100 protein-coding genes, 2 tRNA genes and 1 pseudogene (2 of these 103 cut by a window edge) are annotated in these 114,572 nt (G+C 67.3%); 35 read left to right on the forward strand and 68 right to left on the reverse strand.

Going from position 1 to position 114,572, the window contains the following annotated elements:
• Positions 1-325: the 5' end (the start) of a bifunctional UDP-N-acetylglucosamine diphosphorylase/glucosamine-1-phosphate N-acetyltransferase GlmU gene (gene glmU, locus AC1DEM_RS06525; protein ID WP_476883703.1), read on the reverse strand. Its footprint begins 1,187 nt before the window's first position; the window shows 325 of its 1,512 coding nt (coding positions 1-325); its start codon is at positions 323-325; the stop codon falls past the left edge of the window.
• 42 nt (positions 326-367) lie between these two features.
• Positions 368-439, reverse strand: a tRNA-Gln gene (locus AC1DEM_RS06530).
• Positions 440-703: 264 nt separating this feature from the next.
• On the opposite strand from AC1DEM_RS06530, the pseudogene AC1DEM_RS06535 reads away from it, so the two are divergent.
• Positions 704-1,263, forward strand: a pseudogene (locus tag AC1DEM_RS06535) (TetR/AcrR family transcriptional regulator).
• 693 nt (positions 1,264-1,956) lie between these two features.
• On the opposite strand, the gene AC1DEM_RS06540 reads toward AC1DEM_RS06535, so the two are convergent.
• The 5 genes from AC1DEM_RS06540 to AC1DEM_RS06560 all read right to left on the reverse strand — a co-directional run bounded on the left by AC1DEM_RS06540 (position 1,957) and on the right by AC1DEM_RS06560 (position 8,327).
• On the reverse strand, positions 1,957-3,786 hold the full coding sequence (locus tag AC1DEM_RS06540; protein WP_476883704.1) for an ABC-F family ATP-binding cassette domain-containing protein: 1,830 nt from the start codon (positions 3,784-3,786) through the stop codon (positions 1,957-1,959).
• 84 nt (positions 3,787-3,870) lie between these two features.
• The gene (locus AC1DEM_RS06545) at positions 3,871-4,827 is read right to left on the reverse strand and encodes a 4-(cytidine 5'-diphospho)-2-C-methyl-D-erythritol kinase (RefSeq protein WP_476883705.1); all 957 of its coding nucleotides are present in this window, start codon (positions 4,825-4,827) and stop codon (positions 3,871-3,873) included.
• 81 nt (positions 4,828-4,908) lie between these two features.
• Complete coding sequence (rsmA, locus tag AC1DEM_RS06550) at positions 4,909-5,748, reverse strand: 16S rRNA (adenine(1518)-N(6)/adenine(1519)-N(6))-dimethyltransferase RsmA (protein WP_476883846.1); 840 nt, start codon at positions 5,746-5,748, stop codon at positions 4,909-4,911.
• A gap of 241 nt (positions 5,749-5,989) precedes the next feature.
• On the reverse strand, positions 5,990-7,135 hold the full coding sequence (locus AC1DEM_RS06555) for a ubiquitin-like domain-containing protein (protein WP_476883706.1): 1,146 nt from the start codon (positions 7,133-7,135) through the stop codon (positions 5,990-5,992).
• A 304-nt stretch (positions 7,136-7,439) separates the two neighbouring features.
• A complete protein-coding gene (locus tag AC1DEM_RS06560) occupies positions 7,440-8,327 on the reverse strand; it encodes a TatD family hydrolase (RefSeq protein WP_476883707.1) in 888 nt (295 codons plus the stop codon).
• Between the two features lie 177 nt (positions 8,328-8,504).
• Here AC1DEM_RS06560 and AC1DEM_RS06565 point away from each other — a divergent pair, with 177 nt between their 5' ends.
• Genes AC1DEM_RS06565 through AC1DEM_RS06575 form a run of 3 tightly spaced genes read left to right on the forward strand, consistent with a single transcriptional unit; the run spans position 8,505 to position 13,674 of the window.
• Positions 8,505-9,653 (forward strand): AAA family ATPase, encoded by a 1,149-nt coding sequence (locus AC1DEM_RS06565; protein WP_476883708.1) that lies wholly within the window; start codon positions 8,505-8,507, stop codon positions 9,651-9,653.
• Between the two features lie 14 nt (positions 9,654-9,667).
• Positions 9,668-11,137, forward strand: a complete 1,470-nt coding sequence (locus AC1DEM_RS06570) for a DUF58 domain-containing protein (RefSeq protein ID WP_476883709.1) — start codon at positions 9,668-9,670, stop codon at positions 11,135-11,137.
• The gene (locus AC1DEM_RS06575) at positions 11,134-13,674 is read left to right on the forward strand and encodes a transglutaminase TgpA family protein (RefSeq protein ID WP_476883710.1); all 2,541 of its coding nucleotides are present in this window, start codon (positions 11,134-11,136) and stop codon (positions 13,672-13,674) included. Before AC1DEM_RS06570 ends, AC1DEM_RS06575 begins: the two co-directional genes overlap by 4 nt.
• A 22-nt stretch (positions 13,675-13,696) precedes the next feature.
• Here the strand turns inward: AC1DEM_RS06575 and AC1DEM_RS06580 are convergent, their stop codons facing one another.
• Positions 13,697-15,196, reverse strand: coding sequence for an NAD-dependent succinate-semialdehyde dehydrogenase (locus AC1DEM_RS06580; protein ID WP_476883711.1), 1,500 nt, complete (start codon positions 15,194-15,196; stop codon positions 13,697-13,699).
• Between the two features lie 270 nt (positions 15,197-15,466).
• A complete protein-coding gene (gene rsmI / locus AC1DEM_RS06585; RefSeq protein WP_476883712.1) occupies positions 15,467-16,402 on the reverse strand; it encodes a 16S rRNA (cytidine(1402)-2'-O)-methyltransferase in 936 nt (311 codons plus the stop codon).
• A gap of 57 nt (positions 16,403-16,459) precedes the next feature.
• On the opposite strand from rsmI, the gene AC1DEM_RS06590 reads away from it, so the two are divergent.
• Both AC1DEM_RS06590 and AC1DEM_RS06595 read left to right on the forward strand, forming a co-directional pair.
• Entirely contained in the window at positions 16,460-18,214 is a 1,755-nt protein-coding gene (locus AC1DEM_RS06590; RefSeq protein ID WP_476883713.1) for a dolichyl-phosphate-mannose--protein mannosyltransferase, read from the forward strand.
• A 59-nt stretch (positions 18,215-18,273) separates the two neighbouring features.
• Complete coding sequence (locus tag AC1DEM_RS06595; protein WP_476883714.1) at positions 18,274-20,103, forward strand: AMP-dependent synthetase/ligase; 1,830 nt, start codon at positions 18,274-18,276, stop codon at positions 20,101-20,103.
• 13 nt (positions 20,104-20,116) lie between these two features.
• On the opposite strand, the gene AC1DEM_RS06600 is transcribed toward AC1DEM_RS06595, so the two are convergent.
• The 5 genes from AC1DEM_RS06600 to AC1DEM_RS06620 all read right to left on the reverse strand — a co-directional run bounded on the left by AC1DEM_RS06600 (position 20,117) and on the right by AC1DEM_RS06620 (position 25,274).
• Complete coding sequence (locus AC1DEM_RS06600; RefSeq protein WP_476883715.1) at positions 20,117-21,412, reverse strand: TIGR01906 family membrane protein; 1,296 nt, start codon at positions 21,410-21,412, stop codon at positions 20,117-20,119.
• Positions 21,413-21,524: 112 nt separating this feature from the next.
• A complete protein-coding gene (locus tag AC1DEM_RS06605) occupies positions 21,525-22,751 on the reverse strand; it encodes a L,D-transpeptidase (protein ID WP_476883716.1) in 1,227 nt (408 codons plus the stop codon).
• Between the two features lie 157 nt (positions 22,752-22,908).
• Positions 22,909-24,396 carry an adenosylhomocysteinase gene (gene ahcY / locus AC1DEM_RS06610; RefSeq protein WP_476883717.1) on the reverse strand — a complete coding sequence of 496 codons (1,488 nt, stop codon included), beginning with the start codon at positions 24,394-24,396 and terminating at the stop codon, positions 22,909-22,911.
• A gap of 124 nt (positions 24,397-24,520) precedes the next feature.
• Positions 24,521-24,799 (reverse strand): Trm112 family protein, encoded by a 279-nt coding sequence (locus AC1DEM_RS06615; RefSeq protein WP_476883718.1) that lies wholly within the window; start codon positions 24,797-24,799, stop codon positions 24,521-24,523.
• Between the two features lie 85 nt (positions 24,800-24,884).
• Positions 24,885-25,274, reverse strand: coding sequence for a DUF3499 domain-containing protein (locus AC1DEM_RS06620; protein ID WP_476883719.1), 390 nt, complete (start codon positions 25,272-25,274; stop codon positions 24,885-24,887).
• Positions 25,275-25,405: 131 nt separating this feature from the next.
• Between AC1DEM_RS06620 and AC1DEM_RS06625 the strand changes: the two genes are divergently transcribed.
• Positions 25,406-25,957, forward strand: coding sequence for a metallopeptidase family protein (locus AC1DEM_RS06625; protein WP_476883720.1), 552 nt, complete (start codon positions 25,406-25,408; stop codon positions 25,955-25,957).
• A gap of 72 nt (positions 25,958-26,029) precedes the next feature.
• Here the strand turns inward: AC1DEM_RS06625 and AC1DEM_RS06630 are convergent, their stop codons facing one another.
• Genes AC1DEM_RS06630 through AC1DEM_RS06640 form a run of 3 tightly spaced genes read right to left on the reverse strand, consistent with a single transcriptional unit; the run spans position 26,030 to position 31,735 of the window.
• The gene (locus AC1DEM_RS06630) at positions 26,030-27,796 is read right to left on the reverse strand and encodes a DUF5719 family protein (RefSeq protein WP_476883721.1); all 1,767 of its coding nucleotides are present in this window, start codon (positions 27,794-27,796) and stop codon (positions 26,030-26,032) included.
• Positions 27,789-31,163: a glycosyltransferase family 2 protein gene (locus AC1DEM_RS06635; protein ID WP_476883722.1), complete on the reverse strand. Its 3,375-nt coding sequence runs from the start codon at positions 31,161-31,163 to the stop codon at positions 27,789-27,791. Before AC1DEM_RS06635 ends, AC1DEM_RS06630 begins: the two co-directional genes overlap by 8 nt.
• Positions 31,164-31,192: 29 nt before the next feature.
• Positions 31,193-31,735 (reverse strand): WhiB family transcriptional regulator, encoded by a 543-nt coding sequence (locus tag AC1DEM_RS06640; protein ID WP_476883723.1) that lies wholly within the window; start codon positions 31,733-31,735, stop codon positions 31,193-31,195.
• A 369-nt stretch (positions 31,736-32,104) separates the two neighbouring features.
• On the opposite strand from AC1DEM_RS06640, the gene AC1DEM_RS06645 reads away from it, so the two are divergent.
• A complete protein-coding gene (locus AC1DEM_RS06645; protein ID WP_476883724.1) occupies positions 32,105-32,809 on the forward strand; it encodes a TIGR03089 family protein in 705 nt (234 codons plus the stop codon).
• 77 nt (positions 32,810-32,886) lie between these two features.
• Here the strand turns inward: AC1DEM_RS06645 and AC1DEM_RS06650 are convergent, their stop codons facing one another.
• The gene (locus tag AC1DEM_RS06650; RefSeq protein WP_476883725.1) at positions 32,887-33,474 is read right to left on the reverse strand and encodes a GtrA family protein; all 588 of its coding nucleotides are present in this window, start codon (positions 33,472-33,474) and stop codon (positions 32,887-32,889) included.
• Positions 33,475-33,694: 220 nt separating this feature from the next.
• Here AC1DEM_RS06650 and AC1DEM_RS06655 point away from each other — a divergent pair, with 220 nt between their 5' ends.
• From AC1DEM_RS06655 to AC1DEM_RS06675, 5 genes are all read left to right on the forward strand, one after another.
• Positions 33,695-34,891: a 5-(carboxyamino)imidazole ribonucleotide synthase gene (locus AC1DEM_RS06655; protein ID WP_476883726.1), complete on the forward strand. Its 1,197-nt coding sequence runs from the start codon at positions 33,695-33,697 to the stop codon at positions 34,889-34,891.
• Entirely contained in the window at positions 34,888-35,478 is a 591-nt protein-coding gene (purE, locus tag AC1DEM_RS06660) for a 5-(carboxyamino)imidazole ribonucleotide mutase (RefSeq protein WP_476883727.1), read from the forward strand. The genes AC1DEM_RS06655 and purE overlap by 4 nt, the downstream gene beginning before the upstream one ends.
• Before the next feature lie 22 nt (positions 35,479-35,500).
• Complete coding sequence (locus AC1DEM_RS06665; RefSeq protein ID WP_476883728.1) at positions 35,501-37,132, forward strand: LCP family protein; 1,632 nt, start codon at positions 35,501-35,503, stop codon at positions 37,130-37,132.
• A 143-nt stretch (positions 37,133-37,275) separates the two neighbouring features.
• Positions 37,276-38,565, forward strand: coding sequence for a mannose-6-phosphate isomerase, class I (manA, locus tag AC1DEM_RS06670; RefSeq protein WP_476883729.1), 1,290 nt, complete (start codon positions 37,276-37,278; stop codon positions 38,563-38,565).
• A gap of 4 nt (positions 38,566-38,569) precedes the next feature.
• Positions 38,570-39,541 (forward strand): lipid II:glycine glycyltransferase FemX, encoded by a 972-nt coding sequence (locus tag AC1DEM_RS06675; protein ID WP_476883730.1) that lies wholly within the window; start codon positions 38,570-38,572, stop codon positions 39,539-39,541.
• Positions 39,542-39,640: 99 nt separating this feature from the next.
• Here the strand turns inward: AC1DEM_RS06675 and glpX are convergent, their stop codons facing one another.
• On the reverse strand, positions 39,641-40,663 hold the full coding sequence (gene glpX / locus AC1DEM_RS06680; protein ID WP_476883847.1) for a class II fructose-bisphosphatase: 1,023 nt from the start codon (positions 40,661-40,663) through the stop codon (positions 39,641-39,643).
• Between the two features lie 194 nt (positions 40,664-40,857).
• On the opposite strand from glpX, the gene AC1DEM_RS06685 reads away from it, so the two are divergent.
• From AC1DEM_RS06685 to AC1DEM_RS06695, 3 genes are all read left to right on the forward strand, one after another.
• Positions 40,858-41,604 carry a DUF4245 domain-containing protein gene (locus tag AC1DEM_RS06685; protein ID WP_476883731.1) on the forward strand — a complete coding sequence of 249 codons (747 nt, stop codon included), beginning with the start codon at positions 40,858-40,860 and terminating at the stop codon, positions 41,602-41,604.
• Positions 41,605-41,613: 9 nt separating this feature from the next.
• A complete protein-coding gene (locus tag AC1DEM_RS06690) occupies positions 41,614-42,228 on the forward strand; it encodes a carbonic anhydrase (RefSeq protein WP_476883732.1) in 615 nt (204 codons plus the stop codon).
• 72 nt (positions 42,229-42,300) lie between these two features.
• Positions 42,301-43,737, forward strand: coding sequence for a class II fumarate hydratase (locus AC1DEM_RS06695; RefSeq protein WP_476883733.1), 1,437 nt, complete (start codon positions 42,301-42,303; stop codon positions 43,735-43,737).
• Between the two features lie 120 nt (positions 43,738-43,857).
• Here the strand turns inward: AC1DEM_RS06695 and AC1DEM_RS06700 are convergent, their stop codons facing one another.
• Positions 43,858-44,526, reverse strand: a complete 669-nt coding sequence (locus tag AC1DEM_RS06700) for a VWA domain-containing protein (RefSeq protein WP_476883734.1) — start codon at positions 44,524-44,526, stop codon at positions 43,858-43,860.
• A gap of 222 nt (positions 44,527-44,748) precedes the next feature.
• On the opposite strand from AC1DEM_RS06700, the gene AC1DEM_RS06705 reads away from it, so the two are divergent.
• Together AC1DEM_RS06705 and AC1DEM_RS06710 are read left to right on the forward strand one after the other, a co-directional pair.
• Positions 44,749-45,465, forward strand: a complete 717-nt coding sequence (locus AC1DEM_RS06705; RefSeq protein WP_476883735.1) for a TetR/AcrR family transcriptional regulator — start codon at positions 44,749-44,751, stop codon at positions 45,463-45,465.
• On the forward strand, positions 45,462-47,189 hold the full coding sequence (locus tag AC1DEM_RS06710) for a DHA2 family efflux MFS transporter permease subunit (protein WP_476883736.1): 1,728 nt from the start codon (positions 45,462-45,464) through the stop codon (positions 47,187-47,189). The genes AC1DEM_RS06705 and AC1DEM_RS06710 overlap by 4 nt, the downstream gene beginning before the upstream one ends.
• A 151-nt stretch (positions 47,190-47,340) precedes the next feature.
• Here AC1DEM_RS06710 and AC1DEM_RS06715 read toward each other — a convergent pair whose 3' ends face one another.
• Complete coding sequence (locus AC1DEM_RS06715) at positions 47,341-47,898, reverse strand: prepilin peptidase (RefSeq protein WP_476883737.1); 558 nt, start codon at positions 47,896-47,898, stop codon at positions 47,341-47,343.
• 58 nt (positions 47,899-47,956) lie between these two features.
• Between AC1DEM_RS06715 and AC1DEM_RS06720 the strand changes: the two genes are divergently transcribed.
• Positions 47,957-48,781, forward strand: a complete 825-nt coding sequence (locus AC1DEM_RS06720) for a hypothetical protein (protein WP_476883738.1) — start codon at positions 47,957-47,959, stop codon at positions 48,779-48,781.
• Positions 48,782-48,828: 47 nt separating this feature from the next.
• Positions 48,829-49,491: a GNAT family N-acetyltransferase gene (locus AC1DEM_RS06725; RefSeq protein WP_476883739.1), complete on the forward strand. Its 663-nt coding sequence runs from the start codon at positions 48,829-48,831 to the stop codon at positions 49,489-49,491.
• 411 nt (positions 49,492-49,902) lie between these two features.
• On the opposite strand, the gene AC1DEM_RS06730 is transcribed toward AC1DEM_RS06725, so the two are convergent.
• Together AC1DEM_RS06730 and AC1DEM_RS06735 are read right to left on the reverse strand one after the other, a co-directional pair.
• A complete protein-coding gene (locus tag AC1DEM_RS06730) occupies positions 49,903-51,342 on the reverse strand; it encodes a PhoH family protein (protein ID WP_476883740.1) in 1,440 nt (479 codons plus the stop codon).
• A 232-nt stretch (positions 51,343-51,574) separates the two neighbouring features.
• A complete protein-coding gene (locus tag AC1DEM_RS06735; RefSeq protein WP_476883848.1) occupies positions 51,575-52,336 on the reverse strand; it encodes an isoprenyl transferase in 762 nt (253 codons plus the stop codon).
• Positions 52,337-52,490: 154 nt separating this feature from the next.
• Between AC1DEM_RS06735 and trhA the strand changes: the two genes are divergently transcribed.
• Positions 52,491-53,207, forward strand: a complete 717-nt coding sequence (trhA, locus tag AC1DEM_RS06740; protein WP_476883741.1) for a PAQR family membrane homeostasis protein TrhA — start codon at positions 52,491-52,493, stop codon at positions 53,205-53,207.
• 171 nt (positions 53,208-53,378) lie between these two features.
• On the opposite strand, the gene AC1DEM_RS06745 is transcribed toward trhA, so the two are convergent.
• The 4 genes from AC1DEM_RS06745 to mca form a co-directional block, all read right to left on the reverse strand.
• Positions 53,379-54,044: an HAD family hydrolase gene (locus AC1DEM_RS06745; RefSeq protein ID WP_476883742.1), complete on the reverse strand. Its 666-nt coding sequence runs from the start codon at positions 54,042-54,044 to the stop codon at positions 53,379-53,381.
• Positions 54,041-56,269, reverse strand: coding sequence for a thioredoxin domain-containing protein (locus AC1DEM_RS06750; protein WP_476883743.1), 2,229 nt, complete (start codon positions 56,267-56,269; stop codon positions 54,041-54,043). The genes AC1DEM_RS06745 and AC1DEM_RS06750 overlap by 4 nt, the downstream gene beginning before the upstream one ends.
• The gene (locus tag AC1DEM_RS06755; protein WP_476883744.1) at positions 56,247-56,612 is read right to left on the reverse strand and encodes a hypothetical protein; all 366 of its coding nucleotides are present in this window, start codon (positions 56,610-56,612) and stop codon (positions 56,247-56,249) included. The genes AC1DEM_RS06750 and AC1DEM_RS06755 overlap by 23 nt, the downstream gene beginning before the upstream one ends.
• Positions 56,613-56,745: 133 nt before the next feature.
• Positions 56,746-57,651 (reverse strand): mycothiol conjugate amidase Mca, encoded by a 906-nt coding sequence (mca, locus tag AC1DEM_RS06760; protein ID WP_476883745.1) that lies wholly within the window; start codon positions 57,649-57,651, stop codon positions 56,746-56,748.
• Positions 57,652-57,760: 109 nt separating this feature from the next.
• On the opposite strand from mca, the gene AC1DEM_RS06765 reads away from it, so the two are divergent.
• The 3 genes from AC1DEM_RS06765 to greA all read left to right on the forward strand — a co-directional run bounded on the left by AC1DEM_RS06765 (position 57,761) and on the right by greA (position 60,158).
• Positions 57,761-58,213, forward strand: coding sequence for a DUF4307 domain-containing protein (locus tag AC1DEM_RS06765; RefSeq protein WP_476883746.1), 453 nt, complete (start codon positions 57,761-57,763; stop codon positions 58,211-58,213).
• Positions 58,214-58,301: 88 nt separating this feature from the next.
• Positions 58,302-59,405 carry an alkaline phosphatase family protein gene (locus tag AC1DEM_RS06770; protein ID WP_476883747.1) on the forward strand — a complete coding sequence of 368 codons (1,104 nt, stop codon included), beginning with the start codon at positions 58,302-58,304 and terminating at the stop codon, positions 59,403-59,405.
• A gap of 258 nt (positions 59,406-59,663) precedes the next feature.
• Complete coding sequence (greA, locus tag AC1DEM_RS06775; protein ID WP_229992877.1) at positions 59,664-60,158, forward strand: transcription elongation factor GreA; 495 nt, start codon at positions 59,664-59,666, stop codon at positions 60,156-60,158.
• Positions 60,159-60,322: 164 nt separating this feature from the next.
• On the opposite strand, the gene AC1DEM_RS06780 is transcribed toward greA, so the two are convergent.
• The 4 genes from AC1DEM_RS06780 to AC1DEM_RS06795 all read right to left on the reverse strand — a co-directional run bounded on the left by AC1DEM_RS06780 (position 60,323) and on the right by AC1DEM_RS06795 (position 64,618).
• Complete coding sequence (locus AC1DEM_RS06780) at positions 60,323-60,949, reverse strand: rhomboid family intramembrane serine protease (RefSeq protein ID WP_476883748.1); 627 nt, start codon at positions 60,947-60,949, stop codon at positions 60,323-60,325.
• A gap of 5 nt (positions 60,950-60,954) precedes the next feature.
• Positions 60,955-62,193 carry a threonine ammonia-lyase gene (gene ilvA / locus AC1DEM_RS06785; protein ID WP_476883749.1) on the reverse strand — a complete coding sequence of 413 codons (1,239 nt, stop codon included), beginning with the start codon at positions 62,191-62,193 and terminating at the stop codon, positions 60,955-60,957.
• 21 nt (positions 62,194-62,214) lie between these two features.
• Positions 62,215-63,528 carry an AI-2E family transporter gene (locus AC1DEM_RS06790; protein WP_476883750.1) on the reverse strand — a complete coding sequence of 438 codons (1,314 nt, stop codon included), beginning with the start codon at positions 63,526-63,528 and terminating at the stop codon, positions 62,215-62,217.
• A 124-nt stretch (positions 63,529-63,652) separates the two neighbouring features.
• Positions 63,653-64,618, reverse strand: coding sequence for an aldose 1-epimerase family protein (locus AC1DEM_RS06795; protein WP_476883751.1), 966 nt, complete (start codon positions 64,616-64,618; stop codon positions 63,653-63,655).
• Between the two features lie 76 nt (positions 64,619-64,694).
• Here AC1DEM_RS06795 and galK point away from each other — a divergent pair, with 76 nt between their 5' ends.
• Together galK and AC1DEM_RS06805 are read left to right on the forward strand one after the other, a co-directional pair.
• Entirely contained in the window at positions 64,695-65,855 is a 1,161-nt protein-coding gene (gene galK, locus AC1DEM_RS06800; RefSeq protein WP_476883849.1) for a galactokinase, read from the forward strand.
• A gap of 20 nt (positions 65,856-65,875) precedes the next feature.
• Positions 65,876-67,114, forward strand: a complete 1,239-nt coding sequence (locus AC1DEM_RS06805) for an acetyl-CoA C-acetyltransferase (RefSeq protein WP_476883752.1) — start codon at positions 65,876-65,878, stop codon at positions 67,112-67,114.
• A gap of 100 nt (positions 67,115-67,214) precedes the next feature.
• Here AC1DEM_RS06805 and AC1DEM_RS06810 read toward each other — a convergent pair whose 3' ends face one another.
• Both AC1DEM_RS06810 and AC1DEM_RS06815 read right to left on the reverse strand, forming a co-directional pair.
• The gene (locus AC1DEM_RS06810) at positions 67,215-68,132 is read right to left on the reverse strand and encodes a Bax inhibitor-1/YccA family protein (RefSeq protein WP_476883753.1); all 918 of its coding nucleotides are present in this window, start codon (positions 68,130-68,132) and stop codon (positions 67,215-67,217) included.
• A gap of 164 nt (positions 68,133-68,296) precedes the next feature.
• Positions 68,297-69,211, reverse strand: a complete 915-nt coding sequence (locus tag AC1DEM_RS06815; RefSeq protein WP_476883754.1) for a hypothetical protein — start codon at positions 69,209-69,211, stop codon at positions 68,297-68,299.
• A 541-nt stretch (positions 69,212-69,752) separates the two neighbouring features.
• On the opposite strand from AC1DEM_RS06815, the gene AC1DEM_RS06820 reads away from it, so the two are divergent.
• Genes AC1DEM_RS06820 through AC1DEM_RS06835 form a run of 4 tightly spaced genes read left to right on the forward strand, consistent with a single transcriptional unit; the run spans position 69,753 to position 73,905 of the window.
• Positions 69,753-71,036 carry a branched-chain amino acid ABC transporter permease gene (locus AC1DEM_RS06820; protein ID WP_476883755.1) on the forward strand — a complete coding sequence of 428 codons (1,284 nt, stop codon included), beginning with the start codon at positions 69,753-69,755 and terminating at the stop codon, positions 71,034-71,036.
• 9 nt (positions 71,037-71,045) lie between these two features.
• Positions 71,046-72,014, forward strand: a complete 969-nt coding sequence (locus AC1DEM_RS06825) for a branched-chain amino acid ABC transporter permease (protein ID WP_476883756.1) — start codon at positions 71,046-71,048, stop codon at positions 72,012-72,014.
• Positions 72,011-73,135: an ABC transporter ATP-binding protein gene (locus AC1DEM_RS06830; RefSeq protein WP_476883757.1), complete on the forward strand. Its 1,125-nt coding sequence runs from the start codon at positions 72,011-72,013 to the stop codon at positions 73,133-73,135. Before AC1DEM_RS06825 ends, AC1DEM_RS06830 begins: the two co-directional genes overlap by 4 nt.
• Entirely contained in the window at positions 73,132-73,905 is a 774-nt protein-coding gene (locus AC1DEM_RS06835) for an ABC transporter ATP-binding protein (protein ID WP_026537799.1), read from the forward strand. The genes AC1DEM_RS06830 and AC1DEM_RS06835 overlap by 4 nt, the downstream gene beginning before the upstream one ends.
• A 354-nt stretch (positions 73,906-74,259) precedes the next feature.
• On the opposite strand, the gene AC1DEM_RS06840 is transcribed toward AC1DEM_RS06835, so the two are convergent.
• The 24 genes from AC1DEM_RS06840 to AC1DEM_RS06955 all read right to left on the reverse strand — a co-directional run bounded on the left by AC1DEM_RS06840 (position 74,260) and on the right by AC1DEM_RS06955 (position 100,427).
• Positions 74,260-75,609 (reverse strand): ABC transporter substrate-binding protein, encoded by a 1,350-nt coding sequence (locus AC1DEM_RS06840; RefSeq protein ID WP_476883758.1) that lies wholly within the window; start codon positions 75,607-75,609, stop codon positions 74,260-74,262.
• Positions 75,610-76,092: 483 nt separating this feature from the next.
• Positions 76,093-76,166 (reverse strand) — tRNA-Leu (locus AC1DEM_RS06845).
• 32 nt (positions 76,167-76,198) lie between these two features.
• Entirely contained in the window at positions 76,199-77,143 is a 945-nt protein-coding gene (locus tag AC1DEM_RS06850) for an N-acetyltransferase (protein ID WP_476883759.1), read from the reverse strand.
• Between the two features lie 151 nt (positions 77,144-77,294).
• Positions 77,295-78,767, reverse strand: coding sequence for an NAD(P)/FAD-dependent oxidoreductase (locus AC1DEM_RS06855; protein ID WP_476883760.1), 1,473 nt, complete (start codon positions 78,765-78,767; stop codon positions 77,295-77,297).
• Positions 78,768-78,805: 38 nt separating this feature from the next.
• A complete protein-coding gene (locus AC1DEM_RS06860; protein ID WP_476883761.1) occupies positions 78,806-80,224 on the reverse strand; it encodes a S8 family serine peptidase in 1,419 nt (472 codons plus the stop codon).
• A gap of 61 nt (positions 80,225-80,285) precedes the next feature.
• A complete protein-coding gene (locus tag AC1DEM_RS06865) occupies positions 80,286-81,260 on the reverse strand; it encodes a Ppx/GppA phosphatase family protein (protein ID WP_476883762.1) in 975 nt (324 codons plus the stop codon).
• Complete coding sequence (locus AC1DEM_RS06870) at positions 81,257-81,958, reverse strand: DUF501 domain-containing protein (RefSeq protein WP_476883850.1); 702 nt, start codon at positions 81,956-81,958, stop codon at positions 81,257-81,259. The genes AC1DEM_RS06865 and AC1DEM_RS06870 overlap by 4 nt, the downstream gene beginning before the upstream one ends.
• A 165-nt stretch (positions 81,959-82,123) precedes the next feature.
• A complete protein-coding gene (locus AC1DEM_RS06875; RefSeq protein WP_476883763.1) occupies positions 82,124-82,855 on the reverse strand; it encodes an FtsB family cell division protein in 732 nt (243 codons plus the stop codon).
• 85 nt (positions 82,856-82,940) lie between these two features.
• Positions 82,941-84,221 (reverse strand): phosphopyruvate hydratase, encoded by a 1,281-nt coding sequence (eno, locus tag AC1DEM_RS06880; RefSeq protein WP_476883764.1) that lies wholly within the window; start codon positions 84,219-84,221, stop codon positions 82,941-82,943.
• Positions 84,222-84,405: 184 nt separating this feature from the next.
• Entirely contained in the window at positions 84,406-84,990 is a 585-nt protein-coding gene (locus AC1DEM_RS06885; RefSeq protein ID WP_476883851.1) for a MazG nucleotide pyrophosphohydrolase domain-containing protein, read from the reverse strand.
• Positions 84,991-85,057: 67 nt separating this feature from the next.
• Positions 85,058-86,209, reverse strand: a complete 1,152-nt coding sequence (locus AC1DEM_RS06890) for an adenosine deaminase (RefSeq protein WP_476883765.1) — start codon at positions 86,207-86,209, stop codon at positions 85,058-85,060.
• 32 nt (positions 86,210-86,241) lie between these two features.
• The gene (locus AC1DEM_RS06895; RefSeq protein ID WP_476883766.1) at positions 86,242-86,976 is read right to left on the reverse strand and encodes a DedA family protein; all 735 of its coding nucleotides are present in this window, start codon (positions 86,974-86,976) and stop codon (positions 86,242-86,244) included.
• Between the two features lie 143 nt (positions 86,977-87,119).
• Positions 87,120-87,755 carry a DedA family protein gene (locus AC1DEM_RS06900; RefSeq protein WP_476883767.1) on the reverse strand — a complete coding sequence of 212 codons (636 nt, stop codon included), beginning with the start codon at positions 87,753-87,755 and terminating at the stop codon, positions 87,120-87,122.
• 193 nt (positions 87,756-87,948) lie between these two features.
• Positions 87,949-89,280 (reverse strand): thymidine phosphorylase, encoded by a 1,332-nt coding sequence (locus tag AC1DEM_RS06905; RefSeq protein ID WP_476883768.1) that lies wholly within the window; start codon positions 89,278-89,280, stop codon positions 87,949-87,951.
• A complete protein-coding gene (locus AC1DEM_RS06910) occupies positions 89,277-89,681 on the reverse strand; it encodes a cytidine deaminase (RefSeq protein ID WP_476883769.1) in 405 nt (134 codons plus the stop codon). Before AC1DEM_RS06910 ends, AC1DEM_RS06905 begins: the two co-directional genes overlap by 4 nt.
• Positions 89,682-89,683: 2 nt before the next feature.
• Positions 89,684-91,000 (reverse strand): ABC transporter permease, encoded by a 1,317-nt coding sequence (locus tag AC1DEM_RS06915; protein WP_476883770.1) that lies wholly within the window; start codon positions 90,998-91,000, stop codon positions 89,684-89,686.
• Complete coding sequence (locus AC1DEM_RS06920; protein WP_476883771.1) at positions 90,997-92,397, reverse strand: ABC transporter permease; 1,401 nt, start codon at positions 92,395-92,397, stop codon at positions 90,997-90,999. The genes AC1DEM_RS06915 and AC1DEM_RS06920 overlap by 4 nt, the downstream gene beginning before the upstream one ends.
• Entirely contained in the window at positions 92,390-94,105 is a 1,716-nt protein-coding gene (locus AC1DEM_RS06925) for an ABC transporter ATP-binding protein (protein ID WP_476883772.1), read from the reverse strand. Before AC1DEM_RS06925 ends, AC1DEM_RS06920 begins: the two co-directional genes overlap by 8 nt.
• 163 nt (positions 94,106-94,268) lie before the next feature.
• Positions 94,269-95,375: a BMP family lipoprotein gene (locus AC1DEM_RS06930; protein ID WP_476883773.1), complete on the reverse strand. Its 1,107-nt coding sequence runs from the start codon at positions 95,373-95,375 to the stop codon at positions 94,269-94,271.
• A 339-nt stretch (positions 95,376-95,714) separates the two neighbouring features.
• Positions 95,715-96,746 carry an NADP-dependent oxidoreductase gene (locus AC1DEM_RS06935; RefSeq protein ID WP_476883774.1) on the reverse strand — a complete coding sequence of 344 codons (1,032 nt, stop codon included), beginning with the start codon at positions 96,744-96,746 and terminating at the stop codon, positions 95,715-95,717.
• Positions 96,743-97,174 carry an organic hydroperoxide resistance protein gene (locus tag AC1DEM_RS06940; protein WP_476883775.1) on the reverse strand — a complete coding sequence of 144 codons (432 nt, stop codon included), beginning with the start codon at positions 97,172-97,174 and terminating at the stop codon, positions 96,743-96,745. Before AC1DEM_RS06940 ends, AC1DEM_RS06935 begins: the two co-directional genes overlap by 4 nt.
• 75 nt (positions 97,175-97,249) lie before the next feature.
• Positions 97,250-97,714 (reverse strand): MarR family winged helix-turn-helix transcriptional regulator, encoded by a 465-nt coding sequence (locus tag AC1DEM_RS06945; protein ID WP_476883776.1) that lies wholly within the window; start codon positions 97,712-97,714, stop codon positions 97,250-97,252.
• Positions 97,715-97,997: 283 nt separating this feature from the next.
• The gene (locus tag AC1DEM_RS06950; RefSeq protein WP_476883777.1) at positions 97,998-99,197 is read right to left on the reverse strand and encodes an amidohydrolase; all 1,200 of its coding nucleotides are present in this window, start codon (positions 99,195-99,197) and stop codon (positions 97,998-98,000) included.
• A gap of 96 nt (positions 99,198-99,293) precedes the next feature.
• Complete coding sequence (locus tag AC1DEM_RS06955; RefSeq protein ID WP_476883778.1) at positions 99,294-100,427, reverse strand: mannose-1-phosphate guanylyltransferase; 1,134 nt, start codon at positions 100,425-100,427, stop codon at positions 99,294-99,296.
• 267 nt (positions 100,428-100,694) lie between these two features.
• On the opposite strand from AC1DEM_RS06955, the gene sdhC reads away from it, so the two are divergent.
• The 5 genes from sdhC to AC1DEM_RS06980 all read left to right on the forward strand — a co-directional run bounded on the left by sdhC (position 100,695) and on the right by AC1DEM_RS06980 (position 105,239).
• Positions 100,695-101,075 carry a succinate dehydrogenase, cytochrome b556 subunit gene (gene sdhC / locus AC1DEM_RS06960; RefSeq protein ID WP_476883779.1) on the forward strand — a complete coding sequence of 127 codons (381 nt, stop codon included), beginning with the start codon at positions 100,695-100,697 and terminating at the stop codon, positions 101,073-101,075.
• Between the two features lie 3 nt (positions 101,076-101,078).
• Positions 101,079-101,573: a succinate dehydrogenase hydrophobic membrane anchor subunit gene (locus tag AC1DEM_RS06965; protein WP_476883780.1), complete on the forward strand. Its 495-nt coding sequence runs from the start codon at positions 101,079-101,081 to the stop codon at positions 101,571-101,573.
• Positions 101,574-101,767: 194 nt separating this feature from the next.
• A complete protein-coding gene (gene sdhA / locus AC1DEM_RS06970) occupies positions 101,768-103,567 on the forward strand; it encodes a succinate dehydrogenase flavoprotein subunit (protein ID WP_476883781.1) in 1,800 nt (599 codons plus the stop codon).
• Position 103,568: 1 nt separating this feature from the next.
• Entirely contained in the window at positions 103,569-104,351 is a 783-nt protein-coding gene (locus AC1DEM_RS06975) for a succinate dehydrogenase iron-sulfur subunit (RefSeq protein ID WP_476883782.1), read from the forward strand.
• 123 nt (positions 104,352-104,474) lie between these two features.
• A complete protein-coding gene (locus AC1DEM_RS06980) occupies positions 104,475-105,239 on the forward strand; it encodes an alpha/beta hydrolase family protein (RefSeq protein ID WP_476883783.1) in 765 nt (254 codons plus the stop codon).
• Here AC1DEM_RS06980 and AC1DEM_RS06985 read toward each other — a convergent pair.
• From AC1DEM_RS06985 to glyA, 11 genes are all read right to left on the reverse strand, one after another.
• Positions 105,202-106,368: a YihY/virulence factor BrkB family protein gene (locus tag AC1DEM_RS06985; RefSeq protein ID WP_476883852.1), complete on the reverse strand. Its 1,167-nt coding sequence runs from the start codon at positions 106,366-106,368 to the stop codon at positions 105,202-105,204. The two genes, AC1DEM_RS06980 and AC1DEM_RS06985, sit on opposite strands and share 38 nt — an antisense overlap.
• On the reverse strand, positions 106,313-106,924 hold the full coding sequence (locus tag AC1DEM_RS06990) for a 2'-5' RNA ligase family protein (RefSeq protein WP_476883784.1): 612 nt from the start codon (positions 106,922-106,924) through the stop codon (positions 106,313-106,315). Before AC1DEM_RS06990 ends, AC1DEM_RS06985 begins: the two co-directional genes overlap by 56 nt.
• Positions 106,925-106,928: 4 nt before the next feature.
• Positions 106,929-108,017, reverse strand: coding sequence for a tryptophan--tRNA ligase (trpS, locus tag AC1DEM_RS06995; protein WP_476883785.1), 1,089 nt, complete (start codon positions 108,015-108,017; stop codon positions 106,929-106,931).
• A gap of 11 nt (positions 108,018-108,028) precedes the next feature.
• Positions 108,029-108,868, reverse strand: coding sequence for an exodeoxyribonuclease III (locus tag AC1DEM_RS07000; protein ID WP_476883786.1), 840 nt, complete (start codon positions 108,866-108,868; stop codon positions 108,029-108,031).
• Positions 108,869-108,878: 10 nt separating this feature from the next.
• A complete protein-coding gene (locus tag AC1DEM_RS07005; protein ID WP_476883787.1) occupies positions 108,879-109,448 on the reverse strand; it encodes a hypothetical protein in 570 nt (189 codons plus the stop codon).
• Positions 109,449-109,522: 74 nt separating this feature from the next.
• Positions 109,523-109,732: a VOC family protein gene (locus AC1DEM_RS07010; RefSeq protein WP_476883788.1), complete on the reverse strand. Its 210-nt coding sequence runs from the start codon at positions 109,730-109,732 to the stop codon at positions 109,523-109,525.
• Positions 109,677-110,525: an ABC transporter permease gene (locus AC1DEM_RS07015; protein WP_476883789.1), complete on the reverse strand. Its 849-nt coding sequence runs from the start codon at positions 110,523-110,525 to the stop codon at positions 109,677-109,679. The genes AC1DEM_RS07010 and AC1DEM_RS07015 overlap by 56 nt, the downstream gene beginning before the upstream one ends.
• The gene (locus tag AC1DEM_RS07020) at positions 110,522-111,394 is read right to left on the reverse strand and encodes an ABC transporter permease (protein ID WP_476883790.1); all 873 of its coding nucleotides are present in this window, start codon (positions 111,392-111,394) and stop codon (positions 110,522-110,524) included. Before AC1DEM_RS07020 ends, AC1DEM_RS07015 begins: the two co-directional genes overlap by 4 nt.
• Before the next feature lie 10 nt (positions 111,395-111,404).
• Entirely contained in the window at positions 111,405-112,352 is a 948-nt protein-coding gene (locus tag AC1DEM_RS07025) for an ABC transporter ATP-binding protein (RefSeq protein WP_476883791.1), read from the reverse strand.
• Between the two features lie 196 nt (positions 112,353-112,548).
• On the reverse strand, positions 112,549-113,472 hold the full coding sequence (locus AC1DEM_RS07030; RefSeq protein ID WP_476883792.1) for a bifunctional methylenetetrahydrofolate dehydrogenase/methenyltetrahydrofolate cyclohydrolase: 924 nt from the start codon (positions 113,470-113,472) through the stop codon (positions 112,549-112,551).
• A gap of 3 nt (positions 113,473-113,475) precedes the next feature.
• Positions 113,476-114,572, reverse strand: partial view of a serine hydroxymethyltransferase gene (gene glyA, locus AC1DEM_RS07035; protein ID WP_476883793.1) — the 3' portion only. The gene runs 202 nt beyond the window's last position; only the last 1,097 of its 1,299 coding nucleotides appear in the window; its start codon lies off the right edge, out of view; it ends in the stop codon at positions 113,476-113,478.

A 114,572-nucleotide genomic window follows, 5' to 3' on the forward strand; every position in this document is an offset into this window, starting at 1 on the left:
CGCTCAGCGGACCCCCGGCGCCTGGCGCATCGAGGGCTTCCAGTGCGGCTTCGACCGCGCGGCCAGTGCCCGGCACTTCGTCCTGGTCCACGATCAGGGCCTTCGGGTCAAGGGCCGTGACATGGGCGGCGACGAGGTCGCGTTCGTGCCGGACCACGAGGGCCAGTTCACGGGGGTGGATACTGCGGGCCGCCTGAAGCGCGTGGCCGACCAGGGAGCGGCCGCCGATCTCATGGAGAATTTTTGGGGTACGGGATTTCATCCGGGTACCGGCCCCTGCAGCTAGGACAATCACGGCGGCTGGGCCAGTGTTCTCGGGGCTCACGTATTGGCTCTCCTTGCTTGGTTGCGCAGTGTGTCTCGCCAGTTCCGCTCATAGGACTCGAACCTATACTCCACGGCTCCAAAGGCCGGGGTGCTGCCATTACACCAGAGCGGATCGTGCCGGCATGACCTGTGGCACGAGAACCAATTCTGCCACGAAGGTTGATGCTCGTGCGACTCAGGGCCGCGAAAAGGGCGGCGGGCCGCTGCGGCCGGACGGTAGCGGGCCGTGCGGCCGGACGGTAGGGCATGATGGTGCCGTGAGCAAGAGTGCAGGCGCATCCGGCGGGGCGGACGGCGGTAGCGCAGGCCCGCGCGTGCCCCTGGCCACGCTGTCCGGCCCCCGCATGACGGGCCTGCAGCCGCCGCACGCAGTTGATTGGGATGGCTTTTCGCACGCCGCGGCCTGGACGGCACCACCATCGAGGAAATCGCCGCCTCCGCGGGCGTCTCAAAACCGGTGGTCTAAGGGCCCTTCGGCTCGAAGGAAGGCTTGTATGCGCAGGTGGTGGAATGTGAGTTCCACATCCTGCTGGCCGCCATCAACGATGCCCTGGCCGAGGACGCCAAGCCACGCGTCCTGGTAGAACGGGCCGCAGTGGCGCTGCTGACCTACATCGAGGACCGGACTTACGGCTTCCGCGTCCTCATGCGCGACGCGCCGACGTCCCACCCGGAGGGGCTTTTTCCACCCTGCTCTCGCAGGTGGCGGCCCGGGTGGAGCACATCCTCGAGGACGAGCTCGCCCGCCGCGGCTTCAGCCCCGCCGACGGCGCCATGTACGCCCGGATGCTCGTGGGAATGGTTGCGACCACCGGCCGGTGGTGGCAGGACAGCCGTACGCCGGACAAACGCGAAGTCGCCGCGCACCTGGTGAACCTGGCATGGAACGGCCTGACCGGGCTGCAGCAGGATCCCGGGCCCCGCAGCCAGGACTGAGTCCCGGTGTGGGCGCGCTTTCTGCCGTGGGACATGTCCAGTATTGGTTCCGAGGAATGGCCATAAGGCTAATATGCCCATCCCTGGCCCGCGCCAAGGGACATGTCCTGGGGGTTTTCAGCCCTGCAAGGGACATGTCCAGTGTCGGCCCGCGCAGTGGGACATGTCCTGCGGGTTTTCAGCCCTGCAAGGGACATGCCCAGTCTCGGCCCGCGCAGTGGGACATGCCCTGCGGGTTTTCAGCCCTGCAAGGGACATGCCCAGTCTCGGCCCGCGCAGTGGGACATGCCCTGCGGGTTTTCAGCCCTGCAAGGGACATGCCCAGTGTTGGCCTGCGTTGAGGGACATGTCCGGCGGCCTATCCAGCCCTCCGAGGGACTTCCGGAATGGGGTGCCGAGCCCCTTGAGCGCTCGGCGGGACATGCCCAGTACCGGTTCCGAGGAATGGACATAAGGCGAATATGCCCATCCCTGGCCCGCGCCGTGGGACATGTCCGGCGGGTTTTCAGCCCTGCAAGGGACATGTCCAGTGTTGGCCTGCGTTGAGGGACATGTCCTGCGCGTTTTCAGCGCTGCAAGGGACATGCCCAGTGTTGGCCTTCGCAGCGGGACTTGTCCTGTAGGTTTCAGCCTGCAAGGGACATGTCCAGCCGCGCCTGAACACACTGGGCATGTCCCGCGCCCGCCCGGAGGCTACTCCCCCAGCACTTCGAGGGCCTCGAGCCATTCGAGTTCGAGGGCTTCGCGTTCGCCGGCGAGCTCCCCGAGTTTGGCGTTGAGCTCGGCGAGCTGGTCGAACTTGCTGGCATCCCCGGCCCCGGCGGTCATCTGGGCGTGGATCTTGTCTTCCTGCTGCTTGAGCTTGCCCAGCTGGCGGTCGATCCGGTTCTTGGCCTTGCGGGCGTCGCGCTTTTCGGCCTCGGACGGGCCTGCGACGGCCGGGGCGGAGCCGGCAGCAGAGGAAGTGACGGGGTTCCCGCCACCGGTGATCGTGGAGCCCGCGAGTGCGCCTTCGCGCAGTTCGAGGTACTGGTCGACGCCGCGCGGCAGGGCGCGGATCTTCCCGTCGCCGAGGAGCGCCATCTGGTGGTCTGTGACGCGCTCCAGCAGGTACCGGTCGTGGCTGACCACAACGAGGGTGCCGGGCCAGCCGTCAAGCACGTCCTCGACGGCGGCGAGCGTATCGGTGTCGAGGTCGTTGGTGGGCTCGTCAAGCATCAGCACGTTCGGCTCCCCCACGAGCAGGCGCAGGAGCTGCAGCCGGCGGCGTTCGCCACCGGAGAGGTCCCTGACCGGGGTCCACTGCTTCTCGTTGGTGAAGCCAAGCTGCTCCACGAGCTGGCCGGCGGTGAATTCCTTGCCGCCGACGTTGAAGGAGCGCTTTTCCCGCTCGATCACTTCGATCACGCGCAGGTCCGAGACGTCGTCGAGTTCCTTGACCTCCTGGGTGAGGACCGCGGTGACCACCGTCTTGCCGCGCTTGACCTTCCCGGAGCTCGGCTGGATCTCGCCGTTGAGGAGCTTCAGCAGGGTGGTCTTGCCGGCGCCGTTGACGCCCACGAGGCCCAGCCGCTCCCCCGGCGCAAGCCGCAGCGTGATGTTGTCGAAGAGCTTCTGCCCGGCGTCGCCGCCGAGGAAGTCCAGTGAGACGTTCTCGAGGTCCAGGACGTCCTTGCCGAGCCGGGCCGTGGCCATCTTGCTCAGCGCCGTCGAGTCGCGCGGCTCGGGGACGTCGGCGATCAGGGCGTTGGCCGCCTCGATCCTGAACTTGGGCTTGGCGGTACGGGCCGGGGCACCGCGGCGGAGCCAGGCGAGCTCCTTCTTCACGAGCTGCTGGCGTTTGCTTTCCACCACGGAAGCGGAGCGGTCACGTTCGGCGCGGGCCAGCACATAGGCGGCGTAACCGCCGTCGAACGGGTCCATGATGCCGTCGTGGATTTCCCACGTCTTGGTGCAGACTTCGTCCAGGAACCAGCGGTCGTGGGTGACCACGAGGAAGGCGCCCTGGTTGGCCCGCCAGCGGGTCTTCAGGTGCCGGGACAGCCACGCGACGCCTTCGACGTCGAGGTGGTTGGTGGGCTCGTCGAGCATGATGACGTCGTGGTCCTCGATCAGCAGCTTGGCCAGCGCCACACGCCGCTTCTGCCCGCCGGAGAGCGCGTGGACGTTGGCGTGCCAGTCGACGTCGGACACGAGGCCGCCCATGACTTCGCGGATCTGGGGATTGCGGGCCCATTCATAGTCGGCCTGCTCCCCCACGATCGCGGCACCGACGGTGAGGTCGCCGTCGAGTACGTCGCTCTGGTCCAGGTAACCGATGTTAACCTCGCTGCGCTTGGTCACCCGGCCGGAGTCCGGGGTGGAGCGCATGGCCAGCAGCCGCATGAGGGTCGACTTGCCGTCGCCGTTGCGGCCCACCATCCCGATCCGGTCGCCCTCTTCAAGGCCGAGGGTGATGCCATCGAGGACGGTACGGGTTGCATACGAGACCGTGAGGTTCTCGCCGCCGAGCAGGTGTGCCACTGGGAACTGCTTTCTTAGGTGTATCGATTGGGTGGATCGGTGAAGCGATGCTGTTAAGTCATGATGCGGTGCGCCAAAAAGCTCCTAAAGGAGCGTATCGGAGATGATGCGGGCACCGTGCACCGGGCCGTGCACCGCCATGGCGTCGAAACTGTGGTGCCGGAGATCTTTGGCCAGCCCCTCGGCCGCCGCAGGGTTGTGTGCAAGGAACGCAACCGTGGGCCCGGAGCCGGAGACAATTCCGGCGATCGCCCCCAGGGATTCACCGAGGCCAAGGGTGTCCCGGAGGCCAGGGGCGAGTTCGATCGAGGCGCGCTGCAGGTCATTGACCAGGACACGGCTCAGGGCGTCGGCGTCGCCGCCGCGGAGGGCCTGGAGGATCATCGGGTCCACGGCGGTGGGCGCCTCGATCACTACGCCTTCGGTCACGCGCAGCCGGTCCAGGGCCCGGTAGACCTCCGGGGTGGGCAGGCCGAAGTCCGCCGTCACGAGTACCCAGTCGGTCTGGGCCTTGACGAGGGCGGGCGAGAGGTCGTCGCCCAAGCCGAGCCCCACGGCCGTGCCGCCGAGCAGCGCGAAGGGGACGTCGGCTCCGAGTTCCGCGGCCAGGTGGGCCAGTTCGTCGCGGGACAGGCCGCTGTTCCACAATGCGTCGCAGGCCAGCAAGGTGGCGGCGGCGTCGGCGGAACCGCCGCCCATGCCGCCGGCCACAGGCACCCGTTTCGTGATTTCCAGATGGACACCGGTGGAGTGTTCGGAGACGTCTGCCATGATGGCCGCCGCCTTGTAGGCCAGGTTGCGGTGATCGAGCGGAATATCCAGGCCGTCAAAGGTGCTCGCGTTACTGATGCTGACGGTGATCTCGCCGGTATCGGTGCTGGTGGCGGCAACTTCTTCGTAGAGTGAGACGGCCAGATAGACGCTGGCAACCGAGTGGTAGCCGTCCGGCCGCAACGGTCCGACGTCCAGTGAGACGTTGACCTTGCCTGGAGCCTTGACTCGAACAGTCCTCGCGGCAAAGCGCTCTCTCACTGCGTTCATGGCTCCACGCTATGGCATTGCGGCCCGGGCTCCAAGCACGGAACTGCGCCCGGGGGAAGCCATAAGGAGCTCACGACGACCTCAGGCGACCGGCTGCTCGTGCGCTTCAGCGATTCTGGCGAACGCCGCAATGTCGATCACTTCACCGCGGGCGGTGGGGTCGATGCCGGCGGCCCGCAGGCATCGTTCGGCCTCGGCGGCGCTGCCGGCCCAGCCGGCCAACGCGGCCCGGAGCGTCTTGCGGCGCTGCGCGAAGGCGGCGTCAATCACTGCGAAGACCTGCTCCCTGGTGGCAGTCGTGACGGGGGGCTCCCGGCGTGTGAACGCGACGAGTCCGGAATGGATTTTGGGCGCGGGCCAGAAGACGTTCATGCCGATCACGCCGGCCTTGCGCATGCTGCTGTACCAGGCGGCCTTGACCGAAGGCACGCCATAGGTCTTGGAACCGGGCCCTGCCGCGAGGCGGTCGGCGACTTCATCCTGGACCATGACCAGGCCGTGCTGCAGGCTCGGGAAGTGCTGCAGCAGGTGGAGCACCACCGGGACGGCGACGTTGTAGGGAAGGTTCGCCACAAGCGCTGTCGGCTCGACGGGAAGGTCGGTGACCCGCATGGCGTCGGCCAGGACGAGGTGGAAATTCCCGACGGCGTGCGGCCGCCACTGCCCCACCGTGGCCGGCAGACGCCCGGCGAGGACCGGATCGATTTCGACGGCGACCACGCTCCGGGCGGCATCCAGCAGGCCTAGGGTCAGCGACCCGAGCCCGGGACCGACTTCCAGGACTGTCTCATCGGCTTGGATGTCAGCGGTGTTCACGATCCGCCGGATGGTGTTGCCGTCGATGACGAAGTTCTGGCCGAGGGTCTTCGTTGGCCGCACGCCGATTTCCTCGGCCAGCCGGCGGATATCGGAGGCACCCATGAGCGGTGCGGGCGCCGCTCCGGGGAGGCTTTCGGGGGCGGAGGGGCTCGGTTCAGTCACCTAGGTATCCTATCCCGGCGCGGGTACGCCGCAGGCCGGGTCCGGAGGAATCCGGACCCGGCCTGTGCGGTCCCCTGGCTGTGGTCAGTAGCCGCGGAGTCGGGCGGTCAGTGGCCGGCTGTCAGCCGCCGGGCTGAGAACTGGCCTGGCCTGCTGGGCTGGCCAACTGGACTTGCGCGTGCTAGCTCGAGGCGGCCCAGCCGCAGCCCCAGGGCTGCAGGCCGCGCTGGGCGTAGATGCGGTTGGCGACGGCGATCTGCTGGGCCTTGCTGGCCGCTGCGGCGTTCGGGGCGTAGGCGCCGCCGCCGGAGCCGAGCCAAGTCCCGACGTCGAACTGCAGGCCGCCGTAGTAGCCGTTGCCGGAGTTGATGGACCAGTTGCCGCCGGACTCGCACTGGGCGATCTTGTCCCACATGCCCTGGTTCATCATGGCGGGGGCGGCTGCACCGGTGTTGGCGGCGGGCTCGGGCTTTTCCTTGGTGCCGACGGTCACCTTTTCAGTGACGGGCTGGGTGCTGACGGTCTCGGACACCAGGGTCCGGGAGGCTTCGCGGCCGTCCACGAGGACCAGCTTGAAGCTCTTGCTGGTGGTGCCGGCAACGCCGGCCTGGGTGACCTTCTTCTCACCCTTGAACATGTCCGCGCTCTCGGTGGTGAGTGTTTCGAAGGCGACGGGCTCGGTGGTTTTGGCCGTCTTGCTGACGTCGACGCGGGAAACCTTGATCACCATGTCATTGACCACGGGAGCGTTCCCGGGCTGGGACACGCGGTCGCTGGTTCCGAGGGACAGCTTGGCGTCCTCAAGGACCTTGGCCACGGTGGCCGCCGTGGTGGTGGTCTTGGTTGCCTTGCCGTCGGCAACGACACTCACGGATTTCGGCGTCGAGATGGAAACGAAGGAACCGGAGACGGCGAGCTGGGCGTCCTTGGGCACGGAGAGCTGCGAGGCGCTGGCCACGCCGAGTTCGGTCACGAGCCCTTCAACGGTGGGCGCGGTGGTGGAAATGGTCCGTTCGGCGCCGTCCAGGCTGACCTTGACGGCCTTGGCGAGGTTGACATTGATGACTGCCCCGTCCTGCACATGGGCGTCCAGCGAGGGCGACACCCGGTCGGATGGCTGCAGTTCAACCTTGGCACCCTTGACGACCTCCCCGACGGTTCCGCCGAAGGACTGGACGGAGCTGACTTTGCCATCCACGTTGAGTGTGATCGTCTTGTTATTGCCGACAAAGGCCACGAGGCCCAGCACCAGTGCCACCAGCACTACGAGTTGCGTGCCAACTTTGACGAAGCTGAACTTTCCATCCGATGTGAAGAACTTGACCACAATTGCCCGAATCTCTTGGACCTTCCGGGCACGGGGATAAGTACACGTGACCACCCTTCGTGAGCGCGCCAACGGCGGCTCCGGACATCGTCCGGAACGTCACGGAACATGCGTGCACTGCCTCACCCAAAACGAGAGCGCACATGTGGTTCGTTTGCCACAATGCACGCCCTGCTGGAGTGAAATTGACCGTAGGCCTTCCCCGACCCCGGCTAATAGTTGACCACTGTAATCGAAGCGTTATAAAGGCGCCAAGAATTGGTGCATACCCGGTATCTATCCCGGACGGCTGAAGAGGATCGATTCAGTGCCAGGATCCGTACGCCCGCACGGTATTTGCGGCGATCTGGGCGCACAGCTCGGAAAGCTCCGAACCAGTCACATCGGCCATGGCCCGGACCGTATAGGGGACCATGTAGCTCGCGTTCGGTCGGCCGCGATGCGGGTGCGGGGTGAGGAAGGGCGCATCAGTCTCGACCAGGATCCGGCTCGGGTCCGCGATGGCCAGCGCTGAGCGCAGGTCCGCCGCGTTCTTGAATGTCACAGTTCCAGCAAAGGACATGTACCAGCCCTCCGCGTTGCAGGTCCGGGCGAGGGCCTCGTCGCCGGAGAAGCAGTGGAAGACGACGCGCTCCGGGGTCCCCTCTTCGCGCAATACCTGGACGACGTCGTCATGGGCGTCGCGGTCGTGGATTTGCAGCGTCAGCCCGAGCCGTTTGGCGATGTCGATATGGCGGCGGAATGAGTAACGCTGGTGGGCCAGGCCCTCCCCCTCGGTCCGGAAGAAGTCGAGGCCGGTCTCACCGATTGCCCGGACCCTCGGATGGGCTGCCAGTGCCTCGATCTCGGCCAGGGCGTCCTCCAAGCCGCCGCGCCGGGCGTAGCCGGGCGCATCGTTGGGGTGAAGGGCAACGGCGCCAAGGAGCCGCGAATCAAGGTCAACGGCTTTGACCGTAAACCGGGAGGATTCGAGGTCGCAGCCCACTTGCACCGCACCCTGGACACCTACTGCTGCGGCGGCGTCGAGGGCATCCTTGACGCCCACCAAGAGCTCCGCGTCGGGAAAGTCCAGATGCGTGTGGTTGTCCATGACCGGGACGGGAAGCGGCTCCGGTGCGGGCGGATACCCGCTGCGTCCTGTACCGTCGTCTCCGGGCGGCCGGAACGGGACGGGTGTGAGGGGATTGAGCATTCATCCACCCTAACCGGCGCCGAGATTTCCCCGGAATTCTCTGTCAGGCCCGGCAGTTGTGTTAGTAGGCTGTTAGTACGCTGTTATTTCCCCGTTAGGAAACAGGCGAACGCCGCTGAGGGGTCCGGTGGCCGCTGGCGGTCAGTTCCGGGACCCACCAGGGCTGAAAGGCTGCCGATGGATTACCACCGCACTTCCCTAGACGACATCCTCCCCGAAGGACAGAGACTCCCGGGCCGCGCTGGCCTGGAACCAAACGGAGCCGGACACCGGTCCCCGGCGCCGGCCATGGACGCGGACGCCTTCCATTCGGCCAGCAACCGGATCCTGACGGCCATTAATACGGTCATCGACGGCAAGGCCGACGCTGCCAAGCTGGCACTCACCGTGCTTCTCGCCCAGGGCCACCTGCTCCTGGAAGACGTCCCCGGGGTGGGCAAGACGCTGCTGGCCAAGACCCTGGCCCGCACCATCGACTGCTCCGTCAGCCGCATCCAGTTCACGCCGGACCTGCTCCCGTCCGACGTCACGGGCGTGTCCATCTACAACCAGGCGACCCGGACCTTCGAGTTCCGGCACGGCGCGGTGTTCGCCAATATCGTCATCGGGGACGAAATCAACCGTGCCTCGGCCAAGACCCAGTCAGCCCTGCTGGAGTGCATGGAGGAACACCAGGTCACGGTGGACGGCACGTCCTATCGGCTGGATGAGCCGTTCATGGTGGTGGCGACGCAGAACCCCATCGAGATGGAGGGCACGTACCCGCTGCCGGAAGCGCAGCGGGACCGTTTCATGGCCCGGATTTCCATGGGCTACCCGGACCGCGAGTCCGAGATGGAGATGCTCGAGACCCACCAGGCATCCTCTCCGCTGGCCCGCGTGACGGCAGTGGTCACCGCGGCGGAAGTGGCCGCCATGATTGCCACGGTGCAGCAGGTCTACGTGTCACGGTCCATCAAGGAGTACACGGTGGCCCTGGGCCGGGCCACGCGTGAAAGCGGGCTTCTCCGGCTCGGCGCCAGCCCGCGGTCCATGCTGCAGCTCTTGCGCGCGGCGAAAGCTACAGCCGCGCTGGAGGGCCGCGACTTCGTGCTGCCGGACGACGTCGTTAGCGTAGCCGAAGCGGTCCTCGCCCACCGGATCATCCTCGACCGCAAGGCGGCCAGCGCGGGCGAGACGCCGCAATCCGTCATCCGGGCCATCATCGCCAAGATCCCCGTCACGCCGGAAGTGACGGCTTCACCCAACGGAAGCGGCCCCGCTGGCCGGAAGAAGGCCTCGGCCATGGCGGCGGCGCCGGCACCCAAACTGCCGAACCCCCGCTAGGGAATGGGTCCGCCGTGGCGTTGAGGGATCGGTTGCCCGGGCACTTATTCAGCACCCGCGGCTGGGGCCTGCTGGGCGCGGGCGCGCTGTCCCTGCTGGCCGCGCAGATCATGGGGCGCCGGGATCTGCTCGCCCTGGCCGTACTGCTGCTGGTCCTGCCCGTGCTGGCCCTGGCCGGAACCCGCGTCCTGAAGCCGAGGTTCCAGGTCTACCGCGAATTCAGCCCGTCGCCGGTCGAAACGTCCGCGCGCACCACGGTGCGGCTGGCCGTCGCGCGGACCGGGCCAGGGACCGGCCACGCGATTATGGAGGAACACTTGCCGGCCCGGTTCGGCGAATCCCCCGTCTTCAGATTCCCGGCACGTGGGGCTGCCGCCGGCACCAGCCGCTATGAATACCACCTTCGCTCGCCCCGGCGGGGCCAGTTCCTCATTGGGCCCGTGACGGCGGAGTTCAGCGACCCCTTCGGGTTGTCCTTCCACCGCCACGCGATTGACGACGGCGACCTCCTCACCGTGACGCCCGCCGCCGTGGAGCTCCCCGAGACGGGCCTCGCAGGCGCCCGCGGACACGACGGCGTCACACCCACGCGGGCGCGGGCCAATCCCAGCGACGACGACGTTATGACCCGCGAATACCGCCATGGGGATCCGCTGCGCCGAGTGCACTGGGCCGCGACCGCCCGCCACGGGTCCCTCATGGTGCGGCAGGAGGAGTCCGTCACCACCCCCGAGGCGACCATCATCCTGGATCAGCGCCTCTCGGCTTATCCCCACGGCGTGTTTGGCCACAGCGCCCTGTCCCCGGGCGGCCACTCGGGCAGCGGGGACGGGGACGGCCATGATTTGCTGACCTGCGACGCCTTCGAGTGGGCTGTCACGGCGGCGATGTCGATCGGCGCGCACCTCGCGGAACGCAACTACTCGCTGCGGTTCCTGGACACCGCCGGTGCGCCCGCCTTCCGGAATTCGCCGTCCGCTCCCGACCCGGACGCCGAGGCATACACCGGAACAGCAGGACTGCAGTCCATCGCGGAAAGCCTGGCCGCCATCGAACTTTCCGGCCCGCACCACCCGCACCACCATGCCCAACAGCACCGGGATCGCGCCCCGCAGCCCCGCCCGCGGGAAGCTGCGGCGGGAGCCCCGCAGGTCTTCGACGACGCCCTGATGGACAAGCTTTCCGCCCACCGGCTGCGGGGACCGGTCCTGGCGATCCTAGGCAGCCTGTCCCAGGCGGAGGCCCGGGCGCTGTCCCCCGCGGCCGGGTTCGGCGCGAACGCCTTCGCGCTGCTGGTCATGGACCAGGCACAGGATTCCGGTGCAATGCCCGAGGTACTGGAGGCGTTGCGGCTGGGCGGATGGCGGGCCGTGGCGGTAACTGCGCGGAGCCCGCTGCCGGACGCATGGGCAGCCTTTGACCAGGCAGACCCTGCGATGTCCGCCGCGGCCGACGTCCGCCGCGGCGTGGGGGGCCGGCCATGACACTCGCACCGCACCGCAGCTCCGGATCTGGAACCGGCACGGCCGGCAAGGAAGAACCGACAGTCCTGACCCCCGGCGCGGCGCCCCGGCCGGATGGACCCGGCGCCCAGCCCTGGGTGATGGGGACCGCCGTCGCGGTGGCAGTGGCAGGCGCGGCCCTCGGCTTCAACGGCGTCCTGCGCGGATGGGCCTGGTACTCCCCGGTCTTCAGCACCGTTCTCTCCGTCGCGTTCTCCATGGCAATGCTCCGGTCGTTGCGGGCCAGGACATGGCTGGTCGCTGCCGGCGGCCTGGTGGCGCTCGTCGTCGCCCTGACCTTCATTTTCTTCCGGCAGCACAGCATTGCCGGGTTCATCCCGTCCCCGGAGACCATGAACTACCTGGGAAAGTTCCTCCGGCGGGCCAGCGAAACCGTCCTTGCCGAGAGCACCCCGGTGGCCCCCAACGCCGGAATCGTGATGCTGATCTGCGCGGTGCTCGGACTGCTGGTGATCCTCATCGATGCCCTGGCATTCCCGCTCGCACTGCCGGCCACAAGCGGGCTGGGGATCCTGGCAATCCTCGTGGTGCCGGCGATGGTCAAGCCGCAAAGCGTGGGAGTGCTGGCGTTCGTGGGCGCCGCCGTCGGGTATCTGCTGATTCTCGGGTGCAGCCATTGGTTCACCCCTGATGCCCGCACCCTGGCCGACACCGCCCGGAACCCCGGGCAGCTCCGGCGCGGAGCCATCACAGCCGCCGCGGCGCTGACCGTCACGCTGCTGTTGCAGCCTGTCATCCCGGGATTCGAGCAGGGCACGTTCCCGCAGGGCTCACGGCTGAACCCCTTCGGCGGCGCCACCGGCCTGAACCCGATGATCAGCCTGGGCAACAGCCTGCGCAGCCCCTCGGGCGAGGGCCGGATCACCTTCGCCACGAACTCGCCGACGACGCCGTACCTGCGTTCGGTGACGGTGGACAACTTCGACGGCGATTCCTGGGCACCTGATGACCGGGAGTCCACCCGGCAACCCGGGACCGGCAGGATCGAGTCCGGGCTTGATAGGGCCCCGACAGAGCTCCGCGTGATCACGGCCGTCAACACCGGCCAGTACACGAGCCCGTACCTGCCCGCGCCGTATGCACCCGAAGCCGTCAACGGCCTCACCGGGCGCTGGAGCTGGGATCCTGCCACGCTCAGCATCAAGGGGGTCGACACCAACTCCCGCGACCAGCAGTACGTGGTCATGTCCGTTACTCCGCAGGTCACGGCAGCGCTGCTGGCGGGGGCCTCCGAGCCGGTGCGCGGGGTCCCGGAGCAGTTCCTGCGGCAGCCGTCGAACGTTCCGGAGGTTGTGAGCAGCACGGCCAAGACCGTGACGGCCGGAGCCGCCTCGCCGTATGCGAAAGCCATGGCGATCCAGCGATACCTGCGCTCCACCGAGTTCAGCTACTCCCTGCAGTCCCCCGTGCAGGGCGGCTACGACGGCAACGGGCTGTCCGTGCTGGCGGACTTCCTGAGCCAGAAGAGCGGCTATTGCATTCATTTCGCCTCTGCCATGGCCGTGATGGCCAGGTTGGAGGGCATTCCCAGCAGGATCGCCGTGGGCTACGCGCCCGGCCGCCCCACCGGGGCCACCGTGGCTGTCTCGGGACAGGGTCCGCTTCCGGAGTTCGAAGTCGATGCCCGCGACGCCCATGCCTGGCCGGAACTCTACTTCCAGGGCGTCGGCTGGGTCGCATTTGAGCCGACGCCGTCCCGCGGCCTCGTTCCGGCCTACGCCACGGATGCCTCCCTGCCCAGCGGCGCCAGCACCAACGAACGCAACGACGCCCTGACCCCCGGGAACCGTTCCCCGCAAGCACCGGTCCCGGCCCCCGGCACGGTTCCGCTGCCCGGAACCGGGACGCCGGCGCCCGTGGACCCGCAGGCGGCACAGACACTGTACGGCATTGGTGCGGTGCTGCTGCTGGCGCTGCTGGTGGCTTCCCCTCGGCTGGTGCGCGGCGGGGTGCGGCGCCGCAGGCTGAGGAGCGCGGCGCGCGGCTATCCCGGCGCCACAGCCGGACCGGCTCTGCCGGCCTGGGCGGAACTGCGGGACCTGGCCACGGACTACGGCGTGGCCCCAGGAGCGAGCGAGACGCCGCGGCATTTCTCGCAGCGGTTGCGCGCCTCGGCGGCGTTGGGCGAACCCGGCGGCACGGATGCCCCGGGGCAGCGGGCAGCGGCCGCCCTGACCGAGGACTTTGAACGTCAGCAGTACGGCCGCCCGGGGGGCGCCGCCGGACCGGCGCAGACCGCAGAGTCCGCAGACTCCGAGGATCTTGCCAACTCTGCCGCCGCCAGGATCGCCCTGGTGCAGGCTTCGCTGCGGGCCAACGCGAGGCCGCTGGTCCGGCTGCGCGCGGACTGGCTGCCACCGTCGGTCATGTCCGGCTGGCGGAGGGCCCTCCCGGCGCCGCGCCGGATCCTCTCCCGGACAGCACAACGCACCCGGCGGGGACTCGCGGAATCCTGGGGGAAGATCCGCAACTCCGTCCGCCGGGTGCGCCGGGGCTAGGTCGTGTGGCTAGGTTCTGCGGTTAGCCGGCGTAGGGGTCGGCGATGCCGATGTACTGGGTGTAGAGGTATTCCTCGATGCCTTCCAGCCCGCCTTCGCGGCCCAGGCCGGACTGCTTGACGCCGCCGAACGGGGCGGCAGCGTTGGAGACCACACCGGCGTTCAGGCCCAGCATGCCGGTCTCCAGCCGTTCACCCATCCGGATCCCCCGGTTCAGGTCCCGCGTGAAGACGTAGGCCACCAGCCCGTATTCGGTGTTGTTCGCGAGCCGGACGGCCTCGTCCTCGGTGCCGAAAGTGATGATCGGGGCAACGGGACCGAAGATTTCCTCGGACAGGATCCGGGTGCCCTCGGTGACGCCGGTGAGGATGGTGGGCTGGTAGAAGTAACCCGGGCCCTCCACGGCGGAACCGCCGGTCACCGCGACCGCGCCGGCCGCGACAGCGTCGGTGACGAGCTCGTGGACCTTGTCCCGGCTCTTGGCATCAATCAGCGGGCCGATCTTGGACTCGGCCTCGGTGCCCCGTGCGGTGGTCATGCCCGCCATCTTCGCGGCGAACTTCTCCGCGAACTCCTGGGCGACGGATTCGTGCACGATGAACCGGTTCGCCGCGGTGCAGGCCTCGCCCATGTTCCGCAGCTTCGCCAGCATCGCCCCGGCGACGGCGGCATCGACGTCGGCGTCCTCGAACACCACGAACGGGGCGTTCCCGCCGAGTTCCATCGAGGTCCGCAGCACGGTCTCGGAGGCATCCGAGAGCAGCCGGCGGCCGACCTCGGTGGAACCGGTGAAGGACAGCTTCCGCAGCCGGGAGTCCTTGATCAGCGGCCCCGTCGTGGCACCGGCGGTGGAGGTCGGGATGACGTTCAGGACACCGGCGGGCAGCCCGGCCTCGACCATCACGGCCGCGAACAGCTGCGAGGTCAGCGGGGTCAGGTTCGCGGACTTGAGCACCATGGTGCAGCCGGCGGCCACGGCCGGGGCGATCTTGCGGGTCGCCATCGCGAGGGGGAAGTTCCACGGGGTGATCAACAGGCACGGGCCCACCGGCTTCTTGGTCACCAGCAGCCGGGACTTCCCGTCCGGGGATACCGAGTACCGGCCGAACGCGCGGACGGCTTCCTCGGAGAACCAGCGCAGGAACTCCGCACCGTACGTGACCTCGCCGCGGGCCTCGGCCAGCGGCTTGCCCATCTCCAGTGTCATCAGCAACGCGAAGTCCTCCGCGCGGGCCGTGACCATCTCGAAGGCGCGGCGGAGGATCTCGCCGCGTTCCCGGGGCGGGACCTTCGCCCAGGACTCCTGCGCGGCGGCGGCCGCGTCCAGGGCCGCCTTGCCGTCCTCGGGACCGGCGTCGGCAATGCTGAGCAGGACCTTGCCGGTGGCGGGGTCCTCGACGTCGAAGGTCTTCCCGGACGCGGCCGGACGCCACTCGCCGTTGATCAGCAGGCCCGTCGGAACGGACGCCAGCAGGGCGCTCTCCCGCTCGGCGGAAACAATAGGCTGGGCAGTTACAGTCACAATGACTCCCTCGTCAGCAATTCGGTTGGCCCTAGTTTCTTGGCACTAGTTTGTTTGAATTAGTTTTTGATGTCGGCGCACGTTCCCGCAGGCAGTCCCGGGCGTCTGGATTACTGCCACGGTACTGCTGCGCTCACGGGCAAGTCTATGCATGGGCGCACTACCCGATCCAGAATATGCTGTGCAGCTGCACAACCTCCGTGCCACCTGTGGGGGTTGGGTCCAACTGGGCCGCCGCGGCTTACAGGCGCCCGCAGCACAGCGCGTTTGTCACCGCGCGGCGAGGACCGCGGCATAGAGTTCGCGCTTGCTGACTTTCGCGTCATCGGCCACTGCGGACACGGCCTCCTTCAATCGGATGCCTTGGGCGATCAGCCCGTTGACGGCAGCCACGTGATCCTCGGGACGGCCTGGCTCGCGCTCGGGAGCGCCGCCCACTACCACCGCGATTTCGCCGCGCACCTCGTTGGTCTCGGCCCATTCGAGCAGCTCGCGCAGGGTGCCGCGGATGACCTCTTCGTAGGTCTTGGTAAGTTCCCGGCACACCGCGGCCCGGCGGTCGGCGCCGAAGCTTTCGCGCAGCGCCCGCAGCATGGGTTCGAGCCGGTGCGGCGCCTCGAAAAACACCATGGTGCGCCGCTCGGCGTCGAGCTCTGTAAGCCGCGAGGAGCGTTCACCCGCCTTGCGGGGCAGGAATCCCTCAAAGCAAAAGCGGTCCGTCGGGAGGCCGGAGAGGGCCAGTGCGGTCAGCACGGCGGACGGTCCCGGCGCCGCGGTGACGGTGAGGCCGGCCGCTACGGCGCCTTCAACCAGCCGGAACCCCGGGTCCGAGACGGAGGGCATGCCGGCGTCGGTCACCATGACCAGGGTTTTGCCGGACCGGACCTGGTCCAGCAGGTCGGCAGTCTTGGCCGCCTCATTGTGCTCGTGATAGCTGATGATCCGGCCGGCCACGGTGATGCCAAGGTTCTGCACGAGGCGGTGCAGCCTCCGGGTGTCCTCCGCGGCGACGATGTCCGCCGTCGTGAGCAGCTCCACGAGCCGCGCCGAGGCATCTCCGGCGTTTCCGATCGGCGTCGCCGCGAGGACGATCCTGCCGGGTCCGCCAGCGGCGGGAACACCAGTGGCCGGAACGACGTCGACGGCCACGTCTTCGGGAGGAGGATCGAGGGGAGGAATAGGGGAAGTGCTGGGTTCGTGGTCCACAGGACCAGCCTACTGCGGCCGGGGCGCAGCCCAGCGAGCACAGCTGCGAAAGGTAGCATGGGCAACGTGACCCAGACCCCTACGCGGCCGCCCGAGGCTGGCCCCGCATCGCCGACAACCGGCCGGAGCAGCGCCAACGGCAGAACAGGCGGCAGAGCCGGCGCCCGCTTCCACACCGGCCGCAATCTGGAGGGACACCGCTGGATCGGCCGCCCCGCCGAGGCCACCACCCCGGAGGCCCTCAGGGAACGCCTGATCGGCGGCATCCAGAGCTGGCGGGACTACCCGGCGTCGCTTCGGCTCTGGTACTGGCTCATTCCGGTTCTTACGGCCGCGTTGGGCGGCGTCCTGAGGTTCGTCCGGCTCGACACGCCCCGCAACCTGGTCTTTGACGAAACCTACTACGTCAAGGACGCGTATTCATTCCTGGTCAGCGGGTACGAGCGCAGCTGGCCTGACCGGGCGAACGACGCCTTCATCGCCGGCAATCCCGGCGTGCTCCTGAACACGCCGGAGTATGTGGTCCACCCGCCGGTCGGCAAATGGATGATCGCCGCGGGCATGTGGCTGTTCGGGGCGGACAATCCCTTCGGCTGGCGGTTCGGAGCTGCCCTGACGGGGACGCTGTCCATCCTCCTGCTGGCCCTGATCGCGCAAAAACTCTTCCGCTCCCTGACCCTGGGCGCTGTTGCCGGCGTCCTGCTCGCTGTGGACGGCCACCACATCGTCATGTCCCGGACCTCGCTGCTGGACATCTTCCTCATGTTCTGGATCCTCGCAGCGTTCGGCGCCCTGCTGATGGACCGCGACGACGGCCGGCGGCGGCTGGCAGCCCGGCTCGGCCGGCAGGCTGCAGCCTCTGCAACGGGGCGCCCCTCGGCTCTTCAGCTCACTTCCGGCCCCTGGCTCGGCATCCGGTGGTGGCGCCTCGCCGCGGGAGTCTGCCTGGGCCTGGCCGTCGGCACGAAATGGTCCGGCCTGTTCTTTCTTGCCGGATTCGGCCTGCTGACCGTCTTCTGGGATCTCAGCGCGCGGCGCATAGCCGGCGTGCATGCCTGGATCAGCGGAGGCATCCTCAAGGACGGCGTCCCGGCCTTCCTCAGCATCGTTCCGGTGGCCGCCGTGGTCTACGGCGCCACGTGGACCGGCTGGTTCCGGTCCAGCGACGCCTACTTCAGGCACTGGGCCGAGACCAACCCTTCGGCAGAGTGGGGCTGGCTGCCGAACGCCGTACGGTCCCTTGCGCATTACCACCTTGAGGCCTACAAGTTCCATCAGGGCCTGAGCTCGGACCACCCGTACGAGGCCAGCGCCTGGAGCTGGCTGGTCATGGGCCGGCCCACATCCTTCTTCTACGAATCCCCCAAGCCGGGCAGCCCGGGCTGCGATTTCGGCAACTGCACCACCGCCATCCTCTCCGTGGGCAACCCGCTGATCTGGTGGAGCGCGGCCGTGAGCCTGGGCGTCCTGCTGTTCTGGTGGGCCGGCCGCCGCGACTGGCGCGCCGGCGCGGTCCTGGCTGGTGTGGCAGCGGGATATCTGCCCTGGTTCCTCTACCCGGAGCGGACCACCTTCTTCTTCTACGCCGTCTCCTTTGAACCGTTCCTGGTGCTGGCGCTCGTCTATTGCCTGGGCCTGGTGCTCGGCCAGCGCAGCGACCCCCTGTGGCGCCGGCGGTCCGGGTTCTGGCTGGTGGCGCTGTTCGTGGTGGCGGCCGTGCTGGTGTCCGCGTTCTTCTACCCCGTCTGGACCGCCGAGGTGATCCCCTACCAGGAGTGGCGCATCCGGATGTGGATGCCATCCTGGATCTAGGGCAGGATTGACGGGGAAAGTCCGCCGCACTCCGGCGGACCAGGAATGGAGACTCGGCTGTGAGAGAAGCAAGCACCGGACTGCTCGTGGAGCTGGACCCGGAGTCCAACGTGACGGACCTGCTCCTGGAGCAGCACGCGAAGGACCCCGTGCACGCCCTCTACTCCCGCAAGGGCCCCGGCGGCTGGACCGATGTCACCGTCCAACACTTCCTGGAGCAGGTCACTGCCCTGGCCAAAGGCCTGATTGCCGGCGGACTCACTCCGGGCGAAACCGTCGCTGTCATGTCCGCCACCCGGTATGAGTGGACGGTGGTGGACTTCGCCATCTGGTTCGCCGGCGGCGTCACCGTCCCGATCTATGAGACCTCCTCCGCGGCCCAGGTCGAGTGGATCCTCCACGACTCGGGAGCCCGGCGGGTGTTCGTCGAGGATCAGGCCAAGGCCGCCGTGGTCCGGGGCGTCCTGGACGCCTCCACGGTCCTCGGTGACCGGCTTGTCGCCGTCGTGCGGATGGAGCACGACGGCGCGGCACCGAACTTGACGAGCCTGGCCGCGGCCGGCACCGGGGTGACCGACGCCGAGCTCGAACGCCACCGGAGCGCCGCGTCTCTGGCGGACGTGGCGTCCTTGGTCTACACCTCTGGCACCACCGGCAAGCCCAAGGGCTGCGAGATCACGCACGCCAACTTTGCCCTGGTCGCGAAGAACATCGCCCTCTTCCTGCCCGAGCTGCTCCTGCAGCCGCGCTCCCGGACGCTGATGTTCCTGCCCCTGGCGCACGTTTTGGCCCGGGCGGTGCAGGTCATCTGCCTCAGCTCCGGCACCACCGTCGGCCACTCCGCAAACGCGAAGGAGCTCCTGGACGACCTGGCCAGCTTCAAGCCCACTTTCCTGCTGGTGGTCCCCCGGATCTTCGAAAAGGTCTATGCCGGGGCCGCGCAACAGGCTGCCGCCGCGGGCAGGGAGCGCATCTTCACGGCTGCAGCGGCGGCCGCGGTCCGCTACTCCACGGCTCTGGACGCCGCCTCCCGGGGCAACGGCACGGGACCCGGGATCTTCCTGCGTGCCCGGCACGCAGTCTTCGACCGGCTGCTATACCCCCGGCTCCGGCAGGCCTTCGGCGGCCAGCTGCGGTACACGGTCTCCGGCGCCAGCCCGCTGAGCTCCAACGACGCCCATTTCTTCCGCGGCGCGGGCATCCCCGTCCTTGAAGGCTACGGCCTGACGGAAACCACGGCGCCGTGTACGGCCAACACCCCTGCCCGGATCAAGGTGGGCACAGTCGGCATCCCGGTGCCGGGCACCACGGTCCGGGTGGCCGACGACGGCGAGATCCTGGTCAAGGGCATCGGCGTCTTTAAGGGCTACCACGCCAACGAGGCCGCCAATGCGGAGGCGTTCGTGGACGGTTTCTTCCGGACCGGGGATCTCGGCTCCCTGGACGAGGACGGCTTCCTGACCATCACGGGCCGGAAGAAGGACCTGCTAGTCACGGCAGGCGGCAAAAATGTCGCCCCGGGACCGCTCGAGGAGAAGATCCGCGAGCACCAGCTGGTGGAACAGGCCGTGGTCATCGGCGACGGACGGCCGTTCGTCTCGGCCTTGGTCAACCTCGACCCGGAAGGGCTGCGCAACTGGTGCGCCGCCCGGAATGTGCCCGTCATGGCCCCGGCCGAAGCCGCCGCCAACGAGAGCGTCCGGGCCTCGATCCAGAACGCCGTCGATGAGGCGAACCTCCTGGTCTCCAAGGCTGAGGCGATCCGCAGCTTCGTCATCCTGGACGCCGACTTCACCGTGGAGTCAGGGCACCTGACGCCCTCGCTCAAGCTCAAGCGGGCCGCCGTCGTGCGGGATTACGCGGAGCACATCAACCGCATCTACGGTTAGGCAGCAGGCCCTTTCAGACGGTGTACCGGGTGCGCGCCGGGCCCTCCGCCTCGGTGCCGGTACTGCCGGCCGTCGCATCCGCCGCAGCGGCAGCCTCGGTGGCGTCAGGGTCGGCGTCAGCAATGGCGCCCTTGGCTGAGCCCGCCTTCTTGCCAAGGCCGCGGCGCCGGCGCGTGGGCCAGGTCAGGATAAGGGTGAGAACGGAAGCCAGCAGGACGAGGGCACCGATGACAATCCCGGCATCCATCCAGAACTGGCCCGGGAAGAGCCTGATCAGGGTGTCCTGGAGCGAAAATGTCCAGGTCCCGTTGGCGAAGAAAATGTGGTGGAAATCGGTGAAGAACTGCTCCCAGCCGAGCACCGCGAGCGTCCCGAGACCGATAATGATCGCGAGTGTGACGATCGAGCCGGCGAACAGGCCGCGGCGGACTCCCCCGTTGTGCTTTCGCTTCAGGTAGATCACAGCCACCAGGCCCAGCAGGATCAGCAGCGTGCCGGCACCGAACGTGGACAAGATGACAGCCTTGACGTCGGCCATGTGGCTGACTTCGCCGACCTTGAACAGCCGCTCGCCGCTTTGGTCCACAAGATCGCCGAGGTAGCGCGGGCCCGACCAGTTGCTGAGGTAGTCCACCGCGTAGGAGCCGTAGGTCATCCGGTCATCGGTGCTGAAGCCGTAACCGTCGCCGGGGAAGCCTGGACGGTTGTATTCCACCCAGAGGAACAGGGGGCTGGTCACGGCGCGGACGGCGAGCACCAGCAGGATGATCGGGTAGAACACGGCGAGCAGCACCTGCATCACCCGGGGCAGTACGGGCTTGGCATTGGCCGCCTGCTCGCGTTCGGCATTCCGGCGTTCGGCATTCCGGCGTTCGACGTCGTCCTCCGGGGATCCCGGCAGGGCAGAGAGCTGCACCGTCTCGTCAAAGCCGGAGTCCTGGCGTGCCCCGGACTTGTCAGCCTGCGTCTGGAGGACGGCAGCTTCGGCCGCCTTCCGGTCAGCACGGCTCCCGGGCTGACGGGGCGCGGACGCTGTCACGGGGGCCGCCGCAGCGGCTGCGGCGGCCTCTTCCTTCTCGGCTGCGGGCTTGTCGGCAGGGGTGGCTGCGGGCTTGGCGGCAGGGGTGGCTGCGGGCTTGGCGGCCGCGGCGCCGTCGTCCTTCGTGGCTGCGGGCTTGTCGGCAGAGCCCGCGGTGGTCTTGGCGGTGGAGGCCGGCTTCATCCAGTCGAACGCCGGCTCGTCCGTGTCGTCCGAGGGATCCAGATGCGGATCCGGCCGGTCGGGAGGGGTAGGACTTTTGTCTGTCACGTGGAGCTTCGCTTCCGTAGGCTTCTGTGCTGCCCGGCCTGCGCCCGGCTGCGCAACTTATCTGGCTCCGAGCCTACCGTCAGAGGATTGGGCTCGGCGGGGTGCCACCCCGTCAGTTGGCGTATTGGGCCCAAGGGATGTTCCAGTCCCCGAAGCCGTCATCGAAGTTGGCGTACTCCCCCTCGGTGTTCACTACCTGGACGACGTCGCCGGTGGTCATGTTGTCGAAGACCCACTTGGCGCCGTCCGGGCCCAGACCGATGCAGCCGTGGGAGAGGTTCGCCTTGCCGACGAATGGCATTGCGGAGTCCGTGGCCTGGTGGATGAACTCCCCGCTGGGCGTCAGACGCGTGGCGTAGTTCACGTCGAGCTGGCCGTAGTAGGCCGGGTCCCCCGGTTTGAGCCCGATCGTGGAGGCGTCCATGTGCTCCACGCGGTGCTTCTCCATGAATACGAGGAAACCCCGGGCAGAGGGGAACCGGGTGTCACCCATGGTTGCCGGCCACTTCCCCGCCGGCTTGTCGTTGATGCTGACCGAGAAGGTATGGGCCTTGGCGTCGGCAACGGCCACCTTCTTGTCTCCTATGTGGACGGTCACTTTCTTATTGAAGTTGCCGACCTGCCCGTTGCCCAGTTCGACGCCGAACATCTTCATGTCCATGGTGATGGTGCTGTTCGCGGCCCAGAAGGCCTGCGGCCGGTACCTGACGGTGTTCTTGTTGAACCAGTGGAAAGCACCCACCTGGCCGGACGTGGAGGTGATCTTGATGGCCTTTTCAACGGCGTCCCGGTTCAGGACCGGCTCGCTGAAGGTGATCTGCAGGGGCTGGGCCACGCCCACCTTCATCCCGTCCAGGGGGTAAATGGCGGCGTCGGCCTCGTTGGCAGTCGAAACGGTGGTGAATGATCGTGTGCTGTGGGTCTGGCGTCCGGCGGCGTCCAGCACGGAGTACGTGAAGTTGTACCGGGTGTTGAACGCCAGGTCGCCGGAGGAAGTCCAGGCGGATGCGTCCGCGCCCAGGGTGCCGTCGACCGTGTCGCCGGCATCGCTCGTGAGCGCCACCCGGTCAATGCGCCCGTTCTTGACCTTGAGGGATACCGGCGCCGCAGGGTTGACCTGAACGGCGCCGTCGGCGGGCGTGAGCGCGAGCTCCGCGGGGGCCACCACCGGGACGGCGAGTCCCGGCGTCGTCCGGGCCGGGGATCCCGCCTCGGAGGAAATGGCGGACTGGGCCAGCCCCGGAGCCGCCGCGGCGAAGGCCCCGCCGCCGGCTGCCAGGGCGCAGACCATCCCCAGCAAGGCAATCTTGCGGCGGGTACTCCAGGTTTTCAGGGCCATCACAGGGCCCGGGCGTTTCCACACGTCATCCTGCCAGCATAATTGAGTTACCTTGGAACCCCGGACCGTTTCGACCACGATCCGGTTACAAAAGTGCCCCCAAAACGGTCACGACAAAGGGTCCCGGACGAGAGTCCGGGGCCCTTCGGGACACTTCCTAGTAGCGGTAGTGACCGGGCTTGTAAGGGCCGGCCACGTCGACGTCCAGGTACTCGGCCTGCTCCTTGGACAGCTCAGTCAGCTCCACGTCGAGGGCGCCCAGGTGCAGTCGGGCGACCTTCTCGTCCAGGATCTTCGGCAGGACGTAGACCTGCTTCTCGTATTCACGCTCGCCCTCGGGCTGGCCGGCCTTCGTGAACAGTTCGATCTGGGCGATCGTCTGGTTGGCGAAGGAGTTGCTCATGACGAAGGAGGGGTGTCCGGTGGCGTTGCCGAGGTTCAGCAGGCGGCCTTCGGACAGCACGATGATGGAGCGGCTGCCCGTTCCCGTGGCCGGGTCGGCTTCGAAGACCCACTCGTGGACCTGGGGCTTGATCTCGACCTTCTTGATGCCGGGGACCTTCGCCAGGCCAGCCATGTCGATCTCGTTGTCGAAGTGGCCTATGTTGCCCACGATTGCCTTGTCGCGCATCCCGGCCATGTGCTTGGCCATGATGACATCCTTGTTGCCGGTGGTGGTGATGAAGATGTGGCCTTCGCCAAGGACGGATTCCAGCTTGGCCACCTGGTAGCCGTCCATCGCTGCCTGGAGCGCGCAGATCGGATCGATTTCGGTGACAATCACGCGCGAGCCCTGGCCGCGGAAGGCCTCTGCGGCTCCCTTGCCGACGTCGCCGTAACCGCAGACGACGGCGACCTTGCCGCCCATCAGGACGTCGGTGGCACGGTTGATGCCGTCCGGCAGGGAGTGGCGGATGCCGTATTTGTTGTCGAACTTGCTCTTGGTGACGGAGTCGTTGACGTTGATGGCCGGGAAGAGCAGCTTGCCCTGCTCCGCCAGCTGGTACAGGCGGTGCACGCCGGTGGTGGTCTCCTCGGTGACGCCGAGCAGGAGGGAGCCGATGCGGGTCCACTTCTGCGGGTCGGCCTGAAGCGAGGCCCGCAGCACGTCGAGGAAGACCCGGCCTTCCTCGGATTCGTCCTCGGTAGCGGCGGGCACAGCACCGGCGGCCTCGAATTCGACACCCTTGTGCACCAGCATGGTGGCGTCGCCGCCGTCGTCCAGGATCATGTTCGGACCAAGCTCAGGGTTGGCGTCGGCGCCCGGCCAGGTGAGGATCTGCTGGGCAGTCCACCAGTATTCCTCCAGCCTCTCGCCCTTCCAGGCGAAGACGGGGACGCCTTGGGGGTTCTCGGCGGTGCCTGTGCCGACCACAACGGCGGCGGCGGCTTCGTCCTGGGTGGAGAAAATATTGCAGGAGGCCCAGCGGACTTCCGCGCCGAGGGCGGTAAGGGTCTCGATCAGCACCGCGGTCTGGACCGTCATGTGCAGGGATCCGGCGATCCGGGCGCCCTTGAGCGGCTGGCTGGCGCCGAATTCCTCGCGCAGGGACATGAGTCCGGGCATCTCGTGCTCGGCGAGGCGGATCTGATGGCGGCCCGCCTCGGCCAGGGAAATGTCCGCAATCTTATAATCGAAAGTCATGTGAATCCTTTGTTGTGGCCGGTTGCTTGTCTGGAGCTGGGTATCCAGGTAATTCTGGCTCTAAGCAGTCATTCGCTGCCGGCGGCATCCCTGATGGGTGGCCGGCACGTTCACGGGGTGCCTGTTATTCCGCGGCGTGGCGGGGGGCTGTGGCCTGCTGGCCGGCGTCGTACTTACCGGCGTCGTGCTGGCCGGCATCGTGCTGATCAGAGGGGGCCGCCGCGGCGGCGGGCAGGAGTTCCGGCGGCAGCAGCAGGGGGATGCCGTCCTCGATCCTGTACCGCAGCTTGTTCCCGGCTTCATCTGCCGTGACGGTGACGAGCTCGTCGCCTTCCTGCACCAGGCCGGAGCCGGTGACGGGGCATCGGAGGACAGACAACAGTTCGGGACTGAGCTTGGGCATAGTGAACGCTCCCTGATGGGCGCCGCGAAGGGGCGCCGGTGGCTGACGGCTTTTTGCAGTTTCCACCCTACCGCCAGTTGGCGCCTTAGGAAGGTTCGCGCAGGATGCGCAGATGCCCGCGTCTGGCGCCCTCGGCCGGAGCCGGTGCTTCCAGCGCCGGATGCAGCGTACGCTGCCCCTTGGCAGGTTCCGCCGCAGCCGGACGGAAGGCGGCCTCGCGGACCGCGTTGGCGAGGGCCAGAAGGTCGTCGGGACCAGGCCCGGCCGGGGTTGCCGGCATAGCCAGCCGCATGACTTCCCAGCCTCGCGGCACGGTCAGCGAGTCGGCGTGCTGTTCGCACAAGTCGTAACAGTGCGGCTCGGCGTACGTGGCAAGCGGGCCTAGGACGGCCGTGGAGTCGGCGTATACGTACGTCAAAGTGGCCACCGCAGAATTGCGGCAGGCAGACCTCGAACAAAGACGAATTGCACCCACGACATCACAGACTACTCCCCCTCGGGCGGGGGCTCCGCATCGACACGACAGTGGTTGCCCCGCGGCCGGGCGGCGGCGGATCGCGGTCTGGCCGTATCGCGTAAATCATTCTGCGGGTTTAGAGTCAAGATATGCAGTCATCGCACCACGATTCGGGTTTCACGGTCCGGTTGGCTGACCCCGACGCCGTACGGACAGGCGCCGGTTCCGGCCCCGCCAGCGCGCCTTTGGCCGGCTCGTCCACCGCTGTCCAGGGAAAGAACTTCCGGCAGCGCCGCAGGAACCGGCACGGCCGGGGGCTTCGCGGCGAACTCATGCTCCCCACCCTGCCCGGCTACCGGACCCGCTCCGACCGGTTCGATGACTTCGTCCTGGACTCGGCGCAGCGGCTCCACGACATCTGGGGCAAAACCCTCGACGGCGTCCGCTTCGCCGTCGACGAAATCCCTCCGGGCCTGGAGCAGCTCGTGGCGGACCGCACCCCCGCGCCGATGGGCGCCTTCACGGCCGCGACTGCCGAGGACGGACCGGTCATCACGCTGTACCGCCGCGTGGTGGAACAGGCGTGTGGAACCCGGGACGAGCTCCAGGACCTGGTGCACGACGTCGTCGTGGAATACACGGCCGAGATGCTCGGCGTACCCCCCGAGTCCCTCGACCCGGTCTACCGCCGCCGGTACTGACCGGCGCGGGATGCCCGGCTCTCGGCCCCGACTTGCCCTAGACTGACCCGGCCCTGCCCCGCCTGACCGGTCCTAGTAGCCCAGCGTGACGGGGACCTGTCGCTGTCCTGCCGCTTCCGGCGCGATGGCCACGACGGACATGTCCTGCCGGCTTTCCCGGCCCAGGACCAGCGCCCCGTATGCCGCGTCCCCGGCTGCGGATACCACATAGCCCACGAGCGGCGAGCCGCCCACGTCCGCGGGGACCTTGATGGACACCGTGGTTCCGCCGGCAATGTCGGCGGAACCGGCGGGCCGGATCTTGCCGTCCGCCGTGATGGGCGTGTAGGTCACTGTCGCCCGGCCTGTGGGTGCACCGAAAACGAGCTGCCCGGCGCCCGCGCTGGGAACCGGAACGACGTGCTGGCTGCCCAGCCGGGCCGACGCGGCGGAGAACGCAATGTCCGAGGCGTCCCCGGACTGCAGTCCGCGTGTGAGCCGGGCAGTGGCCGCGAAGGAGACATCGGAGCTCGCCGCGACGGTATAGGTCCCGGCCGGGACCCCGGCCAGCGAAACTTCAGTGACGGCCCCGGCCTTCGCCGTGACCACGCCGCCGCCGGGCAGCGCCTTCTGGCCGTCGCGTCCATACAACTTGATCTCGACCACGGCATCGGCTGCCCCGGGCACAGCAACTTCCAGGGCCGGTCCGGCATCGGCGAAGCCGGGTTTCGCCGTAAGCGCGGCCAGGGCCGCCGGATCCTGGATCTCGAGACCGGAGGCCACTTGGCTGACGGACGGTGCACTGCCGGGGGTAATGAAGTCGACACCGCCGGGCGTGAGGCCGCGGAGCACGCTTTGCTGGATGACGGCTGCCACCGGGCCGCCCGTGCTGCGGACCCGCACGCCGAGCCGTTCCTGTCCAGGCGCGAGCCCGGCCAGGACTATCGAGCGGGTGGTGCCGGGCGCCACGAGCAGGCCGCGGCTTCCGGGCGCCTGGATCAAGCCGTCGGAGCCAAGGAGATCCAGGCTCACCGTCGCGGGCGTGCTGGAGGCATTAGTGAGGTTCAGGACTGCCGACCGGCCGAGGGCCGTGTTGGCGCCGACCAGCCAGAGATCATTGCCGGGTTGCTGGCAGGCTGCGGCCGCGGAACCTTGGAGGTCCCCGTCCTCGGCGGTGTAGCTCAGGACGGCGCCGGCAGCTGCCTGGCGGTTGTCCTGGGCATCGGCGCTGAGAACGCTGATGTTGTCCACCTCCCGCTGGGGCACGACGCCGGCGATCAGCACGGGCGTGCGGGCCGCAGCCGTGGAGGCGGTGGGCACAGCCGTGGCGCCCTTGGCGATTTCGGCGAGGGGGGCACCCTTGAGCGGGGCCAGCCGGCTGCCGGGAATGACGCCCGCGCTTGAGCCGAGCACCGCGGCGCTGACGGCGGTCTTCGCCGTAGCGGATTCCGGGCTGAACTGGGGGTCGGTGCCCACGGGGGTGCCCTCGAGCAGCCGGGCAGGGCCCGGACAGACTCCGACGCTGCTGCCTGCCGGCACCGAGGCCACGGGAGCCTCGAGATGCCGGCTGGCGGGGCTTTGTGGGGTCAGCGACGCCGCCGACACCAGGCCTCCGCCCGCGGCAACGAGGGCGACCGCGGAGAGAATGCCGCCGATCAAGCCGGCCCGCGGCAGGCCCCTCTTCTGCGGCGCCGCACCGGCGGCGGGTGCAACTTTGGCTCGCCCGCCGGCACCCGCGCCGGAAACGCCAGCGCCCGGGGTTTCGGTCATGGAAGATGCGTCCGTTGACGTTTCCGGAACCGGACCGCCGTCGTTCTTGTTGTCGCTGTTATCTTCGTTGTCGTTTTTGCCCTTAGACATGCTGATGTTCCTTACGCAGGGAGGCTTCGTCCCTGGACAGGCCGGTGTTGGGCCGGCGGGCAGGCATGGGCACGGCCAGGAGGACGGTCAGCCCGATCATCACGGCCTGCGCGATTCCGATCAGGACGGCCCAGGGCGCTTCGTAACGGATGCTCAACTGGCCGCCTTGGGCGGGCAGGGTGAACGCCTGGGCCCACCCCGACGTCGTTGAGGTCAGGCGGCGGCCGTCGAGCCAGGCGCTCCAGCCCGGATCGGCGCGGTCGGCAAGAACCACCAGCCGGCCCTCGGGGCCGGCCGGGATAGTGCCGCCCGCAGAGACTTCCTCCGCAGACAGCAGGCCGACGGTTGCGCCGGTGCCGTCCACCACCCGGACCCGGTGGGCGACGTCGGAGGCCTTGATGCCAGGTCGGTCCACCGGGCTGACCCGCCAGAGCCAGCCCGTACCGGTCTGGCCGACGGCCACAAGCCCGGGCACGGCGTCCATGCGGCTGGCCGTCAATTCGGAGGCCGAATCGGCAACCCGGAGCACCACAAAGCCGACGCCAAGCTGCTCGAGCTCTCCCCTCGGATCCACACCCTCGCCGGCCACAATGGTAGCCACGACGTTCCGGAGCGAAGCGGCGACGGCGTCGTCGTCGCGGACCGTCTCCTGGCCCGGCGCCCCCATGATGCCGCGGGCCGCGGCGATCGTGGACAGGGCGTCGAGTGTGGTGCCGGCGCCGCGCATGAGTGTTGCGTCGAAGCTGCCGTCCTCGTTGCTGGCAATAAGGAGCGTCTTGGACTGTTCCGAGCCCTCGCCGCGGTCAACCGCCGTGGCCGGCAGGGTGCGGGCCTGGGCAGGCTGGACGAGCCTCGGGGTTCCGAGACCGGCGGGGCCGGCGCTGGCTGCCGGTGCTGGCGTGGGTGCCTGCGCCGTAGGCTGCAGCAGGTTTTGCGCGCTCCACAGGGTGAACCCGGCCAGGGGTGCGGCCAGCAAAAGGGCCAGGGCTGCCGCGGCCGTGCCGCGGATCAGGACCTTCCGTGCCAGCCCGGTCCCGGCCGTCCGGTCGGCGGCGTCCAGGAGTCCTTCTGCTGCGATGAGGGCGGCCCCCAGGAGGGCGAACGCGGCCGCCGAAACGGCGGGGCCGGGGAACGGCGTGACCAGGACATCGGCGCTGGCGCCGGAGGCGACATGCCCGGCGAGCCAGCCGCCGGCCAGCATCAGGACTGCGACGGCCCACAGCCAGCGTGCCGTCCAGGTGCGTCCCGCCAGCACCAGCCGGCGCGGCATGAACAGCGCGGCGAGGGCCAGCAGCAGCAGCGGCAGCCCGAACAGCAAGGCCAGCAGCAGCGCCCACGGCAGTCCGGCCGGGCCCGATGCGGTCCCGCCAAAGGCGCTCAGCCCGGTGAGTCCGGCGCCCGCGTCGAAGTTCAGCGGCTGGCCCAGGGCCTGCTGCCACAGCGGGGCGGCGTCGAAACCGAGCGGCAGGCCCGGGTCTGCCAGGAGCGCCCGCGGCCGGTCCAGCACGGAGAAGGCGAACGGCAGGAACAATGCCAGGCTGGGCAGGAGCGCCCACCACACCGTGCGGCCGCGGCGGCCCAGAAGCACCCCGCACAGGGCAACGACTGCGATGCAGGGCACCAGCAGCGACGGCGCCGCGGCGGTGACCACGGCCATGGCCAGGCCCGCCGCGGCGGCAGCCGTCCAGGAGGGCGTCCCGTTGATGCCGGGGCGGGCGGCGGGCATGGCGGTCAGCCGGCGTTGGCCCGGCGCCGGGACGGCGTGGACGCCGCGGCCTGCCGCCGTGCCGGTAGCCCGGAGCAGCGCCAGGACGAGCACCGGGATCATGACGTGCGCAATCAAGGCACCAAGCCGGCCTTGGTTGAGGGAAACCTGGAGCGCCGGCGCCGCGGCCCAGACCAGGGCGGCCGCCAGGCGCAGCCTCCGGCGCGCCGTCAGGGCACCGGCAGCGAACCACGCGCCCAGCGCGGACAGCGGCATGGCAAGGATCAACAACCAACCGACGGCGCCGTTGGCGTCGCCGGCACCGAGCGCTCCCAGCACCCACAGGAGGTAGCCGAAGGGGTCGCCGTGGCCAGGAAGGCCCGCGCCGAGACTGATCCACCAGGTGGAGGCATGGTGCCAGATTTCGGAGAGGCGCAGTGAAACCGGAATCAGCGCGCCGCCGGAAACTGCCGGGGCACGGAACAGGCCGAGCAGTCCCGTCAGGGAAACCGCCAGGGTCAGGAGTACAGCCAGCACGGCACCGTTGCCCACCCAACCGCGGTCCGGGGTGGCGATGGCGGCGAAGTCGTCGGCGTCGCCGGTAGGCTGCTCGGCCAGCGGATCGGTGCCCGTGGCTCCGTCGCCGAAGTCGTCGGCGCCCAGCGCCTCGATCAGGGAGCGCCGGTGCGCCCAGACCTCACGGCGCGGCGTCTGCAGCCCTGTCATGACGGAGCGCCTTATCCGGCGGGTGCGCGCGGCATTGCGGCGTCCGCGGATCACCGCGGCCGGGCGGCCCAGCGCCGCAAAGGTTGCCAGCAGTTGGGAGAACCCGTGCCCTGGGTCCTTGACAGCAATGCTCAGGATAAGTTTGAAGAGGCTCCCGACGAGAGCGCCGACGGCGTGCAGCGGGACTTTCCAGCCGGCGGCGTTCTTGAGCCGCAGATGGACCTGCGCCTTGCGTGCGGCAGCCGCGTTGCCCAGCGCATGGGGACGATGCGAGACATGGAACATCCGCGCGCTGGGGACCACCACCACGCGGTGCCCGGCGAGGCGGTTGCGCCAGCAGAAGTCGACGTCGTCGCCGCTTCCGGGCAGTGCCGGATCGAAGCCCCGGAGCTCCTCCCAAATGTCGCGGCGAACCAGCATGCCGGCGGAATTCACGGCAAAGGTATCGCTGCGGCCGTCGTACTGGCCCTGGTCGAGCTCGTCGGCATCGATCAGCGTCAGCCGCTCGGCCCAGCGGCTCGTGGAGAGGCCGACGTCGATCAGCCGCCGCTCGGCAAACCAGTCCAGCTGCTTGCAGCCTGCGACCGTGACCGACGGCGCGCGCTCGACGGCATGGAGCAGTTCGGCGAGGGCTTCGGGTGCCGGTGCGGCGTCGTCGTGCAGCAGCCAGATCCACTCGGCGCCCTGCGCGCCGACGGCGGTGTCCTCAGGCCTCTGCGGGAGGGCCTTGAGCCCGGCCATGACGGCGCCTCCCATGCCGGACCTGGGCTGGTCGACCACCGTGACATTGGCCTTGCCCAATTCCTGTTCGAGGAGGGCGGCAGAGTGGTCGCGGGAGCCGGTGTCGACACCGATCACGGCGTCGGCGGGCCGCGTCTGGGCCGCCAGCGCCGCAAGGGTCCTGGGGAGAAAAGCACCGCCGTCGTGGGAGACCACGACGGCGGTGACTCGTACTTCTTGAAGAATTAGACTGCTCGCTTCCTAAGCCGGCGCCGCTCGCGCTCGGAGAGGCCTCCCCAGATCCCGAAGCGCTCGTCGTTAGACAAGGCGTATTCGAGGCACTGTGAACGCACGTTGCAGGCGCCGCAGACTTTCTTGGCGTCGCGGGTGGAGCCGCCCTTTTCAGGGAAGAAGGCTTCAGGATCCGTCTGGGCGCACAGGGCATCGGTCTGCCAGCCGAGCTCGCCCTCGTCGTCGAATTCCTGCCGGGACGGCAGTCCGATCCAGACGGGCTGCGCGGCGGAAACCGAACCGGGCGAATGGAGCTCCATGGGCGGGTCGAGGGGATCGGTGTCATGATCCGGGCCGGCGAGGAGTTCGTCGTGCGCTGCGAGGAAGGCCGTGGCGGCCTCCTGCAGGGAATCCTGGGTGTGTTCGTTATAGCGCTCAGCCGCGTCCGGATCGGCCGGATCTACATACCAGTCACTCGGCACGCCGCGTGACCGGTATTTCGCCGTGGCCTGGCCGGCAACTACGGCATCTTCATGGATACGCTCTGCTAGCCCCATGGCGTCCCCCTCCTGATTTGCAGCCACTGCAAGACCCCCATGGCACTCGGTTGAGTGCCGGTTTATGTGCAGTGGCTTTAGATAACTAATTACACGCGTGTAAGTATCCGTGAGTCAAGCCACGGCGGAGATAATAATCAACTTGATACACAAAGTGCACGCACGCCACGCCCGGATTTTTTTCGCCACTCCCGCAGGATCCCGCGGAATAATCAGGCTACTGAGCACTTCCGGGGGTTTTCATTGAGTTTTCGGTAAATTTTGCCCACACCCACACAGAGGCCGCCGGACGCGCCAACCGCCGGGGTGACCGACGTCACGCTGCCCGGGGCCGGTTGGCCGTGACGAGGGCCGTGGCAAGATGAGGACATGAGCATTCCGGCAATCGACCTGATGACAGCCCTGCGGTCCGGCCAGTCCACAGCGCCCCGGCTGACTTGGTACGGCCCCGATTCGGAGCGGGTTGAACTCTCAGGCCGGGTGCTGGACAACTGGGTGGCGAAGACTTCCAATCTGCTGCAGGACGAACTCGATGCCGAACCCGGCATGCGGCTGCGCCTGGACCTGCCCGCGCACTGGAAATCGGTGATCCTGGCCCTGGCGGCCTGGCAGCTCGGCATGGAAGTGGTTTTCGACGACGCGGAGGCGGAGCTGCTGGCCACGGCGGACCCTGGCCCGCGAGCTGCCGCAGGCGGGTTCGACGCCGTCATGGCTGTCTCCCTGCCGGCGTTGGCCATGCGCTGGACGGGTGAGCTGCCCACCGGCGTCCTTGACTATGCCGCCGAGGTCCGCTCCCACGGGGACATTTTCATGCCCCACACCGAGCCGGAAGCGGAACGCCTCGCGGTCCGCACCTCTGAGGGCACCGTCCATGCACACGGCGCGCTCCTGCAGGATTTTGCCGCAGCCCGCGACACCGGCCTGCGGCTGCTCGTTCCTGCGGCGGACGGCCTCGAAGCGGTCCTTGCGCAGTCACTGGGAACCTGGAAGGCCGACGGTTCCGTGGTCCTGGTGCACCCCGACGTCGAGGTGACCGGCAAGCTGCGGGCCGCCGAGCGCATCAGCGGGAACTGAACCGCTGCACATTTCCTTGGATACTGGACAGTTCCTTGGATACTGAGGCTCAGGCACCGAACCTCAGGCACCAAGCCTCAGGCCGGCGGGCCGGGCAGCTCCGGGTCCCTGACGGCCTCCCGGACGGGCGTCCGGGAAACGCTGGCACCGGGCTGGCTGTCATGCGGCGCGTGCGGGTGCCGTTCGATGATTTCGTGGTCGTGCGAGAACTCCGGCTCTTCGTCGAGTTCCTGGTTGAACACGAGGAAGCGGTAGGCAAAGAACCGGACCACGGTGGCGACGAGGATGCCGACCACCCCGGCCAGGAAGAGCATGTTCTTGTCGGTGACACCCATGCCGTACTTCGCGATGGCGGTGAGGCCGGTGGAGATGCCGATGCCGATCCCGTTGATGATGATGAACATCACGAACTCTCGCAGCACGTTGGCCTGCCGGCGGTGCCGGAACGTCCAGAAACGGTTCGCAATCCACGAGAACACGGTCGCCACGCTGGCCCCGAAGAAGCGGGCCTTTGCCTCGCTGTCCGTCATGGGACCGTGCATCAGATAGAACGTCAGCCCGTTGTCAATGATGAACGCGATGCCGCCGACGGCGCCGAACTTGGCCACTTCGCGCCAGAACAGCGAGGCCAGCCCGCGCATGCGCTCGTTAAGTGTAGTAATCATGACCCTCCGTGGCCTTCTGGAACTGTCGGCCATTGGGCCAAACGCCCATTTTAGCGCCGTTTCCCGGGAGTCCGCCCGCAGTGGCCGTTCCGACAGCTCCCCGCGCACCCGACGCCGGGCGGCGCCGGTGCGGGCCCGGAACCCTCCCATCAGCAGCGTTCCCGCGCTTGCCAATCCCTAAAAGCCGGGTTCCCGTGAGGTTTTCGGTAGGCTGGGACTTGTGACTTTTCCTGTAATCGGTGTTGTTGGCGGCGGCCAGCTTGCACGAATGATGGCCCCCGCCGCGACCGCCCTGGGCTTTGAGCTCCGTGTTCTCGCCGAAGGCGAGGACGTCTCTGCCGTCTCTGCCGTGGCTAATGCCCCGGTCGGCGACTACACGGACCTGGCGCATCTGCTCGAGTTTTCCCGCGGCCTGGATGTTCTGACCTTCGACCACGAACACGTCCCCACGGCGCACTTGCGGTCCTTGATCGACGCCGGCGTGAACGTCCATCCCGGCCCGGATGCCCTGGTCAATGCCCAGGACAAGCTCGTGATGCGCGCCGCGATCGACCGGCTCGAGCTGCCCAACCCCGAGTGGGCCGCCGTCGCCCATGTCGCGGACCTTGTCGCCTTCGGCGAGCAGACCGGCTGGCCGGTGGTTCTGAAGATGCCCCGCGGCGGTTACGACGGCAAGGGCGTGCGCATTGTGTCCTCGGCCGAGGACGCGGCCGGCTCCGCCGACTGGTTCGAGGCCATGTCCCCCCTGCTGGCCGAAGCCAAGGTGGAATTCAGCCGGGAGCTCTCGGCCATGGTCGCCAGGACGCCGGACGGTGAAACACGGGCCTGGCCGGTGGTGCACACCATCCAGGTCGACGGCGTGTGCGACGAAGTGATTGCCCCGGCCCTGGACATCCCCCTCGATGTTGCCGCGGCCGCGGAGAACGCTGCGGTCCGGATCGCGGGCGAGCTCGGCGTGACCGGTGTCATGGCCGTCGAACTCTTCGAGACCCCGGGCGTGGGTGTGGGCTTCCTGATCAACGAGCTCGCCATGCGCCCGCACAACACCGGGCACTGGACCCAGGACGGCTCGGTGACGAGCCAGTTCGAGCAGCACCTGCGGGCCGTCCTGAATCTGCCGCTGGGCGCCACGGACCTGCTGGGACCCGTCGTGGTGATGAAGAACTTCCTCGGCGGCGCCAACCAGGACCTCTATTCCGCCTACCCCGCGGCCCTCGCGAGCGAGCCGGCCGCGAAGGTGCACTGCTACGGCAAGGCCGTCCGGCCCGGCCGGAAGATCGGCCACGTCAACTTGGTCGGGACTTCAGCCGCCGACGTCGACTCCGTGCGGCAGCGGGCCACTACCGTGGCAGACATCATCCGGAACGGCCGGGCCCAGGCCGGCACAATGCCGGCAACCTCCGAGGAGACCGCATGAGCACCGCACCCAACGCAGGCACCCCGCTCCCCCGGGCGGACTCCCCGATCGTGGGCCTCGTCATGGGCTCGGATTCGGACTGGCCGGTCATGGAAGCCGCCGCCGAAGCCCTCGCAGAGTTCGGGATCCCGTTCGAGGCCGACGTCGTCTCGGCCCACCGGATGCCCACGGAGATGATCCGCTATGGCCAGACGGCCCACGAGCGCGGTCTTCGCCTCATCATCGCCGGTGCCGGCGGTGCCGCGCATCTCCCCGGCATGCTTGCCTCGGTCACCCCGCTGCCCGTGATCGGCGTCCCCGTGCCCTTGAAGACCCTGGACGGCATGGATTCCCTGTTGTCCATCGTGCAGATGCCGGCCGGTGTTCCGGTCGCCACCGTCTCGATCGGCGGGGCGCGCAACGCCGGCCTCCTGGCCGTGCGCATGCTTGCCTCGGGCACAGACGAACTCGCGCTCCAGCTCCGGGCGGACCTCCTGGACTTCGCCCAGGAACTGAACGACGTCGCAACCCGAAAGGGCGCGAGCCTGCGGCACAAGGTCAGCGAAGTGTTCGCCGACGGCAACGTCGCCCCGCGCAGCAGCAAATAAGGCAGCCATTAGGAATCCCGGCATGAGCAACAGCTACGCCCCGACGCACCGGCCTGAGACCACTGGGCAGTCCGGGCGGGTACTGAGCGACCCGGTCCGGAACCCGTCCGGGGCCCCGGCCCCGGTGCTGACAAAGCGGGCGTTCGTCCTGATCCTTCTAACGCTGCTAGTTCCCGGCAGCGCCCAGATCGTCGCCGGGAAGCGCCGGCTCGGCCGGTCTGCGCTGCGCGTGACCTTCACGGTCTGGGCGCTGGCCCTGTTGGCCGTACTGCTTCTGCTCGTGTCCCGCTCCACGCTGATCAACATCCTCGCCGGCACGGTGCCCTCGCTCCTGCTGGTGCTCGGCCTCGCGCTGCTGGCCATCGGCTGGGCTGCCCTGTTCCTGAACACCTTGCGGCTGATCCGGCCCGGGCTGCTCGCCCCCAGAATCCGTCCCTGGGTGGTGCTGGCGCTAATGCTGGCCATGATCCTCAGCAGCGGGTCCCTGGGCTACGCGGCCTACCTGCTCAACGTCAGCCGCGACGCCATCGGCAGCATCTTCGCCGGTTCCGGTCCCACCCTTGAACCGTCCGAAGGCCGGTACAACTTCCTGATGATGGGCGGCGACGCCGGGGCGGACCGCACGGGCCGCCGGCCTGACAGCCTCTCCGTGATCAGCGTCGACGCCAAGACCGGCAGCACAGCGATTATCTCCGTGCCCCGCAACCTCCAGAACGCCCAGTTCAGCGCGGACTCCCCGATGCGCCAGGTGTATCCGGAGGGCTTCAACTGCGGGGACGAATGCCTGATCAACGCGATCAACACCGATGTCACCAACAACCATAAAGACCTATATCCCGGGGTGGCCGACCCGGGCGCGCAGGCCACCCTCGAGGCGGTGTCCGGAACGCTGGGCATCAGGGTCCAGGCCTACGTCCTCGTGGACATGGACGGTTTTTCCAAGCTCATCGACGCTATGGGCGGCATCCGGATCAAGGCCGGCGGCTGGGTCCCCATCAGCGGACCGATGGTGGACGAGGCCCACGGCATCCACGGCATGCCGGACGGCTGGATTCCGGCAGGCGACCAGACGCTCGACGGCTTCCACGCCCTCTGGTACGGCCGGTCCCGGGAATTCGTGGACGACTACGCCCGCATCCAGCGCCAGCAGTGCGTGCAGCAGGCGATGCTGAAGCAGCTCGACCCGGCAAAACTGCTGGCCAAGTTTGAGGACATCGCCAAGGCTGGCACCAAGGTGGTTGAATCCAACATCTCCTCCGGCCAGCTCGGCAGCTTCGTGGACCTGGCCATGAAAGCCAAGGGCCAGGACGTCAGCCGTCTGACCATCGGTCCGCCCGACTTCGACGCGGCTTTCTCCACGTCGCCGGACTTCAACATTATCCACCAGCGGGTGGCCAAACTGCTGGCCAGCCCGTCCGCCGGCGCCGCAGACGACACTGTCCTGGAGCCCGGAACGGCTGCCGGGCCGCTCTCGGCCGCCGGCGCCGCGCCGGGCACCCAGCCCCCGCCCTCGCCGTCGGACTTCACCCCGGTGACCACCACACCGGACGGGCAGCCGATCACCGAAGAGATGCTCAACCAGTTCAAACGCAACGGCGACGAGCAGTCCATCCGCGACCTCGTCGCCACGAACGGCAAGTGCGCGCCGCTCTGACACCGGCCCGCGTGGATCCACCAGCGCCCGCTGCCCGCGCCGCGGGTGCCCGGATCAGAGCGGCCGCTGCAGTTTGACCGCAAATCATTGACGAGACAGTTCATTAGGCGAGACATTACATTCCACAAGACAGGGACCAGGCCATGTACGAACTTGAGAACGTCCTCCGGCCCTATGCCTGGGGCTCCCCGACGGCGATCGCCGAGCTGCTCGGCAGGCCGGCGTCGGGCGGTCCCGAGGCGGAGCTCTGGATCGGCGCCCACCCGGACTCCCCGTCTGTGGCGCTGACGCCTGCGGCCGGGGGCGCCGGCCGGCACGTGCCCGAAACGCACGAAGACGGACGGCTCGCGCTGGACGCCCTGATCGCCGAGGATCCGGAACACTGCCTGGGCGGCGCGAGCGTGGCCGCCTTCGGCCCGCGGCTGCCGTTCCTGCTCAAAGTCCTCGCGGCCGAGACGCCGCTGTCCCTGCAGGTGCACCCGACCCTCGCCCAGGCCCGGGAGGGTTTCGCACATGAAGAAGCCGCCGGCGTCGACCCCGCCGCCCCGGACCGCAACTACAAGGATGCCTTCCACAAACCGGAAATGATCTTCGCGCTGACCCCGTTCGAGGCGCTCTGCGGTTTCCGGCCGGCGGCGGAATCCCGGGCAGTCTTCCAGCACCTGGCAGCATGTTTCGACCTCGCCGGGCTGGAGCTGCCGCCGCTTGTTCCGCTGCTGCTCGAGGACCTGGCGCGGCCGGACGAGCCCGCGGCCCTCCGCTCCGCCTTTGAGCGGCTCATCGCCGGCGGCGAGGACGTCTCGCACACCACAGAGGCAATCGTGGCGGCCCTCGTCTCTGGCGCGCCCATGGGATCGCACGTGGCGGAGCTGACCACGGTGGTGAACCTCAACCATGACTACCCCGCAGACCCGGGCGTCCTGATTTCGCTGCTGCTGAACCGGATCTCGCTCGCGCCGGGTGAGGCCGTCTACCTGCCGGCCGGAAACGTCCATGCCTACCTCCACGGGCTCGGGATCGAGGTCATGGCGTCATCGGACAACGTGCTCCGCGGCGGGCTCACGCCCAAATTCGTGGACGTGCCGGAACTGCTCAAGACCGTCGCGTTCGAGGCGGTCGCCGTGCCCATGCTCCCCGCCGAGACCACAATGCTGGGCCAGGAACTCTACCGTCCGCCGTTCCGGGAATTCCAGCTGCAGCGAATTGTTCTGGCGCCCGGGGCGGAGCCGGTCCCGCTGGCACAGTCCGGTGCCGCCGTCGTCCTTGTCACGGCAGGCTCCGTCCGGCTCGACTCCCCGAAGGGTGAGCTGCGGCTGGAACGGGGCGCCAGTGCCTTCCTGCCCGCCGCAGAGGCCCCGGTCAACGTCCACGCCGTCTCCGGCGCCGCCGGCCCCGCCCTGGCATTCGCCGTTACCACCGCATTGGAAGCCTGACACCATGGATTATTTCCTGCAAAGCCCGCAGTGGGCACAGTTCCAGCGTGCGCTGGGACGCACGGCCCACGAACAGTCCGGCCCCGGGTGGCGGTTCCTGGCGGTCGAGGAGTCCAATCCGGCCGGCAAACTGCTGTACGCCCCCTACGGGCCGGTGGCCGAATCGCTGGCGGCGTTCGACGCCGCACTGGCGGCCCTGACGGACCTCGCCCGGACCAGCGGCGCCGTGTTTGTCCGGGTTGAACCGGTCACCGCAGGGTTCACCGCCGCCGAGGCCGACGCCGTACTCCGCAGCCGCGGCCTGCAGCCGGCTCCGGTCAGCCAACAGCCCGAGCTCAGCTGGATTGTGGACCTCGACCGGGATTTCAAGGACGTCCTGGCGGACATGAAGCCGGCCAACCGGAACCTGTACCGCAACATCCACAAGAAGGGCGTGACATTCCGCTCCAGCCAGGATCCGGCCGAGATCGCCGTCCTCCTGGAGTTCTTGCACATGACGGCGGCCCGTAACGGCTTCAAACCGCAAAGCGACGAGTACCTGAGCCAGGTGGCCCGCTCGCTGATGCCGGCCGGAGCCGCAACGCTGTTCATCGCGGAACTCGACGGCCACCCCATCGCCGCGGCCCTGGCGTACGATTCCGCAGACACCCGGACCTACGCCCATGCCGCCCTCGATGACACCCACCGCAAGCTCAGCGCGGGCATCCCCCTGCTCGTCACCCTGATCGCGGACGCCCAGGCCAAGGGCCTCAAACACGTGGACCTCTGGGGCGTGGCGCCCGCGGACCAGCCCGACCACAAGTGGGCCGGGTTCACGGCGTTCAAGAAGTCGTTCGGCGGCCGCGGGATCGCGTATCCCGGAACATGGGACCTGCCGGTCCGGAAGGTGCGCTACGGCAGCTACCAGCTGGCCCGCAAGGGCGCCCAGCTCGCGAAGAAGCTGCGCGCCCGGTCCCGGACCCTCGCCAACCGCTAGGGAATTAAGACGACGAATCCCGGGCCGCGGAGGCTGCCCGGGATTCGTCGTATTCAGTGGAGCAGCTCTGTGCTGCAGTTCAGTGCTGCCGCGCAGGTGCTAGTTCTTGCGGGCGTAGCCTTCCCACTTGCTGGCCTGGTGCTCGCCGTCGACGAAGCGGATGGTGCCGGACTTCGAACGCATCACGATGGACTGGGTGAGGACCTTGTCCTTGGAGTAGCGGACGCCCCTGAGAAGGTCGCCGTCGGTGATGCCGGTGGCCGCGAAGTAGCAGTTGTCGCTGGAGACGAGGTCGTTGGTCGAGAGCACGCGCTCGAGATCGTGGCCGGCGTCGATCGCCTTCTGCTTCTCCTCGTCGCTCGTGGGCCACAGGCGGCCCTGGATGACGCCGCCGAGGGACTTGATGGCGCAGGCCGAGACGATGCCTTCCGGCGTGCCGCCGATGCCCATCAGCGCGTCGACTCCGGTGCCGGCCCGCGCCGCAGCGATGGCGCCGGCGACGTCGCCGTCCATGATGAACTTCGTGCGGGCGCCGGCCTCGCGGATTTCCTCCACGAGCCCGCGGTGGCGGTCCCGGTCCAGGATCATCACGTTGAGCTGATTGACCTTGACGCCCTTGGCCTTGGCGATGAGGTGCAGGTTCTGCTTGACGGGCAGGCGCAGGTCCACCATGTCGGCCGCTTCCGGGCCCGTCACCAGCTTCTCCATGTAAAACACCGCGGAGGGATCGAACATGGAACCGCGTTCCGCGACGGCCAGGACGGCGAGGGCATTGTTGATGCCGAGGGCAGCGAGGCGGGTTCCGTCGATGGGATCGACGGCGACGTCGCACTCGGGGCCGGTGCCGTCACCGACATTCTCGCCGTTGAACAGCATCGGGGCTTCGTCCTTCTCGCCCTCGCCGATGACCACGACGCCATTGAAGTGGACAGTCTGGAGGAAGGAGCGCATGGCGTCCACGGCAGCGCCGTCGGCCTTGTTCTTGTCGCCGAAGCCCACCCAGTGGCCGCCGGCGATGGCCGCGGCCTCGGTGACGCGGACAAGTTCCAGTGCGAGGTTGCGGTCAGGCTCGTCGATCCCGACGGCGAGCGACGGGGAAAGCGTGGAGTACTTCTGGGACATGGGCGCTGGTGTCACGTGAACCTCTTCTTCGAGTGGCGGTCGTTGAACCCGTACGGCCAGGATCGATCCGTCGCGGTGATTCGTCTGATAATGATCATAGTCGGGGCGGGCCCGCAAGGTCATGGGATGACCGGCGCGTGACGCACTTCACTTCCCTGCGGCCCAGGCGCCACGAATGTGAGATCGGCCCGCACATGCGCGACTATAGAGGGGTGAGTGAATTGCAGGACACCTCCCCCGCCGCCCCCGGTTCTCCGGCTGGCAGCTCCCCCACGGCAGGCCCGGACACGTCCGGACAGCCACCGGTTAAGCCCGTCATCGCCGCCGCAGCGGCCAAGCGCGCTAATGCCTCTGTCATGGGCATGCTCATCGCCCTGGTGGTGAGCATCGCCGCATTCCTGCCAATCGTCCTCATGAACCCCTCCCCCAAGACCGACGGTTACCGGCCCAACATCAACGTCAGCGCCTCCGCGCAGAACGCGGCGGGTGTGGCAGGGTTCACACCCGTGGCGGCCGATACCGGCGACACATTTCGCGCAAACTACGCCCGCTGGGAGTCCGGAGCCGGCAACGGCGTCCCCGCCTGGGAAGTCGGCTACCCGACGCCCAAGGAATCCTTCATCGCCCTTGTGCAGACCCGCCAGGCCAACCCCACCTGGCTCCTGCAGCAGACCAAGAACGCGCCCGTGACCGGCACCCGTAACGCGGGCGGCCGGGACTGGGAACTGCACGACACCGGCAAGGGCGAGAAATCCATGGTGCTGGCCGAGCGCGGCACCACCGTGATCCTGTCCGGATCGGCGACGCTGGAGGAATTCTCCACCCTCGCCGAGGCAGTGGTGAAGTCGCTTGAAAGCAACCCTCCCGCCGGGGCACGGTCCGGCGCGGCGAGCGTAACCCCGGGCGCAACAGTTTCCCCTTCGGCCAGCCCTTCACCGTAAAGTGGCACCGTGGCTACTTATCTGACTCCCGCACTCGCCTGGCAGCGTCTCCGTGAAGGCAACAAGCGTTTCGTCGCCGGCACGTCCTCACACCCCAACCAGGACGCGTCCCGGCGCTCGTCGCTGGTAGAAGACCAGCACCCCTTCGCCGTGATCTTCGGCTGCTCCGATTCCCGCCTCGCCGCCGAGATCATCTTCGACCTCGGCCTCGGGGACGCCTTCGTCGTCCGGACCGCCGGCCACGTGATCGATGACGCCGTGCTCGGCTCGCTGGAGTACAGCGTCAGCGAACTGGACGTTCCGCTGATCGTCGTCCTGGGGCACGACCGTTGCGGCGCAGTCACCGCCACCAAGGCCGCCGTGGAAACCGGCCAGATGCCGGTGGGTTTCATCCGCAGCCTGGTGGAGCGGATCACCCCGTCCGTGTTGACCTCGCTGCGTAACAATCAGAGCGAAATCAACGACATGGTGGTAGAAAACGTCAAGCAGACCTCTCAGCGGCTGGTGGACAGTTCCCGGGTGATTTCGGGCGCAGTCGACGGCGGCCGCACTGCCGTGGTCGGCCTCGCGTACAGCCTTGCCGACGGCCGGGCCGACCTCGTCTCGAGCATCGGCCGGCTCTAAACCCCCGGCCCCCAGCCCCTGCAGAGCGTTCACGGTTTTCGGTGGGACTCCCACTCCCAATAAGCTAGCCCCATGACTTCCACAGATGAGTTGAACACCGAAGAATTCCGCATTGAACACGACACGATGGGCGAAGTCCGCGTTCCCGTGAACGCCCTGTACCGCGCGCAGACGCAGCGGGCAGTCGAGAACTTCCCGATCTCAGGCAAGACCCTGGAGCGCGCCCACATCGAGGCCCTGGCCCGGGTGAAGAAGGCTGCCGCCCAGGCAAACGCCGAACTGGGGGTGCTCGACGGCGAGCTCGCCCAGGCGATCGCCGACGCCGCCGACCAGGTTGCGGCCGGAAAGTACGACGGCGACTTCCCGATTGACGTCTTCCAGACCGGGTCCGGCACGTCCTCGAACATGAACACCAACGAGGTCATCGCCGAGCTCGCCTCGCGGGCCCTCAAGTCCGCCGGGAGCGACAAGGTTGTCCACCCGAACGACCACGTCAACGCCTCACAGTCCTCCAACGACGTCTTCCCGACCTCCGTCCACGTCGCCGCCACGTCCGCGCTGATCAATGACCTGATCCCGGCCCTCGGCTACCTGGCAGAGTCACTGGAGCGCAAGGCCGCAGAGTTCAAGGACGTTGTGAAGTCCGGCCGCACACACCTCATGGACGCCACCCCTGTCACCCTGGGCCAGGAGTTCGGCGGCTACGCCGCCCAGGTCCGCTACGGCATCGAGCGCATCAACGCCTCCCTCCCCCGCGTCGCCGAGGTCCCGCTCGGCGGAACCGCCGTGGGCACCGGCATCAACACCCCCGCCGGCTTCCCGGAGCGCGTGATCGAACTGCTGGCGGCCGACACGGGGCTGCCCCTGACGGAGGCCCGCGACCACTTCGAGGCCCAGGCGAACCGGGACGGCCTCATCGAGGCGTCCAGCCAGCTGCGCAATATTGCGATCTCCTTCATGAAGATCAACAACGACCTGCGCTGGATGGGTTCCGGCCCCAACACGGGCCTCGGCGAAATCGCGATCCCGGACCTGCAGCCGGGCTCCTCGATCATGCCCGGCAAGGTCAACCCGGTCATCTGCGAGGCCTCCATCATGGTCTGCGCCCAGGTGATCGGCAACGACACTGCGATCGCGTGGTCCGGCACCAACGGCGCCTTCGAACTCAACGTCGGCATCCCGGTCATGGCCGCCAACCTCCTTGAATCCGTGCGCCTGCTGGCCAACACCAGCCGCGTCATGGCCGACAAGATGATCGACGGCATCACCGCCAACGTGGAGCGCGCCCGCTTCCTCGCCGAGGCCTCGCCGTCGATCGTGACCCCGCTGAACAAGTTCATCGGTTACGAGAACGCCGCCAAGATCGCCAAGAGGGCGGTTGCCGAGGGCCTGACAATCCGCGAAACCGTCGTCTCCATGGGCTTCCTCGAGCGCGGTGAACTGACTGAAGAGCAGCTGGACACCGCCCTGGACGTCATGTCCATGACGCGCCCGCCGCACAAGGCCTAGCGACTCCGGGCGGGGACGCCGCCCCGCAGAGAACATCCGCCGCCGGCCGGCACCTTTCCTGAAGGGTGCCGGCCGGCGGCATGTCTGAACAGCGCATGTCTGAACAGCGCGTGTCCAAACCTAGACCCGGGGCGGTTCTCCGCCGGCCGCCTCCCGCTCCTCCGCTGTGTAGGCCGCTGCCGCGGCGGCGTCCGCCATGCTGGCACCGCCGATCCGCGCCTCCCGCAACCGCCGCGTCTTGGCGGACTGGACGGAAAAGGCCGCATCGACGTTCCCCGCGGCATAGGTCAGTGCGTCCTCGGCGCGGATGCCCAGGCTGCCCGCCGTCAGCACGGCATCCTGGTTGGCGCCCAAGTACGTGAACTGCCAGCCCCACTGGCTCTGCTGTCGCTGAACCAGGGCCTTGACCAGTTCTCCCGTGGCCTCGCGCGAAGAGTTCTCGTGCCCGTCGGTCAGCACAGCCACAAGCACGGTGCCGGGGCGCTGGTCCTCCGGAAGGGCGGCGAGTTCCGCACCCGCCTCCCCGATCAGCCGGACCATTGCGTCGTGCAGGGCCGTGCTGCCCCGCGGCTGCAGGTCCAGGGCGGGCACGTCCTGGATGTCCACCGAGGCGTAGACGCGCTCGTAGGTGTCATCGAACTGCGCGAGCGAAAGCCTGCACCGGCCCGCCACGGCCTGCTGTTCACGCACGAACGCCGCAAACCCGCCCACAGTGTCATCGGCGATGGCGCTCATCGAACCGGAACGGTCCAGAAGGACGTACACGTGCGTCAGGGCTGAATCTGTCATGCTTCCCCATTTCCGGCCCGGACGGGGCTGCTGCCTCGCCGTGGGCCACCTGTTGCCAGCAGAATGGCTGGACAAAAGCAGGCTAAAGCCGGGGTGCGACAATTTTGTGCGCAACGGCACAGGTTCGTCCGCAACGGCACAGGTTCATCCGCAACAGCACAAAACGTCCGCAACGTCACACATCTTTTGCACTATTTATAATTGAGTGCAAAAATACACTTTATGGGAAACAGTGCAATTAATGCGGTAGGCCTCCGCGAGCGCAAGCGGGCCGCAACTCGGGCGACCATCACCGCCGTCGCGCGTTCCCTGACCGCCGAACGCGGCCTCAGCGGCTACACCGTGGAGGAAGTCTGCGAGCGGGCGGGCATCTCCCGCAGGACTTTCTTCAACTACTTCCCCGCCAAGGAAGACGCGATCCTCGGCCATGTGGACGACGACTTTCCGGAAGAGGTGGTGGCACGGTTCATGGCAGGCGGCGCGGACTCGCCGCCCGGGGAAATATCGGCCTCACTCCTCGCCGACCTCGTGAGGCTGTCCCTCGATCTCGCCGAGCGGATGAGCGCATCCGAGGAAGAGACCCGCCAGCTGATCGGGGTGATCAAGAGGGAGCCGCAGCTAATGCTCCGGATCATCGGCGCCACCGAGGAACGCGAGGGCGAGTTCGCCCGGCTGCTCGCGGCCAGGGAAGGCGTCGCCGCCGACCATCCAGTGGTCCGCATGGCCGTGGTCCTCCTGGGAAACGTCGCCAGGAAAACCAGCGCCGATTACTTCTCCGAAGGCAACACCCGCCCGTACAAGGACATGATGCTGGAAAACATTGCGGCCGCCCGCACACTCTTTTCACTGCCGTTCACAACGTCCGACTTCGACACTGCCAACTCCGGCACGTCCCACTCCGATACCTGCCAGTCCAACCCTTCCGAAGGAGCGCAATGAGCGCCGCCGTCAGCACCAAACCAGCAGCCGAGCCGCTGCTGCTGACCCAGAAACGTATCTGGATCATCTTCTCCGCCCTCATCGCGGGCATGCTGCTCTCCAGCCTCGACCAGACCATCGTGTCCACCGCCATGCCCACAATCGTCGGCAAGCTCGGCGGTGTGGAGCACCAGGCCTGGATCACCACGGCCTACCTCCTGGCCACCACCATCGTCATGCCGATCTACGGCAAATTCGGTGACATCCTGGGGCGCCGGAACCTGTTCCTCATCGCCATCGCGCTCTTCACCCTCGCCTCCGTCGGCTGCGCCCTCGCCACCGATTTCTGGGGCTTCGTAATCTTCCGCGCCATCCAGGGCCTGGGCGGCGGCGGCCTCATGATCCTGTCCCAGGCCATCATCGCCGACATCGTTCCGGCCAAGGAGCGCGGCAAGTACATGGGCCCGCTGGGTGCCATCTTCGGCCTCTCCGCCGTCGCCGGACCACTGCTGGGCGGTTTCTTCGTGGACCACCTGACCTGGGAATGGGCCTTCTACATCAACATCCCGATCGGCATCGCCGCGTTCACGATTGCCTGGTTCACCCTGACGCTGCCGAACAAGAAGGCCGAAAAGCGGATCGACATCCTGGGCGTGCTGCTGCTCTCCGCGGCCACCACGTGCCTGATTTTCTTCACCGACTTCGGCGGCAAGAAAGACGAGGGCTGGGATTCGCCGCTGACGTGGGCCTTCGGCGCCGGCCTGGTACTCGCCGCCACCGCCTTCGTCCTGGTGGAGCGCCGGGCAGAGGACCCCATCATTCCGCTGAGCCTGTTCAAGAACCGCATCTTCGTGAACTCCACCGCCATCGGCTTCACCCTGGGACTGGGCATGTTCGCGGCAATCGCCTTCGTCCCGACCTTCCTGCAGATGTCCTCCGGGACCTCGGCCGCGGAATCCGGCCTGCTGATGTTGCCCATGATGGTGGGGCTCATGGGTATGGCCATCTTCTCCGGCATCCGCATCTCCAAGACCGGCAAGTACAAGCTGTTCCCGGTCCTCGGGGCCACCCTGACCATTGCGGCAATGCTGTGGCTGACCACACTCACTGCCGCCACCCCCATCTGGGTCATCTGCGTGCAGCTGTTCATCTTCGGCGCAGGCCTGGGCTCGATCATGCAGGTGATCGTCCTGGTGGTGCAGAACTCCGTGCCGGCGGACCAGATCGGCACGGCGACCAGTACCAACAACTACTTCCGTGAGGTCGGCGCATCGCTCGGCGTTGCGGTCTTCGGTTCCATCTTCACCACCCGGCTTTCCGAATCCCTGACCAACGCCTTCACGGGTGCCGGGGCGTCCGCCGAGCAGGCGTCGCAGTCCACCCGAACGATGGATCCGCAGATGCTCAACCAGCTCCCGGCGCAGCTCAAGGACGCGATCGTCAACGCCTACGCGGATTCGCTGGCACCCGTCTTCTGGTACTTGCTGCCGTTCCTGGGCATCGCCCTGATCCTGGCTCTGACCCTCAAGCAGATCCCGCTCTCGGACACCGCCGGCATGGTGGCCCGCGGAGAAGCAGTTGGCGGCGAGGAAGCCGAGCGGCTCGAGGCGGCCCGCAGCGCGGCCGGCAGCGCGGCCGGCAGCGCAGCACGCCGCGATGCCGACAGCTCGGAAACCACTAATGACGACGAGCCCAGTACCGGTGGGCCCACGCACGACGCCGAACTCAGCCGCCTGCGCGGCTGATCGTCCGGAGTCGGCCTCGGCCGACAGTCATTGCCTGGGGCGCCCCAAGCCTTTTGGGGGTTGCGGCGCCCCCGCTGCGTCCCGGGCCGGTCACGTTCCGCAGACTTGGGCTTGGGGTCAGCGCCGGTACTGGACGCCGCCGGCGGGAAGCCTAACCGGCCGGAATCAGCACCATGGCGGCCAAGGTGCCGGCCAGCATGAACGGCCCGAAGGGAATGGCCGACTGAAGATTGCCGCGCCGCGCGGCGAGCAATCCGAGGCTCCAGACCCCGCCGAGCACGAACGCGGCAAAGGTCCCGGCCATGACGTGCCCCCAGCCCAGGAATCCCAGGTACATCCCCAAGACGCCCGCGAGCTTCACGTCGCCGAACCCCATCCCGGGCGGATACACGGCATGCAGGAGGAAGTAGAAGAGCCAGAGGGCCGCCCCGCCGGCCAGGACACGAAGCCCCGGCACGCCGAACACTCCGGCGTCCGCTGTGCCTGCAACGTCCTGGCCACCGGGAAGGAGCTGGCTGACGGCCGCGCCCAGCAGGAGGACTCCGGCGATTGCATAGGAAGGAAACACGATCCTGTCCGGGAGCAGATGGTGCCGGACATCGATGACCGTGAGCCGGACCGCCATCACGAAGAAATAGGCGCACGCGGCCACGGCAAGCCAGAAGGCCAGCGGGTTGGCGGCGCCCAAGGTGCCGAGTCGTTCGATCACTCTCGGATGCTACTGGATATTCATCCGGCACGGCCGCCCCCGCGCGTAAACTGTGGATATGGCCGCATGGGACAGCAGGAACGGGCGCGGGCCGGACGCGCCACGCGGCCCGGCGAGCCAGGCTGCGGCCTTCCGGCACCTGTGCCGGTCCTCGCCGTGGAAATGGCAGTCGCTGAGGTTCGAGTACTTGGATCGGCCCCTCGCGGGTTCCGCAGGTTCCGCAGCAGTCTCTCCTCACGGCCTCGTCAGGGCGTGGCTGCGCAGGCCCGGCGCCTTGCGGCTGGAGACCGCCGACGGGCTGGTGATCGCCAGCACCACCGGCATCAACGATTCACGGGGCGGCTTCTATGTCAGCTCCACAAGGAAGACCTGGCTGCTGCCGCCGAATCTGGTCACCCCGGTGTACGACGACGACGGGCTGGTGCGCCGCCGTCCGGAGGCAGCCTACGGCGAACCGTCGTTCGGGAACGGCCGGTTCGCCGCGGCCCTGGACCCGGTGGAACTCGCCGGGAATGCCCCGGTCCCGCTGGAGTTCCCCAACGCCAACGCCGTGGAGCTTGGGCCCATCACGGAGGTTGACCATGAGGGCCGGGCCGCCCTGGAAACCACGGTCAGCCCGAACCTTTCGTACCGTCCCGCCGATCCTGGAGCCCCGCTGTGCCGGCCTGGACGCACACTGTTGAGGATTGACGCCGGCACGGGCGTCTGCGTTGCCAGCCGCTGGCTGGACGCACCCGGCGGCGGCAATGAGCAGAACGGCTACGGCCACTGGCTCAGGATCCTGGGCGTCGACGAATACATGCTCGATGACCTGTTCCTCGCCGAATCGATGAACCTCACCGACGTCCGGCGCCACATCAGCTGGGACGTTCCGGCGGAATAGCCGGACTGTGACTGGCATCCGCCCACCGGCACCGCTAGGCTTCCCCGATGACTGAACCCGCCGACTACTGGCCCCCTTTTGGGCTGACCCTGACCACGCCGCGTCTTGAGCTGCGTCCCATCCGCGACGAGGAGATTCCCGCCGCGGTGGAGGCCGCCCTGACCGGCGTGCACGAGCCGGGCCGGAACCCGTTCAGCAACCCATGGACCGAAATCCCGGCCAACGAGCTCGGACCCAACATGGCGCAGTGGTACTGGCGGTGCCGCGGCAGCATGAACCCCCAGGACTGGACCCTCCTGCTCGGCATCTGGCACAAGGACGAATTCGTCGGCTGCCAGGACATCGCGGCCAAGGACTTCGCCACATTGAAGACAGTCACCACGGGCTCCTGGCTCCGCCAGAGCGTCCAAGGCCGCGGCCTCGGCAAAGAGATGCGTGCCGCCGTCGCCCTCTACGCCTTCGACTGGCTCGGCGCAGAAGTGGCGGAATCCGAGGCCGCCATCTGGAACCAGCAATCCCTGGGCGTCTCGCGCTCCCTCGGCTACGAGCTCAACGGCGTCACCAGCGCCGTCTGGGGCGGCAACGCCCAGGAGGTCCAAAACGTCCGCCTCACCCCCGGCACGTTCAAACGCCCCGACTGGAATCTGCAGGTAAAAGGCCACGAACCCACAGCGAAGTTCCTAGGCATCCAGAATTATCCCCAAGCGTGACCGCGGCGTCCCTCCGTTGCTGAGACACCTCCCGTTTGCTGGGCTGCCGTGACTGGCTTTGCGGTGCAGCGGCGCCCCGCCGTCGCTTAGACACCTCCCGTCGCTACGCTGCGGTCGCTGGGCGACCTTCGCTTCGCTTTGGTCGGCGATGCGCTCCTTAGCGGGACACCGCAACCCCGCGAAGGGGGAGGCTCACCAAGCCGGACGCGGTCTTTCGTAAAGGAGCGCATCGCGGCGCATCGGACCCCGGAGGTCGCCTAGCGACCGTAGTGGGTCCCATGCGACGTGTCTAAGCGACGGCGAAAGGCCGCGTCCCGGCGAACCCAATCACGGCAACCCACCACTGCGAACCCAACAACGGCGAAGGGCCGTGGTCCGGCAACCCGGACCACGGCCCCAACCGGGACGAGCCTAGATTTCCGCCCCTTCCAGCAACTCCGTCACCAGGGCCGCAATCGGCGAGCGCTCCGAGCGGGTGAGTGTGATGTGGCCGAACAGCGGGTGCCCCTTCAGCGTCTCGACGACGGCCGCCACGCCGTCGTGCCGGCCGACCCGCAGGTTGTCCCGCTGGGCGACGTCGTGCGTTAGGACAATCTTCGAGTTCTGGCCGATCCTGCTCATTACCGTCAGCAGCACATTCTTCTCCAGCGACTGCGCCTCATCGACGATCACGAACGCATCGTGCAGCGAGCGTCCGCGGATGTGGGTCAGTGGCATGACCTCGAGCATGCCCCGGTCCATCACTTCCTCCACGACCTCCTGGCTGACCAGCGCGCCCAGGGTGTCAAAGACGGCCTGGGCCCAGGGGTTCATTTTTTCCGCTTCGGAGCCGGGCAGGTAGCCCAGTTCCTGGCCGCCCACCGCGTACAAGGGCCGGAAGACGATCACCTTGCGGTGCTCCCGGCGCTCCAGGACGGCTTCGAGCCCGGCGCACAGGGCCAGTGCGGACTTTCCCGTGCCGGCGCGGCCGCCGAGGGACACGATGCCCACCGACGGGTCCATCAGGAGATCGATCGCCAACCGCTGCTCTGCCGAGCGCCCGTGGAGTCCGAAGACGTCCCGGTCGCCCTTCACGAGCCGGACCTGTTTGTCCGCGCCGACCCGGCCGAGGGCCGAGCCGCGGCTGGAAAGCAGGACCAGCCCCGTGTTGGTCGGCATCTCTGCCGCCGCCGGGATGAAGACCGGCTCGTGCCCGTACAGGGTCGCAACCTCGTCCTCGCCCGCATCGAGCTCCGCGACGCCGGTCCAGCCGGAGTCTTTGACCAGTTCATTGCGGTATTCGTCGGCCAGCAGCCCCATGGCGGAGGCTTTGACGCGCATCGGCAGGTCCTTGGACACCACCGTCACGTCGCGGCCCTCGTTGGCCAGGTTCTTGGCCACCGCGAGGATGCGGCTGTCGTTGTCCACCCCGCGGAAGCCGGCGGGCAGCACCTCGGCGGAGATGTGGTTCAGCTCCACCATGAGTGTGCCGCCGTCGGCGCCGAGCGGGATGGGACGGTCCAGGCTCCCGTGCTCGAGCCGCAGGTCATCGAGCAGCCGGAGCGCCTTGCGCGCGAAGTAACCCAGCTCCGGGTCGTGGCGCTTTCCTTCGAGCTCGGTGATGACGACGATCGGCAGGATGACTTCGTGCTCGGCGAAGCGCAGGAGGGCCCGCGGATCGGAGAGCAGGACGGAGGTATCGATCACGAAACTGCGGGCCGTGCCTTGGTTCTCTGTTCCTTCCCCGGAAACAGCAAGACCGGCCGCAGCGGAATCCGCTGCACCGGTCTTTGAGGTGGCTCGCTTGGCGCGAGAGGTAGCTTTCTGTCCCTGGTCGGTAACGACGTCGGGCAGTTGCTCAGAATTAGCCACATCGACTCCAGCCCCGGGGCTACGCCCGGATTTGTTATTGGTGAGGCGGCTCGGCCTGGAGGCCGGACGCGGCCTCCCATACACCCGGTGCGAAAATCCGCTCCATGTACTGGCCTCCCCGATCGGCCGGCAAATTGCTGCCGATGGGATAAAGATAAGTCTCCGGGGGTGGGTTTGTCTGTCTATTTGTCGGCGATTCCTGTTGCCGTCGTGTGAACTCCGTGTGAATGCCTCAGGCCCCGAAGCGGCGCTGCCTGCCGGCGTAATCGCGCAGGGCGCGCAAAAAGTCGACCTTGCGGAATGCCGGCCACAAGGCCTCGCAGAAGTAGAACTCACTGTACGCGCTTTGCCACATGAGGAACCCGGAAAGCCGCTGCTCTCCGGAGGTCCGGATCACCAGGTCAGGGTCCGGCTGGCCACGGGTGTAGAGGAACCGCGAGATGTCATCCACGGTGAGGTCATCGGCCAGTTTGCCGATGTCCGCGTCCCGGGCGACGGCGTCGTGCAGCAGTTCCCGTACGGCATCGACAATCTCCCGCCGTCCGCCGTAGCCGACGGCGACATTGACGTGCAGCCTCTCGCGCGCGGGCGTGCGCGCCGTCAGGTTGTTCAGCCGCTCGGCGAGGTAGTCCGGCAGCAGTTCGGGGGCGCCCATGGCGTGCACCGAGATGTCGGCGTCCTCATCCAGCCGGTCCAGGGTGTTGGCGATGATACCCATCAGGAGGTCGAGCTCCTCGCCGGAGCGGTTCATGTTGTCCGTGGAGAGCATGTACAAGGTGACCACCTTGATGCCCAGTTCCTGACACCAGCCGAGGAATTCGTGGATCTTGTCCGCGCCGGCCTGGTGGCCCTGACTTGTGGGGGCGTTGAACTGGCGGGCCCAGCGCCGGTTCCCGTCGACCATGACGCCGACATGCCGGGGGATCCGTTCCGGGTCAAGGGAGCGCTGCAGTTTGCGCTCGTAAAAGCCGTAGAGGAGCCCGGGCATTTCCATCCGGAGGTTCACCTGGCTTCCTTGAGGTACTAGTTCAGTGCACATCCTAGGCTACCTGCCGGAGGGCCTTGGCGGGTGCAGGTCCACCACCGGACAGCCTCGGAACGCTTGTTACCCTCCGGTAACTTACTAGGGCGTACGTTATTATTGCGGGATGGAAAGCAACAGTCTAGAGCCCCTGCCGGAGCCTCCGGCGAAACGGGGAACCCCGGTGGATGACGCCGCGGTGAGGCTAGCCGAACTGCTGATGATCAAGCCCAAATGGCGGGGATGGATCCACACCGTGACCGCCCCGATGGCTTTGGTCGCCGGGCTGGTGCTGGTGATCCTGGCCCCGCCGGACCTGAAGGTCGCCTGCGCCGTCTATGCCGTCACCGGGGTCCTGCTGTTCGGCGTCAGCGCTGTCTACCACCGCGGGAACTGGTCACCGCGCGTCAAGATCGTCCTAAAGCGGCTGGACCACACGAACATCATGCTGGTGATCGCCGGAAGCTACACGCCGCTCGCATGGGCCCTGCTGGACCGTCAGCAGGCCGAAGTGCTGCTGTGGGTGATCTGGTCCGGAGCCATCCTCGGCGTGCTGTTCCGCCTGCTGTGGACCGACGCCCCGCGGTGGCTCTACGTGCCGATCTACATCGCCCTGGGCTGCGGGTCGCTGTTCTACCTTCCGGAGTTCTTCGCCGCCAGTATTGCCTCGGCGGTGCTGATCTGCGTCGGCGGCGTCCTGTACATCACCGGGGCTGTCTTCTATGCGCTGAAGAAGCCGAACATCAGCTACGAGCACTTTGGCTTCCACGAGCTGTTCCATGCCCTGACGGTCTTCGCCTTCGCCGCGCACTACATCGCCATTGCCATCGCGGTGCTGGGCTGACCCCTCGGCTTAGCCGGGCCGTCCTGCCTGCCTGCCTGCCTGCCTGCCTGCCTGCCTGCGCAGATTCTCCCCACCTTTGAGACAGCGACGCCGCGACTCACCGGCGCTTCGGCCCGACACGCAGGGCGCCTACTTCAAAGGTGGGGAATTTGGGACGTCGGGCCCCTCGGCTTAGCCGGGCCGTCCTGCCGCGATGAGCTCGGGGAGCTGGCGCATGTCTGAAAAGACGGTGGTCCCAGGTCCGGCCAGGCGCGCCGCCGGGGTGACACCCCCGGCGTACGCGAAGGCGTGCATTCCGGCCGCCCGGGCTGCCTGGACCCCGTAGGCACTGTCCTCGACGACGGCGCACCGCCCGGGCGCGGTGTTGAGCCTTGCGGCGGCGTGGAGGAACAGGTCCGGCGCCGGTTTGCCGTTGGCGACCTCCGTGGCGCTGTAGATGCGGCCCTGGAAGCGGGGCAGCAGCCCGGTCTTGCCGAGGGTCCAGTGCATCTTTTCGTGGCTGCCGCTGGAGGCCACACAGTGCGGCAGGGACAGCCTGTCCAGGGCTTCCACGATGCCGTCGACCGCTTCGAGGTCGCGCTCAAACGCCTCCTGGTACCAGCGCCCGTAGTCCCGGTCCCAGCCGTCGGCGAGCCTGACGCCGAGGTGTTGTTCAACAGCGTCGACAAAGTGCGCCTCGGACTTTCCAACGAACCGCTCCACGATTTCGTCGAGTTCCAGTTCCCAGCCGAGTTCTGCCAGCACGCGCTGGTCCACCCGGATGGAAATCACCTCGGAATCAACCAGCACACCGTCGCAATCGAACACCACCAGCTCAAAGCCGTCCTGACCAGTCATGAGGACATGGTAGCCAGCCGCGCGCGGATCCCTTCGACCGAAGCCGTCGGCAGGTCACAGACCATGCCGCGGCACAGGAACACTTGCGGGGCACCGTCCGGGCCCGCGCCCCGGCCCCTCAGCAGCGGCACTGGCCGGGCGGCGTCGTCGTCCTGGACCGCCACCACCAGCCCGGGGCTGGCCGAGAGCAGCAGCTCCCGGTGCAGCGCTGCCCGTTCCGGCGTGTCCGGCCCGGCGACGGCGGCCTCGACCGGACCGGCGAGGGCAGCCTGGCCGGTAGCGAGCAGCCAACCGGCCGCGCGGGGTGCCCGGACCGCGAGCGGAGGCAGCAGCAGGGCGAGGATGTTCGCCGCCAGGGTCCGGTGATCGGAGGAGCCGGACAGGGCCGAGTGGGTCACCAGGGCGCTGGCCAGGGCGGCGGCGCCGCTGGGAGTGGCACTGTCGAACAGCTCCAGGCCGTCCCGGCCGCCCTGGGCGGCCGTGACCTGCACCGACTCCCCCGCCGCGTCCTTCAGGCCGCCGTCGGCTGCGAACCGGCCGCAGGCGGCGTCCAGGATGGCCTCGGCCAGCTCATACCAGCGGGTGCGACCGGTCACCGCGTAGAGCGCGAACAGCCCCTCGGCGCAGAAGGCGTAGTCCTCCAGCAAGCCGCCGATTCCGCGCGCCGCTCCGTCGTGGGAGACGCGCATGAGCCTCCCGGGGCCATCCTCCGGCCGCCAGTGCACGCGCTCAAGGTAGGCCGCGATCCGTTCCGCGGTGTCCACGAGCTCGGGACGCCCCAGCACGGCATCGGCGTCGGCGAGGGCCGCGACGGCCAGCCCGTTCCAGCCCGCCACCACCTTGGCATCCCGGCCGGGCTGGGGCCGCCTGTTGCGGGCCTGCGCCAATTGCGGGCGCACCCGCTGCCACAGCACCGCATCCCCGCCGGTTATCTCCCGGTCCGGATGCAGCGGCGAACCGTCGCCGCCCACGCTCCCGGGCGTGCGGACGTTCATGAGGTCCGCCACGGCGGCACCGTCGGCCGGGCCAAGGAGTGACTCGAGCTCCCCGGGAGTCCACAGGTAGCTGGCGCCCTCGGCGTGCACGCCTTCGACGACCGTATCGGCGTCCAGCGACGACGCCAGGGCCACGACGCCGGTGTCGGGGCCTGCCGCGGGGCCAGTATCCGGACCCGCCGCAGGTCCCGTTGCCTGATCAGGCGTCAGCCCGAGGCGTGCCAGGAGCCAGTCGGCGGTGTGTCCGGCGATCTCTGCAGCCTCCGCCGCCGAATACTCGGGCGTGCCGCCCAGCCGGACCCAGTGCGCGTAGACGCGGAGCAATTGCGCGTTGTCGTAGAGCATCTTCTCGAAATGCGGAACGGACCAGTCACGGGTCACCGAATACCGGGCGAAGCCGCCGTCGAGCTGGTCGAACAACGCCGAGCGGGACATCGCCGCGAGGGTCCGCCCGGCCATGTCACGGGCCGCGGTGGCGGTGTCCGGGGCCGCGGCCGCCTGGGGTACGGCGGCATGCCGGATCAAGAATTCAAGCACTGCCGACGGCGGGAACTTTGGTGCGCCGCCGAAACCGCCGTGCGCCTCGTCCTCGGACTCGGACAGGGCCGCAACGGCTTCGCCAAGGAGCGCGGCGTCCAGAGGCTCGGGCTGTCCGTCGAGGCGCAGGGCGGCGGCTGGCTGGGAGGCTGCGATGCCTCGCGCCAGGGTGGCTGCATTGGCCTCGAGGGCGCCGCGGCGTTCCGTCCACGCCTCGTTCACGGCCTCAAGGACCTGCCGGAAGGACGGACGGCCCGGCATGGGGCGGGGCGGGAAGTAGGTTCCGGCGTGGAAGGCCCGGCCGTCCGGCAGGAGGAAGACGGACATCGGCCAGCCGCCTTCGCCGCTGATCGCCTGCGTGGCGGCCATATAGACGGCGTCGACGTCGGGGCGCTCCTCGCGGTCTACCTTGATGGAGACGAAGTGGGCGTTCAGGTAGCCGGCGGTGTCCTGGTCCTCGAAGGATTCGTGGGCCATGACGTGGCACCAGTGGCAGGCCGCGTAGCCGATTGAGAGGAACACCGGTACGTCCCGGGCGGTCGCGGCGGCGAAGGCCGCGTCACCGAACGGCTGCCAGTGGACGGGGTTGCCGGCGTGCTGGCGCAGGTACGCAGAGGGTTCCGCTGCCAGGGCATTCGAGGCCCCGGACAGCGGGTTGGGCGAACCGCCGTCAGCGGTTTCCGGGTCCCGCATCGCCGTTGACTTCCGGCCGGGCAACCCCGCTGTCGGCGGGCAATGCCGTGCCGTCAGCGCGGAAGGCGGCGCCGTCGGCGGGGAATACGCCGCCCGGGGACTCTGCCTCCTCGGAGGCTTCTTCGGCGGCCAAACGCTCGGCCTCCACCTGGGCACGGTAGCGGACCCTGCGGATTCGCCGCACCATGTCCACGATCAACACCGCGGTCAACACCACGATGAAGGCTGTCAGCAGGAAGCCCAGCAGGCCCGGGCTGACCTGGTCCTCGGACAGGCCCGGCCGCAGCGATGGCGTGGGTGGCGGCGCCGGGGTTGTTGCCAGAGCGATGAGCATGGAATGCACGGTGAATACCTTCTGTGGAAACTGGTGTCTTTTCTACGGCGTCTTGTCTACTGCGTCATTTCTGCAGTGTCTTTTCTGCAGTGTCTTTTCTGCAGTGACTATTTCTACGCCGGATAGAAGAGCCCTTTCGTCTCTATCTTAGCCCGGCGAAGAGGTCCGTTTCGGGCAGTTCCGCCGGGATCCTGGACTCGATCAGGGAGTAGTCCTCCCACGGCCAGACCTTGCGCTGCATGGCCGCGGAGACTGCGAAGAAGAAGCCTTCCGGGTCCACCTGGGTGCGGTGGGAACGGAGCGCATCGTCGCGGGCTTCGAAGTAATCCCCGCATTCGATCTGGGTGGTGGTGGGGTGTGTCGGCGGCGGCGGGGTGTGCCCCTCGGCGTCCGCTTCCAGCCAGGCGGCCAGTCGCTGCGCATACGGCGACTGCAGGCCGGCCTCTTCCAGCGCAGAGTGGAGCGCGCGGAAGCGGTCCGGGCTGAAGGCGCGGTCGTAGTAAAGCTTGCTGGGCTCCCAGGGTCTCCCGATGCCAAGGTACCGGGCAGGATCCCCGGCGGCCGCGAAGGCCTCGACGGCCACGCGGTGCGCCATGATGTGGTCCGGGTGAGGGTAGCCGCCGTTCTCGTCATAGCTGAGAATCACGTGGGGCTTGAAGTCCCGCACCAGCCGGACCAGCGGCGCGGCTGCCCGCTCCAGCGGCTGCAGGGCGAAGCACCCGGGCGGAAGGGGCGGCAGGGGGTCGCCCTCCGGCAGGCCGGAATCGACGAAGCCGAGCCAGCGCTGCCGGATGCCGAGGACCTTCGCGGCAGCAGCCATCTCGAGCCGGCGAGCCCCTGCCATGTCGCGTTTGGGGTGCGGCAGTCCCTCCATCGCGGGGTTCTGGATGTCGCCACGGGACCCGTCGGTGCACGTGGCCACCAGGACGTCCGCACCGGACGCGGCGTACATCGCCATCGTGGCGGCACCCTTGCTGGATTCGTCGTCGGGATGAGCATGGACCGCCAGCAGGCGAAGCGGTGCTGACGGGCTGGGGGATGCTGTCATCGTGGGACGGCTCCTCTTTCTGCTGTTCTGCTCTGTTTGGGGTGCGGCTTGATCTGTCCGGCCAGCCGCCGCGGAAACATCCCGGTCCGATCCACACTAAACTGGACTGGTGAGTTCCGAGGATCAGCCCGCCGCGCCGGCACCTACCAGCCTAACCAATCGTTACGGCGGCCAAAAGCGCGCGCTGACCCGCAAGGCCAAACGCAACATCCTGATCGCCGCCCTCGCGGTGGGCATTGCCTTTCTGGCCTGGGTATCGACGTCGGCGGCCACTAACAGTGTCAGCTTCAAGGACGTCGGATACAGCACCCGCGACGCCACGCTGACGGAACTCGACTTCCAGGTCACCAAGGACCCCGCTGCGGAGGCGAAATGCGCCGTCAAGGCGATGGACTCCAAGTTCGCGATTGTGGGCTGGAAGGTTGTGGACATCGGGCCGAACGCGGCCGACGTCGGCACGGAGGGCGGCCGGACCACCGCCCACCGCACCCAATTGCGCACGGAATCCCAGGCGGTCTCCGCCGTCGTGGACAGCTGCTGGATTCCCGCGGCACGACAATAATTGGACAATAGTCACGGAACGCGGGACTCCGTGACCGATGCGGTATCGGGCCGCCTGCTGCAGGCGTCAACACGAAAGCGGGATGGGCATGAACCCCGGAAAATCGAAGGGAACCATCGGCCGGGGCGTTGCCGGCCTGTTGGTTCTGGCAGCGGCAACAGCCCTGTCAGTTTCGGGCTGCCAGCCCCGGTCCGCCACGGATAATCAGGCGCCCGCGACGGGCGCCCGCGCGGACCGCCCGGGGCATGTGTTTGTGATAAATCTCGAGAATCAAGGATTCGACGCGGCCTGGGGCGCTGACTCGGACGCGCCCTACCTCTCCGAGACGCTTCGGTCCAAGGGCGTGTTGCTTTCCAAGTACTACGCAATCGCCCACCACTCCGCTCCCAATTACATCGCGCAGATCTCGGGGCAGGCCTCCAACCCCATGACCCGGAACGATTGCGCCACATATGTCCCGTTCGTGCCAGCGGGCACCGCCCCGCTGGGGCAGGTGAAAGGCACCGGCTGCATCTATCCAGCGTCAGTACCGACCGTCGCGGGGCAACTCAGCGCGGCCGGTAAGACGTGGAAGGGCTACATGGAAGGCATGAAGACTCCATGCCGGCACCCTGAGACCGGGGCCGAGGACCTTAACCAGGACGCCGCACCGGATGATGAATACGCGACCCGGCATAATCCCTTTGTCTACTTCGCGGCGATCACGTCCTCCCCGGATTGCCAGAAGAGCGTGGTCGACTTCACTGACCTTGCCGGCGACCTTAAATCCGCAGCAACCACTCCCAACCTTTCCTACATCAGCCCCAACTTATGCAATGACGGGCATGACAGTCCGTGCGCAGACGGCAGGGAGGGAGGCCTGGTCAGCGCCGACGTCTGGTTGCAGAAACAGATACCCGCGATTCTGGACTCCCCGGCCTACAAGCAGGACGGGATGCTTGTCATTACCTTTGACGAAGCTGACGGTGCCACCAGAGGCCCCCAGGGCGTTCCCGGAGGAACAGCCGGCGGCCGCGTCGGCGCCCTGGTGCTCTCTCCGTTCGTCCGGGGCGGTACGACGTCGGACAAGACGTACAGCCACTACAGCCTTCTGGCCACGATCGAGGACATTTTCTCGCTGCCACGCCTCGCATATGCCGGCGCGCCCGGTGTCGACAGTTTTGGGCCCGACGTCTTCAACTCGCGGCCATGACCAGCCCGGCGGCCCCGGGCGACGGTGGAGGATGGTACGGATTGCCCCCTGCCCTGCACTGGTCTGCACTGGTCTTCGCCGCGGACCCGTAGCACCGACCTGTAACACGGTGTGATGCACGCCGCAGTGCTCTTTGGTTTATCCACAGCATTGACTACAATGGATCAATACCTTTCCCCCGCTGAGCTGGTTACTGCGTCATTAAAGTGGCCACCGTGGCGGGGTCTTTGCTTGTATGACCACCCAAAGGAGAAGTCCGTGTCTACCACCAACAGCGCAACTGCGGCTTGGCTTACCCAGGAAGCTTTTGACCGCCTGAAGGCAGAGCTGGACAACCTTTCCGGCCCCGGCCGGGCAGAAATCGTCCAGAAGATCGAAGCCGCCCGCCAGGAAGGCGACCTCAAGGAGAACGGCGGCTACCACGCCGCCAAGGAGGAGCAGGGCAAGATCGAGGCCCGCATCCGCCAGCTCACGGCCCTTCTGCGCGACGCCCACGTCGGCGAGGCACCGGCCGACGACGGCATCGTCGAGCCCGGCATGATCGTCGTGGCCAAGATTGCAGGCGACGAGGAAACCTTCCTCCTTGGCTCCCGCGAGATCGCCGGCGACTCGGATCTGGATGTCTTCAGCGAGAAGTCCCCCCTCGGCGCGGCCATCGTCGGCCACAAGGAGGGCGACAAGCTCAGCTACACCGCCCCGAACGGCAAGGACATCACGGTCGAAATCATGTCCGCCAAGCCGTACGCCGGCTGACGCAGCAACACGTTCCGTTCCGGAACACCTTCACGAAACAGCGACGCCGGTCTCCCCTTCGAGGGGAGGCCGGCGTCGCGTTTTTGGCCTGTTTGCCGGGACAGTCTTGTGCAGAGCCCGGCGCAGGTTCCGGCGGTTGTCAGCGCCGGGCCTTTCCGCGGTTGTCAGCGCCCGGCGGGCAGTGCCCCCGGGCGCCGGGTGCTCAGCAGAAGTGCCGCCGCGACGCCGCCGATCGCGCCGCCGAGGTGGGCCTGCCACGAGATGAAACTGGCCGCGGTGGGCAGGACGCCGAACAGGATGCCGCCGTAGGCCATGAACAGCACCACGGACAGCACGATCTGCCACCAGTTCCGGTTGATGAAGCCGCGGACCAGCAGGAACGCGAAGAGTCCGAACTCCAGGCCCGAGGCGCCCACCGTGATGCTGGCGCCGCCGATCAGCCACACCACAAGCCCTGATGCCAGCCAGCTGGCGGTCAGGGCGGTGATGAACACCCGCCGCCCGGACAGGAACACGAGGAACCCGAAGATGATCAGCGGGAGCGTGTTGGACATCAGGTGGGCCAGGCTGGAGTGCAGCAGCGGAAATGTCAGGATGTCCAGGACTCCGTCCAGGCTCCGCGGCCGTAGCCCGAAAGTTCGATTCAGGGAATGGAAGAGCGCGGTGTTGACGATCTCGATCAGATAGAGCAACACCACGAAGGAGCCGACCACCAGCAGACCGTGGCGGGCCCGTGCCGCGGTATTGTCCCCCGCTCCCGGAGGCCCTCCCTGGGACACGTCCGTCACCATGGCCCCTAGTGCACCACGATCGGCTGGAAACCCTCGGCGCGCAGCGCCGCGAGGACCTGGCTGCAGTGCTCGTGGCCCTTGGTTTCCAGGTTGACGGTGATGGAGACGTCGCCCATGCTGATGGAGCCGCCCACCCTGGTGTGGTCCAGTCCCGTGACGTTGGCGTCGTTTTCGGCGATGATGCGGGCGATGGTGGCCAACGAGCCCGGACGGTCGTCCAGCATCATCCGCACGGTCATGTACCGGCCGGCGGCGGAGAGGCCGCGCTGGATGACCTTGAGCATCAGCATGGGGTCGATGTTGCCGCCGGAGAGGACCACCGCAACGGTTCCGGGGTTTTCGATCTTGCCTTCCATGAGCGCCGCGACGCCGACGGCCCCGGCAGGTTCCACTACCATCTTGGTGCGCTCCAGCAGGAAGATCAGAGCCCTGGCCAAGGCGTCTTCGCTGACGGTGACGACGTCGTCGACCAGCTCGCGGATGATGCTGAACGGCAGCTGGCCCGGCCGGCCCACGGCGATGCCGTCCGCCATGGTGGAGACCTTCTTGAGTGGGACGAGGGCGTCAGCGGCGAGCGAGGGAGGGTATGCGGCGGCGTTCTCGGCCTGGACGCCAATGATGCGGATGTCACGGCCGAGTTCCTTGGCGCGTGCCTTCACGGCGACTGCCACGCCCGCCAGGAGGCCGCCGCCGCCGACGCCCATGAGGATGGTGTCGACGTCGGGGACCTGTTCGAGGATTTCCAGCCCCACCGTCCCCTGGCCGGCTACGACGTCGACGTCGTCGAAGGGGTGGACAAAGACGGCGCCGCTTTCGTCGGCGTAGCGCTTGGCTTCGGCCAGCGCCTCGTCCACGTTGTGGCCGTGCAGCACCACCTCGGCGCCGTGGCTGCGGGTCGCGGCCAGCTTGGGCAGTGCGACGCCGAGCGGCATGTAGATCCGGGCCTTGATGCCGAGGCTCTTGGCTGCGACAGCCACGCCCTGGGCGTGGTTTCCGGCGGAGGCCGCCACGACGCCGCGCTTCTTTTCGGCGTCGGAGAGCTTGGCCATCCGCACGTAGGCGCCGCGGACCTTGAAGGAGCCTGCGCGCTGCAGGTTTTCGCATTTGAGAAAGACCTCGCCGCCCACCGTGGCCCCGAGGGCCCGCGATGATTCCACCGGCGTCCGCGTAATAATCCCGTCGAGCAGCTTTTGCGCCTCTAGGACATCGTCCAGCGTGACGGGCAGGCTCTCAAGGGTATTCACGAACTGTTCTCCTTCTTCGGGTTAGGCGTCGGTGCCCCGTCCGGCATCGCTGCCCGGAGCACCGCTGTTGGGTGCGGCGCCCTCGCGGCCGGGGGTTCGGCCCGGCAGGTGGACGTCTGTGAAGGTGGTGTCGGCGCCGGCTTCGAGGGCAGGGCTGCCCTCTGGTCCCGCGGTTGCCAGCACTTCATCATGTTCCCACGTTCTGCCCGCAATGTAGCGAATCGACGAGTTTGCTACGGCAAGGATCGGAACGGAGAACAGAGCGCCGGGGATCCCGGCGAGGTAGGAACCCGCCGCGACGGACAGGATCACGGCCACGGGGTGGAGGGACACGGCCTTGCCCATGACGAGTGGCTGCAGGATGTGGCTTTCGAGCTGCTGGACGCCGAGCACGATCGCCAGCATGATGAGGGCGTTGACAGGCCCGTTGGCGACCAGCGCGAGCAACACGGCGATGGCACCCGTGAACAGCGCACCGACCACCGGGATGAAGGAACCGAGGAAGACCAGCACGCCCAGCGGCAGCGCGAGCGGCACGCCAATGATGGCGGCGCCGACGCCGATTCCCACGGCGTCCACGAACGCGACGAACATTTGGATGCGAACGTAACTGACCATGGAAGTCCAGCCGCGGCGGCCAGCGCCGTCCGTAGCGCGGCGCGCCTTCCGGGGCATCAGGTTGACGAGGAAGGCCCAAATCCTGTCGCCCTCGAGCAGGAAGAAGATCAGGATGAACAGCGCAAGGACCAGGCCGGCGGCGAAGTGCCCAGCCGTGCTTCCGAACGTTAGGGCACCGCTGAGGATGCTGCTGCTGTTGTTCTGCAGCGCGGCGGTGGCGTCCTCGATGTACTTGTCGATCTGTGCGGCCGTCAGGTGGAGCGGGCCTTCCGACAGCCAGGTCTGGACCTGCTGCACCCCGGTGAGCGCCTCGGCCCACAGCTCGCCGAATCCCTGCATGAGCTGGCGCCCCACCAGGGTCAGGGCACCGACGATGATGCCGATGAAGCCGAGCACGGTGATGGCGACGGCGAGCCCCTTGGGCACGCTGTTTTTGGCCATCCAGCGTACTGCGGGGCTGAGGAGCCCTGAGAGGAGGGCGGCGACCATGATGGGGATGATGAGGAAGCTGACGTGGCTGAGCAGCCACACCAGCCCCGCGAGCACGAGCAGGATCAGCCCGGCGCGCCACGCCCACGCGGCCGCGATCCGCACACCATAGGGAATATCTTGGTCGATCTCGCCGTCCGTCCGTGACCTGGCCCCGGTACGCACCCCCGTCGCGGCCGCCGAAGGGGAAGGGCTTGTGTCGGGTGCGGCGTCCTCAGCTGGCGTCATAGCCCCATGATTCCGTAGCAGCCGATGAATAGGAAACCAGCAGCCAGCAACGGCGCGGGGGCCAGCCGGTGGTGCCGGACCGCCGGCGTGTTGGTGAGCCGGGCAGCGAGGTCCGCGCGGGAGGTCAGCCTGCAGTGGCCGTCAGCGAGGCCGAGATTCCCCAGGTCATGGAGAACTGCTCCCCCGCCGCGAGCCAGCGCAGGCCCTCACCGCTGTTGAACGCGTTGGCCGGCCCGGTCATCGGCTCGATCGCGACCGCCTTTGACCGGCCCGGAAACTCGGTCGTCACGAAGACATGGACGTAGCCGCCGCCCGCGTCCTGCCACAGGCTGACGGTCCGCCCGTCGGGTGAGCTCAGCGTGTGCCGGGCAACGCCGCCGTCGAACTCCAGGTCCGTATAGGCCGAATCGAGGTCCAGGCTCCCCACCAGCCGCCCGCCGCGCAGATCGAAGTCGCCGCCGACCGGCTCGGTGCTGCGCGGGATGAGCCGGTCATCGGCCACCAGCCGGGTCCTGGCGTCCACGCTCACGGTGAGGTCCTCGCTGGGCACGTCGCCCAGCCGCAGGTACGGGTGCGCGCCAAGGACGAACGGCGCGGGGCCCTGGGAGTCATTGATAAGGGTTTGGCGCACCACGAGCCCCAGGTCCTCCGCCAGTTCATAGCGGACCCGGTGCCGGAGCAGGAACGGGTAACCGTGCTGCGGGAAGACCGCCGCTTCCAGGGTCACGGAGAACTCGTCCTCATCCATGAGTTCGTAGGAGGAGTTCCGCAGCAGCCCGTGGCTGGCGTTGTTGCGGGAGACTTCGGTGATGTCGAGCTGCAGCTTCTTGCCATTGAGGTACCAGACGCCGTCCTCCACCCGGTTGGCCCACGGCGCCAGGGTGATGCCGGTGGCGCCGGGCGGGATGTCGGCGTCGCCGTAGCTCTCCGTCAGCGCAGTTCCGCCGCGGCTGTAAAGCCGCAGCCCGGCGGCGAGTTCGGTGACGATGGCCAGGGCGTCGCCGCGCCGTAGCTCGTACTGCCGGCCGGTGGCGTACCGCCGCATGGTTTCATCGGGGCCGGCTGCCGGGGGCGTCGCTGAGAGATCCATGGTGACCACCGTACAGACCTGCCCGGCAACCCGTATACCTTGGTTCCATGACTTCCAGCAGCGCGGGCGCCAGGCCATGAATCCTCCCCTGGACAGCAGCGGGCTCGCCGCCCGTTTTGAGGCGGTCTTCGGTGCCCGGCCCGACGGCGTGTGGCGGGCACCGGGACGCGTCAACCTCATCGGCGAGCACACCGATTACAACGAGGGCTTCGTCCTGCCCTTCGCCATCGACCGGTCGGCCCGGGTGGCCATGAGGGTCCGGCCGGATTCCACCGTGCGGATGCTCTCCACGTTTGGGAACCAGGGGCTGACCACCGCGGACACCGGCTCGCTGGCCCGCGCCGGCGCCAAGGGCTGGACAAAGTACCCCCTCGGGGTCATCTGGGCCCTGCTACAACAGGGCCTACCGGTTCCCGGCGTGGACCTGCTCCTGGACTCCGATGTCCCCCGCGGCGCCGGTCTGTCGTCCTCCCACGCGATCGAATGCGCCGTGATTTCGGCACTGAATGAGCTCACGGGCGCCAACCTGTCCGCGCAGGACATGGTCCTGGCTACCCAGCGGGCGGAGAACGACTTCGTCGGCGCGCCCACCGGCATCATGGACCAGTCCGCCTCGCTCCGGGCCACGGCCGGGCACGCCGTCTTCCTCGACTGCCGGGACCAGAGTGTCCGGCTGGTGCCGTTCGACGCCGCCGCCGCGGGGCTGGTGCTGCTGGTCATCGACACCCGGGTTTCCCATTCCCACGCCGACGGCGGGTACGCCGCCCGGCGGGAATCGTGCGAACTCGCCGCCGAAGTCCTCGGCGTGCCGGCGTTGCGCGACGTCGGGTTCGAGGACCTCGAGGAGGCCAGCGGGCTTCTGGACCAGGAGACGTTCCGCCGCCTCCGGCATGTGGTCACCGAGAACGACCGCGTCCTGCAGACGGTGGAGCTGCTGGACACCCTGGGGCCGGCCGCTATTGGCCCCCTGCTGGACGCGTCCCATGCCTCGATGCGCGACGACTTCGAGATCTCCTGCGCCGAGCTGGACCTTGCCGTGGACACGGCGCGGTCCGCGGGCGCGGTCGGGGCCCGCATGACCGGCGGCGGCTTCGGCGGCTCCGCGATCGCGTTGACCCCGGCGGGATCGGCACAGCAGGTGCGTGCCGCCGTCGAACGGGCCTTCGCCCGGGCCGGGTACTCCGCACCCGAGATCTTCAGCGTCAGCCCCGCCGCAGGGGCCATGCGGCTGGCCTAGGCGGGGCGTAGTCTGGGCGCATGCCAGAAGCTGTCATTGTTTCCACCGCCCGGAGCCCCATCGGGCGGGCGTTCAAGGGGTCCCTGAAGGACGAGCGGCCGGACGATCTCGCCGCCGCCATGGTCACCGCGGCCCTCGCCCGGATTCCGGGGTTCGATGCCGCCGCCGGGCCGGGCCGCGGCCTGGACGACATCTATCTGGGGTGCGCCGAACCCAGCGGCGAGGCCGGCTCCAACATGGCCCGCGTGGTCAGCATCCTGGCGGGGCTGGACAACGTTCCGGCCGCCACCATCAACCGTTTTTGTGCCTCCAGCCTGCAGACCCTCCGGATGGCCTTCCACGCCATCAAAGCCGGCGAAGGCCAGGCGTTCGTGGCCGCCGGCGTGGAGGCAGTGTCCCGCTACCGGGAATGGGCCGGCGCCGGCGAGACCGACGCGAGCACGCACAACCCGCGCTTCGAGGCGGCCCGGAAACGCACCGAGGCCCGCGCGGCCTCGAACATACCGTGGACCGACCCGCGCCTGGGCGGCAGGATGCCGGACGTATACATCGCCATGGGCCAGACGGCAGAGAACGTCGCCACAAGCTACGGCATCACCCGCGCGGAGCAGGACGCCTGGGCGGTGCTCAGCCAGAACCGCGCCGAGGCGGCCATCGCCTCCGGGTTCTATGCCCGCGAAATCACGTCATACACCCGCGCCGACGGCACGGTGGTGGACCGCGACGATTCGCCGCGCCCCGGCGTCACCGCGGAGGCCGTCGGTGCGCTGCAGCCGGTCTTCCGCAGCGGCGGCACCGTGACGGCCGGGAACGCCTGTCCGCTCAATGACGGGGCCGCCGCGGTCGTCATCATGAGTGACCGGCGGGCCCGCGAGCTCGGCCTGGAGCCGCTTGCCAGGATCGTCTGCACTGGCGTCAGCGCCCTGTCCCCGGAGCTGATGGGCATGGGCCCGGTGGAAGCGACCCGCCGGGCGCTCACGATCGCCGGGCTGAGCATCCGCGACATCGACCTCGTGGAGCTCAACGAAGCGTTCGCGGTCCAGGTGGTGGCCAGCGCCCGGGAGCTTGCCATCGATGCGGAGAAGCTCAACGTCCACGGCGGCGCCATCGCCCTCGGCCACCCCTTTGGGATGACCGGCGCCCGCATGACCACCACGCTGATCAACGGGCTCCGCGCCCGCGACGCCTCCCTCGGCCTGGCGACGCTGTGCGTTGGCGGCGGCCAGGGCATGGCGGTGGTGCTGGAACGGTTCAGCTGACGGGGGGTAACTCACCCGGTGCCAGTTGCCGCAAACGCGAGGAGCCCCGCCGTTGGGCGGGGCTCCTCGTTGAAAGCAGGCCGAAAAGGTACGACCGTGGTTACTCGTCGCCGCGGAGGATGGCCAGCAGTCGGATGATCTCGACGTAGAGCCAGACCAGGGTGACCGTGAGGCCGAAGGCCGCGGTCCAGGAGAAGCGCTGCGGGGCTCCGGCGCTAATGGCCGCCTCGATGGACGTGAAGTCCATGATCAGGGAGAAGGCAGCCAGGCCGATCGCCAGGATGCCGATGAAGACGCCGAGCGGGATGCCCGCGATCTCCACGCTGGTGCTCAGGCCAAACGGCGAGTTGACGGCACCGGTCCACATCATGACGACGTTGACCAGCGCAAACACCGCGTAGCCGATCATGGCGATCAAGAAGAACCGCATGAGCTTGGGCGTCGCCCGGACCTTGCCGCTCTTGAACAGCACGAGCGTCACGGCGAAGACGGACAGGGTCCCGACGACGGCCTGAATACCCACACCCGGGTACAGGTTGTCAAGGATGCGGGTCAGCCCGCCGAGGAAGAATCCTTCAAGCAGGGCGTAGGCCAGGATCAGTCCGGGTGACGGCTGCTTCTTGAAGGTGTTGACCATCGCCAGGGCAAAGCCGCCCAGGGCTCCGAGGATCATCAGCATCGAGCCCGTGCCCTGCGGGACGGCGAGCGCCACTGCGGCACCGACCACCAGGATGCCGAGGCACCCGGCAGTCTTGACGATGACGTCGTCGTACGTCATCCGGCCGATGTCAGCCGGGCCGGCCGCCGGGCGGTTGTACAGATCCTGCAGCTGGTCCTGGGTCATGCCCTGCTGCGCCGAATTCCACCCGCCCTGGCCCGGGGCCTGGCCGTAGGTGTTCTGCCCATAGGGGTTCTGGCCATACGGATTCTGGCCATACGGGGCCTGCGGGGCAGGCGGTGCCTGGGTGGCTTCGCGGAAATTCTTTCCGCTGAAGATCGGGTTTCCGCCAGTTGCCATTGCGGGTGTCCTCCAAAATAAGGGGGTGGGTGATGTTCCGGTGCGACCCGGACTATACGAAAGGGATTTGTATAGTCACGCTACCAATTCCCACGGCCGACGGGGAGGGATAGTTCCCCCGGGGAGCCGCCGCAACCGAACCGTGACCTTGTTCGGCGGGATCCTCAGGCCCAAGATTCCCGCGTGGGCGCCGGCCGCCCGGGACGCCCGGTGCGCCTCGCACCGGTGCCGGCTGCCAGCACGACGGCGGGTCCGTCACCACGGAAATCGTCGAGCCGCTGCGACGGGTCCCCCTTCGGCTCCGGCAGCGGGCCGGGGATCGGCGCCGGCGTTCCCGTGCCGCTGTTGACTATGACGTCGTCGATATAGATATCGGCCATTTGCTGATCGTGTTCGGAGCCGAGCTGGACCGTGTCGAGCGTCGTCGCCGGAATCCTGACAGTGCCCGCGTAGATGGAACGCCCGTCCCACCAGATTTGGACGGCGGTCTGCGGACCATTCGGAACCACGTGCATGACCAGCCGGTGCCAGGAGTCAGTGGGAACATCGCGCCGCAACGTGGTGTACGCGAAGCCTGCCGGTGACGCGGTCCGGAGCACCAACTCATGGGAGATGTTCTGCCGGAAAACATCCAGGACGCGGACGCCGCCGGAAAAGAACCGGAAGTAAGGAACATTGTTCCCTGCCATTCCCTCAGCGGCGATATTGAACCATCCGTCCGCATACGCCTCGGTGTTCCCGGGGGTCAGGCCTACGGTCAGCCTGGCCATGGAGCCGAGCCCGGCGGTGGTGTGCAGGCGGGCGGCGCAGCTACCGGAGTGCGACGCCCCGGTGGATATAGAGGCATTTCCCGTCCCTGCCGTGGTGACGCCGAATCCGTCCAAGGTGCCCGCTTCAAAGCTGGTGGCTGCCGACTGGATCCCCGGATAAGGGTCGGTGAGTGCCTCCGTGGAGGGAACGCAGGCCTGTGCCCCGGCGGTCTCGGGCCCGAGGCTCAGCGCCGGAATACCCAGGATCGCCAGCGCAAGCGAACCCGCGAGGCACAGCTTGACCACCCGGTTCATCAGTCGGCCCTCCACGATCGGCCCCTGCCTTCCACGCCGCGCCGTGTCCTGGGCCGAAAGATCCGGCCAGCGGTCTCTGGACTTCGGTTCAGGACTTCGGTTCAGGCGCTCTTCGCACCATAACGCGGGACGACTTGGAAAAAGCTTGGATTTGCCGGTTCCGCAGACCGGACGGGGCGTCCCCGGTGGCGGGTCCCTGCCCCGGGTCGGCCGGGCGGATCGGGGCCGGGCCAGCCACTGTTTAGGCATACTCGGGATCAACAAAAGTTTTCTTTAGCAGGGCTACAGCAACGTGTCGCCCCGACTACACGGTTGTTACCCGATCGCGACGTTCTCCCTGCTTGCAGCGGCATTCATTGCCCCTCGCTGGCTGTAGCATAGGCCACACAGGGTGACGGACATCACAACGGAATGACAGTTTGCCAGGCGTTCGTCCCCTGACCGTTCGCAACGGTTGCAAAGGCGCAACCCACAGCACCCCCATGTGGAGGTTTTCAATTTGAGAAGCACAACGAGCGGCCTGTCGCAGAGACGGCGCGGCAGACGACTGAGGGCTGTGGGGGCAGTATTTGCCGCCATAGCTGCGCTACTGCTCATCGTGGCCCCGGCGTCCAGCGCCGCGACCCCGTCGCCGACACCATCCCCGTCGGCGACCCAGTTCACCAACAGCATCAGCGGCTTCCTGCGAGGCGACGACCGCGCACCGATCCCCGGGGTAACCATCACCGCCACAAGCGGCGATTTCACGGGAACCACGAAATCGGGAGCCAACGGCGCCTGGATCATCGGCGTCCCCACCCAGGGGACCTACGAGGTCAAACTCGACGAGTCCACGCTTCCGCAGGGCATCAAACTGGCCCAGGGCCAGGAGAACCCCCGCAAGGTTACCTTCAGCCAGACCTCAAACCTCTCGGTGATCTTCACCTTTGGCAAGGGAATCGTCGTCGCAGAGGAGAACTTCGGGCAGAACCTGCTCAACCGGCTGGTGGCCGGCCTGAGCTTCGGCCTGCTGCTCGCCCTCGCGGCCGTAGGCCTCTCACTGATCTTCGGCACCACCGGCCTGACGAACTTCGCCCACGGTGAGATGGTCACGCTGGGCGCGGTGCTGGTGTTCGCCTTCAACGCCATGCAGCTTCCGTTCTGGCTGGCCATCATCCTGGCGGTCATCGGCGGCGGTGTGTTCGGCTACGTCCAGGACGCGGGACTGTGGAAGCCACTGCGGCGCCGCGGAACCGGGCTTGTTCCGATGATGATCGTCAGCATCGGCCTCGCACTGGCGGTGCGGTACATCATCCAGTTCTACTTCGGCGGCGCTACCCAGCAGCTGCCGTTTGCCCAGAGCGCGGAAATCCTGATCGGCCCGATCTCGATCTCCCCCAACAACCTCCTGTCGCTCCTCGTCAGCGCCGTGGTAATCGCCGCCCTCGGCGTCGTCCTGCTCAAGACCCGCCTCGGCAAGGCCACCCGCGCGGTGGCCGATAACCCGGCCCTGGCCGCCGCCTCCGGCATCGACGTCGACTCCGTTATCCGGATCGTCTGGGTGGTGGGCGGCATGCTCGCCGCCCTCGGCGGCATCCTCTGGGCCTACTACCGGCCCGGCGTCACCTTCGACATGGGCTCGCAGATCCTGCTGCTCATCTTCGCCAGTGTCACCCTGGGCGGCCTCGGCACGGTCTGGGGCGCCCTGATCGGTTCCATCATCGTCGGCATCTTCGTTGAGCTGACCACCGTGTTCGGCCTCGCAGCCGACCTTAAATACGTGGGAGCGTTGTTCATCATGATTGTTGTCCTCTTGTTCCGGCCTCAGGGCATTCTGGGCCGCCGCGAGCGCGTGGGTTAGGAGACAGCCATGGATTTCGGATTCATTTTTTCCAGCGCCGCCGGCGAACTCTTCAGCCCGACGACAGCCGCCTACGCCCTGGCCACCCTCGGCCTGGCGGTCCACTTCGGCTACACCGGCCTGCTCAACTTCGGCCAGGCCGGCTTCATGGCGGTGGGGGCCTACGGCTTCGCCATCTCCACCCTGACGTTCCATGTGCCGTTCTTCGTCGGGCTGCTGATCGCCGTCGTCTGTTCAGCCATCTTCGCTCTGCTGCTGGGCATCCCGACGCTGCGGCTGCGGGCTGACTACCTGGCCATCGTGACCATCGCGGCGGCCGAAATCGTGCGCTATGTCGTCACGACCAACCAGCTGACCGCCATCACCGGTTCGGCCAACGGCCTGGCGGCCTTCGAGGGCGATTTCTACGCCATGAACCCCTTCCCGCCGGGCTCCTACATCGGTATGAACAACCGTGACTTCTTCATCCGGGTCGTGGCGTGGGCAGTCGTGGCTTTGTTCTGCTTCATTGTCTGGCTGCTGATGCGCAGCCCTTGGGGCCGCGTCCTCAAGGGCATCCGCGAGGACGAGAACGCCGTCCGCTCGCTGGGAAAGAACGTTTACGCCTACAAGATGCAGTCCCTCATCATCGGCGGTGCGCTCGGTGCACTGGCAGGCATGATCTTCACGCTCCCCCGCGGCGCCGTGCAGCCGGCCAACTACGGCACGGAACTGACGTTCTTCCTCTACACCTGCCTGCTGCTCGGCGGCCTTGGCACTGTGCTCGGCCCGGTGGTCGGCGCCATGATCTTCTGGGTGGTGCTCTCGCTCACCCAGGGCATCCTCTACGGCCTGATCGAGTCCGGCACCATCACGTGGCTGAACACGGTCCAGGCCGGGCAGCTGCGTTACATCCTGGTCGGCGTGGCGCTCATGCTGCTGATGATCTTCAGGCCCCAGGGCGTTCTCGGCAATAAGAAGGAGCTGGCATTCGCATGAGCATTCCAAGCGAAGAGTCGCGCGAGGAACCCCGCACGTCTGAAGAAATCGACTACATGACGGACACCCGTCCGATCGCCGCCGGGGATATCTCGCCCGGCTGCAAGAAGCGTGATCCGATCGTCGTGGCGGAAAACGTCACCCGCAGCTTCGGCGGCATCAACGCCGTCGACGTCCAGTACCTCGAGATACCGCGGCACAAGATCACCGCGCTGATCGGCCCCAACGGCGCCGGCAAGACCACCTTGTTCAACTTGCTGACGGGATTCGACACCCCGAACTCGGGTACATGGCAGTTCGAGGGCACCAACATCGCCGGCGTCTCCTCGTACAAGGTTGCCCGCATGGGAATGGTGCGCACGTTCCAGCTCACCAAGGTCATGGGCAAGCTCACCGTCATGGAGAACATGCGCCTCGGCGCCTCCAGCCAGTCCGGTGAGCGGCTGTCCAAGGCCTTGTTCAAGGGCATCTGGGGCGGCCAGGAAAAGACGATCACCCAGCAAGCCAACGTGCTGCTGGAGAAATTCAAGCTGGACGCCAAGAAGGACGACTACGCGGCGTCGCTTTCCGGCGGGCAGCGGAAGCTGCTGGAAATGGCCCGGTCCCTCATGGTCCGGCCCAAGCTGGTCATGCTCGACGAGCCCATGGCAGGCGTGAACCCGGCGCTGACGCAGTCGCTGCTGGACCACATCAAGAACCTCAAGGCCGAGGGCATGACCGTCTTGTTCGTCGAGCACGACATGAACATGGTCCGCCACATAGCCGACTGGGTAGTGGTGATGGCAGAGGGCAAGATCGTGGCCGAAGGTCCTCCCGCCGAGGTCATGAAGAACCCCGCAGTAATCGACGCCTACCTCGGTGCCCACCACGACGTCGATCTCGGCGACGCGGAAGGCATCAAGGAACTGGCCGCGGAGCTGGTCGCCGACGAAGAATCGATTGTCGGCACTGAAAACGCCGGCATCATCTCCGCCGATGTCCTCGCCACCGAGGCGGAGGAAGTGGTGCGGTCGGAGCCGAACGGGACGACGCGCGGCCGCCGCAGCGCCGGAGAGCCGACCCTCCCCGGCGAGCCGACCAGTGCCGACGAGCCGAACCGCACAGAGAAGGACACAGAATGAGCGCCACCAGCGCGGCACCGGCCGCCCAGCCAGCCTTCGATGGCGACTCGGTTGTGAAGGTCACCGATCTGGTGGCCGGCTACATCCCCGGCGTCAACATCCTCAACGGCTGCAGCATCGAAGCCCGCAAGGGTGAGCTGATCGGCATCATCGGCCCCAACGGCGCCGGTAAGTCCACGTTGCTGAAAGCCATGTTCGGCCTGGTCAAGGTCCACTCCGGCTCGGTAGTGGTCCGCGGGCAGGACATCACCGGGCTCAAGGCCAACAAGCTCGTCACCAAGGGCGTCGGCTTCGTTCCCCAGAACAACAACGTGTTCGCCGCCCTGACCATCGAGGAAAACCTGCAGATGGGCATGTTCCAGCGGCCCAAGGACTTCGCCAAACGGTTCGATTTTGTCTCCGAACTGTTTCCGGAGCTCGCCAAACGGCGCGCCCAGCGGGCCGGCTCGCTCTCCGGCGGCGAACGCCAGATGGTCGCCATGGGACGGGCCCTCATGATGGACCCGGCCGTGCTGCTGCTCGATGAGCCCTCCGCAGGCCTCTCCCCTGTCAAGCAGGATGAGACCTTCCTCCGGGTCCACGAGATCAACCGGGCCGGCGTTTCCGTCATCATGGTGGAGCAAAACGCGCGCCGCTGCCTTCAGATCTGCGATCGCGCCTACGTTCTGGACCAGGGCAAGGACGCGTACACAGGTACGGGCCGGGAACTCATGAAGGATCCCAAGGTCATCCAGCTCTATCTGGGGACGCTCGCAGACACTGTCGAGTAGCCCTACGCGCAGCGTTCCCTTCAAGGGCCGTCACCAGCCGGTGGCGGCCCTTCCGCGTGCCCGGCGCATTCCCGGCGCATTAGGGCACAGTGCGGTCCCGTCCGGGCCTCCGCAGCCACTTGCTCGGCTCCTGCGCTCGTGACTCACGCAGCAACGGCGTCACGCGGCGCAGAATCCTGGCAGGGCCGCCGCACTGCTGAGCCGGATTCCCGCCGTCGGGCACCCGGGCACGCATCGAAAACCTGCTGTGCGTGCTTCCTCGGCCAGCCACTGACGCTTTGCCTCGCTCCCCGACACGCAGGAGACCCCCGTCCAGACTGGACGGGGGTCTCCTGTTAGTCGGTGGGAAGCGGCTTACAGCTTGCCGAATTCTTCCTTGACCGGCTTGTAGGTGTTGTCATCCTGGTACTCGTAGATGCCGATGTAGGCTTCCGTCGGGTCGCCGGCGTCGGAGAACGTCACGGGGCCGGACTGGCCGTCGTAGTCGATGTCCTTACCGTTGCGGAGCAGGGTGACGCAGGAGGGGAAGGTATTGCACTTCTCGCCACCTTCAGAGACGTCCTTCAGGTGCGCCGCGATATCGGTGCCCTTGGTGCTCTTGGCTTCCTCCGCCGCCAGTGCGATCAGGTTCACGGCGTCGTAGGACTCGCCGGAGTAGCTGTAGTCCTTCAGCGCCGGGTCGATCGCCAGGAGCTTCTTCTTGAAGTCATCCTTGGCGAAGGTGCCCGGGATGGTGCCCTGGGCGCCCTTGAGGGTTCCCGCCTGGAAGTCCTTGCTGTAGTCGGACATGTTGCCGTCCACCATGAAGATCTGGGTCGGCTTGACGCCCTTGCCCGTCATCAGCGGGACGATGCTCTTGGCCTGGTCGAAGGTGATCAGGGCAATAGCGTCCGGCTTGGCGGCCAGAACCTTGTCCACCTGGCTGCTGAACTGTGAATCGCCTTCATTGAAGAGTTCCTGGGCAACAACCTTGCCGCCGGCCGCCTCGAAAGCGGACTGGACGTTCTTTGCAAGGCCGGTTCCGTAGGCGTCGTTCAGGACGATCATGCCGACCGTCTGGGCGCCACAGGTGGCCATGTAGTTACCGAGGACCTTGCCCTGGAGCACGTCCGAGGGGGCGGTGCGCCAGTAGAGGCCCTTGTCATCCCACGAGGTGAAGTCCGGGGAGGTGTTGGCCGGGGAGAACTGGACCACGCCGGCACCGGTGATCTGGTTAATCACGGTCTTGGAGACGCCCGAGGAGGCGGCGCCGACGATTGCACTGACGCCCTGGCCGAGCAGTGCCGTGGTGGACTGGGTGGCGATGTCGGTCTTGGTGTCGCCGGAGTCGCGGTGGATGACCTCGACAGGCTTGCCAAGGACGCCGCCCGCGTCGTTGACCTCCTTGATGCCGAGGTTCACACCGGCAATTTCGGGCGGGCCGAGGAATGCCAGCGAACCTGTCGTCGGCAGGAGCGAGCCGATCTTCAGGGGTGTGGGGGTGGTGGTGGCCGAAGCGGGCACGGTGCCCGTTTCGCCGGCAGCGCTGGTACCGGCGCCGGTGGCGCTGGGCGCCGGGCATGCGATGCCGGCGGCCGCGGCTGAGCTGGATCCCGACGAACTCGGGGCGGGTGAACCGCCACAAGCCGTAGCCAGAAGGGCGACGCCGAGGCTAAGCACTGTGAGCTTAGCGACGCGGGGCGCAACCCGGGGGAGTGAAGTCATGTACAAGCTCCTCGATCTAAAGGTGCGAACGGCCTTTGACGCGAAAGATCAGGTGTTCCTGATTCCACTTCAAGCTAGTGCAAATTCGACGCGAAAATAAGTGACTACGGTCACATCCTTATAACACTCGTTGCATAGAGGAAATCTGCAGGGTTCCAGCGGCCCCTGCATGGCGGCGTGTAGCTAAAGTGCCCTTGACCAACCATCGCGAATTTGACTCGTGCCGCTTCATGTTTTCCACAGGTTTCCCACAAGGTTGGGCCCGTAACGTCTGGTCTAGCGACCCGGGCTGAACGGTTCGTAGCCAGAACGTCCCCAGCACGCTGGCCTCCAGAAGGTTCGACTCCTTCGCAGCCCACAGGCGGCCCGTCCTTGCCGTGAGACCCCAAGGACGGGCCGCACACAATGTACCGACCAGCCGGTGTCCCGGCATGACAAAAGACCCCCGGTTCCCTTAGAGCTATAGGGAATCAGGAGTCTTTGTGCCCCAGGTGGGACTCGAACCCACAACACGCGGATTTTAAGTCCGCTGCCTCTGCCAATTGGGCTACTGGGGCGCCCGGTCAATGGTATCCCGTCGCCGCCCGGATCAGCCCGAAAACGGGCCGGCGTACCGGAAGGTGCCGCTAACGCCGCCGGGCCAGACGGCGAGCGGGAGCAGCTGGAAGTGCGCGCCCCAGCCGGCCTCCGGCGGTGCCACCCCGAGCGACGTGGACGGCACAAAGCCGAAGCGGGAGTAGTAGTCGGGGCTGCCCAGCAGCGCGATCCCCCGCTCCCCTGCGGCGTTGGCCCGCGCCACCGTCTCGTTCATGAGCGCGGTGCCGATGCCGTGGCGCTGCAGCCGCGGCACCACCCCGATCGGCCCGAGCCCCAGCAGCTCCAGCTCGCCCACCCAGCCGCGGGTGCTGATTACATGCCCCACGATTTCGCCGTTGAGCTCCGCAACGACGCTGAACTCGGGGAGGTATTCCTGGCTTTCGAACAGCCGGGCCAGCAGCTTCACTTCTTCGGGTTCGCCGTCGACGTGGTGACCGGTTGCGGGCGAGATGGCAAACGCGGCGGCTGTGAGGACGAGGATTTCCGGACGGTCCGCCGGTTCCTCGCTGCGCAGCACGAGTTCCGGTGCCGGCTTGTGCTCCCCATGGTCTGCGACGAGTTCGTGCAGAACCTCCAGGGCCCGGTCGGCGTCGGCCACGGGGACCAGGAGATGGTCATGGTGGAAGCCGGCCAGGACGTTGCAGCTGATCTTCGCCTCGGTCAGGGCGGCGCTGACGGCTGCCGTCAAACCGATCGCCTCGAGTGACGAGTGCACCTGGAGCGTGATCCACGCTGCGACGAAGTCGTAGGAGAGCCCCTGGCTGTCGGCTTCGTCCCGCGGCAGCACAACGGTCAGCCCCTCCGCCTCGCGGACGGCGGCCGCGATGGCCCCGGCCAGGGGTTTGCCGTGCGGCCACAGGGCGTAGACGTACTCGCCCTCGCGCAGTTCGGGGTGCATGGTGGCCAGGAGCGTGTGCAGGTCCTTTTCAGCTGTCATGGAGCCAGTCTAGGCGCGGGGCGTGCGCAGCCGTCCGCTCCGGACGCCCCGGCGGACGCCAGCAACGAAAACGGCGGCTGCTCCCCCCCGAGGGGAACAGCCGCCGTCGTAGGGCAACCGCCAGAGCGCTCGAAGCCGTTACGGCCTGGAGTTATTTGGCGTCTGCCGGGACCGATTCATTCGATGCTGCCGGGGTGCCGGCCTTGGCCTCAGGCTTGGCTTCGGCCTTGGCGGCCTCCGGGGCAGCAGGCTTCGGGGCCGGCGTCGCTGCGGCCACGAAGGCGCCGCGCGGGTTGTCCAGGTCCATCAGCTGGGTGGTGTCGCGGCCCAGGAAGAAGGCCCACAGCCAGCCGGAGATTACGCGGATCTTGCGCTCCACGGTGGGGATGGCCATGCCGTGGTAGCCACGGTGTGCCAGCCAGGCCAGCGGGCCCTTGAGGCCGATGCGGCCAACCAGGTTGATGTTCGCTACACCCTTCCATTCGCCGAAGCCGGCGACGGCGCCCAGGTTCTTGTGCTTGTAGTCCTTGAGCGGCTTGTCCCAGCGGGAGGCCCACAGGTTCTTGGCCAGGCGCTTGGACTGGCGCAGCGCGTGCTGGGCGTTCGGCACGCAGGTGCCGTCCGGCAGGCCGCTGCCCGTGAGGTCGGGGACGGCAGCGACGTCGCCGGCAGCCCAAGCGTTGTCGATGATGCCCTCGTCGCCTGCGATGCGCAGGTCGGCCAGGACGCGGACGCGGCCGCGCGGCTCGAGCGGGAAGTCCGTGGAGCGGACCATCGGGTTGGCCTGCACACCGGCAGTCCAGACCAGGGTGTCAGTCTCGAATTCCTGGGCCGGGCTCTTGTCCGGGAGGTTGATGAGTTTCAGGGAGCCCTCGGCGTTGTCGAGGGAGGTGTTCAGGAGGACCTCGATACCGCGGCTGCGGAGGTGCTCGACAACCCATTCGGCCTGCGGCGCCGTGACCTCGGGCATGATGCGGCCCATGGCCTCGACCAGGACGAAGCGGACTTCCTCCTGCTTGATGCGCGGGTTGTTCTTGACCGCGGCGCGGGCGAGGTCTTCCATTTCGGTGATGCACTCGATGCCGGCGAAGCCGCCGCCAACGACGACGAACGTCAGGGCGCGGGCACGCTCAACGGGGTCCGTCATGAGCGAGCCGGTCTCGATGCGCTCGAGAACCTTGTTGCGCAGGGCGACAGCCTCTTCGATGGTCTTCAGGCCGATGCCCTTTTCCGCGAGGCCCCTGATCGGGAACGTGCGGGTGATGGCGCCAGCGGCCAGGACGACGTCGAAGTAGGGAACCTCGAAGGTGTCGCCACCGTCGGAAGGTGCGACCACTGCCGTGCGGTTGGCGTGGTCGATGGAGGTGACGCGGCCCTGGATGAGCTCCGTCTGCTTCAGGTGCTGGCGGTGCGAGACGACTGCGTGGCGCGCCTCGATGTTGCCGCCGGCAACTTCCGGCAGGAAGGGCTGGTAGGTCATGTAGGGCAGGGGATCCACGAGGGTGACGATGCCACCTGCATTCGCGATCTTTTTCTGAAGTTTGAGGGCTACATACAGGCCGACGTACCCGCCGCCGACGACGAGTACCCGGGGACGGTCCTGGAGCTGAAGGGAGGATGCCATGTGTCAAGAATACAGTAGTTTGTGAAAACCTTCACTAACTATGACGGGTTGCTGGAGTCCACCGGATTCTCGGTCCCGGTTTCGGCCGTGCGTTCGGCCCTGGGTTCGGACTTGACCGGCCCGTCCGGCCCGTCCTTGCGCGGCGTTCGCATGGCGGCCCGCAACTGCAGGGCAGCGGCCACCACGATGCCCACGAGCAGGCACCCGAAGCCCAGGACCACCGCGGCCGGCAGGGCGCTGTCCAACTGGGACGGCTTCTCCGCGACCGGCACGGTCGCTTCGGGCAGGGTGGGCACAGCGCTGGAAGGCGCGGGCGCCACAGCAGGCGCCGTCGTGGCGAGGTTTCCGCGCCGGTGGACCCGGATCCAGTCCGAAATCGAGCCCAGCGGATTGGCCTTGGTTTCCGGGACATCGGCCTTGAGGGCGGCCTCGGCGTTCAGCACGCCGAAACCGTAGAGCGGATCCTTCCCGGGCGCCCCTGCGTCCTTGGCCGTGCTGACGATCCGGTTGATGACCTGGCTCGCGGACATCTCGGGCCATTTGGAGCGGATCAGGGCAGCGACGCCGGAAACGATAGGCGTGGCCCCGGAGGTACCCGCCCATTCGGCATAGCCGCCGGCAGGCATGCCGCCTACCAGGTCCTCGGCGGGAGCGGCGACGCCAATGCTGATGCCCTGTGAGGAGGAGTCGATGCTGGCCGCGCCCTTGCGGTCCAGGCCCGCGACCGTCAGGACGCCGGGAATCGTGGCAGGCGCGCCCACCTGGACGTTGCCGCCCACGCGGTTGCCCGCGGCGGCGACGATTACGACGTCCTTCTGTTCGGCGTAGAGGAACGCCGCGTCCCAGCTCTGCGGCCATTCCGGCGATGTACTGCCGAGGGAGATGTTGATGACGCGGGCGCCGTTGTCAACGGCCCAGCGCACTGCCTCCGGGATCTGGTCCTGGTCGCTCTTGCCGCCCGGGTTGGCGGAGCCCAGCCAGGTGGAGACGGACAGCAGTTGGGCTTCCGGGGCGACGCCGACGATCCCGTCAGGGCCGACGGCGGGGCCAGAGCTGGGTTTGGCGCTGGCGCTCGGTTTGGCGCTCGGTTCGGGCGCCTGATGCCCGCGCCCGGCGAGCATGGTGGCCACGAGGGTGCCGTGTTCGGGTTTGGCACCGATGCTCGCCTGGCCGTTGGCACTGCCGGCGCCGGAAATGTCGGAGCCACCCGCGAGCACGCCAGCCAGGTCCGGATGTTTGCCGTCCACGCCGCTGTCAATCACGGCGACTTTGACGCCGGCACCCTTGGACACATCCCAGGCTTTGGTGATGCCGGATTCGGCGAGCCAGTATTCCTTGTCCCGCCAGGAGTCGGCGTAGGCGGGCGCGGCTAGGGCGAGCGCCGCGGTGGACGCTCCGCCGGCAAGGGCCAAGGCCATCAACGCGGAGGCGGTCCGGCGGCCTGTTGCTCTGGTCATTCAGGTCCTATCGGCGGTTGCACCAGCGGCACGGCGCACGGAGGCGCAACTGCTGGGCGGGTCATCGGATGCTGAGGGCAATACCGTCAAGAATATCGTGTTCGCTGGCCACTGCCGTGGTGATGCGGCCGCCCGTGACATCGGCCAGGCGTTGCAGGACCCGCCGCCAGACGAGGCCGCCGGCGCCGATCACGTCCACCCGGCCGGGGTGCATGTACGGCAGCGCGGCCCGCTCCTCCCGGGTCATTTCGAGCAGCTCGGTGCATGCCTTCCGGACCGCGTCCAGGTCCAGTTCGGTGCCGTGGATCGCGGCCGGCGAATACTCCGGCAGACGGAGCGCGTGCGCGGTGATGGTGGTGACGGAACCTGCCACGCCGACGACGACGGTGGTGCGTTCCAGCGGAACGGTTTCTGCCGCCTCGCTGATGGCGGCGTCGACGTCGGTCTCTGCCGCTGCGATCTGCTCCTGTGTGGGCGGATCGCTGCGCAGGTGCCGTTCGGTCATCCGGACGCAGCCGACGTCGACCGAGCGGGCGGCGATGACGCCGCCGGCGTTGCCCAGGACGAACTCCGTGCTTCCGCCACCGAGGTCCACCACCAGCACGGGGTCCTCGCCCCGGGAGGGCAGGACACTGCTGGCGCCGGCGAATGACAGCGCGGCTTCCTCGTCGCCGGTGATCACCTCGGGCTCGACGCCGAGGATGGCGCGGATGCCGTCGACGAAGACCTGCCGGTTGCGGGCATCGCGGGTGGCGGAAGTCGCCACAAAGCGCACCTGCTCGACGCCGTGCTCGCGGATCAGGGCAGCGTAGTCCCGGGTCGCGGCGAAGGTGCGCTCGAGCGCTTCTGGGGCCAGTTCGCCCGTGGAGTCCACGCCCTGGCCCAGCCGGACCACGCGCATTTCCCGCACGATGTCGGTCAGCCGCGGCGTGCGCTGCCCTGTTGCGTTCGCGTCCGTGTTCGTATCTGCGTTCACGTCGGCGATCAGCAGGCGGATGGAGTTGGTGCCGCAGTCAATCGCCGCGACCCTGGTCACTTGGACTCCCCCGCGCCGGCCGGGCCGGCGGTGTCGCCCGGGCCGGCCGGGCTGGCGGTGCTGGAGGGGTTTTCCGCGCCGGCGGTGGCGCGGGACTTGCGGACCGGGGCGGGCCTGCCAACGATTTCCGGCAGGCCTTGGGGTCCATGACGGCTGAGGTCCCGGGACGGTGCCTCGCCGCCGGTGTCCCAGGCGCCGTCGCAGTAGCACCGGTCCACGGTCCACCATTCGGTGATGGCCGCGATCGACTCGTCGCCGAGCGGGTTCACGCCGGGGCCAGCTGCCAGCGAGTGCCCCACGAGAACGTGCAGGCATTTGACGCGGGTCGGCATGCCGCCGGCCGAGACGCCGTCGATTTCCGGAACCCCACCGATGCCGCAGCGGGCGCCGATCTCGGCGCGGGAGGCCAGATAGGCCTCGTGGGCGGCGCGGTATCGGTCCGCGAGGCCGGCGTCGGCGGCGAGCCGGTCGTTCATTTCGTTCATCAGCCCGGCGGCCTCCAGCCGCGACACCGCCGCAGTGATCACCGGGTGCGTGAGGTAGAACGTGGTGGGGAACGGCGTGCCGTTGCTGAGCCGCGGCGAGGTGGCGGCCACGAGCGGGTTTCCGCAGACGCAGCGGGCCGGGATTTCGACGACGTCCCGCACGGGCCGGCCCAGCTGGCGGCTGAGGACCTCGAGGTCCTGCGGCGACGGCAGGCGGGAGGCCTCCGGGGCGCTTGCCCTGTGCCGGGGCGCCGACGTCGGGGCCCCGTCGTTCCTGACCGCTCGGTCCTGGTCCACTCGGTTTTCGTCCACTTGAGTGGCACCTTCCTGCCCAGTTCCAGATTGTCCACGGGACAATCCCGGCGGCGGGCGCCGCTTCTAGTCTGTTGCCGATCGCCTGATGGACTCCCACAGGGAGTCCACCCACGGCAGGTTGGCCGGGTCTTGTGCTGATGTTGCACCCGCAGCGCCACTGGACTGCGCGGCAGGAAGATCGCTGCCGAATACCCAGTAGCCCGTCTCTCCGGGCATAACCATGTTAATGCGGTCGCGGGCCTGCTGCTTCACGAAGTTGGGATCCTGCCACCGCGACACCTGGCGTTTGAGGTCCTCCTGCTTGGTCTGCTTGGCCGCGATGTCGGCCTGCAGCGCCGCGATTTCGGCTCGTTTGTCGAGGAAGATCTTCACCGTGGGCGCCAGGAGGATGGTGATGGCAATCATGACGACGCCGAGGGCAAGCAGCCGGCCCGAGAACGCCTTGGCGGGCACTGGGTCGAGGGATTCGACGGCACCGCCGGCCGCGGTCCGGCCTTCGGCCTTGCCGCCAGCCTTCCCCGGCGCCGGCCGGGTTGCGGGTTTTGAGGCCGGTGCTGTTGCGGAACCGTTGGCGGACGGCTTGCCCGCTGCGGGTGCTGCCGCACGCGGGGAGGCAGGCGCTGCGCCGCGGGGCGTGGCCGGCGTCGGCGCGCCGCTGCGGGAGCCGCCAAAGTCGGCCTGGATGACTTCGCCGCCGTCCTCTGTTGCCCCCAAGCCAGTGGCAGCAGCCTTGGTGGCCGCAGCCTTGGTGGGTGCAGGCGTAGCCCGGGGAACATTGGGGCGTCGGGTAGCCATGTCACTCCTTCAAAAGCGGGCCAAAACAGAACCGGTGGCCATGGTCTTTCAACCATAGCCACCGGTTACCGGTTTTCGCGGCTAACTAGCCTTTGAAACGCGGGAAGGCGCTGCGTCCGGCGTACCGTGCGGCGTCGTCGAGTTCCTCTTCGATGCGCAGCAGCTGGTTGTACTTGGCAACGCGCTCGGAGCGGGCCGGGGCACCGGTCTTGATCTGTCCCGCGTTGGTGGCAACGGAGATGTCAGCAATGGTGGTGTCCTCGGTTTCTCCGGAGCGGTGCGAGGTGATGGTGGTGTAACCGGCACGCTGGGCCAGTGATACGGCGTCCAGCGTCTCGGTCAGGGAGCCGATCTGGTTGACCTTGACGAGCAGCGAGTTCGCGGTCTTGGTGTCGATGCCGCGCTGCAGGATCGCGGGGTTGGTGACGAAGAGGTCATCGCCCACGAGCTGGACCTTGTCGCCGATGGAGTCGGTGAGGGTCTTCCAGCCTTCCCAGTCGTTCTCGTCCAGCGGGTCCTCGATGGAAACCAGCGGGTAGTCGGCCACGAGCTCGGCGTAGTACGCGCTCATCTCGGTGGCGGAGAGTGCCTTGCCTTCGAACTGGTAGGCGCCGTCCTTGAAGAACTCGGAGGAGGCGACGTCCAGGGCCAGGGCGATGTCCTTGCCCGGGGTGTAGCCGGCGTTCTTGATGGCTTCCTGGATCAGGTCCAGGGCGGCACGGTTGGACGGCAGGTTCGGCGCGAAGCCGCCCTCGTCGCCCAGGCCGGTGGACAGGCCCTTGGCCTGCAGGACGGACTTGAGGTTGTGGTAGACCTCGACGCCCCAGCGCAGGCCCTCGGAGAAGGTCTCGGCGCCGATCGGGACAATCATGAATTCCTGGATGTCCACGTCGGAGTCGGCGTGCGAGCCGCCGTTGAGGATGTTCATCAGCGGCACGGGCAGGACGTGCGCGTTGGGGCCGCCGAGGTACTTGTACAGCGGCAGGTCAGCGGAGGCGGCGGCAGCGTTGGCCACGGCCAGGGAGACACCCAGGATGGCGTTGGCGCCGAGCTTGCCCTTGTTGGGGGTGCCGTCCAGGTCGATCATGGCCTGGTCGATGCTGCGCTGGTCGGTCGCGTCGAAACCGGTCAGGGCGGGGGCGATCTGGTCGATGACCGCGTCGACCGCCTTCTGGACACCCTTGCCGAGGTAGCGGCCCTTGTCGCCGTCGCGGAGTTCGACGGCTTCGTGCTCGCCGGTGGAGGCTCCGGAGGGAACTGCTGCGCGGCCGATCTGGCCGTCCGAGAGCAGGACTTCAACTTCTACGGTCGGGTTGCCACGGGAATCGAGGATTTCGCGGGCGTGGATGGCATCGATAAGCGCCATGGATATGCTCCTTTGGGTGAAGCGATCTGCAGGGAATCTGACTGCTTGGACTCTGGCTGTACGTGAAGCTGGAAAGCCGACGTCGTCGTCGCTACTAGCGTAGTCGAGAGTGGCGGAGGTTACGGAAACCTATCCACCCCCCGGACGTCATGATGCTGATGGCATTCGTGCCAGGGCAGGTTTTCTAGGGAAGGGCACCGTTGCTGTCCTGAAAGCGGCGGAGGGCTCCGCGGAGGGCTCGCTCGGCGTCGAGCCCGCCGGCCCGGGCATCCGCCACGATCCCGAAGAGCAGGTCCCCGAGTTCCGACTCGGTGGCTGGGATCTCGACGCCGGCGCCGCCCGCAGCCGTCGCCAGGTGCGCGCGTTCGGCCCGGTCCAGGAGCTTTTGGGCCCGGGCCAGGGCCGGCAGAGCGGCCGGAACGCCGTCGAAGACGTGGCCGCGTTCCGGTTTCTCGGCCTTCTTGACGGCATCCCATTTCAGGACGATCTCCTCCACCGTTGCCGGGAAGGAATCCTGCAGCGAGCCGTCGGGGCGGAACACGTGCGGGTTGCGCCGGATCATCTTGGCCGTCAGTGCGCGGGCGACGTCATCCAGGTCGAAGGCGCCGCGTTCCTCGGCGAGCCGGGAGTGCAGGACCACCTGAAGCAGCACGTCGCCCAGCTCGGACTTCAGTTCGGCGTCGCCGCCGGCCGTTTCGATGGTCTCCGCGACCTCGTAGGCCTCCTCCAGGAGGTACTCCACGAGGGATTCGTGGGTGAGGGCACCCATCCAGGGGCAGTGCTCGCGCAGGGCTGCGATACAAGCGGCCAGCCCCTGGACGGGTCGAGTGTCCTCGTTAGCCAAGGTCGGCGTAGGCCTCGTTGATGTACTCCACGAGGGCTTCCTTCTCCTCGAGCGGGAGGAAGGCGGCCTCGGCTGCATTCAGCGTCAGCTCCAGGAGGTCATCTAGGTCGTAGTCGAACGTCTCAACCAGCAGCTCGAACTCGTCGGTCAGCGTGACGCCGCTCATGAGCCGGTTGTCGGTGTTGATGGTGACGTTGAAGCCGAGCTGGTAGAGCATGTCCAGCGGGTGGCTTTCGATGCCTTCGCCGAAGCCGGCGATGGCGCCGGTCTGCAGGTTCGAGGAGGGGCAGATTTCCAGGGCGATGCCGCGGTCGCGGACCCAGCTGGCGAGTTCGCCCAGGGTCACCATGCCGATGGTGTCGTCGACTTCGTCTCCCTCGGCGTCGTCGTCCTCTTCGAATTCGATCGTGACGTCCTCGGCGATCCGCACACCGTGGCCCAGGCGCAGGGCCCGGCCGTCGACAAGCGCCGACTGGATGCTTTCCAGGCCGGCAGCTTCACCGGCGTGGACGGTGGCCGGGAAATTGTGCTGGGCCAGATAGGTGAAGGCGTCCTTGAAACGGGACGGCAGGAAGCCGTCCTCAGCACCGGCGATGTCGAAGCCGACGGCGCCGTTGTTGCGGTGGCGGACAGCCAGTTCGGCGATCTCCTGGCCGCGGTCGGCGTGGCGCATGGCCGTGATGAGCTGGCCCACCTGGATGTCGCGGCCGGTCTCGGCCACGGCGTCCACGCCGGCTTCGAGGCCTGCCTGCACGGCCTCCACCACTTCGTCCAGGCTCAGGCCCTTCTGCAGGTGCTGTTCCGGTGCCCAGCGCACCTCGCCATACACCACGCCGTCGTCGGCCAGGTCCTCGACGAATTCCTTCGCGACGCGGAACAGGCCTTCCTTGGTCTGCATCACGGCGATGGTGTGGTCAAAGGTCTCGAGGTACCGGACCAGGGAGCCGGAGTCCGCCGATTCGCGGAACCACTCCCCCAGTGCCACGGGGTCCGTGGAGGGCAGCGTGTGGCCGGCGGCCTCAGCGAGTTCAATGATGGTGTCCGGGCGGAGTCCGCCGTCCAGGTGGTCGTGCAGGGAGACCTTGGGAAGGGCCTTCAGGTCGAAGTCGAGGTCAGGGGCAGCGTCAGGAATAGTCTCAGTCACGTTCCAACCATAGGGTCGCCGGGCGCGGGAAGCTACTTTCCGGACACTCCGGCCTCAGTGGACGGACCGGCCAGCATCGTGCCGTGCATCCCGGCCGCCCGTTCCCCGGAAGCGGGTTCCGGGACGTAATCGGCGTCGGCCGGGACCGGCTTGGCATCGTGGCGGCCAAGGCGCTTGTGCCACCAGCGCAGGAGGTGGTCAATGAGGACTCCGAGCACGATCGCAAACACCACCGCGATCCCCGCGCTGAGCAGCGGGTTATGGTGCAGCCACGGGAAGGAACTGGCCAGGACGCCGATGCCGATCGAGTAGGCCACCCACGTGAAGCAGGCGAAGGCGTCCAGGAAGAAGAATCTCCGGTGCGGGAACGCCGTCGTGCCCGCCACGTAGTTGACCGCCACACGCCCCCACGGGATGTACCGGGCGGTAAAGATCAAGACGGCGCCGCGCTTCTCGAGTTCATAGTGCGCCCACCCGAAGACCTTTTGGACCTTTGGTTTACGCATCCAGCGGAACCGCTCGAGGCCGATCTTGCGGCCAAGCATGTACGCCATGTTGTCGCCCGCCATGGCTCCAACGAGCGCCGTGAGGCCGAGGATCCACAAGTTGGGCTGGCCGCTGTGCAGGGAGTACGCCGCAAGGGCAACGATGAGTGTCTCGCTGGGGACCACCATCGCGAAGCCGTCCACGAAGAAGAAAACCAGCAAAACCGGGTAGATCCACCACTGGCCAGCGGCATGGAGCACGGCCTCGTTAATGAACTCCATGCGGGCGATGCTCCTTGATGACTGGGAACGGACAACTAAGCCGTACCGTACATGCGATGACAGAGGGTGAAAAGTTGGACGAAGTGCGGCCAACAACGTGACCCAAATCGCTCCTTAGTGTCCCACGGGCGGGGCCAATCCGCCTAGGACTCGACGGGCGGAACGGAATGCGTCGGTTCCTCCGGAGTGCGGCCGCGCACCTTGCTGATCACGCGGTCCAGGATGATGCCCAGGATAATGGCGCAGATGATCGCAATAGCCGCGGCCAGGACATGGTTTTTCTGAAACCACGGCCCAACGGACAGGCCGATTCCCACCGAGTAGCCCGCCCACAGCAGCGCCGAAAGTATTGTCAGGCTGATGAACCTGGGCCGTGGGTAGTGCGTGGCCCCGGCGGTCAGGTTGACGGCCACCCGTCCGATCGGGACGAAGCGTGCCACAAGGATCAGTGAGGCGGGCCGTTTCCGCAGTTCGCGTCCGGCCCAGCGGAAAGCCGCCTGCATGCGGGGACCGCGCTGCCATGCCCAGCGCCGTGTTCCGGTCCCGCGGCCGATCAGGTAAGCCACGTTGTCGCCCAGGAATGCGCCTGCGGCGGCGGCGGCGATCAGAAGCACCGGATTGGGAACATCCGCCGTGGCGGCGACAGCAGCCAGGCCCACCACCACCGACTCGCTCGGGATTGGCGGAAAGAAGCCGTCGATCACGCAACAGGCGAAAACCAGGACCAGGACCCAGGGTTGCCCTGCTGCGGCGAGGATGAAGTCGTTGATTGCCTGCACAGCTTCCTTCCGCGGGGCGGGGCCAGATTGATCCAAGCGCAGGCTCGGCCGGGGCCGGGCCTGCGCTTGCAAGGGTACTGCTGTGGAGCCACTGCTGTGGAGTCAGTGTACCGCCGGCCCCGACCGCCGGTTGCCCTATCACTTATGGCGGCTAAGCCCGAGGTTTGGGGACCAAAAGTGATTGGCAACGGTCTTAGGCGATGCGGTCGATGATGAGCTTCTGGGCGGGCCGGGAGCCCTCGGGTGCGATCACGGCGGCGTGTTCGAGTGCTTCCTTGGCCCGCTCGAACTTCTCCGGAGTGTCCGTCAGGAGGGTCATGAGCGGTTCGCCCGCCCTGACCATGGCACCGGGCTTGGCATGCATCCGCACCCCGGCCCCGGCCTGGACCTGGTCCTCCTTGCGGGCGCGTCCGGCGCCGAGCCGCCAGGCCGCGACGCCGACGGCCATCGCGTCGAGCTCCACCAGGACGCCGTCGGCCGGGGCGTAGATGACCTCGGTTTCCTTGGCGACCGGGAGCTTGGCCCGCGGGTCCCCGCCCTGGGCCTGGATCATCCGGTTCCAGACGTCCATGGCCCGGCCGTCCCGCAGTGCGGCCCGGGGATCGGCGTCGCGGACGCCGGCGCAGGCCAGCATTTCCTCCGCGAGCCGGACGGTGAGTTCGACGACGTCGTCCGGGCCTCCCCCGGCGAGGACCTCCACGGATTCCTCGACCTCGATCGCGTTGCCCGCGGTGAGGCCCAGGGGCGTGTTCATGTTGGTGAGCAGGGCCACCGTGTTGACACCGGCGTCCTTGCCCAGGGCCACCATGGTCTCGGCCAGTTCGCGGGCGCGGGCCTCGTCCTTCATGAACGCGCCGCTGCCCACCTTGACGTCGAGCACCAGCGAGCCGGTGCCTTCGGCGATCTTCTTGCTCATGATCGAGGAGGCGATCAGCGGGATGGCCTCCACGGTCCCGGTGACGTCGCGGAGCGCGTAGAGCTTCTTGTCCGCCGGGGCCAGTCCCGCGCCGGCCGCGCAAATGACCGCGCCGACGTCCTGGAGCTGGGCCATCATTTCCTCATTGCTCAGGGCCGCACGCCAGCCCGGGATGGACTCGAGCTTGTCCAGGGTGCCGCCGGTGTGGCCGAGGCCGCGGCCGGAGAGCTGGGGCACGGCCACGCCGAAGACCGCCACCAAGGGCGCCAGCGGCAGGGTGATCTTGTCCCCGACGCCGCCGGTGGAGTGCTTGTCCGACGTCGCCTTCACACCGCCGTCGGGCCTGCGCAGGCTGGAGAAGTCCATCCGCTCGCCGGAGGCGATCATGGCCGCTGTCCAGCGGGAGATTTCGGTCCGGTCCATGCCGTTGAGCAGGATGGCCATGTTCAGGGCGGCCATCTGTTCGTCGGCGATGGCGCCGCGGGTGTACGCGTCGATCGTCCAGTCGATCTGGGCCGGGCTGAGCACGCCCTTGTCCCGCTTGATGCGGATGATGTCGACGGCGTCGAACGCTTCGGTGTTGCTGGTGTTCTGTGTCGTTTGAGTCACCGGGGTTCCTCCAGGTGTTGGGGGCCAAAGGCATCGGGAAGGACCTGGTCCATGGTCTTGATTCCCTGTGTGGTCATGAGCTCCATGTCCGGAGCCCGGAATTCGTAGAGCAGTTGGCGGCAGCGACCGCACGGCATGAGGACGTTCCCGCCGGCGTCGACGCAGTAGAAGGCGCGGAGGTGTCCCCCGCCAGTCATCTGCAGATTGCCCACCAGGGCGCACTCGGCGCACAGGGTCAGCCCGTAGCTGGCGTTTTCGACGTTGCAGCCGCTGACGATCCGCCCGTCTCCGGTGAGGGCCGCGGCCCCGACCGGAAACTTCGAATACGGCGCGTAGGCGTTCTTCATGGCGGAGACTGCTGCGGCTTCGAGCGCTGCCCAGTCGACGTCGATGCTGTCCATTCTCAGCCCTTGATGTACGGTATGCCGTCGGCGGCCGGCGGCCGGGAGCGGCCGACGAGGCCGGCCACGGCGAACACGGTCACGACGTACGGCAGCATAGCCATGAACTGGCTCGGCACGGGGGTGCCGATGATCGTCACGATGCTTTGCAGGTTGTCGGCGAAGCCGAACAACAGCGCGGCAAAGAACGCCCCGATCGGATTCCAGCGGCCCAGGATCATGGCGGCGAGGGCAATGAAGCCGCGGCCGCCGGAGATTTCCTTGGTGAAGCTGTCGATCGCCACGAGGGTGAAGAACGATCCGCCGATTCCGGCGACGGCGCCGCCGAGCGTGACGTTCCAGAAGCGGGTCGCGTTGACCTTGATGCCCAGGGTGTCAGCCGCCTGCGGGTGCTCGCCCACAGCGCGGACGCGCAGGCCCCACTTCGTCTTGAACAGCCCGACCCAGATCACAATCACGGCCACATACATCAGGTAGCCCACCACGGACTGCTTGAACAGGATGGGCCCGATGATCGGGATGCCGGACAGGACCGGGATATCGATGATGGGCAGCCGGCCGGGTGAGTTGTACTTCTCGGGGTCGGACTGCATCACGGTGCTGAACAGGAAGCCGGTGAGCCCGGAGACCAGGACGTTGAGCACGACGCCAACGATGATCTGGTTGACCACGTACTTGATGCTGAACACTGCCAGCACCACCGATACAAGGGCACCCGCCACGCCCGCCGCAAGCAGGCCCAGGTAGGGGTTGTGGGTCAGGCTGGCGACGAGTGCGGCCGTGAAGGCACCGCCCAGGAGCTGGCCTTCGATAGCGATGTTGACGACGCCGGCGCGTTCGCACAGCACACCCGAGAGGGAGCCGAAGACGATCGGCACGGCAAGTGTCACGGACCCGGCGATGAGGCCCGCCAGCGAAATGCTGGGGGTCCGGGCGCCGCCCACCACCCAGATCAGGAAGGCGACCACGAACACGACGGTGAACACTGCTGGAAGCCAGCTCGGGGGCCGGACGTTCCTTTTCGCCTTCAGGACCAAGGCGTAGCCCGCGAGGCCCAGCAGGATCAAGGAGAGCACAATGCCGGACAGGAAAGCGGGGACATCGATAGCGGGGAGCTGGAAGAAGTCTCCGCCGGAGGAAACGCCAAACTTGGCGTTCGCCTGCGGGCCCAGTAGTCCGAAGAAGATGAAGGCGATGGTGGCCAGCACCGCCAGCGTGACCGGCAGCTTCCAGGTCACCGGCTTGGCGGTCTCCGCGGGCCTGCGCCCCTTGTCCGGTTGTGAATCTCCCTGGACGGGCGAGGTTGCTGTTGTGCTCATGCGGCACCTCCGGTGGTTGCGGCCTGCTTGGTTTTGCCGGCGGTCGCGGCCTTCTTCTTGCGCGGGTTCAGTCCGAAGATCGCCCGGACCAGCGGCGGCGCGGCGATGAACAGCACAATGAGCGACTGGACCACGAGGACGATATCGATCGGGGTTCCGGTCTGGATCTGCATCTGGACGGCGCCTGCGCGGAAGGCTCCGAACAGCACGCCGGCGGCAAAGGTGCCCCACGGCGACGAGCGTCCCAGCAGCGCCACGGTGATCGCGTCAAAGCCGTAGGTTGCAGCGACACCATCGGTCAGGACCTTTTCGGTGCCTGCCACCTGCGCCACACCGGCCAGGCCGGCCAGGCCACCGGCAATGGTCATCACCAGGATGGTGGCCCGGGAGACGTTAATGCCGGCAGTCAGGGCTGCCTTGGGGTTGGCCCCGATGGCACGGAACTCGAATCCGAGCGTGGAGCGGTTCAGCAGCCACGAAACAAAAAAAGTGGCCGCAATGGCCAGCAAGAAGCCCAGGTGCAACCGGTACTGGCTACCGAAGAGCAGCGGGTACGCGGCACTTGGGTCCAGGACGGGGGAAATCGGAGTGGCTTCCCCCGGACGCTGGAACAAATCCGTGTCCAGCAGGTAGCGCAGGAAATACAGGGCGATGTAGTTGAACATGATGGTCACGATGACCTCGTGGGCGCCCGTCCTGGCTTTGAGCACGCCGACGATGCCGCCCCAAACAGCGCCGCCGACGACGCCGGCCACGAGGACCAGCAGCAGGTGCAGCCCAACCGGCAGGTGCAGCGCGAAGCCGACCCACGAGGCGAGGATGCCGGCCATGATGATCTGGCCTTGCGCACCAATGTTGAACAGACCCGCGCGGAAGGCCAGGGCGACGCCGAGGCCTGCGGTGATCAGCGGGGTGGCGATGGTCAGCGTCTCCATGAGGGGGGCGAACTGTCCAGCCATGCCGGCCCCACGGGGATTGAAGACCGCGCCCTGGAAGAGGGCGACGTAGGAATCGGTGGCGGCGGACCAGACGGCGGTGAGGAAATCAGCGGGCCGGGCAAAGAGATAGCCGGCCGTGGTGCCGACCACCTTGTCCGTCATGGCGATGAGCAGGCCGCCCAGGATCAGTGCGAGCAGCACCGCCAGGATGGTCACGATGCCATTGCCGGTGAAGATTTTGCGCAGCAACGACTCTTCTTCCGGGGCGCCGGGAAGGGATCCGCTCTGGGTGGAGACGGGAACGGCCGACGGCTGGTGGGCGCCGCCCGCGGTGTCCAGGGAGGTGACGAAGGCTTCATCGTCCTCGAGCGGCTCAGACTCCACTGCGGTGGCTTGGGCGGCCGGAAGCCAGTCCGGGTCCGGTGCGGCCGCGGGCCGCGGCTCGGTGTTCTCACTCATGGTGGTCTCCTACGGCGCCGGAGCCGGGCTCCTGCACGGACGGGGGGGCGGGCGCCTGGCTCGTGGCCGGCGTCGTTGCGGGGTTGTCGGCCGGGTTTTCTGCGGGGGTGTCTGCGGTGGTCCCGGCGGGGTTTTCTGCTGTGTTCGGTGCGGCATTCTCAGAGAGGGATTGCGCCGAATGCTTGCCCGCGGCGTCGGCCTGGGCTTCGTCCGGGGAAACCCCGGCCATCATCAGGCCCAGGACGTCGCGCCCGGTGCCGGCCGGGACAATCCCGACCAGCCTGCCCTTGTACAGCACGGCGATCCGGTCGGCGAGTTCAATCACCTCGTCCAGTTCGGTGGAGACGATCATGACGGGCGTGCCGTGGTCCCGCTCCGCGACGATCCGCTTGTGCAGGAACTCGATGGAGCCCACGTCCACGCCGCGGGTGGGCTGGGAGGCGATGAAGAGCCGCAGCGGCCGGGAGAGCTCCCGGGCCATGACGACCTTCTGCTGGTTGCCGCCGGACAGGGTGCCGGCTGCGAGCGAGCCGGACGGGGTGCGGACGTCGAATTCTTCGATCCGGGTCTTGGCGTTCTCCAGGACCTTGGCCGGGCTCATGCTGATGCCCTTGGCGAACGGCGGCTGGTCATACCGGTCCAGGATCAGGTTCTCGGCGATGGAGAACGTGCCAATCAGCCCGTCGAGTGAGCGGTCTTCCGGCACGAATCCAACGCCGGCCTTGAGGACGTCCTTGACGCTGCGGCCCAGGAGTTCTTCGCCATCGAGGGTGATCGAGCCGTGGGCCCTCTCGTGCAGGCCGAGGATGGCCTCGGTCAGTTCGGTCTGGCCGTTGCCCTGGACGCCGGCGATGGCGAGGATCTCGCCGCGGGCGATTCCGAAGCTGATGCCGTCCACCACGTGCTGGCCGCTGGGAGCGATGACGGTGAGGTCCTTGACCTCGAAGGTGGTCTCCTGCGGATTGGCAGGAGCCTTGTCCAGGGTCAGGCTCACGGCCCGGCCCACCATCATGGACGCCAGTTCGGTGGTGGAGGCGCCGGGATCGGCCGAGCCCACCACCTTGCCGCGCCGGATGACGGTGATGGTGTCCGAGACGGCCTTCACTTCACGAAGCTTGTGGGAAATGAAGACGATGGAGGTGCCGTGGCTCTTGAGCTGGCGCATGATGTCCAGCAGCTCATCGGTGTCCTGCGGGGTCAGCACGGCCGTGGGCTCATCGAGAATGAGCACCTTGGCGTCGCGGACCAGTGCCTTGATGATCTCGACGCGCTGCTGCACGCCCACAGGCAGGTCTTCGATCAGCGCGTCGGGGTCGACGTCGAAGCCGTACCGGTCCGAGATCTCCCGGATCTTCCGGCGGGTGTCCTCGAGGTCCAGGAATCCGCCGGTCTTGGTGGTCTCCGCTCCCAGTGCGACGTTCTCCGCGACGGTAAAGACGGGGACCAGCATGAAGTGCTGGTGCACCATGCCGATGCCGGCCGCCATGGCGTCGCCGGGGCCGCGGAAGGTGACCGGCTTGTCGTCAATCAGGATTTCGCCCTCTGTGGGCTCGTACAGTCCGTAGAGGACGTTCATCAGCGTGGACTTGCCAGCGCCGTTCTCGCCGAGCAGACAGTGAATCTGCCCGGGTTCAACAACCACATCGATGTGATCGTTGGCTACCAGGGAGCCGAAGCGTTTAGTAATGCCCTTGAGTTCAAGTTTCAAAACTCTGACCAATCTCGAGGTGTCCGGAAGGCTTTGTCCGGACGCGTATGGGGGCTGCAGCACCAGCTTAGTGCCTGCGCTCGGAGGCGCAGCGGGCCGCAACGAAAAGCGCCACAGCCCGTGCGGTGGTGACCGGACGGGCCGTGGCGCTTAGCGGAGGAAGTTAGGCCTTCGGGCTGGCTGCCGACTCAACCTTCAGCTTGCCGTCGGCGATGTCCTTCTTGATCTGATCCAGCTCGGACTTCAGTTCGGCCGGAACCTGGGAATCCATGTCGTGGAACGGAGCCAGCTGGACGCCGTCGTTCGCGAGAGTGCCGACGTACGGCTTGTTGGTGAACTGGCCGTCCTTGTCCTGCTTGACCACCGTCTCGACGGCCTCGCCCATCTGCTTCATGACGGAGGAGAGCATGATGTCCTTGTAATCCGGTGCCGTGAGGAAGCCGTCGGAGTCAACCCAGATGAGCTTGACGTCCTTGCCTGCCGCCTTGGCTTCCTTCAGGGCTGCGCCCGCACCCTTGCCGACCGGACCTGCGACGGGCATGACGATGTCGGCGCCCTGGTCCAGGAAGTTCTGGGTGAACTGCTTGCCCTTGTCCTGCTTTTCGAAGTCGCCGGTGAAGGAGCCGTCCTGCTTGGCCTTGTCCCAGCCAAGAACCTTGACGTTCTTGCCCTTCTTTTCGTTGTAGTACTTCACGCCGTCGGCGTAGCCATCCATGAAGATGGTGACTGTGGGGATCTTGATGCCGCCGAAGGTGGCGACCGTTCCGGTCTTGGTGGTGCCTGCTGCGAGGTAGCCGGCCAGGAACGCGGCCTGGGCCGTGTCGTAGATGATCGGCTTGACGTTGGCCACCGGGGTCTCGTAGCCGAAGTCGATGATGGCGAAGTGCTTGTCCGGGTTCGCGGTGGCCTGGGCCTTCGTGGCGTCGCCGAGCAGGAAGCCGACCGTAATGGTCAGGTTGCAGCCGGCGGCGACCATGGCGCGCAGGTTCGGCTCGAAGTCGTTGTTGGTCTTGGACTCGGCCTGGTTCATCTTAAGGCCCTGCTCCGACGTGACCTTCTTCAGTCCCTCGTAGGAGGACTGGTTGAACGACTGGTCATCGAACCCACCCGAGTCGGACACGATGCAGCCCTTGTAATTGCTGGCGGTGTTGGTGGCGGTGCTGGCCTCCGGGGCAGCCCCGCAGCCGGTCAACAGGAGTGCAGCCGCGCCCGCGGTGGCGACGCCGGCCATTGATCCGCGCTTAACGGTGGCACGCAGAGAGTTCTTCAATTTTCCTCCAGGAAGAAAGAGTAGGCGCTACGACGGAAGTTCAATGAGTGTCTGTCTGCGGTGTTCCGCTGAACTCTGTTTTCACTGATGGATTCGCAGCACTGCGCCGAGGCGCACTGATGCAAGCTACTTTAGTGGCCTGCGCCACGTCCGGATAACACACTTCCCGGCGAATCCCCAGATTGTTGAGAACTTGTTACCTAGTGGTAGCCGGGCCCTCCTACACGAGGGCGCACTGACGCCTCCGGCGCCGGTCCCCACGGGAACTGGCGCCGGAGGCGTCGTGGCGGGAAAACAGCGCCGGAGGTGTCTGCGTGTCTGGTGTCGTCTGCCGCCGGGCTAGAGCCGGACCAGCATCTTGCCGGTGTTGGCGCCGTCGAGCAGATCCATGAAGGCCTGCGGGGCGTTGTCCAGGCCGTCCACCACGGTCTCGTCGTAACGGACGGTTCCGTCGGCGAGCCAGCCGGACATGGTCTCGACAAATTCGGCCATGTGCTGCCAGTAGCCGCCCACCAGGAAGCCCTTGAGGGTCAGCTGTTTGCCGATTACCAGCATGAGGTTCCGCGGCGCCGGCGTGGGCTCGGTCGAGTTGTACTGCGAAATGGCCCCGCACATGGCCACCCGGCCACCGACGTTGAGCACGGACAACGCCGCTTCCAGGTGCTCGCCGCCGACGTTGTCGAAGTAGACGTCAATCCCGCGCTCTCCTGCGGCCGCAGCAAGCTGCTCCGCAACCGGGCCGTCGTGGTAGTTGAACGCGGCGTCGAAGCCGAGTTCGAGCAGCCGGGCCACCTTCTCCGGCGAACCGGCGCTGCCGATCACCCGGGACGCGCCCATGGCCTTGGCGATCTGCCCCACGAGCGAGCCGACCGCACCGGCGGCACCCGAGACGAATACGGCGTCGCCGGGCTTGAAGTTTGCCACCTTCAGCAGTCCCGCATAGGCGGTCAGGCCGGTCATGCCGAGGGCACCGAGGAACGCCGAGGCGGGAGCCAGATCGGTGCGTGCCGGGCTGGTGGCCGCGGCATCGACCACGGCGTATTCGCGCCAGCCGAGGCTGTGCACGACCGTATCGCCGACGGCGCGCCCTTCGGCCCGGGACGCGATGACTTCGCCGACGGCGCCGCCCTCCATCGCCACATCCAGCGCAAACGGCGCGGAGTAGGACTTGACGTCATTCATGCGCCCGCGCATGTACGGGTCCACCGAGATATAGAGGTTGCGGACCAGGACCTGGCCGTCCCGCAGTTCGGGCAGCGGCGACTCGGCGAGGCGGAAGTTTTCCGGAACCGGCCGGCCGTGGGGACGGGACGCCAGCTGGATCTCGCGGGTGGCGGCGGGAAGTGTGTGGGTTTCGATGTTGGCGCTCATGCGGCTACCTCCAGGATGGTGATGTCGACAGTGATGTTGCCGCGGGTGGCGTTGGAGTACGGGCAGATCTGGTGGGCTTTGGCCACGAGGGACTCGGCGGTTTCCCGGTCCACGGCCGGCAAGGCGATCTCCAGTTCTGCCGCCAGGCCGTATCCGGCACTGTCCTCGAGGGCGCCGAAGTGGATCTTGGCGGCGACAGCGGAGTCCGTCAGGTCGGCTTTTTGCTGGCGGCCCACCAGGCGCAGGGCCGAGTGGAAGCATGCGGCGTAGCCGGCGGCAAAGAGTTGCTCCGGGTTGGTTCCGGCGCCGTCGCCGCCGAGTTCCACCGGGCTGGCGAGGGTGACGCTGAGCTTGCCGTCCTTGCTGATGGCGGTGCCGTCGCGGCCTTCGCCGGAGGCCAGGGCCTCGGCTGTGTAGAGAGTCTTCATGGGGTTTCCGTTCTGTTGGCGGGAAATCTTGGCGGGCATTGGCCCGGGAAGTCGGAGGAGTGTAAGGGGAAAGGCTTAGTGGGAGGCGTGGAGCGCGTTAGCCAGCCGGCCCAGGGTGTCGCGGAGCTGGTCCAGTTCCACGGCAGCGAGCCCGGCGGCGTCCGCCAGGCGCTGCGGGATGCCGCTGGCCCTGGCGCTCAGGGCGGCGCCGGCGTCGGTGAGGAAGATCTCCACGCGGCGCTCATCCTCGGCGGACCGGCGGCGCTGAACGAGGCCCAGCGCTTCGAGCCGCTTGAGCAGCGGCGACAGCGTGCCGGAGTCGAGCCCGAGCTCCTCCCCCAGTTCCCGAACGCTGCGCGGCTCCGCTTCCCAAAGCACCAGCATGGCGAGGTACTGCGGGTAGGTCAGTCCGAGCTCCTCCAGCATGGGGCGGTAGGCGGCCGTGGCGGCGCGCGAGGCCGAATACATCGCGAAACACACCTGCCGGTTCAGGCGGAGCGCTTCCGGGCTGGCAGGGCGGGCCTGTTCTGGCGTGGTCATGGTTCCACCGTACGGGACAACTAGATCTCACACAACTTGGTTGTGCGCAATCTAGTTGTGCACAACCAAATAAGCGGTGCTATGAGGCGTCTGCCGAATTTCCCCATGTTCGCTGGGGCCCGACGGCGTGTCGGCCCGCACCGCCGGTGCGTCCCGGCGTCGTGCCGGCAAAGGTGGGGAAACTCTGCAACACGGCCCTGCCCCAGCAAAGGGAACACACGGCCCAGACGGAACGGCGGGCCGCGAAGGTCAGAGTCGCGGGTGACTGCGAACCGGGAGGGATCTAGAGGTCGCGGATGGTGCGCAGGGCCGCCGCCGTGAGCACCTGGATGCCGAGGCCAAGCGCACGCTCGTCAACGATGTAGTCGCCGCGGTGGAGGTCGTACTCTTCCCCGCCGGGGGTCTTGGTGCCGAGGCGCATCATGGCACCGGGGGTGTCGGCCAGGAACCAGGCGAAGTCTTCCCCGCCCATGGACTGCGGGGTCAGGACCACGGCGCTCTCGCCGATTTCGGCGCGGGCCGCGGCCTCTATCAGCGCGGTTTCGTGCTCGGAGTTGACCACCGGCGGCACGCCGCGGGTGTGTTCGATGTGGACGTCGACGCCGTAGGGCTCGGCGACCTGCCGGATGATGTCGTCGAGCAGTTCGCCGGCGTCGTGCCAGGCGCCGCGGTCCAGGCACCGCATGGTGCCGGCCATGTAGCCGCTGCCGGGGATGGCGTTCGGGGCCGAGCCTGCGGAGATCTGGCCCCAGACCACGGACACGCCGCTGCGGACATCGACGCGGCGAGAGAGCACGGCGGGAACATTGACCGCGATCTGCGCCAGGGCGAAGACCAGTTCCTCGGTCAGGTGGGGGCGGGAGGTGTGGCCGCCGCGGCCGGAGAGTTCAATCTTGATGGTGTCCGAGGCGGAGGTGATGGCCCCGATCCGGGTGCCGATCTTTCCGATCTCGATCCGGGGATCGCAGTGAAGCGCCAGGATGCGCGGCACGCCGTCCAGGACGCCCTGCTCGATGCACGACGTGGCGCCGCCGGGCATCGTTTCCTCAGCCGGCTGGAAGATAATTCGGACCGTTCCCCGCAGCGGGGACTGCTCATGCATCCGCTGCAGGACCAGGGCGATGCCGAGCATGGTGGTGGCGTGGATATCGTGGCCGCAGGCGTGGGTCACGCCGTGATTCTTCGAGGCGAACTCGAGGCCTGTTTCCTCGATGATCGGCAGGGCGTCGATGTCGCCGCGCAGGGCGGTGGCGATGGGACCCTGCCCGACGTCAACCGTCAGGCCCGTGCCCTCGAGACGGCGGGGTTTGAGCCCGGCTTCTTCGAGCCGCTTTGCCAGCTTGTCGGTGGTGCGGAACTCCTTGAACGAAAGTTCCGGGTGCGCATGGAGGTCGCGGCGGAACGCGATCAGCTCCGGCAGGAGGGGCTCCAGCCACGGCCCTACGAGAGTGGTGGGCTCAGCTTCAGTCGAGTAGTTGCGCACAGAATCACTCTATCCAGCGGACAAAGAATAGCGGCATCGGGTACGGCGCGTTACGGATTGCTGAACATTCCACACCCCTGATCCGCCCCATTCCGCCTACAGTACGTCCGTGTCGCCCTTGGCCTTGATGGCGTCCACGGCTTGCTTGACCCGCTGCGAGTGTTCCTTGGTGGTGACCAGCAGGGCGTCCGGGGTGTCCACGATCACGACATCCTTGATGCCGATCAACGCGATCACCCGCTTGGTATCGGACACCACCACGCCGCTGGCGTTCTCGGTGAAAACACGGGCGCCCTCGCCCAAGACTGTGACCTCGTCGACTTCCTTGGCGCTGTTGAGCCGGCCCACGGAGGCGAAGTCCCCGACGTCGTCCCAGAGGAACGTTCCAGGCACCACTGCGACGTCGCCTGCAGCGGCGGCGGGCTCGGCGACGGCGTAGTCAATGGCGATCTTGGGCAGCGTGGGCCACACCCGGGCGGTGACGGCGTCGCGCTCCGGCGTGTCCCAGGCCCTGGCGATTTCCTGGAGTCCGGCGAAGAGCTCGGGCTGGTTGGCCTCGAGGTGCTTGAGCATCAGCGAGACCGGCGCCACGAACATGCCCGCGTTCCAGACATATTCCCCGCTGTCGACGTACTGCTGGGCCACTTCCTCGCTGGGCTTCTCCACGAACTCCACCACGGCCTGGGCGCTGGGCGCGTCGGGGATGTTGAGGTTCGCGCCGGAGCGGATGTAGCCGAATCCGGTGGAGGGATGGGTCGGCTTGATGCCGATGGTGACGATCTTCCCGGCGGCGGCGGTGTAGACGGCCTCACGGACTGCGTCCTGGAAGAGGTCATCCGGGCTGATGACCTGGTCCGCGGCGAACGAGCCCATGATGGTGTCCGGGTCCCGCTCATGGAGGATGGCCGCGGCGAGGCCGATCGCCGCACCGGAGTCCTTGGGTTCACTTTCCAACACAAGGTTGGAGTCCAGGACCTCAGGCAGTTGGCGGCAGACGGCTGCCTTGTGGGCGGAGCCGGTCACCACCAGCACGTGCTTGCCGGCGACGGGCTGGAGGCGGTCATAGGTTGCGCGCAGCAGAGTGCTGCCCGACCCGGTGAGGTCGTGAAGGAATTTCGGGGCTGCTGCCCGTGACAGGGGCCAGAGACGGGTCCCCACCCCGCCCGCCGGAATAACCGCAATAAAACGGTCCAACGGTGAATCCTGGCTTGTCACTTTGTCTGTAGTCATCACGGCTACTTTAGCCGACGGCGGCCGAATCGGCCCCGATTGGGCCGGGTTCGAGGCCTTCCGGACCCCGCCAAGGCGGCGAAATGTGGCGTTCGTCTCAAAACCGATGCAAAACCGCGCCGGGGCTTGTCAACAAGGAGTTCCTAAATTGAATAAGCTGTGAGCGAAGCCTAGATTTAGGCTTGAGCTTACGAGTGCTCTCGCAGCAGGCGTTCCCCCCGCGTGGATCCCATGCCAGCGCCGCTGTGTTGCAGGGAGGTTTATTCAGTGCCGACAAAACCAGCTGGCACCTTGTACCGCGGCCGTGAAGGCATGTGGTCCTGGGTTGGACACCGCATTACCGGTGTAGTGATTTTCTTCTTCTTGTTGGTCCACGTGCTGGACACCTCATTGGTGCGTGTGTCCCCCGAGGCCTACACCGCAGTGATTGGTACCTACAAGAACCCCCTGATGGCCCTGGGTGAAACGGGCCTTGTCGCGGCGATTGTGTTCCACGCCTTCAACGGCCTGCGGATCATCGCCGTCGACTTCTGGAAGAAGGGTGCCAAGTACCAGCGTCAGATGCTCTGGACGGTCCTGGCCCTCTGGGTCGTCGTCATGGTCGGCTTCTCCATCCGCCACCTTTCCCTCGCCCTTGGAGGTCACTAAGCCATGACTGCAACTATTCAGCCCCCACGCAGTGGGAAACTCAGTAGTGGAAAACTCAGCAGCGGCGAGATCGCGCCCAAGTACCGCCGCAACGGCGCTTCCAAGGGCAACTTTGAGATGCTCGCCTGGCTCTTCATGCGCCTCTCCGGCGTTGTGCTGGTGGTGCTGATCTTCGGCCACCTGACCGTTAACCTGCTGGTCGGCGAGGGCATCCACGCGATCGACTTCGGCTTTGTGGCCGGCAAGTGGGCCGACCCGTTCTGGCAGTTCTGGGACCTGGCCATGCTGTGGCTCGCCATGCTGCACGGCACCAACGGCGTCCGCACGATCATCAATGACTACGCCGAAAAGGACGCCACGCGCCTGTGGCTGAAGATTGTGCTCTACGCGGCCACCACGGTCATCATCGTCCTGGGCACCCTGGTCATCTTCACGTTCAATCCGTGCCCCGTGGCCAACGGCGTCCAGCTTCCCGGCGGCTTCTGCCCCGCGCCATAGGGGCAAAGTCCGTAAGGACAAAGGCCGTAGCGGCCGAACCGCCGCGGACCGCGGCCCCTTCGGGCTAGTAGGTGCGGTCCCCACGGCAACTGATCTTGCCTGCCGAGCGCAGGCGCAGATTGCATGAGAATTCACCGGGCAGGCGTGGCCCGCCCGGTGGGTTATAGCGAATTTTGAGAGAAAGAGCGTCTGGTATGCAGGTCCATAAGTACGACGTCGTGATTGTCGGTGCCGGTGGCGCCGGGATGCGCGCGGCGATCGAATCAGGTCAGCGCGCCCGAACAGCAGTACTGACCAAGCTCTACCCCACCCGGTCCCACACCGGCGCGGCGCAGGGCGGCATGTGTGCGGCCCTGGCCAACGTCGAGGAAGACAACTGGGAGTGGCACACCTTCGACACCATCAAGGGTGGCGACTACCTGGTGGACCAGGACGCCGCCGAGGTCATGGCGAAGGAAGCAATCGACGCCGTCCTGGACCTGGAGAAGATGGGCCTGCCGTTCAACCGCACGCCCGAGGGCCGCATTGACCAGCGCCGTTTCGGTGGCCACACCCGCGACCACGGCAAGGCACCGGTCCGCCGCGCCTGCTACGCCGCCGACCGCACCGGCCACATGATCCTGCAGACCCTGTACCAGAACTGCGTCAAGCACAACGTCGAGTTCTACAACGAGTACTACGTTCTGGACCTGCTGACCGTCGAAGAGGACGCTGTCCGCGAGGACGGCACGCCGTACAAGCAGAAGCGCGTTGCCGGCGTCGTGTCCTACGACCTCGCCTCCGGCGAGCTGCACGTCTTCCAGGCCAAGTCCGTGGTGTTCGCGTCCGGCGGCGCCGGCAAGGTCTTCAAGACCACCTCCAACGCCCACACCCTCACCGGTGACGGCATGGGCATCGCGTTCCGCCGGGGCATCCCGCTGGAGGACATGGAGTTCTTCCAGTTCCACCCGACAGGCCTGGCCGGCCTGGGCATCCTGCTCTCCGAGGCCGCCCGCGGCGAAGGCGCAATCCTGCGCAACTCCGAGGGCGAACGCTTCATGGAGCGCTACGCGCCCACCATCAAGGACCTCGCCCCGCGCGACATCGTGGCCCGCTCCATGGCCAACGAAGTCCGAGAAGGGCGCGGTTGCGGCCCGAACAAGGACTACGTCCTCCTGGACCTGACGCACCTCGAGCCTGCGCACATCGATGCCAAGCTGCCGGACATCACCGAGTTCGCCCGCACCTACCTGGGTGTGGAGCCGTACACGGAGCCGGTTCCGGTGTTCCCGACGGCGCACTACGCCATGGGCGGCATCCCCACCAACATCACCGCCGAGGTCCTCCAGGACAACGACACGGTGGTCCCGGGCCTCTACGCCGCCGGTGAGGTGGCCTGCGTCTCCGTCCACGGCTCCAACCGCCTGGGCACCAACTCGCTGCTGGACATCAACGTGTTCGGCAAGCGCGCTGGCATCGCGGCCGCCGAATACGCCAAGACCGCAGATTTCGTGGAGCTCCCCGCTGACCCGGAGGCCTACACGCTGAACCTGCTGGACCACGTCCGCACCTCCGATGGCACCGAGAAGGTCGCTGCGATCCGCAAGGAACTGCAGGACACCATGGATGCCAACATGCAGGTGTTCCGCACGGCCGACACGCTGAACACTGTCCTGAAGGACATCGCGTCCTTCGAGGAGCGGTACCAGCGCATCAGCGTCCAGGACAAGGGCAAGCGCTTCAACCTGGACCTGCTCGAGGCCGTGGAACTGGGCTTCCTGCTGGAGCTCGCCAAGGTCATGACCGTGGCGGCCCTGCACCGCGAGGAATCCCGCGGCGGCCACTTCCGCGAGGACTTCCCCGAGCGCGACGACGAAAAATTCATGAAGCACTCCATGGCGTACAAGGATGAGCACGCCCCGGCGGATGGTTCCGCCGAGGCGATTGCCGGCATCCGGCTTGCCACCAAACCGGTGGTCTTTACGCGCTACGAGCCGATGGTGAGGAAGTACTAAGATGAGCGCTGAACTCGCTGAGCCAGCATCCAAGATCGAACTGCCCGCCGGCGTCGGCGGCGGCGGGGAAATCCCGTCCTTCGACGTCACGCTGCGCGTGCGCCGCTACAACCCCGAGGTCTCCGAGGACGCCACATGGGATGACTTCACGGTCACCATGTACGGCACCGACCGCGTCTTGGACGCCCTGCACAAGATCAAGTGGGAGATGGACGGCAGCGTCTCCTTCCGCCGCTCCTGCGCCCACGGCGTCTGCGGCTCCGATGCCATGCGCATTAACGGCCGCAACCGCCTCGCCTGCAAGACCCTGCTGAAGGACCTGGACACGTCCAAGCCCATCACGGTCGAGCCGATCAAGGGCCTTCCGGTGGAGAAGGATCTGATCGTGGACATGGAGCCGTTCTTCCAGTCCTTCCGCGAAGTCATGCCCTTCCTGATCAACCGCGGCCACGAGCCCACCAAGGAACGCCTGCAGTCCGCCGAGGACCGCGAACGGTTCGACGACACCACCAAGTGCATCCTCTGCGCCGCGTGCACCTCGTCCTGCCCGGTGTTCTGGACCGACGGCCAGTACTTCGGTCCGGCTGCGATCGTCAACGCGCACCGCTTCATCTTTGATTCCCGCGATGATGCCGGCGACATGCGCCTGGAGATCCTCAACGACAAGGAAGGCGTGTGGCGCTGCCGCACCACCTTCAACTGCACCGAGGCATGCCCCCGCGGCATCCAGGTCACGCAGGCAATCGCCGAGGTCAAGCAGGCCATCCTCTCCCGCAAGATCTAACGACCGGTTCCACCGGCTGCACTAGCTCCCCTATAACTTTCGGGAGCTGCCGACGACGGCGCCTCTCACCTTACGGGTGGGGGCGCCGTCGTTCGTTTTCCCCCTCACACGAAAGAGGACACCGTGTCCCGCTCAGAAAAAGTCTCTTTCCAAGGTTCCACCGGCGAACTGCTCTCCGGCGTTGTGGATCTTCCGGACGGCCCGGTCAAGGGCTGGGGCGTGTTCTCGCACGGCTTCACCCTGGGCAAGGACAGCCCCTCGGCCTCCCGAATGTGCAAGGCCCTGGCGGACAACGGCGTTGGCATGCTCCGGTTCGACAACCTGGGGCTGGGCGAGTCCGCGGGAATGTGGTCGGAAGGGTCCTTCAGCCACAAGGTGGCAGACACCGTCAAGGCCGCCGAATTCATGCGCGACTCCGGCCGGACGATCTCGCTGCTCGTGGGCCATTCCTTTGGCGGAGCCGCTGTTTTGGCGGCCGCGAAGGAGATCCCGGAGCTCGACGCCGTGGCCACGGTAGGGGCGCCCTTCTCCCCCAAGCACGTGGCCCACGTCTTTGATGCGGCGCTGGACCGGATCCTGAGCGAGGGAAGCGCCGAGGTGGACCTTGGCGGCAAGCGGGTGGAGATCCGTCGGCACTTCGTCGAGGACCTCGAAAACGCGGACCTGACGGACTGCATCCGGCAGCTGCACAAGCCGCTCATGGTGCTGCACTCCCCCACTGACAACACGGTGGGGATCGAAAACGCCAGCACCATCTTCCAGACGGCCCGCCACCCGCGCAGTTTCGTCTCGCTGGAGGGCAGCGACCACCTTCTGACCGGCAAGGGCCAGGCGGCCCGTGCGGCGAAGATTATTTCGGCGTGGGCCGACCAGTACCTCGACGCCTGAACGCAGCGGACAGCGACCTCCGGCGGGCCCGGTGCTCCACCGGCGTCTTGCCCGGCTGGACGCGCCGGGCACCCCAGCCGGTGGTCGCGGTGGCCGGCCCGGTCTTGAGGTCTTCCTCCCGGATCGCCACCCACGCGGCGCAGATCACGTAGACCTGGCTGACCAGGTTGAACCAGATCAGCAGGCCGATGATGATGGCGAAAGGCGCCAGAATGGGGTTCTTGCCCGCACTGGCAAGCAGCTGGGTGCTGAAGATCTGCAGCACTGTTGCGCCTACTGCCGCGAGCGTGGTCCCTTCCAGCAGGGAGCGGCGGGCCGGTTTCAGCCCTGCGGCCACCCGGTACATGATCAGTGCCGTCCCCCAGCCGAGCAGCAGCGGCACGAGGATCGTGATGGACGTCGTCAGGGGCCCGGCCACCACCGGGTCGAGGCCCAGCTGCTGGGCCACCCAACCCGCGGCCGTGCCGAATATCAGTGAGGCTGCAGAGCTAACCACCAGGGCCGCTCCCATCAGGATCAGCGTGCCGACGTCTTTAAGTATCTGCAGGATCGGATTCATCACCAGGGGGCCGAGCCGCATCATGCCCCGCACTCCGTCGCGGATGCCGCTGATCCAGCCCAGGGAGGTGAATACCGTGACTATGGCGGCAATCCCGGCGGCCCAGCCGAGGCTGGCGGGGTTCAGCAGCTGGTAGGGATCAACCAGTCCCTGGCTGCCGTCGACCTGCAACAGCCCAGGCGCGGCGGCGTCCACGCTCTTGATAATCGTGTCCAGCAGGGCCGGATGTCCGCTGAGGACAAGGCCGGCAATGGAGAGTCCGGTGGCCAGGAGACCCGTGACGGAGAAGAACATCCTGAACCCGATGCCGGCACTTAACAGCGGGCCACGCTGGCGGAGGTAGTGCAGGTACGCCCGCATCGGTAGCAGGGCGTTGACCCGGGCCAGCAGCCACGCCACCATGGCCATCAGCGCCGCGACCCATCCGCCCCCGGAGCGCCGAACCCTGCCCCATTCGACCCTCTTGCGGATCACTTCCAGTTTCAGCCCGGCCAGATCGGTGGGAAGCGGCGGCTCAGCGGGCGTCTGCGGTGCCGTCCGGGCCCCTGTCGTGGTCAGGTTTGGTCCCAAAGTCAAGCTCTTCCCGTAGCTGCCAGATGCCGTTGTCGTCGTGCTCGTAAAGTCCCATGCTAACCACAGGGAACGTGGCCCTATAATCCTTGAGGACCATTTCGGCCTCGTCGAGGCTTTCCGGGGCAACGTCGTGGGCCACGGTAACGTGCGGATGGTAGCCGAACGGCAGTTCCCGCTCCAGCGGGCCGGACTGCAACTGGCGGTGCAGGTTCACGCAGTCCCCGAAGCCGTCCTCTACGTTCAGGAAGACCACCGGGGAAACCGGCCGGAAAGACCCGGTCCCGGCGATGGTCACCGTGAAAGGCTCCTGCCCGCGCGCCACGTCCCGGACATGGCGCTGGGTCGCCGCCCAGTCCTGCGTCATGGTGGTGGTGACCAGCGTGATGTGGGCCGGGACGACGGCGGCCATCGGATCCCCGAACGAGGCCCGCCAGCGCTGGAGCTCCTCAGCGATGTCTGCCGGGAACCGCAGGATCACGCCGATGCTCATGCCTTCGCTGCGCTGTCCGTTCGACGGGGCGGCTTTCGCGGTGACTTTGCTGACGGAGGACATTGACCTAGCGGACTCCCTGGGCGCCGGCGTACGGCAGGAAACCCACCTTGGCGTAGACGTCGCGCAGAGTGACCGAGGCAATCTCCCGGGCCTTGTCCGCGCCGAGGGCCAGCAGCCGGTCCAGCTCCGCGGGATCGTCCAGCAGCTCCTTGGCACGGTTCCGGATCGGGGTCAGGTGCTCCGTGACCACCTCGGCGAGATCCGCCTTGAGATGCCCGTACATCTTGCCCTCATACGCGGTGACGAGGGCGTCGACACTTTGCCCGCTGATGGCCGAGTAGATGGTCAGCAGGTTGGACACGCCCGGCTTCGCCTCACGGTCGAACCGGATTTCCGTCTCCGCATCCGTCACAGCCGATTTGATCCGCTTGGCGGTGACCTTGGGATCGTCCAGCAGGTTGATCAGGCCGGCCGGCGACTCGGCCGACTTGGACATCTTGCCGGTGGGGTGCTGCAGGTCGTAGATCTTGGCGGATTCCTTCTGGATGAAGGGCTGGGGCACCGTGAACGTGTGCCCGAAGCGGGAGTTGAACCGCTGGGCCAGGTCACGGCTCAGTTCCACGTGCTGACGCTGGTCCTCGCCCACCGGGACACCCTGCGGCTGGTACAGGAGGATGTCCGCGGCCTGCAGGATGGGGTAGGTGAACAGTCCAACGCTGGCATGGTCCGAGCCCTGTTTGTGGGCCTTGTCCTTGAACTGGGTCATCCGGGACGCCTCGCCGAAACCAGTGATGCAGTTCAGGACCCACGCCAGCTGGGCGTGCTCGGGCACCTGGGACTGAACGAACAGCGTGCACTTGTCCACGTCCACGCCGCCAGCAATGTACTGCGCGGCCGTCACCCTCGTGCGGTGGGCCAGCTCGGCGGGATCCTGCGGAACGGTGATCGCGTGCAGGTCCGGGATGAAGAAGACGGCGTCGTACTCGTCCTGCATCCGGACCCAGTTCACGAGGGCGCCGAGGTAATTGCCCAGGTGCAGGGAGTCCGCGGAGGGCTGCATGCCGGAAAGGATGCGGTGCCGGGCCGCGGTGGCCGGCGAAGCGGCCTTGCCGGCGGCAGACTGAGCGTCGGTCACGGTAGAAGTCGTGGTCATTCGTGGAAGCCTTAAGACTCGAGCCGGTAGTCCACTACCAGCGGGGCGTGGTCGGAGAAGCGTGTGTCCCAGGACGCTGCCCGGTCAACAACGGCTGACACTGCGGCAGCAGCGAGGGCGGGCGTGGCCATGTGGTAATCGATGCGCCAGCCGGTGTCGTTGTCGAAGGCCTGGCCCCGTTGCGACCACCAAGTGTAGGGGCCGTCGACGTTACCCGCCAGGCCCCTGTGAACATCCTTCCACCCGATTTCTTCGCCGAAGAAGCGGTCAAAATAGGCCCTCTCCTCCGGCAGGAAGCCGGCGCGTTTGACGTTGCCCTTCCAGTTCCTGATGTCCAGCTCCGTGTGGCCCACGTTGAGGTCGCCCACCACCAGCGCATGGTCACTGTGCTTGGCGAGTTCGGGCAGGCGGTTGATCATGACGTCGAGGAAGCGGAACTTGTCATCCTGCTTGGGAGTGCCGACCTCGCCCGAGTGCACGTAGGCACTCACGACTGTCAGCTGTGAGGCCTGCCCGTCCGTATCCCGCACGATGTAGTCCGCCTCGACCCAGCGTCCGGTGGTGGCGAAGAAGTCATCGCCGATCCCCACCCGGGTGGCGATGGGCTCTTCGCGCGAGGCGATGGCAACGCCGGCCCGGCCCTTCGCCTCGGCTTCGGCGTGAAGGATGTACCAACCGTCGCCGAGCAGCTGCTGGACGATCGCATCGGGCGCGCGGACCTCCTGGAGGCACAGGATGTCGACCTCGCGCGGCTCAAGCCACTCCGCCATGCCGTTCTTGTAGGCGGCACGTAGGCCGTTGACGTTGACTGATGCGATGCGAAGGTGGTCCTTCTTCAATGCCGAGCTCACCCGATCCACTCTAGTCGATGATGGTTCCGCTAACGGGTGCGTCGCCGTCGCCCGAGGCTTTGATCATGTCCCGCGCGTTGGTGGCGGTGATTTCGATAGTCTCCAGGGCGCGGCTGATCGTGTCGCGGTCCGCTGCTTCGCCCTTCGCGCGCTCCTGTTCGACCACCCGGACCTGGACCTGGACGATCTTGAAGGAGTGGTCGAGTTTCATGTCGCGGACGCCGTCCGATTCGCGGCGTTCGCTGACCACGCGGGTGCCGCCGTGATCAGCGCTGCCTGCTGCCGGCGGCCGCCCGGCCGCGGCGTTGAAGGCGTTCTGGGCCTCGTTCAGCCTGGCCCCGGCCTTCTTGGCGGCCTTCTGGATGCTGAACACCACGAAGGAGGCCAGCGCCAGCCAGAAGCCGGCGATGATCGCCACGATCCAGCCCACGACGTCGTTCTGGTTCGCCGCGAAAATCACGGCCACCACGAACGCGATGATGAAGACCAGCAGCCCAGGCCCGCTAATGCGGAGCATGGAGAACCGGCCCCGGGCCGTGGTGTCGTTGGACGTGGATGAGGAGCTACCCAGAGATTGCATGAGCCCATTATCGCAAACCGGGCCAGCCGGCCGCTGCGCTTCCACCCCGGGCGAACGCCGCGCCCAGACTTGGCCTAGGTCAACACCAGGCAGGACGGATGGCCGCTGGGATCCGTGTAGACGCGGAAGGTGTCAGTGCCGGCGTCGAGGCTCTTGGCGCCGAGCCGGAGAACCTCGGTTTCGGCGACGTCGAGGTCCGCAACGAGCACGTCCACGTGCGAAGGATGCCTACTTGAGGAACAGCTTGCGCAGGCGGCTGGTGGTGAGCAGGACGCCGAGGGCAATCATGACGAGGTAGTAGCCGACGTGCACAGCGGTGGCCGGGGTGAAGACGCCCACGCTGATTTGGCGCAGCAGTTCCACGCCGTGCCAGAGAGGCATGGCCTGGATGAGCCACTGGATGGTCTGCGGGTAGACGCTGAGCGGGTAGAACGTGGCGCTGAAGAGGAACATCGGCAGCATCACGAAGTTGATCCAGTCCATCTGCTGGAACGTCTTCATGAAGCTCGTGATCCCCATGCCGAAGCTCGCGAACCCGAAGGCGATCAGCACCGAGGCCGGAATCATCAGGATGGCCCAGGGCGTGGTGATGAGGCCCATCACGCCCATCACGGCGGTGAAGCCGGTGGCGTACATGGCCCCGCGCAGCAGGGCCAGGAAGATTTCGCCCATGGCGACATCCAGCGGCCCCAGCGAGGTGTAGAGCATGCCCTGGTAGAGCTTGGCGAAGTTCATCTTGAAGAAGACATTCCAGGTGGAGTCATAGACGGCGCCGTTCATGGCGGACACGGCCAGCAGCGCCGGCGCGATGTACGCGGCGTAGCTGATCTCCTGCCCGCCCGGGCCCTGCACTGATCCGACAATCGCGCCCAGTCCCACGCCCATGGAGATCAGGTACAGCACGGGTTCGAAGAACCCGGAGGCCATGACCATCCAGTTGCTGCTTTTAGTGGCCATGAGCCCGCGGGCGACGACGGCGCGGACGTTGCGGGAGTAGATGGGCCCGAAGCGCCGGTTGCGTGCGGCCTCCGTGACGCTGTGGTCCCCTGCGTTGAAACTTCCAGTCAGCACGCTCATGAGGCCATCCTTTTGGCGAACTGGCGTTTGGTCAGGACCCAGCCGGCAGCCGCCAGGACCAACAGGAAGACGAGGTGGACGATGGTGAGCCACGGCTCTTCCTCATACCCGTAGCTGACCACCCGGCCAAGTTCCGTTCCGTGCCAGATCGGTGAGATCCAGCCGATCCAGCGGACGCCGAGCGGGAGCGTGTCCAGCGGGAAGAACGTTCCAGAGAACAGAAACAGCGGCATGACGATAAACCGCATGACCATGGCGAACTGGCCACGGTCCTCCTTGATGGTGGCGGCGTAGGCCATGAGCGGCAGGCCGAAGGACAGGCCGGCGAGCGTGGCGACCAGGATCGATACCCAGCCCCATTCCCCGGGTGCGGCGCCGAACAGAGCGACGACGGCGAAGTAGATGGCCGACTGCAGCAGGAACCGCAGGGTCACAGCGATGATGTGGCCGCCGGCGATCTGTTCCGGGGTCAAGGGCGAGGCGTGCGGGCCGTAGTAGACGCGCCGCCATTTGAAACCGTCCATGACGGGAAACGTGAACTCGTTGGCGGCCGTCATGACAGCCGACGAGATCAGCAGGGCCGGCGCGATGAACGTCAGGTAGCTGACCCCGCCGAACACGCCGGCACCGTTGGCCTGGACCAGCGTGGCCAGGCCAACGCCCATCGCGAACAGGTAGGCCACGGGCTGGCCCACGCCATACATGACGATGGTCCAGCCGTAGCCCTTCATGACGCGCAGCACCTGCTCGGCGTAGAAGAAGGCGCCCCAGCGGCGGGCGCGGGCGGCCGAGACTTCCGGCGAGTGCGCGCGCAAGGCCGGTGCCGCCGTCGTACCCGCCTGTACTGTCAGCGGCTCGCTCTTAGTCAACTCCGCTTTCTTAATCAACGAGGCTCCTGCCGGTCAGGCGCAGGAAGACGTCTTCGAGCGAGGAACGGCGGACCAGCGAGGTGACGGGGCGCAGGCCGCGGGCGGTGACCTGCTCCAGGGCGGCCTCGCCGTCGTGGGCGTAGATGAGCACCCGGTCCGGCAGGGTCTCGAGGCGTTCGCCGATGCCTTCGAGCTCCGCGCCGACGCTCGCATTGCGCTCCGAGCCGAAGCGCAGTTCCAGGACCTCCCGGGTGGAGTATTCCCGGATCAGGCTGGCCGGCGATCCTTCGGCCATGATCTTGCCTTTGTCCACCACGATCAGGCGGTCGCACAGTTGCTCCGCCTCGTCCATGTAGTGCGTCGTGAGGATCAGGGTGACGCCCTGTTCCTTGAGCCGGAACAGCCGGTCCCAGAGGATGTGCCGCGCCTGCGGGTCCAGACCCGTCGTCGGCTCGTCCAGCAGCAGGATCCGGGGCTCGTTGATGAGCGAGCGGGCGATCGTCAGGCGGCGCTTCATGCCGCCGGAGAGGGCGTCCACTTTGGACTTGGCCTTGTCGGTGAGCTGGGCGAATTCAAGCAGCTCGTCGGCCTTGGGTTTGAGGTAGCTCATGGGCAGGCCGAAGTAGCGCCCGTATACCAGCAGGTTGTCCCGGACCTTCAGTTCCTCGTCCAGGTTGTCCTGCTGCGGGACCACGCCCAGGTGGGCGCGGACTTCCGGCCCGTGCTGTTCGGGGTCCAGGCCCATGATGTTCAGACTGCCGGACGTGCGCTGCGAAACCCCGCCGATCATCTTCATCGTGGTGGACTTGCCGGCGCCGTTGGGGCCCAGCAGGCCGAAGGCTTCCCCGGCGGGAACACGGAAGGTGATGCCGTCGACGGCGGTGACGTCGCCGTAGCGTTTGGTGAGGTTTTCGGCGGTGATGACGTACTGCGGAGCGGCGTCGGAGGGGCTGGTCACGGGCGATTCTTTAGCGGCAAGTTCGGACACCCGCACTACGGTAGTGGATCCCCGCAAACTATGAAAGAGTCTTTTCGTAAAAACGCCGGACGTATCCGATCCGTTATGCCCGGCGGCAGAGAAACGTGCCGAACCCTGCGGTGGTTGAGCCTGCATACAAGGCTCAACCACCGCGCGGGACACTTTATTCGGCCCCTCAGGCGACTCCGGAGTCGCCGCCCTCTGCCAAGTGGCGTTCAGCGGTTTCCACCACGTTGGCGAGGAGCATGGCGCGGGTCATGGGGCCCACTCCCCCGGGGTTCGGCGAGAGCCAGGCGGCGACGTCGGCCGCGGCGGGGTCAACGTCTCCGGTGACCACGGCCTTGCCGCTGCCGTCGTCCACCCGGCTGACCCCGACGTCGAGCACGATCGCGCCGGGCTTCAGGTCCCCGGCCTTGATCATGTGCGGCTGCCCGGCGGCGGCGATCACGACGTCGGCCTGCCGCAGTTCTGCCGGCAGGTCCACCGTTCCGGTGTGCGCCAGGATGACCGTGGCGTTGACGTCCTTGCGGGTCAGCAGCAGCCCCACCGGGCGGCCGATGGTGACGCCGCGGCCCACCACGAGGACGCGCTTGCCCTTGAGGTCGATCCCGTGCCGGGTCAGCAGTTCCACGCAGCCCTTGGGCGTGCAGGGCAGCGGGGACTTCATGGGTCCGCTGACGTTGGCCACCAGCCGGCCCAGGTTCATCGGGTGCAGGCCGTCGGCGTCCTTCTCAGGATCCATGGCCTCCAGGATGACGTCCTGGTCGATGTGCTTGGGCAGGGGCAGTTGGACGATGTAGCCGGTGCACTCCGGGTTCTCGTTGAGTTCCCGGACCACGGCCAGCAGTTCTTCCTGTGTTGACTCTTCCGGCAGGTCGCGGCGGATGGACGTGATGCCCACCTCGGCGCAGTCCTTGTGCTTGCCGCCGACGTACCAGGTACTGCCGGGATCGGAGCCCACCAGGATGGTGCCCAGTCCGGGAGTGATGCCCTTGGCCTTGAGTGCGGCCACGCGCCCGGTCAGCTCGGCCTTGATGGCGGCGGCGGTAGCCTTGCCGTCAAGGATCTGCGCTGTTCTTGCAGTCTTAGCAGAAGTCATGGCCTACCACTGCTCGTGCTGCGGGTACAGCGGGAAGTCGGCGGCGAGCTTGTCCACGCGGGCCTGCAGGGCCTCGATTTCCGTGGCGGCTCCGGACTTGAGCGCCGTGGCGATGATGTCCGCGACCTCGGTGAACTCCCCGGCGCCGAAGCCGCGGGTGGCCAGGGCCGGGGTGCCGATGCGCAGGCCGGAGGTGACCATCGGGGGGCGGGGGTCGAACGGTACCGCGTTGCGGTTCACGGTGATGCCCACCGAGTGCAAGAGGTCCTCGGCCTGCTGGCCGTCCAGCTGGGAGTTGCGCAGGTCCACCAGGACCAGGTGCACGTCGGTACCGCCGGTCAGGACCGAGACGCCGGCCTCGGCGACGTCGGCCTGGCCGAGGCGCTCGGCGATGATTTTGGCACCTTCAAGCACGCGTTCCTGGCGCTCCTTGAATTCCTCGGTGCCGGCGATCTTGAAGGCCACGGCCTTCGCGGCGATCACGTGCATGAGCGGGCCGCCCTGCTGGCCGGGGAACACCGCGGAATTAAGCTTCTTGGCCCATTCCTGCTTGGCCAGGATCACGCCGGAGCGCGGGCCGGACAGCGTCTTGTGCACCGTGGAGGTGACGACGTCGGAGTACGGGACCGGGCTCGGGTGCAGTCCGGCGGCGACGAGGCCGGCAAAGTGCGCCATGTCGGTCCAGAGCAGGGCGCCGACCTCGTCGGCGATCGAGCGGAACGCCTCGAAATCGAGGTGCCGCGGGTAGGCGGACCAGCCGGCGATGATCACCTGGGGTTTTTCGGCGATGGCCTGCTCGCGCAGCTTGTCCATGTCGATCCGGAAGTCGCCTTCCTCGACCTGGTAGGCGGCCACGTTGTAGAGCTTGCCGGAGAAGTTCAGCTTCATGCCGTGGGTGAGGTGCCCGCCGTGGGCCAGGGAGAGGCCCAGGATCTTGTCGCCCGGGGTGATCATGGCGGCGAGTGCGGCGGCGTTGGCCTGCGCACCGGAGTGCGGCTGCACGTTGGCGTATTCGGCGCCGAAGAGTTCCTTGACCCGGTCGATCGCCAGCTGCTCGGCGACGTCGACATATTCGCAGCCGCCATAGTAGCGGCGTCCCG

This window comes from Arthrobacter sp. 05T420, from assembly GCF_056396305.1.

Bases quoted from the DNA above. Each gene is read 5' to 3' on its own strand.
- AC1DEM_RS06545 (WP_476883705.1), bottom strand. From the start codon at position 4,827: ATGAACGCAGTGAGAGAGCGCTTTGCCGCGAGGACTGTTCGAGTCAAG.
- rsmA (WP_476883846.1), bottom strand. From the start codon at position 5,748: ATGGGTGCCTCCGATATCCGCCGGCTGGCCGAGGAAATCGGCGTGCGG.
- AC1DEM_RS06560 (WP_476883707.1), bottom strand. From the start codon at position 8,327: ATGCTCAATCCCCTCACACCCGTCCCGTTCCGGCCGCCCGGAGACGAC.
- AC1DEM_RS06565 (WP_476883708.1), top strand. From the start codon at position 8,505: ATGGATTACCACCGCACTTCCCTAGACGACATCCTCCCCGAAGGACAG.
- AC1DEM_RS06575 (WP_476883710.1), top strand. From the start codon at position 11,134: ATGACACTCGCACCGCACCGCAGCTCCGGATCTGGAACCGGCACGGCC.
- AC1DEM_RS06590 (WP_476883713.1), top strand. From the start codon at position 16,460: ATGGGCAACGTGACCCAGACCCCTACGCGGCCGCCCGAGGCTGGCCCC.
- AC1DEM_RS06605 (WP_476883716.1), bottom strand. From the start codon at position 22,751: ATGGCCCTGAAAACCTGGAGTACCCGCCGCAAGATTGCCTTGCTGGGG.
- ahcY (WP_476883717.1), bottom strand. From the start codon at position 24,396: ATGACTTTCGATTATAAGATTGCGGACATTTCCCTGGCCGAGGCGGGC.
- AC1DEM_RS06615 (WP_476883718.1), bottom strand. From the start codon at position 24,799: ATGCCCAAGCTCAGTCCCGAACTGTTGTCTGTCCTCCGATGCCCCGTC.
- AC1DEM_RS06625 (WP_476883720.1), top strand. From the start codon at position 25,406: ATGCAGTCATCGCACCACGATTCGGGTTTCACGGTCCGGTTGGCTGAC.
- AC1DEM_RS06630 (WP_476883721.1), bottom strand. From the start codon at position 27,796: ATGTCTAAGGGCAAAAACGACAACGAAGATAACAGCGACAACAAGAAC.
- AC1DEM_RS06640 (WP_476883723.1), bottom strand. From the start codon at position 31,735: ATGGGGCTAGCAGAGCGTATCCATGAAGATGCCGTAGTTGCCGGCCAG.
- AC1DEM_RS06645 (WP_476883724.1), top strand. From the start codon at position 32,105: ATGAGCATTCCGGCAATCGACCTGATGACAGCCCTGCGGTCCGGCCAG.
- AC1DEM_RS06650 (WP_476883725.1), bottom strand. From the start codon at position 33,474: ATGATTACTACACTTAACGAGCGCATGCGCGGGCTGGCCTCGCTGTTC.
- purE (WP_476883727.1), top strand. From the start codon at position 34,888: ATGAGCACCGCACCCAACGCAGGCACCCCGCTCCCCCGGGCGGACTCC.
- AC1DEM_RS06665 (WP_476883728.1), top strand. From the start codon at position 35,501: ATGAGCAACAGCTACGCCCCGACGCACCGGCCTGAGACCACTGGGCAG.
- manA (WP_476883729.1), top strand. From the start codon at position 37,276: ATGTACGAACTTGAGAACGTCCTCCGGCCCTATGCCTGGGGCTCCCCG.
- AC1DEM_RS06675 (WP_476883730.1), top strand. From the start codon at position 38,570: ATGGATTATTTCCTGCAAAGCCCGCAGTGGGCACAGTTCCAGCGTGCG.
- glpX (WP_476883847.1), bottom strand. From the start codon at position 40,663: ATGTCCCAGAAGTACTCCACGCTTTCCCCGTCGCTCGCCGTCGGGATC.
- AC1DEM_RS06685 (WP_476883731.1), top strand. From the start codon at position 40,858: ATGCGCGACTATAGAGGGGTGAGTGAATTGCAGGACACCTCCCCCGCC.
- AC1DEM_RS06695 (WP_476883733.1), top strand. From the start codon at position 42,301: ATGACTTCCACAGATGAGTTGAACACCGAAGAATTCCGCATTGAACAC.
- AC1DEM_RS06700 (WP_476883734.1), bottom strand. From the start codon at position 44,526: ATGACAGATTCAGCCCTGACGCACGTGTACGTCCTTCTGGACCGTTCC.
- AC1DEM_RS06705 (WP_476883735.1), top strand. From the start codon at position 44,749: ATGGGAAACAGTGCAATTAATGCGGTAGGCCTCCGCGAGCGCAAGCGG.
- AC1DEM_RS06710 (WP_476883736.1), top strand. From the start codon at position 45,462: ATGAGCGCCGCCGTCAGCACCAAACCAGCAGCCGAGCCGCTGCTGCTG.
- AC1DEM_RS06720 (WP_476883738.1), top strand. From the start codon at position 47,957: ATGGCCGCATGGGACAGCAGGAACGGGCGCGGGCCGGACGCGCCACGC.
- AC1DEM_RS06725 (WP_476883739.1), top strand. From the start codon at position 48,829: ATGACTGAACCCGCCGACTACTGGCCCCCTTTTGGGCTGACCCTGACC.
- AC1DEM_RS06735 (WP_476883848.1), bottom strand. From the start codon at position 52,336: ATGGAAATGCCCGGGCTCCTCTACGGCTTTTACGAGCGCAAACTGCAG.
- trhA (WP_476883741.1), top strand. From the start codon at position 52,491: ATGGAAAGCAACAGTCTAGAGCCCCTGCCGGAGCCTCCGGCGAAACGG.
- AC1DEM_RS06745 (WP_476883742.1), bottom strand. From the start codon at position 54,044: ATGACTGGTCAGGACGGCTTTGAGCTGGTGGTGTTCGATTGCGACGGT.
- AC1DEM_RS06750 (WP_476883743.1), bottom strand. From the start codon at position 56,269: ATGCGGGACCCGGAAACCGCTGACGGCGGTTCGCCCAACCCGCTGTCC.
- mca (WP_476883745.1), bottom strand. From the start codon at position 57,651: ATGACAGCATCCCCCAGCCCGTCAGCACCGCTTCGCCTGCTGGCGGTC.
- AC1DEM_RS06770 (WP_476883747.1), top strand. From the start codon at position 58,302: ATGAACCCCGGAAAATCGAAGGGAACCATCGGCCGGGGCGTTGCCGGC.
- AC1DEM_RS06780 (WP_476883748.1), bottom strand. From the start codon at position 60,949: ATGGTGACGGACGTGTCCCAGGGAGGGCCTCCGGGAGCGGGGGACAAT.
- AC1DEM_RS06790 (WP_476883750.1), bottom strand. From the start codon at position 63,528: ATGACGCCAGCTGAGGACGCCGCACCCGACACAAGCCCTTCCCCTTCG.
- AC1DEM_RS06795 (WP_476883751.1), bottom strand. From the start codon at position 64,618: ATGGATCTCTCAGCGACGCCCCCGGCAGCCGGCCCCGATGAAACCATG.
- galK (WP_476883849.1), top strand. From the start codon at position 64,695: ATGAATCCTCCCCTGGACAGCAGCGGGCTCGCCGCCCGTTTTGAGGCG.
- AC1DEM_RS06805 (WP_476883752.1), top strand. From the start codon at position 65,876: ATGCCAGAAGCTGTCATTGTTTCCACCGCCCGGAGCCCCATCGGGCGG.
- AC1DEM_RS06810 (WP_476883753.1), bottom strand. From the start codon at position 68,132: ATGGCAACTGGCGGAAACCCGATCTTCAGCGGAAAGAATTTCCGCGAA.
- AC1DEM_RS06825 (WP_476883756.1), top strand. From the start codon at position 71,046: ATGGATTTCGGATTCATTTTTTCCAGCGCCGCCGGCGAACTCTTCAGC.
- AC1DEM_RS06830 (WP_476883757.1), top strand. From the start codon at position 72,011: ATGAGCATTCCAAGCGAAGAGTCGCGCGAGGAACCCCGCACGTCTGAA.
- AC1DEM_RS06835 (WP_026537799.1), top strand. From the start codon at position 73,132: ATGAGCGCCACCAGCGCGGCACCGGCCGCCCAGCCAGCCTTCGATGGC.
- AC1DEM_RS06840 (WP_476883758.1), bottom strand. From the start codon at position 75,609: ATGACTTCACTCCCCCGGGTTGCGCCCCGCGTCGCTAAGCTCACAGTG.
- AC1DEM_RS06850 (WP_476883759.1), bottom strand. From the start codon at position 77,143: ATGACAGCTGAAAAGGACCTGCACACGCTCCTGGCCACCATGCACCCC.
- AC1DEM_RS06855 (WP_476883760.1), bottom strand. From the start codon at position 78,767: ATGGCATCCTCCCTTCAGCTCCAGGACCGTCCCCGGGTACTCGTCGTC.
- AC1DEM_RS06860 (WP_476883761.1), bottom strand. From the start codon at position 80,224: ATGACCAGAGCAACAGGCCGCCGGACCGCCTCCGCGTTGATGGCCTTG.
- AC1DEM_RS06875 (WP_476883763.1), bottom strand. From the start codon at position 82,855: ATGGCTACCCGACGCCCCAATGTTCCCCGGGCTACGCCTGCACCCACC.
- eno (WP_476883764.1), bottom strand. From the start codon at position 84,221: ATGGCGCTTATCGATGCCATCCACGCCCGCGAAATCCTCGATTCCCGT.
- AC1DEM_RS06885 (WP_476883851.1), bottom strand. From the start codon at position 84,990: ATGGGTGCCCTCACCCACGAATCCCTCGTGGAGTACCTCCTGGAGGAG.
- AC1DEM_RS06895 (WP_476883766.1), bottom strand. From the start codon at position 86,976: ATGGAGTTCATTAACGAGGCCGTGCTCCATGCCGCTGGCCAGTGGTGG.
- AC1DEM_RS06910 (WP_476883769.1), bottom strand. From the start codon at position 89,681: ATGGACAGCATCGACGTCGACTGGGCAGCGCTCGAAGCCGCAGCAGTC.
- AC1DEM_RS06915 (WP_476883770.1), bottom strand. From the start codon at position 91,000: ATGAGCACAACAGCAACCTCGCCCGTCCAGGGAGATTCACAACCGGAC.
- AC1DEM_RS06920 (WP_476883771.1), bottom strand. From the start codon at position 92,397: ATGAGTGAGAACACCGAGCCGCGGCCCGCGGCCGCACCGGACCCGGAC.
- AC1DEM_RS06935 (WP_476883774.1), bottom strand. From the start codon at position 96,746: ATGAGCGCCAACATCGAAACCCACACACTTCCCGCCGCCACCCGCGAG.
- AC1DEM_RS06940 (WP_476883775.1), bottom strand. From the start codon at position 97,174: ATGAAGACTCTCTACACAGCCGAGGCCCTGGCCTCCGGCGAAGGCCGC.
- AC1DEM_RS06945 (WP_476883776.1), bottom strand. From the start codon at position 97,714: ATGACCACGCCAGAACAGGCCCGCCCTGCCAGCCCGGAAGCGCTCCGC.
- AC1DEM_RS06955 (WP_476883778.1), bottom strand. From the start codon at position 100,427: ATGACTACAGACAAAGTGACAAGCCAGGATTCACCGTTGGACCGTTTT.
- AC1DEM_RS06965 (WP_476883780.1), top strand. From the start codon at position 101,079: ATGACTGCAACTATTCAGCCCCCACGCAGTGGGAAACTCAGTAGTGGA.
- sdhA (WP_476883781.1), top strand. From the start codon at position 101,768: ATGCAGGTCCATAAGTACGACGTCGTGATTGTCGGTGCCGGTGGCGCC.
- AC1DEM_RS06975 (WP_476883782.1), top strand. From the start codon at position 103,569: ATGAGCGCTGAACTCGCTGAGCCAGCATCCAAGATCGAACTGCCCGCC.
- AC1DEM_RS06990 (WP_476883784.1), bottom strand. From the start codon at position 106,924: ATGTCCTCCGTCAGCAAAGTCACCGCGAAAGCCGCCCCGTCGAACGGA.
- trpS (WP_476883785.1), bottom strand. From the start codon at position 108,017: ATGACCACGACTTCTACCGTGACCGACGCTCAGTCTGCCGCCGGCAAG.
- AC1DEM_RS07005 (WP_476883787.1), bottom strand. From the start codon at position 109,448: ATGCAATCTCTGGGTAGCTCCTCATCCACGTCCAACGACACCACGGCC.
- AC1DEM_RS07015 (WP_476883789.1), bottom strand. From the start codon at position 110,525: ATGAGCGTGCTGACTGGAAGTTTCAACGCAGGGGACCACAGCGTCACG.
- AC1DEM_RS07030 (WP_476883792.1), bottom strand. From the start codon at position 113,472: ATGACTTCTGCTAAGACTGCAAGAACAGCGCAGATCCTTGACGGCAAG.